111 protein-coding genes, 3 tRNA genes and 1 other RNA gene (2 of these 115 cut by a window edge) are annotated in these 112,851 nt (G+C 58.8%); 61 read left to right on the top strand and 54 right to left on the bottom strand.

Annotated features, from left to right (window positions below):
- The 5 genes from tolQ to pal form a co-directional block, all read left to right on the top strand.
- On the top strand, positions 1-256 hold the 3' portion of the coding sequence (tolQ, locus tag ACEWMW_RS01690; RefSeq protein WP_409412156.1) for a protein TolQ. The gene continues 446 nt to the left of window position 1, outside the view; only the last 256 of its 702 coding nucleotides appear in the window; its start codon lies off the left edge, out of view; it ends in the stop codon at positions 254-256.
- Positions 257-404: 148 nt separating this feature from the next.
- Positions 405-893: an ExbD/TolR family protein gene (locus tag ACEWMW_RS01685; protein ID WP_409412155.1), complete on the top strand. Its 489-nt coding sequence runs from the start codon at positions 405-407 to the stop codon at positions 891-893.
- A gap of 10 nt (positions 894-903) precedes the next feature.
- Entirely contained in the window at positions 904-1,674 is a 771-nt protein-coding gene (locus tag ACEWMW_RS01680) for an energy transducer TonB (protein WP_409412154.1), read from the top strand.
- The gene (gene tolB, locus ACEWMW_RS01675) at positions 1,671-3,050 is read left to right on the top strand and encodes a Tol-Pal system beta propeller repeat protein TolB (RefSeq protein ID WP_409412153.1); all 1,380 of its coding nucleotides are present in this window, start codon (positions 1,671-1,673) and stop codon (positions 3,048-3,050) included. Before ACEWMW_RS01680 ends, tolB begins: the two co-directional genes overlap by 4 nt.
- A 46-nt stretch (positions 3,051-3,096) precedes the next feature.
- Positions 3,097-3,615 carry a peptidoglycan-associated lipoprotein Pal gene (gene pal, locus ACEWMW_RS01670; RefSeq protein ID WP_409412152.1) on the top strand — a complete coding sequence of 173 codons (519 nt, stop codon included), beginning with the start codon at positions 3,097-3,099 and terminating at the stop codon, positions 3,613-3,615.
- Positions 3,616-3,665: 50 nt separating this feature from the next.
- Here the strand turns inward: pal and ACEWMW_RS01665 are convergent, their stop codons facing one another.
- A complete protein-coding gene (locus ACEWMW_RS01665; RefSeq protein WP_409412151.1) occupies positions 3,666-3,809 on the bottom strand; it encodes a hypothetical protein in 144 nt (47 codons plus the stop codon).
- A gap of 143 nt (positions 3,810-3,952) precedes the next feature.
- Between ACEWMW_RS01665 and ACEWMW_RS01660 the strand changes: the two genes are divergently transcribed.
- Positions 3,953-4,486, top strand: coding sequence for a J domain-containing protein (locus tag ACEWMW_RS01660; protein WP_409412150.1), 534 nt, complete (start codon positions 3,953-3,955; stop codon positions 4,484-4,486).
- A 143-nt stretch (positions 4,487-4,629) separates the two neighbouring features.
- Positions 4,630-4,761 carry a hypothetical protein gene (locus tag ACEWMW_RS01655; protein WP_409412149.1) on the top strand — a complete coding sequence of 44 codons (132 nt, stop codon included), beginning with the start codon at positions 4,630-4,632 and terminating at the stop codon, positions 4,759-4,761.
- A gap of 114 nt (positions 4,762-4,875) precedes the next feature.
- Here the strand turns inward: ACEWMW_RS01655 and ACEWMW_RS01650 are convergent, their stop codons facing one another.
- The 5 genes from ACEWMW_RS01650 to pdeM form a co-directional block, all read right to left on the bottom strand.
- Complete coding sequence (locus ACEWMW_RS01650; RefSeq protein WP_409412148.1) at positions 4,876-5,664, bottom strand: SDR family NAD(P)-dependent oxidoreductase; 789 nt, start codon at positions 5,662-5,664, stop codon at positions 4,876-4,878.
- A gap of 43 nt (positions 5,665-5,707) precedes the next feature.
- Positions 5,708-7,024, bottom strand: coding sequence for a cystathionine gamma-synthase family protein (locus ACEWMW_RS01645; RefSeq protein ID WP_409412147.1), 1,317 nt, complete (start codon positions 7,022-7,024; stop codon positions 5,708-5,710).
- 141 nt (positions 7,025-7,165) lie between these two features.
- A complete protein-coding gene (locus ACEWMW_RS01640) occupies positions 7,166-8,590 on the bottom strand; it encodes an SLC13 family permease (protein ID WP_409412146.1) in 1,425 nt (474 codons plus the stop codon).
- 33 nt (positions 8,591-8,623) lie between these two features.
- A complete protein-coding gene (infC, locus tag ACEWMW_RS01635) occupies positions 8,624-9,145 on the bottom strand; it encodes a translation initiation factor IF-3 (protein ID WP_409412145.1) in 522 nt (173 codons plus the stop codon).
- Positions 9,146-9,252: 107 nt separating this feature from the next.
- A complete protein-coding gene (gene pdeM / locus ACEWMW_RS01630) occupies positions 9,253-9,957 on the bottom strand; it encodes a ligase-associated DNA damage response endonuclease PdeM (protein ID WP_409412144.1) in 705 nt (234 codons plus the stop codon).
- Between the two features lie 126 nt (positions 9,958-10,083).
- On the opposite strand from pdeM, the gene hemF reads away from it, so the two are divergent.
- The 5 genes from hemF (at position 10,084) to ACEWMW_RS01605 (ending at position 15,815) form a co-directional block, all read left to right on the top strand.
- Positions 10,084-10,941 (top strand): oxygen-dependent coproporphyrinogen oxidase, encoded by an 858-nt coding sequence (hemF, locus tag ACEWMW_RS01625; protein WP_409412143.1) that lies wholly within the window; start codon positions 10,084-10,086, stop codon positions 10,939-10,941.
- Complete coding sequence (locus ACEWMW_RS01620) at positions 10,938-11,804, top strand: Rieske (2Fe-2S) protein (protein WP_409412142.1); 867 nt, start codon at positions 10,938-10,940, stop codon at positions 11,802-11,804. Before hemF ends, ACEWMW_RS01620 begins: the two co-directional genes overlap by 4 nt.
- Positions 11,805-11,935: 131 nt before the next feature.
- Positions 11,936-13,252, top strand: a complete 1,317-nt coding sequence (locus ACEWMW_RS01615; protein WP_409412141.1) for an MlaA family lipoprotein — start codon at positions 11,936-11,938, stop codon at positions 13,250-13,252.
- Positions 13,253-13,351: 99 nt separating this feature from the next.
- Positions 13,352-15,442 (top strand): RelA/SpoT family protein, encoded by a 2,091-nt coding sequence (locus ACEWMW_RS01610; RefSeq protein ID WP_409412140.1) that lies wholly within the window; start codon positions 13,352-13,354, stop codon positions 15,440-15,442.
- Between the two features lie 13 nt (positions 15,443-15,455).
- Positions 15,456-15,815 carry a VOC family protein gene (locus ACEWMW_RS01605; RefSeq protein WP_409412139.1) on the top strand — a complete coding sequence of 120 codons (360 nt, stop codon included), beginning with the start codon at positions 15,456-15,458 and terminating at the stop codon, positions 15,813-15,815.
- Here the strand turns inward: ACEWMW_RS01605 and ACEWMW_RS01600 are convergent.
- Together ACEWMW_RS01600 and ACEWMW_RS01595 are read right to left on the bottom strand one after the other, a co-directional pair.
- A complete protein-coding gene (locus ACEWMW_RS01600) occupies positions 15,812-16,129 on the bottom strand; it encodes a DUF1905 domain-containing protein (RefSeq protein ID WP_409412138.1) in 318 nt (105 codons plus the stop codon). The genes ACEWMW_RS01605 and ACEWMW_RS01600 overlap by 4 nt on opposite strands.
- Positions 16,122-17,081 carry a peptidylprolyl isomerase gene (locus ACEWMW_RS01595; protein ID WP_409412137.1) on the bottom strand — a complete coding sequence of 320 codons (960 nt, stop codon included), beginning with the start codon at positions 17,079-17,081 and terminating at the stop codon, positions 16,122-16,124. Before ACEWMW_RS01595 ends, ACEWMW_RS01600 begins: the two co-directional genes overlap by 8 nt.
- 155 nt (positions 17,082-17,236) lie before the next feature.
- Between ACEWMW_RS01595 and ACEWMW_RS01590 the strand changes: the two genes are divergently transcribed.
- A tRNA-Ser gene (locus ACEWMW_RS01590) sits at positions 17,237-17,327 on the top strand.
- Between the two features lie 408 nt (positions 17,328-17,735).
- Here the strand turns inward: ACEWMW_RS01590 and ACEWMW_RS01585 are convergent.
- Genes ACEWMW_RS01585 through ACEWMW_RS01575 form a run of 3 tightly spaced genes read right to left on the bottom strand, consistent with a single transcriptional unit; the run spans position 17,736 to position 19,960 of the window.
- Positions 17,736-19,325, bottom strand: a complete 1,590-nt coding sequence (locus ACEWMW_RS01585) for a recombinase family protein (RefSeq protein WP_409412136.1) — start codon at positions 19,323-19,325, stop codon at positions 17,736-17,738.
- A 3-nt stretch (positions 19,326-19,328) separates the two neighbouring features.
- Positions 19,329-19,730 carry a DUF2924 domain-containing protein gene (locus ACEWMW_RS01580; protein WP_409412135.1) on the bottom strand — a complete coding sequence of 134 codons (402 nt, stop codon included), beginning with the start codon at positions 19,728-19,730 and terminating at the stop codon, positions 19,329-19,331.
- Entirely contained in the window at positions 19,727-19,960 is a 234-nt protein-coding gene (locus ACEWMW_RS01575) for a DUF3489 domain-containing protein (RefSeq protein ID WP_409412134.1), read from the bottom strand. The genes ACEWMW_RS01580 and ACEWMW_RS01575 overlap by 4 nt, the downstream gene beginning before the upstream one ends.
- Before the next feature lie 188 nt (positions 19,961-20,148).
- Here ACEWMW_RS01575 and ACEWMW_RS01570 point away from each other — a divergent pair, with 188 nt between their 5' ends.
- The 5 genes from ACEWMW_RS01570 (at position 20,149) to ACEWMW_RS01550 (ending at position 24,213) form a co-directional block, all read left to right on the top strand.
- Positions 20,149-21,456 (top strand): site-specific DNA-methyltransferase, encoded by a 1,308-nt coding sequence (locus tag ACEWMW_RS01570; RefSeq protein ID WP_409412133.1) that lies wholly within the window; start codon positions 20,149-20,151, stop codon positions 21,454-21,456.
- Positions 21,453-21,983, top strand: a complete 531-nt coding sequence (locus tag ACEWMW_RS01565; protein WP_409412132.1) for a DUF5681 domain-containing protein — start codon at positions 21,453-21,455, stop codon at positions 21,981-21,983. Before ACEWMW_RS01570 ends, ACEWMW_RS01565 begins: the two co-directional genes overlap by 4 nt.
- A complete protein-coding gene (locus tag ACEWMW_RS01560; protein WP_409412131.1) occupies positions 21,980-22,528 on the top strand; it encodes a DUF5681 domain-containing protein in 549 nt (182 codons plus the stop codon). The genes ACEWMW_RS01565 and ACEWMW_RS01560 overlap by 4 nt, the downstream gene beginning before the upstream one ends.
- Before the next feature lie 405 nt (positions 22,529-22,933).
- Complete coding sequence (locus ACEWMW_RS01555) at positions 22,934-24,091, top strand: glutathione S-transferase C-terminal domain-containing protein (protein WP_409412130.1); 1,158 nt, start codon at positions 22,934-22,936, stop codon at positions 24,089-24,091.
- Entirely contained in the window at positions 24,088-24,213 is a 126-nt protein-coding gene (locus tag ACEWMW_RS01550; protein WP_409412129.1) for a hypothetical protein, read from the top strand. Before ACEWMW_RS01555 ends, ACEWMW_RS01550 begins: the two co-directional genes overlap by 4 nt.
- Here ACEWMW_RS01550 and ACEWMW_RS01545 read toward each other — a convergent pair.
- From ACEWMW_RS01545 to ACEWMW_RS01530, 4 genes are read right to left on the bottom strand one after another with little or no spacing between them, the layout of a single operon-like run.
- Positions 24,210-24,512, bottom strand: a complete 303-nt coding sequence (locus ACEWMW_RS01545; RefSeq protein ID WP_409412128.1) for an EF-hand domain-containing protein — start codon at positions 24,510-24,512, stop codon at positions 24,210-24,212. The genes ACEWMW_RS01550 and ACEWMW_RS01545 overlap by 4 nt on opposite strands.
- Positions 24,513-24,539: 27 nt before the next feature.
- Positions 24,540-25,625: a DUF2855 family protein gene (locus ACEWMW_RS01540; protein WP_409412127.1), complete on the bottom strand. Its 1,086-nt coding sequence runs from the start codon at positions 25,623-25,625 to the stop codon at positions 24,540-24,542.
- Between the two features lies 1 nt (position 25,626).
- Complete coding sequence (locus ACEWMW_RS01535) at positions 25,627-26,571, bottom strand: haloalkane dehalogenase (RefSeq protein ID WP_409412126.1); 945 nt, start codon at positions 26,569-26,571, stop codon at positions 25,627-25,629.
- Positions 26,572-26,576: 5 nt separating this feature from the next.
- Positions 26,577-27,572 (bottom strand): NADP-dependent oxidoreductase, encoded by a 996-nt coding sequence (locus ACEWMW_RS01530; RefSeq protein ID WP_409412125.1) that lies wholly within the window; start codon positions 27,570-27,572, stop codon positions 26,577-26,579.
- Positions 27,573-27,714: 142 nt separating this feature from the next.
- On the opposite strand from ACEWMW_RS01530, the gene ACEWMW_RS01525 reads away from it, so the two are divergent.
- Genes ACEWMW_RS01525 through ACEWMW_RS01515 form a run of 3 tightly spaced genes read left to right on the top strand, consistent with a single transcriptional unit; the run spans position 27,715 to position 30,226 of the window.
- On the top strand, positions 27,715-28,758 hold the full coding sequence (locus tag ACEWMW_RS01525; RefSeq protein WP_409412124.1) for an MBL fold metallo-hydrolase: 1,044 nt from the start codon (positions 27,715-27,717) through the stop codon (positions 28,756-28,758).
- A gap of 11 nt (positions 28,759-28,769) precedes the next feature.
- Positions 28,770-29,762 (top strand): glutathione S-transferase family protein, encoded by a 993-nt coding sequence (locus tag ACEWMW_RS01520; RefSeq protein WP_409412123.1) that lies wholly within the window; start codon positions 28,770-28,772, stop codon positions 29,760-29,762.
- A complete protein-coding gene (locus ACEWMW_RS01515; protein ID WP_409412122.1) occupies positions 29,759-30,226 on the top strand; it encodes a hypothetical protein in 468 nt (155 codons plus the stop codon). The genes ACEWMW_RS01520 and ACEWMW_RS01515 overlap by 4 nt, the downstream gene beginning before the upstream one ends.
- Here ACEWMW_RS01515 and ACEWMW_RS01510 read toward each other — a convergent pair.
- The 9 genes from ACEWMW_RS01510 to ACEWMW_RS01470 all read right to left on the bottom strand — a co-directional run bounded on the left by ACEWMW_RS01510 (position 30,223) and on the right by ACEWMW_RS01470 (position 41,818).
- On the bottom strand, positions 30,223-30,636 hold the full coding sequence (locus tag ACEWMW_RS01510) for a DUF1330 domain-containing protein (protein WP_409412121.1): 414 nt from the start codon (positions 30,634-30,636) through the stop codon (positions 30,223-30,225). The two genes, ACEWMW_RS01515 and ACEWMW_RS01510, sit on opposite strands and share 4 nt — an antisense overlap.
- Before the next feature lie 3 nt (positions 30,637-30,639).
- Positions 30,640-31,581: a formylglycine-generating enzyme family protein gene (locus ACEWMW_RS01505; RefSeq protein WP_409412120.1), complete on the bottom strand. Its 942-nt coding sequence runs from the start codon at positions 31,579-31,581 to the stop codon at positions 30,640-30,642.
- Complete coding sequence (locus ACEWMW_RS01500) at positions 31,581-32,204, bottom strand: TetR/AcrR family transcriptional regulator (RefSeq protein WP_409412119.1); 624 nt, start codon at positions 32,202-32,204, stop codon at positions 31,581-31,583. Before ACEWMW_RS01500 ends, ACEWMW_RS01505 begins: the two co-directional genes overlap by 1 nt.
- A gap of 9 nt (positions 32,205-32,213) precedes the next feature.
- Positions 32,214-32,882 carry a hypothetical protein gene (locus tag ACEWMW_RS01495; RefSeq protein ID WP_409412118.1) on the bottom strand — a complete coding sequence of 223 codons (669 nt, stop codon included), beginning with the start codon at positions 32,880-32,882 and terminating at the stop codon, positions 32,214-32,216.
- Positions 32,879-34,438 (bottom strand): AMP-binding protein, encoded by a 1,560-nt coding sequence (locus tag ACEWMW_RS01490; protein WP_409412117.1) that lies wholly within the window; start codon positions 34,436-34,438, stop codon positions 32,879-32,881. Before ACEWMW_RS01490 ends, ACEWMW_RS01495 begins: the two co-directional genes overlap by 4 nt.
- A complete protein-coding gene (locus tag ACEWMW_RS01485) occupies positions 34,435-34,914 on the bottom strand; it encodes a hypothetical protein (protein ID WP_409412116.1) in 480 nt (159 codons plus the stop codon). The genes ACEWMW_RS01490 and ACEWMW_RS01485 overlap by 4 nt, the downstream gene beginning before the upstream one ends.
- Positions 34,902-36,572 (bottom strand): sulfatase-like hydrolase/transferase, encoded by a 1,671-nt coding sequence (locus tag ACEWMW_RS01480; protein WP_409412115.1) that lies wholly within the window; start codon positions 36,570-36,572, stop codon positions 34,902-34,904. The genes ACEWMW_RS01485 and ACEWMW_RS01480 overlap by 13 nt, the downstream gene beginning before the upstream one ends.
- 99 nt (positions 36,573-36,671) lie before the next feature.
- Entirely contained in the window at positions 36,672-39,011 is a 2,340-nt protein-coding gene (locus ACEWMW_RS01475; protein ID WP_409412114.1) for a TonB-dependent receptor, read from the bottom strand.
- A gap of 455 nt (positions 39,012-39,466) precedes the next feature.
- Complete coding sequence (locus tag ACEWMW_RS01470) at positions 39,467-41,818, bottom strand: winged helix-turn-helix domain-containing protein (RefSeq protein ID WP_409412113.1); 2,352 nt, start codon at positions 41,816-41,818, stop codon at positions 39,467-39,469.
- A gap of 210 nt (positions 41,819-42,028) precedes the next feature.
- On the opposite strand from ACEWMW_RS01470, the gene ACEWMW_RS01465 reads away from it, so the two are divergent.
- From ACEWMW_RS01465 to ACEWMW_RS01455, 3 genes are all read left to right on the top strand, one after another.
- Positions 42,029-42,382, top strand: a complete 354-nt coding sequence (locus ACEWMW_RS01465) for a hypothetical protein (RefSeq protein ID WP_409412112.1) — start codon at positions 42,029-42,031, stop codon at positions 42,380-42,382.
- A gap of 94 nt (positions 42,383-42,476) precedes the next feature.
- Positions 42,477-43,070, top strand: coding sequence for a C39 family peptidase (locus ACEWMW_RS01460; RefSeq protein ID WP_409412111.1), 594 nt, complete (start codon positions 42,477-42,479; stop codon positions 43,068-43,070).
- Entirely contained in the window at positions 43,067-44,125 is a 1,059-nt protein-coding gene (locus ACEWMW_RS01455) for a hypothetical protein (RefSeq protein ID WP_409412110.1), read from the top strand. The genes ACEWMW_RS01460 and ACEWMW_RS01455 overlap by 4 nt, the downstream gene beginning before the upstream one ends.
- Before the next feature lie 258 nt (positions 44,126-44,383).
- Here the strand turns inward: ACEWMW_RS01455 and ACEWMW_RS01450 are convergent, their stop codons facing one another.
- Entirely contained in the window at positions 44,384-45,280 is an 897-nt protein-coding gene (locus tag ACEWMW_RS01450; protein ID WP_409412109.1) for a LysR family transcriptional regulator, read from the bottom strand.
- A 127-nt stretch (positions 45,281-45,407) separates the two neighbouring features.
- On the opposite strand from ACEWMW_RS01450, the gene ACEWMW_RS01445 reads away from it, so the two are divergent.
- From ACEWMW_RS01445 to ACEWMW_RS01435, 3 genes are read left to right on the top strand one after another with little or no spacing between them, the layout of a single operon-like run.
- Entirely contained in the window at positions 45,408-46,055 is a 648-nt protein-coding gene (locus ACEWMW_RS01445) for a class I SAM-dependent methyltransferase (protein ID WP_409412108.1), read from the top strand.
- 59 nt (positions 46,056-46,114) lie between these two features.
- Positions 46,115-46,336, top strand: coding sequence for a hypothetical protein (locus ACEWMW_RS01440; RefSeq protein ID WP_409412107.1), 222 nt, complete (start codon positions 46,115-46,117; stop codon positions 46,334-46,336).
- Between the two features lie 57 nt (positions 46,337-46,393).
- Positions 46,394-46,714 (top strand): DUF6326 family protein, encoded by a 321-nt coding sequence (locus tag ACEWMW_RS01435; protein WP_409412106.1) that lies wholly within the window; start codon positions 46,394-46,396, stop codon positions 46,712-46,714.
- A gap of 330 nt (positions 46,715-47,044) precedes the next feature.
- Here ACEWMW_RS01435 and ACEWMW_RS01430 read toward each other — a convergent pair whose 3' ends face one another.
- Both ACEWMW_RS01430 and ACEWMW_RS01425 read right to left on the bottom strand, forming a co-directional pair.
- Complete coding sequence (locus ACEWMW_RS01430; protein WP_409412105.1) at positions 47,045-47,671, bottom strand: DUF2306 domain-containing protein; 627 nt, start codon at positions 47,669-47,671, stop codon at positions 47,045-47,047.
- A 70-nt stretch (positions 47,672-47,741) separates the two neighbouring features.
- The gene (locus tag ACEWMW_RS01425) at positions 47,742-48,515 is read right to left on the bottom strand and encodes a MipA/OmpV family protein (protein ID WP_409412104.1); all 774 of its coding nucleotides are present in this window, start codon (positions 48,513-48,515) and stop codon (positions 47,742-47,744) included.
- Between the two features lie 264 nt (positions 48,516-48,779).
- On the opposite strand from ACEWMW_RS01425, the gene ACEWMW_RS01420 reads away from it, so the two are divergent.
- The gene (locus ACEWMW_RS01420; RefSeq protein WP_409412103.1) at positions 48,780-49,655 is read left to right on the top strand and encodes a LytTR family DNA-binding domain-containing protein; all 876 of its coding nucleotides are present in this window, start codon (positions 48,780-48,782) and stop codon (positions 49,653-49,655) included.
- Between the two features lie 90 nt (positions 49,656-49,745).
- Here ACEWMW_RS01420 and ACEWMW_RS01415 read toward each other — a convergent pair whose 3' ends face one another.
- Positions 49,746-50,378, bottom strand: coding sequence for a tyrosine-type recombinase/integrase (locus tag ACEWMW_RS01415; RefSeq protein WP_409413589.1), 633 nt, complete (start codon positions 50,376-50,378; stop codon positions 49,746-49,748).
- Positions 50,379-50,983: 605 nt separating this feature from the next.
- Here ACEWMW_RS01415 and ACEWMW_RS01410 point away from each other — a divergent pair.
- A complete protein-coding gene (locus tag ACEWMW_RS01410; protein ID WP_409412102.1) occupies positions 50,984-53,335 on the top strand; it encodes a TonB-dependent receptor in 2,352 nt (783 codons plus the stop codon).
- 71 nt (positions 53,336-53,406) lie between these two features.
- On the opposite strand, the gene ACEWMW_RS01405 is transcribed toward ACEWMW_RS01410, so the two are convergent.
- Positions 53,407-54,132 carry a TetR/AcrR family transcriptional regulator gene (locus tag ACEWMW_RS01405; RefSeq protein ID WP_409412101.1) on the bottom strand — a complete coding sequence of 242 codons (726 nt, stop codon included), beginning with the start codon at positions 54,130-54,132 and terminating at the stop codon, positions 53,407-53,409.
- Positions 54,133-54,197: 65 nt separating this feature from the next.
- On the opposite strand from ACEWMW_RS01405, the gene ACEWMW_RS01400 reads away from it, so the two are divergent.
- The 3 genes from ACEWMW_RS01400 (at position 54,198) to ACEWMW_RS01390 (ending at position 58,870) form a co-directional block, all read left to right on the top strand.
- Complete coding sequence (locus tag ACEWMW_RS01400) at positions 54,198-55,607, top strand: serine hydrolase domain-containing protein (protein WP_409412100.1); 1,410 nt, start codon at positions 54,198-54,200, stop codon at positions 55,605-55,607.
- 553 nt (positions 55,608-56,160) lie between these two features.
- Entirely contained in the window at positions 56,161-57,075 is a 915-nt protein-coding gene (locus ACEWMW_RS01395) for a TIR domain-containing protein (RefSeq protein ID WP_409412099.1), read from the top strand.
- A 94-nt stretch (positions 57,076-57,169) separates the two neighbouring features.
- On the top strand, positions 57,170-58,870 hold the full coding sequence (locus ACEWMW_RS01390; protein ID WP_409412098.1) for a hypothetical protein: 1,701 nt from the start codon (positions 57,170-57,172) through the stop codon (positions 58,868-58,870).
- Positions 58,871-58,881: 11 nt separating this feature from the next.
- Here the strand turns inward: ACEWMW_RS01390 and ACEWMW_RS01385 are convergent, their stop codons facing one another.
- Entirely contained in the window at positions 58,882-59,451 is a 570-nt protein-coding gene (locus ACEWMW_RS01385; RefSeq protein ID WP_409412097.1) for a potassium channel family protein, read from the bottom strand.
- Positions 59,452-59,480: 29 nt separating this feature from the next.
- Here ACEWMW_RS01385 and ACEWMW_RS01380 point away from each other — a divergent pair, with 29 nt between their 5' ends.
- Positions 59,481-60,194 carry a PP2C family protein-serine/threonine phosphatase gene (locus ACEWMW_RS01380; protein WP_409412096.1) on the top strand — a complete coding sequence of 238 codons (714 nt, stop codon included), beginning with the start codon at positions 59,481-59,483 and terminating at the stop codon, positions 60,192-60,194.
- An 18-nt stretch (positions 60,195-60,212) separates the two neighbouring features.
- Here ACEWMW_RS01380 and ACEWMW_RS01375 read toward each other — a convergent pair whose 3' ends face one another.
- Both ACEWMW_RS01375 and ACEWMW_RS01370 read right to left on the bottom strand, forming a co-directional pair.
- Positions 60,213-62,666 carry a serine/threonine protein kinase gene (locus ACEWMW_RS01375; protein ID WP_409412095.1) on the bottom strand — a complete coding sequence of 818 codons (2,454 nt, stop codon included), beginning with the start codon at positions 62,664-62,666 and terminating at the stop codon, positions 60,213-60,215.
- 535 nt (positions 62,667-63,201) lie between these two features.
- Complete coding sequence (locus ACEWMW_RS01370; RefSeq protein WP_409412094.1) at positions 63,202-63,801, bottom strand: TetR family transcriptional regulator C-terminal domain-containing protein; 600 nt, start codon at positions 63,799-63,801, stop codon at positions 63,202-63,204.
- 33 nt (positions 63,802-63,834) lie between these two features.
- Between ACEWMW_RS01370 and ACEWMW_RS01365 the strand changes: the two genes are divergently transcribed.
- The 5 genes from ACEWMW_RS01365 to ACEWMW_RS01345 all read left to right on the top strand — a co-directional run bounded on the left by ACEWMW_RS01365 (position 63,835) and on the right by ACEWMW_RS01345 (position 68,419).
- Positions 63,835-65,001, top strand: coding sequence for an aromatic ring-hydroxylating oxygenase subunit alpha (locus ACEWMW_RS01365; protein WP_409412093.1), 1,167 nt, complete (start codon positions 63,835-63,837; stop codon positions 64,999-65,001).
- Positions 64,998-66,620 carry a phytoene desaturase family protein gene (locus tag ACEWMW_RS01360; protein WP_409412092.1) on the top strand — a complete coding sequence of 541 codons (1,623 nt, stop codon included), beginning with the start codon at positions 64,998-65,000 and terminating at the stop codon, positions 66,618-66,620. The genes ACEWMW_RS01365 and ACEWMW_RS01360 overlap by 4 nt, the downstream gene beginning before the upstream one ends.
- 61 nt (positions 66,621-66,681) lie before the next feature.
- The gene (locus ACEWMW_RS01355) at positions 66,682-66,942 is read left to right on the top strand and encodes a hypothetical protein (RefSeq protein WP_409412091.1); all 261 of its coding nucleotides are present in this window, start codon (positions 66,682-66,684) and stop codon (positions 66,940-66,942) included.
- Positions 66,943-66,960: 18 nt separating this feature from the next.
- Positions 66,961-68,079, top strand: coding sequence for a M20/M25/M40 family metallo-hydrolase (locus tag ACEWMW_RS01350; RefSeq protein WP_409412090.1), 1,119 nt, complete (start codon positions 66,961-66,963; stop codon positions 68,077-68,079).
- A 28-nt stretch (positions 68,080-68,107) separates the two neighbouring features.
- Positions 68,108-68,419 (top strand): hypothetical protein, encoded by a 312-nt coding sequence (locus ACEWMW_RS01345; RefSeq protein WP_409412089.1) that lies wholly within the window; start codon positions 68,108-68,110, stop codon positions 68,417-68,419.
- A 285-nt stretch (positions 68,420-68,704) separates the two neighbouring features.
- On the opposite strand, the gene ACEWMW_RS01340 is transcribed toward ACEWMW_RS01345, so the two are convergent.
- The 3 genes from ACEWMW_RS01340 to sppA form a co-directional block, all read right to left on the bottom strand.
- Positions 68,705-68,950 carry a hypothetical protein gene (locus ACEWMW_RS01340; RefSeq protein WP_409412088.1) on the bottom strand — a complete coding sequence of 82 codons (246 nt, stop codon included), beginning with the start codon at positions 68,948-68,950 and terminating at the stop codon, positions 68,705-68,707.
- Between the two features lie 314 nt (positions 68,951-69,264).
- Positions 69,265-69,336 (bottom strand) — tRNA-Val (locus tag ACEWMW_RS01335).
- Between the two features lie 70 nt (positions 69,337-69,406).
- Positions 69,407-71,290 (bottom strand): signal peptide peptidase SppA, encoded by a 1,884-nt coding sequence (gene sppA / locus ACEWMW_RS01330; protein ID WP_409412087.1) that lies wholly within the window; start codon positions 71,288-71,290, stop codon positions 69,407-69,409.
- 304 nt (positions 71,291-71,594) lie between these two features.
- Between sppA and ACEWMW_RS01325 the strand changes: the two genes are divergently transcribed.
- The 3 genes from ACEWMW_RS01325 to ACEWMW_RS01315 all read left to right on the top strand — a co-directional run bounded on the left by ACEWMW_RS01325 (position 71,595) and on the right by ACEWMW_RS01315 (position 74,748).
- Entirely contained in the window at positions 71,595-72,617 is a 1,023-nt protein-coding gene (locus ACEWMW_RS01325) for an aspartate carbamoyltransferase catalytic subunit (protein WP_409413588.1), read from the top strand.
- Entirely contained in the window at positions 72,614-73,843 is a 1,230-nt protein-coding gene (locus ACEWMW_RS01320; RefSeq protein ID WP_409412086.1) for a dihydroorotase, read from the top strand. The genes ACEWMW_RS01325 and ACEWMW_RS01320 overlap by 4 nt, the downstream gene beginning before the upstream one ends.
- An 86-nt stretch (positions 73,844-73,929) precedes the next feature.
- A complete protein-coding gene (locus tag ACEWMW_RS01315; RefSeq protein ID WP_409412085.1) occupies positions 73,930-74,748 on the top strand; it encodes a hypothetical protein in 819 nt (272 codons plus the stop codon).
- Positions 74,749-74,809: 61 nt separating this feature from the next.
- Here ACEWMW_RS01315 and ACEWMW_RS01310 read toward each other — a convergent pair whose 3' ends face one another.
- Genes ACEWMW_RS01310 through ACEWMW_RS01300 form a run of 3 tightly spaced genes read right to left on the bottom strand, consistent with a single transcriptional unit; the run spans position 74,810 to position 77,318 of the window.
- Entirely contained in the window at positions 74,810-76,090 is a 1,281-nt protein-coding gene (locus ACEWMW_RS01310; protein ID WP_409412084.1) for an SPOR domain-containing protein, read from the bottom strand.
- A 34-nt stretch (positions 76,091-76,124) separates the two neighbouring features.
- Positions 76,125-76,580 (bottom strand): hypothetical protein, encoded by a 456-nt coding sequence (locus ACEWMW_RS01305; RefSeq protein WP_409412083.1) that lies wholly within the window; start codon positions 76,578-76,580, stop codon positions 76,125-76,127.
- A gap of 21 nt (positions 76,581-76,601) precedes the next feature.
- On the bottom strand, positions 76,602-77,318 hold the full coding sequence (locus tag ACEWMW_RS01300) for an AAA family ATPase (protein WP_409412082.1): 717 nt from the start codon (positions 77,316-77,318) through the stop codon (positions 76,602-76,604).
- A 184-nt stretch (positions 77,319-77,502) separates the two neighbouring features.
- Between ACEWMW_RS01300 and ACEWMW_RS01295 the strand changes: the two genes are divergently transcribed.
- From ACEWMW_RS01295 to bfr, 3 genes are all read left to right on the top strand, one after another.
- Complete coding sequence (locus ACEWMW_RS01295; protein ID WP_409412081.1) at positions 77,503-78,783, top strand: DUF418 domain-containing protein; 1,281 nt, start codon at positions 77,503-77,505, stop codon at positions 78,781-78,783.
- A gap of 71 nt (positions 78,784-78,854) precedes the next feature.
- Complete coding sequence (locus ACEWMW_RS01290; protein WP_409412080.1) at positions 78,855-79,049, top strand: (2Fe-2S)-binding protein; 195 nt, start codon at positions 78,855-78,857, stop codon at positions 79,047-79,049.
- Between the two features lie 122 nt (positions 79,050-79,171).
- Positions 79,172-79,657, top strand: a complete 486-nt coding sequence (gene bfr, locus ACEWMW_RS01285; RefSeq protein WP_409412079.1) for a bacterioferritin — start codon at positions 79,172-79,174, stop codon at positions 79,655-79,657.
- A gap of 9 nt (positions 79,658-79,666) precedes the next feature.
- On the opposite strand, the gene ACEWMW_RS01280 is transcribed toward bfr, so the two are convergent.
- From ACEWMW_RS01280 to ACEWMW_RS01265, 4 genes are all read right to left on the bottom strand, one after another.
- The gene (locus ACEWMW_RS01280) at positions 79,667-81,451 is read right to left on the bottom strand and encodes a tetratricopeptide repeat protein (protein WP_409412078.1); all 1,785 of its coding nucleotides are present in this window, start codon (positions 81,449-81,451) and stop codon (positions 79,667-79,669) included.
- A gap of 72 nt (positions 81,452-81,523) precedes the next feature.
- Positions 81,524-82,936 (bottom strand): ribosome biogenesis GTPase Der, encoded by a 1,413-nt coding sequence (gene der / locus ACEWMW_RS01275; protein ID WP_409412077.1) that lies wholly within the window; start codon positions 82,934-82,936, stop codon positions 81,524-81,526.
- A 220-nt stretch (positions 82,937-83,156) separates the two neighbouring features.
- On the bottom strand, positions 83,157-83,477 hold the full coding sequence (locus ACEWMW_RS01270; protein WP_409412076.1) for a DUF3297 family protein: 321 nt from the start codon (positions 83,475-83,477) through the stop codon (positions 83,157-83,159).
- A gap of 67 nt (positions 83,478-83,544) precedes the next feature.
- Positions 83,545-83,682 (bottom strand): hypothetical protein, encoded by a 138-nt coding sequence (locus ACEWMW_RS01265; RefSeq protein WP_409412075.1) that lies wholly within the window; start codon positions 83,680-83,682, stop codon positions 83,545-83,547.
- Positions 83,683-83,840: 158 nt separating this feature from the next.
- Between ACEWMW_RS01265 and ACEWMW_RS01260 the strand changes: the two genes are divergently transcribed.
- Both ACEWMW_RS01260 and tig read left to right on the top strand, forming a co-directional pair.
- Positions 83,841-83,925 (top strand) — tRNA-Leu (locus ACEWMW_RS01260).
- A 58-nt stretch (positions 83,926-83,983) separates the two neighbouring features.
- Positions 83,984-85,534, top strand: coding sequence for a trigger factor (gene tig, locus ACEWMW_RS01255; RefSeq protein WP_409412074.1), 1,551 nt, complete (start codon positions 83,984-83,986; stop codon positions 85,532-85,534).
- Between the two features lie 8 nt (positions 85,535-85,542).
- Here tig and ACEWMW_RS01250 read toward each other — a convergent pair whose 3' ends face one another.
- Together ACEWMW_RS01250 and ACEWMW_RS01245 are read right to left on the bottom strand one after the other, a co-directional pair.
- Positions 85,543-87,081, bottom strand: coding sequence for an amidase (locus ACEWMW_RS01250; protein ID WP_409412073.1), 1,539 nt, complete (start codon positions 87,079-87,081; stop codon positions 85,543-85,545).
- Positions 87,082-87,120: 39 nt separating this feature from the next.
- The gene (locus ACEWMW_RS01245; RefSeq protein ID WP_409412072.1) at positions 87,121-89,244 is read right to left on the bottom strand and encodes a TonB-dependent receptor plug domain-containing protein; all 2,124 of its coding nucleotides are present in this window, start codon (positions 89,242-89,244) and stop codon (positions 87,121-87,123) included.
- Between the two features lie 197 nt (positions 89,245-89,441).
- Here ACEWMW_RS01245 and ACEWMW_RS01240 point away from each other — a divergent pair, with 197 nt between their 5' ends.
- From ACEWMW_RS01240 to ACEWMW_RS01230, 3 genes are all read left to right on the top strand, one after another.
- Entirely contained in the window at positions 89,442-90,140 is a 699-nt protein-coding gene (locus ACEWMW_RS01240) for an ATP-dependent Clp protease proteolytic subunit (protein WP_409412071.1), read from the top strand.
- Positions 90,141-90,321: 181 nt separating this feature from the next.
- Positions 90,322-91,593, top strand: coding sequence for an ATP-dependent Clp protease ATP-binding subunit ClpX (clpX, locus tag ACEWMW_RS01235; protein WP_409412070.1), 1,272 nt, complete (start codon positions 90,322-90,324; stop codon positions 91,591-91,593).
- 69 nt (positions 91,594-91,662) lie between these two features.
- Positions 91,663-92,628 carry a DUF2806 domain-containing protein gene (locus ACEWMW_RS01230; RefSeq protein WP_409412069.1) on the top strand — a complete coding sequence of 322 codons (966 nt, stop codon included), beginning with the start codon at positions 91,663-91,665 and terminating at the stop codon, positions 92,626-92,628.
- Between the two features lie 3 nt (positions 92,629-92,631).
- Here ACEWMW_RS01230 and ACEWMW_RS01225 read toward each other — a convergent pair whose 3' ends face one another.
- Positions 92,632-93,555 carry a cation diffusion facilitator family transporter gene (locus ACEWMW_RS01225; RefSeq protein WP_409412068.1) on the bottom strand — a complete coding sequence of 308 codons (924 nt, stop codon included), beginning with the start codon at positions 93,553-93,555 and terminating at the stop codon, positions 92,632-92,634.
- Between the two features lie 5 nt (positions 93,556-93,560).
- The gene (gene mtgA / locus ACEWMW_RS01220) at positions 93,561-94,229 is read right to left on the bottom strand and encodes a monofunctional biosynthetic peptidoglycan transglycosylase (RefSeq protein WP_409412067.1); all 669 of its coding nucleotides are present in this window, start codon (positions 94,227-94,229) and stop codon (positions 93,561-93,563) included.
- Positions 94,230-94,409: 180 nt separating this feature from the next.
- On the opposite strand from mtgA, the gene ACEWMW_RS01215 reads away from it, so the two are divergent.
- The gene (locus ACEWMW_RS01215) at positions 94,410-95,753 is read left to right on the top strand and encodes an amidohydrolase (protein WP_409412066.1); all 1,344 of its coding nucleotides are present in this window, start codon (positions 94,410-94,412) and stop codon (positions 95,751-95,753) included.
- 80 nt (positions 95,754-95,833) lie between these two features.
- Here the strand turns inward: ACEWMW_RS01215 and rpoH are convergent, their stop codons facing one another.
- The 4 genes from rpoH to ACEWMW_RS01195 form a co-directional block, all read right to left on the bottom strand.
- Positions 95,834-96,799, bottom strand: coding sequence for an RNA polymerase sigma factor RpoH (gene rpoH / locus ACEWMW_RS01210; RefSeq protein ID WP_409412065.1), 966 nt, complete (start codon positions 96,797-96,799; stop codon positions 95,834-95,836).
- A gap of 68 nt (positions 96,800-96,867) precedes the next feature.
- Positions 96,868-97,818 (bottom strand): RluA family pseudouridine synthase, encoded by a 951-nt coding sequence (locus ACEWMW_RS01205; protein WP_409413587.1) that lies wholly within the window; start codon positions 97,816-97,818, stop codon positions 96,868-96,870.
- A 49-nt stretch (positions 97,819-97,867) separates the two neighbouring features.
- Complete coding sequence (locus ACEWMW_RS01200) at positions 97,868-98,449, bottom strand: hypothetical protein (protein WP_409412064.1); 582 nt, start codon at positions 98,447-98,449, stop codon at positions 97,868-97,870.
- Positions 98,450-98,577: 128 nt separating this feature from the next.
- Positions 98,578-98,994, bottom strand: coding sequence for a MarR family winged helix-turn-helix transcriptional regulator (locus tag ACEWMW_RS01195; protein WP_409412063.1), 417 nt, complete (start codon positions 98,992-98,994; stop codon positions 98,578-98,580).
- 75 nt (positions 98,995-99,069) lie between these two features.
- On the opposite strand from ACEWMW_RS01195, the gene ACEWMW_RS01190 reads away from it, so the two are divergent.
- From ACEWMW_RS01190 to ACEWMW_RS01165, 6 genes are all read left to right on the top strand, one after another.
- On the top strand, positions 99,070-99,465 hold the full coding sequence (locus ACEWMW_RS01190) for a M67 family metallopeptidase (RefSeq protein ID WP_409412062.1): 396 nt from the start codon (positions 99,070-99,072) through the stop codon (positions 99,463-99,465).
- 9 nt (positions 99,466-99,474) lie between these two features.
- The gene (locus ACEWMW_RS01185) at positions 99,475-100,140 is read left to right on the top strand and encodes a histidine phosphotransferase family protein (RefSeq protein WP_409412061.1); all 666 of its coding nucleotides are present in this window, start codon (positions 99,475-99,477) and stop codon (positions 100,138-100,140) included.
- A gap of 5 nt (positions 100,141-100,145) precedes the next feature.
- Positions 100,146-100,856 (top strand): N-acetylmuramoyl-L-alanine amidase, encoded by a 711-nt coding sequence (locus ACEWMW_RS01180; protein WP_409413586.1) that lies wholly within the window; start codon positions 100,146-100,148, stop codon positions 100,854-100,856.
- A 66-nt stretch (positions 100,857-100,922) separates the two neighbouring features.
- Positions 100,923-102,119 carry a DUF418 domain-containing protein gene (locus ACEWMW_RS01175; protein WP_409412060.1) on the top strand — a complete coding sequence of 399 codons (1,197 nt, stop codon included), beginning with the start codon at positions 100,923-100,925 and terminating at the stop codon, positions 102,117-102,119.
- A gap of 58 nt (positions 102,120-102,177) precedes the next feature.
- Positions 102,178-102,593: RNase P RNA component class A (gene rnpB, locus ACEWMW_RS01170), an RNA gene on the top strand.
- A 44-nt stretch (positions 102,594-102,637) separates the two neighbouring features.
- Positions 102,638-103,420 carry a hypothetical protein gene (locus ACEWMW_RS01165; protein WP_409412059.1) on the top strand — a complete coding sequence of 261 codons (783 nt, stop codon included), beginning with the start codon at positions 102,638-102,640 and terminating at the stop codon, positions 103,418-103,420.
- A gap of 3 nt (positions 103,421-103,423) precedes the next feature.
- Here the strand turns inward: ACEWMW_RS01165 and ACEWMW_RS01160 are convergent, their stop codons facing one another.
- The 3 genes from ACEWMW_RS01160 to ACEWMW_RS01150 are packed head-to-tail and all read right to left on the bottom strand — an operon-like array spanning position 103,424 to position 106,498.
- Positions 103,424-104,335: a formylglycine-generating enzyme family protein gene (locus ACEWMW_RS01160; RefSeq protein ID WP_409412058.1), complete on the bottom strand. Its 912-nt coding sequence runs from the start codon at positions 104,333-104,335 to the stop codon at positions 103,424-103,426.
- 55 nt (positions 104,336-104,390) lie between these two features.
- Positions 104,391-105,698 carry a UDP-glucose dehydrogenase family protein gene (locus tag ACEWMW_RS01155; RefSeq protein ID WP_409412057.1) on the bottom strand — a complete coding sequence of 436 codons (1,308 nt, stop codon included), beginning with the start codon at positions 105,696-105,698 and terminating at the stop codon, positions 104,391-104,393.
- Positions 105,695-106,498 carry a metallophosphoesterase family protein gene (locus tag ACEWMW_RS01150; RefSeq protein ID WP_409412056.1) on the bottom strand — a complete coding sequence of 268 codons (804 nt, stop codon included), beginning with the start codon at positions 106,496-106,498 and terminating at the stop codon, positions 105,695-105,697. The genes ACEWMW_RS01155 and ACEWMW_RS01150 overlap by 4 nt, the downstream gene beginning before the upstream one ends.
- 268 nt (positions 106,499-106,766) lie before the next feature.
- Here ACEWMW_RS01150 and ACEWMW_RS01145 point away from each other — a divergent pair, with 268 nt between their 5' ends.
- Together ACEWMW_RS01145 and ACEWMW_RS01140 are read left to right on the top strand one after the other, a co-directional pair.
- Positions 106,767-107,528 (top strand): TorF family putative porin, encoded by a 762-nt coding sequence (locus ACEWMW_RS01145; RefSeq protein ID WP_409412055.1) that lies wholly within the window; start codon positions 106,767-106,769, stop codon positions 107,526-107,528.
- A 103-nt stretch (positions 107,529-107,631) separates the two neighbouring features.
- Entirely contained in the window at positions 107,632-108,069 is a 438-nt protein-coding gene (locus ACEWMW_RS01140) for a VOC family protein (protein WP_409412054.1), read from the top strand.
- On the opposite strand, the gene nhaA is transcribed toward ACEWMW_RS01140, so the two are convergent.
- The gene (gene nhaA, locus ACEWMW_RS01135; RefSeq protein WP_409412053.1) at positions 108,070-109,299 is read right to left on the bottom strand and encodes a Na+/H+ antiporter NhaA; all 1,230 of its coding nucleotides are present in this window, start codon (positions 109,297-109,299) and stop codon (positions 108,070-108,072) included.
- Positions 109,300-109,387: 88 nt separating this feature from the next.
- Between nhaA and ACEWMW_RS01130 the strand changes: the two genes are divergently transcribed.
- The 3 genes in view from ACEWMW_RS01130 to ACEWMW_RS01120 are tightly spaced (at most 47 nt apart) and all read left to right on the top strand, a layout consistent with a single transcriptional unit that may run on beyond the window.
- On the top strand, positions 109,388-110,821 hold the full coding sequence (locus ACEWMW_RS01130; protein WP_409412052.1) for a glycosyl transferase family protein: 1,434 nt from the start codon (positions 109,388-109,390) through the stop codon (positions 110,819-110,821).
- Entirely contained in the window at positions 110,818-111,960 is a 1,143-nt protein-coding gene (locus ACEWMW_RS01125) for a hypothetical protein (protein WP_409412051.1), read from the top strand. The genes ACEWMW_RS01130 and ACEWMW_RS01125 overlap by 4 nt, the downstream gene beginning before the upstream one ends.
- Positions 111,961-112,007: 47 nt before the next feature.
- Positions 112,008-112,851: the 5' portion of a sulfite exporter TauE/SafE family protein gene (locus tag ACEWMW_RS01120; RefSeq protein WP_409412050.1), read on the top strand. It continues 71 nt past the right edge of the window; only the first 844 of its 915 coding nucleotides appear in the window; the start codon lies at positions 112,008-112,010; its stop codon lies beyond the right edge, outside the window.

Raw genomic sequence — 112,851 nt, 5'->3', positions numbered from 1 at the left:
GGGCCTGTTCGGTACCGTCTGGGGCATCATGAACAGCTTCTTCCAGATCGGCGTGCAGGAAAGCTCATCGCTGGCGGTAGTCGCGCCGGGCATATCCGAAGCACTGTTCGCGACAGCGATTGGTCTTTTCGCCGCAATCCCTGCAGTGATTGCCTACAACCGCTTCAGCCACAAGGTGAACCGCTACGAAGCCCGCCTCCATCGCTTTGCCGACAAACTTCACGCGCGCCTCAGCCGCGAGCTGGAGAAAAAATGATGTTCATAGGTCGCCATCGCGTCGCTCTGGCTCCGGCGGCTCCAGCCCGCTCCCCCTCCCAGCCACCCGATAGCCTGCCTGTCATCATATCGGGTGGCTGGGAGGGAGAGAGGGCCGGTACCGTTTCCCGCCCGGAGGGCCAGCCATAATGGCGATGGGCATCCAGACTATGGGACGGCGACGGCGTGGAGGGCGCCGGGCTCCGATGGCGGAGATCAATGTCACGCCTTTCGTGGACGTGATGCTGGTGCTGCTGATCATTTTCATGGTGACCGCGCCGTTGCTCACCTCTGGCGTGCCGCTCGAGCTGCCCGATAGCCGCGCCAATGCGCTGCCTTCCGAAACCGAGCAGGTAACCGTCTCGATCACCGACGACGGCACGATCTTCGTCGACGATATGCCGGTCGGTATTGCCGAATTGCCGGGCGCGCTCGCTGCCGTGAGGCCCACTTCGGGCGACAACCTGCCGCAGGTCTCACTGCGAGCGGACCGGGTGTTGAACTACGGATTGGTGATGGCGGTGATGGGCGAGTTCAATCGCGCCGGTTTCAACTCGATCTCGCTGGTGACGAACAGCGCCGCCGAGGCTGTAGAAGCCGAAGCAACAGTCAGCGATGGTTCAGACGATGAACCATAGCCGAGCCCCCATGGCACTCGCGTCCCTGCGCAAGGAAGACAAGGCCGGCCTCGCAGCCGCTGTCGTCCTGCATCTTGCGCTGGCCGGAGTGCTGGTCTTCCAGCCCGAAGCGCCGCCGCCGCCGATTCCGGAGCGGATGACAGTGAACCTTGCCGAAGACGTTGGTTTCGATGCGATGTCGCCCACCCCTGTCCGTGAAAGCCGCGCCTCCACTTCTCCCGACCCGAGCGACGAGCTGACTGCCACGCCGCCGCAGCCCGATGTGATCGAACGCCCCGTGGCCGAGAGGCCAGCGCCAAATGCGGCACAGCGCCCGCGCGAAGACACGCGCCGCGCCTCGCGCCGTGAAACGCCGACCGAACGAACCAGCGCTAGCGGTACGCGCCGTTTCGAGCAGGCCTTTTCAGGCGCAGGATCGAGCACCAATACGCAGGAAACACGCGTTCCTGCGTCGCAGATCGGGGCGAGCGCGAAGGCCTCGCTGGTCCAGGCCTTGGCGCGGCAGATCAAGCCGCATTGGCAGCCGCCGAGCGGCCCCGATGTCGACCAGATTACGACTTTCCTGCGCTTTCGGCTCAACGAAGATGGCACCCTGGCAGGCAAGCCTACTATCGTCCGGCAGACCGGGGTGACAGCGACGAACCGCGCGCAATCGGGCCGCCATGGCGAACAGGCCATAAGGGCAGTGCAACTGGCCGCACCATTCGACCTGCCTGATGAATATTACGAGGCCTGGAAACTTGTCGGGCCCTTCGGATTTGATTGGAAACTGGCGCAATGAGACTTCTTTTCACCTTCATCCTCGCATTTGTGGCCGCGCCTCTGGCAGCGCAGGATCTCGATGCCCCGCCTCCGGAAGGCGGCGAAGTTGAAACAATCGAAGAGGGGCAGGGGCTAACAGGCTCGGTTAGCTTCGAAGGCAATCTGGAAGACCTTGGTATAGCCATCCCGGCTTTTGCCACGGACCGCGATCAGCCTACCCCCGCCAACACCAGCGGGACGGCGGCTTTGGGCCTGGAACTGGCGCGCGTCATCACCTCCGATTTGCGCAACAACGGCCTATTTCGACCGATTGGCCCGGATTCACTGCCAAGCCCGCTCTATACCGAGATTACATCGCCTAATTGGGGCACGTGGCAGGGCCGCAGCGCGGAGATGCTCGTGCACGGCTATGTCCGCGCACGCGCTGACGGACGGCTGATCGTAGGATGCTATCTCTATGACGTGGCTCTGCGCGATGAGCTCATCCGCGAGGGCTGGGTGGTAGGTCCGGCCGATTGGCGCCGCGCGGCGCACAAATGCGCAGACCTCATCTATTCGCGCCTGACAGGCGAGAGTCCGTTCTTCGACAGCAAGATCGCCTACATCGCCGAAACTGGGCCCAAGGATAACCGCATCAAGCGGCTGGCGATCATGGACAGCGACGGGGCAAACCACCGTTTCATCACGCTCGGCACTTCGACGGCGCTCACGCCGCGCTATTCGCCCGACTACAAGAAGCTGATGTACCTCAGCTATGTCGACGGCAACCCGCGCATCTATGTCTATGATATCGGGACGGGCCGCCAGACGCTGGTAACCGAGAATTCCAACCCCACGATGGCGCCGCGCTGGTCGCCTGACGGGCAATACATCCTCTATTCGATGGCGGTGGGCGGGAATACCGATATCTATCGTGTGCCGGTCAGCGGCGGTGGCAGCATTCGCCTGACCGATACGCCGGGGATCGATATCGGCGGTTCCTATTCGCCCGACGGATCGAAGATCGTGTTCGAGAGTGACCGCTCGGGCAGCCAGCAATGCTATGTGATGGATGCCAATGGTACCAATCAGCGGCGCATTTCGTTCTTCGGTGGGCGCTGTGCCACACCCGAATGGAGTCCGCGCGGCGACCAGATCGCCTTCACGCATATTGTCGGCAATTTCCGGATCGGCGTTATGACTCCGCAAGGCCGCAATATGCGCCACCTGACCGATAGCTGGCAAGATGAAGCGCCGACCTGGGCACCCAATGGCCGCATCATCCAGTTCTTCCGCACAGCGCGCGGATCGGGCCGCACCGGGCTCTACCAGGTGGATCTGACTGGCAAGAACGAGCGCCGCCTGCCAACGCCGGTAGACGCGTCCGATCCGGCATGGGGACCCATTCTGCCGTAAGTTTGTTTTACGTTCGGGGCACCGTTCCATTGAAAGGAAAAATGCAATGACGAAATCTCTTACAGTCGCCATGCTTCTGGCCGGAGCGGGTGTGTTGGCAGCGTGCCAGCCCAAGCCGCCCGAGCAGCTTCCGCCGCCGCCCGCCGACACAAGTACAGATGTCGACACAACCCCAGCGCAAACCGCGCAAGGTCCGCAGCCCGGATCGCAAGCGCATTTCATAGATGCGGTAAACGGCCAGAACGTGATCTTTTTCGATACCGACCGGTTCAATATCGACAGTTCGGATGCCGCTGCGCTGCAGACACAGGCCCAATACCTGTCGCGCTATCCGGGCGTAAACGTCACGCTGGAAGGGCACACCGACGAACGCGGCACACGCGAATACAACCTCGCGCTGGGCGAGCGGCGTGCGAATGCCGCCAAAAACTACCTGGTCGGGATCGGTGTCGATGCCAGCCGTATTCGTACGGTCAGCTACGGCAAAGAACGGCCGGTTGCGCTAGCCTCCAACGAGACAGCATGGGCGCAGAACCGCCGTGCGGTGACAATCGTTATCGAATAAGTTTGTGAGGTTTGGGAAGAGCTGCCGGATATTCCGGTGGCTCGCCAGGCTCAGGAGCCGAAACCTGCTTCGGCACTCGCTGCTGTGCTGGCGATTTGCACGGTATCAGAGCGCTGCTCGTCTTGTGCAAGCATGGCAAAGCCGCCCATCGCAATGATGGCGAGGATCGAGGAAAGGGTCAGTTGCTTGCTCATGTCTGGTCTCTTTGAAGAGGCGCTTAGCGCCAATATATTTACGAACTATTGCAATGCAACATTTCAGATTGAAACCAGTTCCCGGTCATTGCGCATTTTTCCATCCTCTCTAGATTAACCCCCATGAAAAGCGGACCAACAGCATGAGCGGCGCACGACGATCACTGGATTGGGGCTTCCCGCGCTGGCGTGCCTACGGCGGTTCGCGCGAGGCCACCAATGTCCGGTTGTGTGATCGCCATGGTTGCGAGGAAAAAGGCGATTGCCCGGCTCCCAAAGCTCCGAACAGCCCTGAGAAGTGGTTTTTCTGCCAGAAGCACGCGGCGGAATACAATTCCAAGTGGGACTACTTCGAAGGGCTCGACAAGGCCGAGGCAGCAGAGCGTGCCAAGGCCGAGCGTTCGGAGAATGCCGGCTATGCCGAAGCGGCGCATTATGGCTGGGCCGGGGCTGGGGATGGTTCACGCAGCGCCGACGAGATGCGCGCGCTGGAACTTCTCGAGCTGGAAGCCGATGCCGATTTTCCGGCGGTGAAGAAGGCTTGGCGCGAGAAGGCCAAGCTGGTCCATCCGGACGTCAAACCGGGCGACTCCGAGGCCGCCAAGCGATTCCAGGCATACCAGGTTGCCTATGATGTTCTGCGCCAAGCCGAGGAAAGGCGCAGCTGGAAGGGATAAAGAATCCTTCGGAATCAAGGGTGAGAATGTTCACACTTGTATTCTCTTTAGGAAATATTAACCAAACCCCGCGATCACGGGTGTCGAGGCCGAACCACGGGAAAAATCCGGGCGGTGAGGCACCTATTCGCGGGAGACGAAACGTGACGACATATACGCTGCTTAAGCCAATTCGGGTCTGGCAACAGCATCGTTCGATCAAGCGCAAGCTGGCGGAAATCGCCGCGATCGAACATAGCTTCAAAGCTCCTCAGGGATACCAGCTGGTCCTCTAGGGTGCGTGAAGGGCCACCGGCTCTGTTGCAAATGAGTTGAGGGGTCCTGGCCATCAAGGCCGGACCCCTTTGCTCGTTCTGGGGCGCCGATCCCAGGGCGAATTGCGTGGTGCGCTAGCTGTCGATCTGGGGATTGGGATTGTCGTTCCACCACGGCACTTCGCTATGCGGACGCACATCGACTTCGTGGCTCCAGCAATTCTTCGGTTGCTGCGCTAGATGCCAGTAGGTTTCGGCCAGCGCTGCCGGGTCGATTATTCCGTCTGCTCCCAGCGATTCCTTGAATCGCTCCCAATTATCGCCAAGCAACTTGCCGAGCGTTTCGGGCGAGTTGACCGCGCCATCGACAACCACATGCGCAACATGGATGCCCTTGGCGGCAAATTCGGCATTGAGCGTCTGGCATAACATCCGCCGACCGGCCATCGCTGCGGCATGGCTGTGCTGGCCGGCATTGCCGCGCATGGCCGCGGTTGCCGATGTTACCAGCAGGCTGCCTTTCCCGCGCTCGGCCATTGCCGGGAACATTGCATGCGCCAGCCGGAACACGCCGAAACAGGCGAGCCGCCAACCGAGCTCGAAGGTCTTGTGCGGCGTATTTTCGAGCGTGCGATTGCCGATCTGCGCGCCCAGGTTGTAGAGCGCGCTGTCAATCGGCCCGATGTCGCGCTCGATCCGCTCGACCAGTTCTTCGATCGATCCGTCTTCGGCCGCATTGAGCAAGGTACCGCTCGCCGTCCCGCCATCGTCCTCAATCTGCCTGACGAGGCGGGCAAGGCTATCCTCGTTGCTGCGGCGGGCAAGGACCGCGTGATAGCCGCCCGCTGCAAAGCGCGCAGCGGCGTGGGCGCCGATCCCCGCGCCTGCTCCGATGACGAGGAATACCGGTTTCTTGCCTGCCATGTGTCACTCTCCCTAGCTGGTCAGCGTCAGCCTAGGAGGGCGATCAGACTTGCGCCAGTGCCTGCTCGAAATCGGCGATTAGATCGTCCGGATCCTCGATCCCGATCGATACGCGCACGAGATTGTCGGTGATGCCCAGCGCAGCCTTGCGCTCGTCGGGTACGGACAGATGCGTCATCGCTGCCGGGTGGCTCGCCAGCGTCTCGGTGCCGCCGAGGCTTACCGCAAGTTTGGCGATCCTGAGCGCATCGAGGAAGCGGAAACTTTCGGCTTCTCCGCCCTTGATAAAGACCGAGAATGTACTGCCCGCTCCCGTGCAATGGCGATTATAGATATCCTGCTGGCGCGGATCATCGATCATTCCGAGATAGCCCAGGCCTTCGATTTTCGGGTGCTCCTTGAGATAGGCGCACACCTTGGCTGCGTTCGATCCCGCCTTTTCCATCCGCAGTTCGACTGTTTCGAGGCTGCGCAGCAGCATCCACGCGGTATTGGGATCAGCGATCCCGCCCATCGTGTTGCGGAGCATGCGCACCGGATCCATCCACTTCTTGGCGCCAGCAATACTGCCTGCAACGAGGTCTGAATGGCCGCCGACATATTTGGTCAACGAGTACACTACGATGTCCGCTCCGTGATCGAGCGGACGCTGCCACAATGGACCGAGGAACGTGTTATCGATTGCGATCGGGCAGGGCTTCTTGAGCGTCGCGTCGCGCGAAGTACGCACCGCTTCAATATCGACCAGCGCATTAGTCGGGTTGGCCGGACTTTCGAGGTAGATCATCGCAACCTTGCCGCCTTGTGACTTGGCTTGCTGTTTGGCGCGCACCAGCACTTCGTCGATCTCTTCGCGTGTCGCGCCTGCCGGAAAGTCAACATAGGTCACGCCGTAACGCGAGAGGTGCTTGGCAACGAAACCTTCGCTGGCGGCATAGAGCGGTCCCGAATGGACGATGACGTCGCCCGCATTGCAGTAAGCGAGCATCAGCACGCAGATTGCGGTCATGCCGGAGGAGAAGCACAGCGCGTCTTCCGCGCCGTCCCAGATCGCCAACCGGTCTTCGAGGATTTCCTGGTTTGGCCCATTGAAACGCGAATAGACGAGCCCTTCCGCGCCGCCTTCGCGCTTGCCCGTGATCCCTTCGAAATGGCGCTTGCCCGCTGCCGCGCTTTCGAACGCGAAAGTCGAGGTCAGAAAGATCGGGGGTTTGAGCGATCCTTCGGAAAGGACCGGATCGAAGCCATGCCCCATCATCAGGGTCGATGGCTTCAGCTCGCGGCCGCCCAGCGTCGTGACTTCGGGCTTGGGCTTGCGGCGAGGAGTGGGGGTGTCAATTGCGTCGGCACCATCGGTCATGGCGAAACCTTCCTTCGAAAGCGCCCCTAGGAAGGCAGGAGCTAAGCTCGGGCTACCGGCTACCCGCTCCTAACCTCCGCAGGAGCGCATCTTCCGGCACACGATAGTTGCAAGCGTAATTAAATTACTCGGTGGCGCAATTCAAGCGATGAGGCGAGTGATCGCAAAGGACATCCCCACAATGAGGAAAATCCCTGCGAGGTCGAGCAGGATACCTGCGCGCACCAACCTGCCGATCTTGAGCCGTCCGGTCGCCCAGGCGATAGCGTTGGGGCCGGTTCCGGCGGGCAAGATGAAACCCCAGCTCGCGGCCAGCGCTGCAGGCATGGCGAGCAGGATCGCATCCTCGCCCAGGCCCAGCGCGGCTGCAAGGCTCGCGACAACTGGGATGATCGCGCTTGCTGTTGCGACATTGCTGGCGAACTCGGTCACCAGAATTACCATTCCTACGATTGCGACGGCGATCAGAATCAGCGGGACGACTTCGAGCGGGAGCAGGGCATTGCCCAGCCATCCGGCAAGTCCGGAGCTTTGCATGCCCGCGGCCAGAGCGAGTCCGCCACCGAACATCATGATCACGCCCCACGGCGCGCGGTCGGCCTCCTTCCAGATCAGCAAAGGCCTCCCTGACCCATCGGGCAGGATAAAGAGCGCAAACGCGGCGAGAATCGCGATGGTGCCATCTGTCCAGCTGTTCTCAGGCAGGTAAGGCGCCACCCAGCGCTGGGTCATCCATAGGAAGAACGTGATCGCGATGATCGGAACCAGCCGCTTTTCTGCGCTCGACCAAGGAGACGCGTCATCAATGGCATCGCGCGCCGCAGCAACATCGAAGGGATGATCCGCCACACGCTGGACTTTCGCAATCAGCCATGCCGCCAGCGGCACCCCGATGATTACCACGGGAATTCCGTACAGCATCCATTCGGCGAAGGTAATCTGCAGCCCGATCATGTCATCGAGCAGGGCGACTGCAATCCCGTTGGTGGGCGAACCGACGATCGTGCCGAGCCCGCCAATGCTGGCCGCGAAAGCAATCCCCATCGGCAGCGCGCCCGAAATGCCGTCAGTCGAAGGCGCTGAATCGGCCGTGATCCCTCCAGAAAGCACCGCCAGCGCCATCGGCATCATGATCAGTGCGGTCGAAGTGTTCGATATCAGCATCGAGAGGATTGCGGCGCTGATCATGAAGGCGAGCAGCAATCGTCCCTGGCCGCCGCTGGTGCCGATGGTGTTGAGGATCGCGAGCGATAATCGTCGGTGCAGTCCAGTCCGTTCGATCGCGAGCGCAAGGAATGCGCCCCCCAGCAGCAGGAACAGGATCGGCGCATAGTAAGCGCCTGCAGTCTCGCGGGCGGTCATCACACCGCTCAGCGGCAGCACGACGAAGGGGAGCAAGGCGGTTGCGGTGAGCGGCAGCGCCTCGGTCATCCACCAGGCTGCCATCCACACTACCAGACCCGCGACAAGCCAGGCTTCTTGCGACATACCGTCCGGCGGCGCTATCAGCGCAGTTATTGCAAAGGCCAGAGGGCCGAGAAAGAGGCCGATGCGGCTGGCTGTCATGTCCGGATGGCCCCTCCCGCCAAAGGCGCGAGGCTACTTCGGTGCCAGCACCATCAACATCTGGCGACCCTCGAGGCGCGGGAAGGCTTCGACCTTGGCGGTTTCTTCGGTGTCGTCGCGAACCCGGTTAAGCAAGTTCATGCCCAGTTCTTGGTGTGCCATTTCACGACCGCGGAAACGCAAGGTGATCTTCACCTTGTCACCGTTATCGATAAATTTGTTCACATTGCGCATCTTCACGTCATAATCATGTGTGTCGATATTGGGGCGCATTTTGACTTCTTTGATGTCCTGCGTTTTCTGTGTCTTACGCGCCGCATTGGCCTTTTTCTGGGCCTCGTAGCGGTACTTGCCGACATCAAGGAATTTGCACACCGGCGGATCGGCGTTGGGAGATACCTCTACCAGGTTGAGACCGACTTCGGCGGCCTGTTCGATCGCTTCATTGGTGTACAGGACCCCGAGGTTTTCACCTTCGTGGTCGATCACACGGACCTTGTCCGATTGAATCATGTTATCGTAGCGCGGGCCGCTTTTGACGGGCGGTGTGTTCATGCGCCGGGGTGGACGAGCTATGGGGCTTTCTCCTTAGGTGTTGCCATTCAGTGTCGTGTCGAGGGGGCTACTTAGGGAGAGTCGAGGCCCTTGAGAAGGGGATTCCTCTAAGCGGCCGCCCTCCAAAGCGGGAATCGCGCCAACCTGCCGCTTGCGGGCAACACCGCGTCAATCGCCGATGCTGGCTGGAGCGCGCGCAAAATCGCGCGATCGGACGCGTCCATACCGCCCGTGAGCGAACCGAATGCGGGCAGGATCATGCGGTCCCCCGCATCGGCATTGGTGCTTACCACCGCGCAGGGGCGCGAGATATGCCGCTGGCGGATCTTGACCCGCATTTTGGGGTGGAAATGCCCGGAGAATTCCGGGCGCGTCTCGCCCGGCCGCGCAATATGGCGCAGGACCACTCCGCCCAATTCGATCTCTTCTTCCAGCGCGCCGCCAAAGCTGCGCGCCATATGCTCGTCATGATTGCCGGTGATCCAGATCCAGTCGAGCGAGCGGGTGAGCGATTCGAGCATGCCGGAGGCATAAGGATCGAGCCGCTGCGTGCCTTCGTCATCATGGAAATTGTCACCCAGCGTGATCACCCGCCGCGCGCCGGTCTGCTTCACCGCGTCGGCCACCCGTTCGAGCGTTTCGCGGCTGTCGTAAGGCGGCAGCATCTGCCCGTGCTTCGCGAATGCGCTCGCTTTTTCCAGGTGGAGGTCCGCCACCAGCAGGGCTTCCTGGCGCGGCCAGTAGAGCGCGCGACCGGCGCCATTCTGGCCGAGCAGGGCGAATTTCTCACCTGCGAACGAAAGGGGAACCATGCCTCGCTATTGCCCTAGGCGATTCCGCTTGGCAAGGTCGCTTGCGAAAGATTGATCTCCATCAAGGAACTTGCTGGAGGATCCGGCCATGGGCGCCCAATCACAAACCTCAGTGGGATGATTTGAATGACCGATTGGAGCAAGCAGACTGGCGAAGCCAAGGCATGGTTCGAAAGCTTGCGTGACCGGATCTGCGCCGAATTCGAAAGTATCGAGCGCGAAGCTGGCTCGGACGCGCGCTTCGAATATCGCGACTGGCAACGCGAAGAAGAAGGCAATTCTGATCCCGGTGGGGGCACTCAGGGCCTGATGAAGGGCAAGGTGTTCGAAAAGGTCGGCGTGAACGTATCAACCGTGAGGGGCAGTTTCGCGCCCGAGTTTGCTGGCACGATCAATGGCGCCTCGCCGGAGAATCCGAACTTCACCGCGACCGGGATCAGCCTTGTTGCGCATATGACCAACCCGCACGTCCCGGCCGTCCATATGAACACACGCTTCCTCACGACGCAGGCGGCGTGGTTCGGGGGCGGGGCGGATCTCAACCCGCCGCTTCCCTACGAAGATGACACAAGTGACTTCCACGCCCGTTTTCGCGCCGCCTGCATGGCCCACAACCCGACCTACTATGACCGCTTCAAGAAATGGGCGGACGAGTATTTTTTCATTCCCCATCGCGGGGTCCACCGCGGCGTTGGCGGGATTTTCTACGACCACCTCGAATGCGAGGACGAGGCGGCATTCGAACGAAATTTGGCGTTTACCAAGGACGTTGGCGAAGCATTCCTCGATATTTTCCCGAAGCTGGTTCGCCGCCGGATGGAAAGCGAATTCACCGACGCGGAGAAGCTCCAACAGCTCGAATGGCGCGGGCGCTATGCCGAGTTCAACCTGGTGTATGACCGCGGGACCCTGTTTGGGCTCAAGACCGGCGGGAATATCGATGCAATCCTGATGAGCCTGCCGCCCGAAGCCGTCTGGACATGAGCGCGCTGGAAATCACCGAAGCGGATCGCGCGGCGTTCGCAGGGCGATCGCGCGCGGTCGATTATTCGGTGACCGACAGGCTGCATTACCTGGGCAATTACGAGCGTAACATCCCCTCGAACCTGCGCCGGATGATGGAGAATGCGCATGACTGGGAGCATCTCCCCTTCGTGCACCCCTCCAGCTTTGCGGCGATCGAATTGGTCGAGGCCGGGACATGGGGCTGGCGCTGCAAGACTGCCCTTCCGAACGAAGGCGGGGACCAGCTGATCGAACTGCTGGTCGATAACGATGGCCACTATTGGGCGACTACCGTGGTCGATGGGCCGGGGCAGGGCACGCAGATTCACACCCAGGCAAGCGCTTGTGAGCCGGACGGGATCACGGTCGATGTGCGCTTCTATTCGCCGCAAGCTCCCGAAAGCGACGAACAGGCTGCGATGGTGCTTGGCTACCTGCAGGCGCAGTATGCCGGGCTGTATGACGAAGACGAAGGGCTGATGCTCGGCCGTCAGGAAGCGCTGGATGAGCGTAAAGTGCGGAGCGAATCCGAAGGTTTGGCGGACTTGGGACCGGAAGCTGATCTCGATCGATCAACCATCCACTTCGCCACTGTAGGTGGTGATCGCGCCTGTGTCCGGTTCCACGAAGGACAATGGATCGCTTACGCCGCGCGCTGCCCCCACGCGCTCGGCCCGCTCGATGAAGTCGAACCCGATGAAGATGGCCGTATTGCTTGCCCATGGCATGGATATCGCTTTGACCTGTCGAACGGGAGCGAAGAACGCGAGCGCTGCGGAAAGCTTGCAATGTACCGCTGTGAGATCGGCGAGGGCGGCCGCCTGCAAATTTTTCTCGAATAATCCGTAAGTAACCTCTTAACCCCCGTCGCCGAATGTGCTGTATCCACGCGGCCTGTTCTGTGATGGGCAAGCGGGACCGCGCGTGGTAGGCATTCGGAATTCCCCGAAGTGTCGTTTAGGACGAGGACAGAATGGTCGCATCCAATCTGGCAATTGCCGTTGCTTTACTTGGCGCTCCTGCAGCGCCGGATGCGGACGTGCGGGTCGAAAGCGGTGCCGAGCTGAGCCACGCCGCGCGCCGTGTGACGATGGTGCACGTCGACACGCATACCCAGCAGTTGACGCAATCGGTCGAATCCCAGCCGGATGAGACCACAGTCGAAACCGCAGTTGACGATGACGGCGAGGAGAATCGCGATCTTCCGCAGGATCCTGCTGAAACCGTCCAGCAAGTTGCAACCGAGGAAAGTGACACTGATCCCCCGGAAGGGGCAGTCGGGCCTGATGGCGAGATTCTCGTGACCGCCGAGCTCGAAGCACCCGAAGGCGATCCGGCCGAAGCGCTGAATGCCGCCACTTATGAAGTGGTCGAAGCGATTGATCTCGCGCTCGTCGAACCGCTCGCCACGGCCTATGACGATGGTGTTCCCAAGCCTGTGCGGCGCGGAATTCGCAATTTCCTGCGCAATCTTGGGGAGCCGATCAATTTTCTCAACTTCCTGCTGCAGCTCAAGCCCGGCAAGGCGCTCAAGACCGCTGGACGGTTTGTCGTCAATACCACGCTGGGTGTCGGCGGATTGTTCAATCCGGCAGAGAAGAAGTTTGGACTGCGTTACGAGCAGAACGGGCTTGCCAATACGCTGGGCTATTACGGCATCGGGCCGGGCCCCTATCTCTACCTGCCGTTCATAGGGTCGACCACTGTGCGCGACCTCGCCGGGCGTATCGTCGATCTTTCGATCATTCCGGCAGTCGCAGGCAAGCCTTTCAACGATCCGCTGTACACGATCCCCGTTGCCTCGCTGAATGCGCTGGAGTGGCGGATCGAAACCGACGACCAGATCGATGCGATCCGGTCACGCTGCAACGATCCCTATTCGGCAAACCGGGATATCTACCTCATCCAGCGCCAGCTCGAAATCGATGCGCTGCGCGGTAAACAGTCCGAAAATCTCGCCGAGCTGGTCGAGCGGTTCGAATTCAACTGCGACATTGACGTGCTGACCTCGGGCGAATTCGCCCCGGACAACGCAAAAGAGTTCGTCGATAACAACACCAATCTTGTCGAGGCCGCTGAGGAAGAGGAAGCCTTCCAGGCCGAACTCGATCGCCGCGCGCAAGAGGCTGCCAATGCTTCGACGAGCGAAGAGGGCGACGACAGGCCTGAGCCCGATCCGGCAACAAGCGGCGATGTCATGATCGATGAAGCCGCCGCTTCGGGGCCCGCGCCTCAGCCAGAGCCGGAAATCCGTTTCGTTTCGGAGCCGCAGGTCCAGCCTGTAAGCTAAAAACTCCCCTTCGGGCCGCTAGTCCCTAGCTCGGATCGCGGCCCTCGAAACAACTTTACCGTTGCATCGCGCGGATTTGCGCCCACAATCGCTTAAGCGATGCTGCGCCAGTATGAACTTGTAGAGCGGGTCAAGGAATACGATCCGGACGCCGATGAGGCGCTGCTCAATCGCGCCTATGTCTATACTGTCCAGAAGCACGGAACGCAGAAGCGCGCCAGCGGCGATCCCTATTTCAGCCATCCGGTGGAAGTTGCCGGGCTGATGACCGACCTGAAGCTGGACCAGGAAACGATCATCACCGCGCTGCTGCATGATACCGTCGAAGATACACTCGCAACGATTGAGGATGTCGAGGAGAATTTCGGCAAGGAAGTGGCGCAGCTCGTCGACGGCGTGACCAAGCTTTCGAAGATCGAAGCGATGCCGGAAGACGAACGCGCGGCGGAAAACCTGCGCAAGTTCCTGCTCGCCATGAGCGAGGATATCCGCGTGCTGCTGGTCAAGCTGGCTGACCGGCTGCACAACATGCGTACGCTGCATTTCATCAAGTCGGAAGACAAGCGTCGCCGCATCGCCCGCGAAACGATGGATATTTATGCGCCGCTCGCCGAACGGGTCGGCATCTACGAATATATGCGCGAGATGCAGGCGCTTGCATTCGAACATCTCGAACCCGATGCCTATGCCACTATCACCGGACGGCTGGAACAGATCAGGAGTACCGATGGCGGGCAGGTCGATGCCATCGCGCTCGCGGTCAAGCAGTCGCTCGCGGAAGCAGGCCTCAAGGTCGAAGTCTCGGGCCGCGAGAAGCACCCTTACTCGATCTGGAAGAAGATGGCCGAACGCCACGTCTCTTTCGAGCAGATCACCGACATCATGGCATTCCGTGTGATCACCGAGAGCGAAGAGGATTGCTACCGTGCGCTGGGCGTATTGCACCGCACTTGGCAGTTCATTCCCGGCCGATTCAAGGACTACATCTCGACACCCAAGAACAATGGCTATCGCTCGCTCCACACCTCGCTGATCTACGAGAATTCGATGCGTGTCGAAGTGCAGATCCGCACGCGCGAGATGCACCGCACCAACGAGTTCGGCCTCGCTGCGCACTGGGCCTACAAGCAGGGCGACCGCCCAGACGGGCAAATCGCCTGGCTGCGCGACCTGATCGAGATCGTCGATGCCAGCCATGATGCGGAAGAGTTGCTCGAACACACCCGGCTGCAGGTCTACCAGGACCGGATTTTCGCATTCACCCCCAAGGGTGCGCTGTTCCAATTGCCGAAAGGCTCAACGCCGGTCGACTTTGCCTTTGCAGTTCATACCGATCTGGGAGCACAAGCGGTTGGCGCCAAGATCAACGGCCGCCATATGCCACTGCGCACGCCGCTCAATAACGGCGACGTGGTCGAGATTATAAAGGGCAAGAAGGCAGAGCCGCAGCTTTCCTGGCTGAGTTTCGTCGTCACCGGCAAGGCTCGCGCCGCGATCCGCCGGGCGGTCCGCCTGAAGGAACGGCAGGAGGTCACCTCGATCGGGCGCAAGCTGCTCGACGAAATAGCGGCTCGTCTGCCTGCCAAGATCGGCAAGAAGGCGATCAGGGAAGGGGCTTCGCGCCTCCATCTCGAGGACGAGGACGATCTCTACTATGCCATCGGCGCGCACAAACTGGAGGACCGCGATGTCATGGAAGCGTTGGTTCCAGGCAGCACAGCGGATTTTCCGGCGGCGGTCGAATGGGCGCAGCAGGAGCGCGCAATCTCGATCAAGGGCCTGACCCCTGGTGTCGGTTTCCTCCTGGGCGAATGCTGCCATCCGGTCCCTGGCGACCGGATCGTTGGCCTGCGCAAACCGGGGGAGGGCGTCGAAGTGCATGCGATCGACTGCCTGCAGCTGGCCAGCGGGGTCGATACCGACTGGCTTGATCTGTCTTGGGGCAAACGCTCTGCCGGTGCGATCGGTCGGCTACGCGTAACGCTCTATGATCGACCCGGAACGCTGGCCGAGATGGCCGGGATCTTTGCCCAGAACCATGCCAATGTGATCAACCTGAAACAGGCCCAGCAAGATCATCCTTTCGCGCACTACGAGATCGATCTCGACGTGAAGGACCTGGCGCACCTAACCCGGATCATCAGCGCCCTCAGGGCAAGCGAAGCCATTGCCGAGGCCGAGCGTGTCTGATGGCAATCGCCTGATGAAAATATTAGGTCTCGATCACGTGCAGTTGGCGATCCCGGCTGGCGGCGAAGAAAAGGCGCGCGCGTTTTATGGTGACCTGTTGGGAATGACTGAAGTTCCCAAGCCGGAAACACTATCGCAATCGGGCTGCTGGTTCGAAAGCGGACCGTTGCATTTGCATCTGGGTGTCGATCCCGACTTTCTACCTGCAACCAAAGCGCATCCGGCCTTTTTGGTCGATGATCTCGAGTTGTCTAAGGTAGGTCTATTGGCGGCTGGATTTGCAGTAAATGATGATAAACCCGTGCCAGGTTACGTGCGGTTCTTCACCAGCGATCCCTTTGGTAACCGTCTGGAATTCATGCAGAAAACCTAGAGCAGTTCAAGCTCGACCTCGATCTGATCGGCTTCGGCCAGATCTTCAGACCTCATAACTTTCTTGCTCACCAGCAAGATCCATTCGGTTTTCTTGTTCTGCGGGAACACGGACGATTTCCATTCCGTATCGCCGATCCTCGCCATCACCTTGACCGACCCGAAACCACGCTGCGAACCATACTCCAGGCGGTGCAAGCGCTCGTGCATGGCGATCTGCTCGGCGACATTTCCGGTAATGGAAACAAGGTGATAGGTCCCACGGTCACCTTGCCAGCGGGCGAGACGCGCGGTGTAAGTGAGCGACTCAGTCACTCGGCACCCGGCGAATGGGAACGCGAAGATTGCAGATATCGATCCCGCCTGCCGAGACCTTGTAGAACGCATCGTTCCGGTTGGCGGAGACCGCTGCATAGCGCGCGAAACTTTCGCTTTTGGTGTCCAAGTATTTGAAAAAAGGTGGTTCTTTCACCTCGTTGCCAAGCCTGATCGACAGGATCGGGGTGTGCTCCGCCTCGGTTTCGTAGACCCCATACTCGCCCGTCCCGCGCGGCAAGATCGAGAGATGCGCCATCCCCTCGATCACTCGTCCTACGACGGCGATATTGCGGTCGAGCTGGCGCGGCGCGTGCCCGATCACCGCATAGAGTTCCGCCCCCGTGCCGGTATCGGGCGAGAGGTCCCGCGCAACTCCGACGGAGCCGTAACAGTGGGTTGGAGCGTTCGACACGCTGTCAGGCGTGCCTTGCCCAGCGAAGGGGAAACCTGCGTTAAAGCCCGTCCAGCGGAAAATGTCATTCCTTGGCCGAAACAGGTTATCTAGGCTTCGGTTGTATCTGACATGATTATTGTGGGTGTACTCACTCTCCGGTACCACATTCAGCCCCTTGGGCAGCGGCTTGGCTGGGCGCGTGCGATCAGCCTCGTCCTCCTCGCTATCACCCCATTGGACCACCCAATTGTCGACCGAGCGATAGATCGAGAGCCCGTCCCACCAGTGTGCCTTCGCCAGCGTCCGGATGTTCTGGGTCCAGCCTTGCGAGAACGGCGCGGGCATCAACTGGATCACCACCTCTCGGTCATTGCCGTCGGCATCGGGAGCAAGCGTCATCACCAGCAGGTCCGCCGGATCGATTGCGACCCAGTCCGATTGTGGCGCAGCCTGCACCACGGAATAAGGCGTCGGTTTCTCGACTTCATCTTGTGCGTGAGCTGACACAGCGACCAGAGAAATGGCGGCCAGCGCCGGGACAACTGATTTGATCATGACTTGATGTCTGCCACGGCTTGCGCGTCCTTCCAAGCCCCGCTAGAGGCGCGCCTTCTTGTTGGCCTACAGCGCTTCGCGCTACTTGAGACCAAAGGGCAGATCACTGAGCCCATTGCACTCAAGCAGCGAATCGGTAGTGCGATCAGGAGCGCGGAGCGGTGGCCGAGTGGTCGAAGGCGCACGCCTGGAAAGTGTGTATACGGTAACCCCGTATCGTGGGTTCGAATCCCACCCGCTCCGCCACCCACCCCCGACACTTGTCTCTGTTATCAGGGTGGTTTTGTAACCCTCGGAAGTGCGGGCTCTAATCAGGCCCGATCCGTTTCCTGGCAGCAATTCGTGAGCTGTCTCCAGCGTTTTCAGGGCCGATTTTGCCGGCCAGTCTCTGCACCGATCACAATCGGTTCGGTTTCCCTGTTAAACAGGGAAAGAACAGGGAAAATTGCAAATTTGAGGCCCAAAACAGGCCATTTCAGGCGATCTGGCACGCTTGGCCGTGCAATTCAACACGTCTTTTCAGTAGCTTGAAGGGCTCAAATCGGGGTTTCCCTGTTCTTCGCCATAACAGGCTATTTATTCGCCGTATCAGGGACTGAATTCGCGCATAACAGGGCATTTAATCGCCCATAACAGGGCCCATAACAGTGACGCCTATTGCGGCTCGAACCCGAACTGGTTGCGCTGCTCTTGCCAGTCTATCGGCAGTTCGCATTTGACCAGGCGCTCGAGGTTGAGGCCTGCTGGCTGGGCGCCATCGATAATCGCGCGCTGGATGTCAGGCGCGAGGAATGCAAGTCGCTGGATCCGGCGTTCATAGGGTGAGCCCGACGTGGTCAGCGCGAGCGGCATGCCGCGATCCTTCTCGACCATGGAATGCGCTCTTCTGAGTGCCGCGATCAGGGTCTTGTCCATTTCACGCGGTCGGCGTTTGCCGAGAATGATATGCCGCTTGCCGCCGTGCAGCGGCAGCGCGAGTTCGATCTCGATTGTCGTGCGACGCTTGCTGGCGGTGACCAGCCTCTCGCCATCTTGCAAGTTGCCGGCAAGCTCTATCGAGCGATCGCCGGTAAGCGTGATCAGCATGCCATGGCTTACGAGGCGAACTTCCTGCAGCAGCGCAATCGCCTTTTTTGTACGGGGCAACCATCGCTCGAGGTGCTGCTGGATAAGCCGATCAAGCTGCGCGGCGGGTAGCCTTCGGACCAGATTATCATCGGGCACCTTCTGGCCCTGCTGGAGCGATGCCGAGACGTAGTACCGATAGAGCTTGCCATGACGATTGCGGGCAAAGCTGGGGCTCATGGCTTCGCCTGAAGCATCGTACAATTTGCCGGTCAGCGGCGATCGTGCAACCGAGCGTTCCTTGCTGGATACGCGCCGACGAGCATTGGCATCGAGTTGCGCTTGCACCTGATCGAAAAGATCTGGATCGAGGATCGCCTGGTGCTCGCCGTCATGGACTTCGCCCTTGTGAACGATCATGCCGAGGTAGGTCTTGTTCCGCAGCATGTGGAACAAGGCTCCTCTGCTGAACGAGGCGCCGCCCATGACCTTGCCCTTGCGCGTGACATGCCGCTTGGAGGTGATCCCATGAGCTTCGAGTTCGCGCTGCAGCGTATAGACCGAGCCCAGCACGAGGTAGCGGGTGTAGATATGGCGCACGCGCTCTGCTTCCTCGTGGTTGACTCTCAGCATTCGCGAGCCTTCTTCTGGGATGTCATAGCCAAGCGGCGGCATACCGCCCATCCACATGCCGCGGGCCTTGGAGGCTGCGATCTTGTCGCGGATCCGCTCACCGGTCACTTCGCGCTCGAACTGGGCAAAGGAGAGGAGCACATTGAGCATCAGCCGGCCCATCGAGCTAGTGGTGTTAAACGACTGCGTCACCGAGACGAAGCTGACCTCGGCTTTCTCGAAGATGTCGACGATGCGGGCAAAGTCGGTGAGCGAGCGCGTCAGCCGGTCGATCTTGTAGACGACGACCACGTCGACTTCGCCCGCTTCGATATCTGCAAGCAGGCGACGGAGGCCGGGCCGCTCCATGTTGCCGCCCGAGAAGCCGCCATCGTCGTAGCGCTCGGTAAGGAGGCTCCAGCCCTCGCCGGCCTGGCTGGCGACATAGGCTTGTGCGGCATGGCGCTGCGCATCGAGTGAGTTGAAATCTTGCTCGAGACCTTCCTCGCTCGACTTGCGGGTGTAGATGGCGCAGCGGATGACATCGCTTTTGCTGGGCTTCGCCATGGTTCAGCTCCTGAGGCCGAAGAAGCGCGGCCCGTTCCAGCGGATCCCGGTGATCGCGCGCGCGGTGGCCGAGAGCGAAGGATAGAGCTCGTCCTGCCAGCGGAAGCCCTCGTCCTCGACCACGACCTCGATGCGCTTGCCTTTCCAGTTGCGCGTCAGCCGTGCGCCGATCCCGAGCTCCTTGCCTTCGGGGTCAACTGAGCCCTTGCGCGCCAACGCTTTCCTGGTCGCGGTATCGAGCCCGCCATAGGTCTCGGCCTGGATCCGCCAGGCGAGCTGCAGACGCATGATCGGTAGCGAGCGCAGCGCAGGCGGCGCGCCGTAGCGCCGCCGCCAGAGGGCACGCAGCTCATCGAGCTCCATGTCGGCGATCTCAGCGACGAGCGCTTCGACATCTGCGCTCACGAGGCGCGGCTTGCGCGGTAGCGACGCACGCCCTCGCTCTTCTCCGAGGTGATGGCAAGACCGCGCTTCTTCAGCGCTCCCGCCATTGCGCCGCGCACCGAGTGTTGCTGCCATCCAGTGGCCTCGCTCATCTCGGCGATGCTGGCGCCATTTGTGCGGATGAGCAGCTCTTCGAGGCGGTCGAGCTTGCTGGGACTCATTGTTTTGGTCTTCGTTGTTGTATCGGTCATTGACTGTCTCCGGTTTACCGGCGGACACAATGGCCGCCATCACCCAGACAAGCCCACAAGCCGGGCGCGAGAGACAGCAATGCTCTGAAAAGGCACGAAGTCCAGTCGAAATCAACAATCCCCGCTATCCACAGGCGGTGAATCGCCAGTCCCTTTATGTTCGCTACATGTACGCGTATGTTCCGCTTATGAAGAACGACGCTATGACGGCAGCCAGCGCTGCCGATCGCCGGCTCGCGGTCATTTATCGTGACCTTGCGAGCCTCACTCCTGATCCGCGTAACGCGCGCACGCACCCCAGACGGCAGATCGAGCAGATCGTCCAGTCGATCCGCGCCTTCGGGTTTACCAATCCGATCCTGGCTGATCCGGACGGGGTGATCATCGCCGGCCATGGGCGATTGCGGGCGGCGAAGGAAATGGGCTTGAGCCAGGTCCCGGTGATCGAGCTGACGGGCCTGAGCGAACCGGAAAAGAAGGCGCTGCGGCTTGCAGACAACAAGATCGCGCTCAATGCCGGATGGGACCTCGAGATCCTCAAGCTGGAACTGGCCGATCTTTCCTTGCCCGAGATCGATCTCGACCTCTCGCTGACCGGGTTCAGTCCGGGCGAGATCGACGTGGTACTTGAAGATGCGCCCGATCCCGATGACGAGGTCATTCCCGCTGTTCCCGAGAACCCTCGCGTCAGGCAAGGCGACATCTGGCAACTGGGCGAGCACCGCATTGCCTGCGGCGATGGCCGGGACCGGGAATTCCTTGCAAAGCTTGTGGGAGATGAAGCGAAGATCGACTGCGCGTTTCTTGATCCGCCCTACAATGTAAAGATCAACGGCCACGCCAATGCGAAAGGCCGCCACCGCGAGTTCGCGATGGCTTCTGGCGAGATGAGCACACCTGAGTTCCCCACGTTCCTTGCCGACACGCTTGGCTCCTGCGCATCGGTCTCGCGCGACGGCGCGGTGCACTTCGTGTGCATGGACTGGCGCCATATGGATGACGTCACAGCGTCAGTGGAAGGCCTCTACTCTGACCTCCTCAACATCTGCGTGTGGAACAAGAGCAATGCCGGGATGGGTTCGCTCTATCGCTCCAAACACGAGATGGTGTTTGTCTACCGGGTCGGTGAAACCGCGCACACCAACAACGTTGAGCTCGGCAAGCATGGCCGCAACCGCACCAATTTGTGGGACTATCCAAGTGTCAACTCGATGAAGGGCTCGCGGCGTGAGGACCTCGCGCTGCATCCGACGGTCAAGCCGGTCGCGATGGTGGCGGATGCGATCTGCGACGTCACAAGACAGGGCGAGCTGGTGCTCGATATCTTCCTGGGCTCAGGCACCAGTCTAATCGCAGCCGAGCGTGTGGGTCGGCGCTTCCGCGGGCTCGACATCGATCCGGCCTATGTCGATCTCGCGATGACCCGCTGGTCCGAGATTACCGGCAAGGAGCCAGAGCTCATCCACCGCGAGAAGGCAGTGGGAGAGGCAGCATGAGCAGCGATACCCGCTTCCAGAAGGGCCAGTCAGGCAATCCGAAGGGACGCCCTAAGAAACGCAGGCCCAACGTATCTGCCTTCGATATCATCTTCGATCAAAGCCTCAGCGTTACTCAGAATGGCAAGACCCGCGAACTGACGATTGACGAGGCACTTCAGCTACAAACCTACCAGGCCGCTCTCAAAGGCAGCCGCATGGCGATCCGCAAGGTCCTCAAGATGATCGAGAAGCGCGAGGTGGCACTGGCGAAGAAAGCTCCGCCACAACCTGTCGCCACGCGTCTCGCAACCGAATATGATGCCGACAATGCCAATGAGGCCATGCGTATCCTGGGAATTGCTGACTATCTGGACGAACCTGGCCGCACTCCTGAGCAACGCCTGTTCAAGCTCTACAACTGGGCGACCCAGGCCGCGCTCAGCCGACCCGGGCGCCGGAAGTTCGAGAAGAAGGATGTCGAAGATATCAACCGGTCAACAATCGACGCCGAGGATCTGCGCTGGCCGCGCGGCAGGATTGCATGAGTTACCAAGAGCTGATCGGCTACGGCAATCCGCCTGCTTCGACCCGGTTCAAGAAGGGCCAGTCCGGCAATCCGCGCGGACGGCCGAAAAAGCGGCACCGCGAGATGCCTTACGATGCAGTGCTCGGGCAGATGGTAACTATCCGTGAGAACGGCAAAGAGAAACGGGTCACGGCAGCCGAAGCGTTCCTTCTCCAACTTACCCGGAAAGGCCTTGCAGGTGACAGTGCAGCGGCACGTGCTTCGCTCGAGGCAATAGAAGCAGCTCGTGCAAAGCGCACCGACACAGCTGCGCCATTGAGATTGCGATGGGTCCTTGTCGGCATGGGAGTGGGTTGCGCTATAAAGAAGCTCGGTATCGCGCAAAAGAAATACCCGTACGACGAGAACCGGGTTCGGTTCGAGCTCAACCCATGGATTGTCGAAGCTGCGCTCGAACGGCTTGGCGAACGCCGCCTGACTCTCGACGAGCAACGCGAGGTCTTTGCCAACACCCGCACACCCTACAAGGTCAATTGGCCCGAATGGTGGGATGTGAAATCGTGAAATGTCCCAGCGAACATTGTCGTGCAGCGAGCCCAAGACAGCGCCCTGCTAATCGTGCCGAGCTGGCAAGCTTACCCGCCGAGACTATCAGCAATCAAATCCATTGCTGTAGCTATTGTGGCTGTCTTTGGTCGCAGCTTCCAGATGGAAGAGCCCGAATTTGGATCGACCCTCCTTTAGGATCCTAAGGTCCGCTTCGCGCCCCAATATCGTACGTGGAAAGTCGGAACCAAGCTCCCGATAGCAGACGTTCAAATCGGGCTGCAGCACGCCGTTGCCGCGCATGCATGCAAAACCTTGGGATTAGGAGCTCCAGTCGATCGTCATCATTATGATTGACGCAATGTATTTGCACTATTAGTGCCATTACATGCACGATTGGCAATGGCTAGAAGAGATTGAAGCTTGACCTATACGCTCTATGGGATGGCCGGCTCGCTCTACACAGCGCGAGCTCGCTCCTACATGCGCACCAACGCAGTCCCCTTCACAGAGGTGAAGGCTGGTAGCGAGGAATTCACTGGAGAGATCGTTCCGCAGATCGGACGCTGGATCATTCCGGTGATCAAGACGGCCGATGGCACGATTATACAGGATGGCGCGGACATTATTGACCATCTTGATGCAGCCGGTTTCAGCAAGAATCCGATCTATCCCACCGAACCGGTGCTATTGCTGATCGCCCATGCTTTCGAACTGTTCGGTTCACACGGCCTTCTGCGACCCGCTATGCACTACCGCTGGAATTTCGATGAAGTGAACCTACCCTTCTTGCGGGAGACATTTCGCGATGTACTACCCTCGTGTCTGTCAAAAGATGCAGAGGATGCCGACTTCCTCCATGCCAGCGGGCGAATGCGGCAAGCGGCTGTGGTGTTGGGGGTTACGCCCGACACGCAGAGATTGGTGGAAGAAAGCTACGCGCAATTCCTTGTCCTGATGGAGCAGCACTTACGTCACCACCCATTTATCCTCGGAGGCCATGCAACTATAGCCGATTACGGCTTGATCGGAGCGATGTACGCTCACCTTGCCCGTGATCCAGTGCCGCTAAGGCTGATGCAAACAAGCGCACCCAATGTGTTCCGCTGGGTTGAGCGGATGAATATGGCGGAGACTTTCGTCGATGAAGCAGTCGCCAAGGCGCAAGGCAAACTCTTCGATAGCGACAGCCTCCCCCTAACCTTACTCCAGCTGATGCGCTTTATCGCTGATGATTACCTTCCCGAGATCGCAGCGCATGTCGAGCACGCGAACAGCTGGCTTAAGCGTCACACCGAAATCGAGAGCGGTTCACCGACCAAGAACAAGTCGATGAAGAGTGGCATGGGGCTGGCGCCGTTCCAATGGCGCGGGGAGGAGATTGAAACGGTTGTCGTGCCCTACCGATTCTATCTGCTGCAAAGGCTGCAGGATGCGTTTTGTCGCCAGTCAGAAAATGATCGAACTACGATCCGCGCGCGTTTCGAAAGTACCGCTCTTGAAGACCTTCTAGACCTGCGAACCAACCGCAGGATGGACCGTCGTGATAATCAGGAAGTCTGGGGGGAACTCCAGTCATGACAGACTGCCAGCTGCTCTATTCGATCGACCAAGGTGTCGAGGCAATCACATTCAGTCGGCCGGAGAAGCTAAACGCATCGACGCCAGCGATGCTAGGCGAAGTCTTCAAGCTCGTGGCTTAGTTTCGTCTTGCCGCTGCAAGCTCGCGTGCTGTCACCACGCCATCCTCATTCTTGTCCACCCTCTCAAATGCAGTTCCATAGGCGCCATAGCGACGCACCATACCTGCACGACCCAACCCATCTTCAGCATTCGCGTTGATGAAATTTCTGAACTCGGCCCGGGTCAGCTTCCCGTCACTGTCTGCGTCCGCGTTCTGGAAATTTTTCCGCGCCTTGGCTTGATCGTCAGCTTCTTCGTTCGCAAGCAAAGGCGCGGCAACGAGCACGGCGGAGGCGGCGAGGATTGTAGAGAGCTTCATCAGGCATTCTCCTGCGTAGAAGGAAAATCAAAGCGAAATCATGATCCCTCGGCTGGGCGAAACCTTATTGTCGAGCATATCGCACCAGATTCTAGCGATATCGTCTGAACCTGAGATGGCTTCAACCGCAATCTGGCCGGAGATTGACCTGGCAATCGCTGCGCCTGCCTCAGATCCGCGACGCCAGATCTCGCCGTGCCCCAATTCGGCATCACGTTTGGCAATGTGGCCAGGGGCAAAGAAGAATTTGGGCTTGGCACCGGGAAGATCCTTGTCCCGCTTGCGCTCGGCCTCCCAGTGTGTGGCGCCTACAATGCAACTCTCGACCATGTTCTCGCCGAGCAATAGATGCAGCTTGCCGGTGAGGGGTCCATCGCCCGACATATCAATCCACGCGGTCGGAAGGTTCGCACCGATCGCGTCTTCGGACCCATAAGTCACGATCTGGTCACAGCAGTTAAGGCTCTCGACGAAAGTCACATTGCCGGATGATGTCAGGCCGACGACCTTGTGAGCCAAATTCGGATCATTTTTGAGAAGGTGCGCCAGGCCGAAACCGGTTTTCGAGGAGACCGAACCGATGATGATCTGCTGTGCACCAAAGAAGTCGTTATCGATCAGATAGTCATAAAGAACGTAAGAAGTGACGAAGAGCGGGAACAGCAGGCAACGTTCGTCTTCAAGTTTTTGAAGAACTTCCGGCTCGCCTTTTGTCCGCCGATATTGATTGTAGAGCGCAGGAAGCTCGGCGCGATGCGCGCCCGCATCCATAAAGAAATCGTCCTCCACATGACCCGGTTGCAGAATGACCTCGCTTGCCATCGGAAAGAAGCCATAGAGCCGCTCACTTTCGGCTAGGGCGTCGCTGCGCGATTCCACCACGTCTGCCATGGCCCACCCGGGAACCTTGCCCCACTCGCCCTGGGCCGGAAAATACTTCCAGTATCCGATTGCTTCGCCCGAGACAGCGTAGCTGACGTTGTTCGCGGTCAGTCCCATCTTGGCGATGGCTACTCGGATCTGGCCATCTTCGAGGGGTTGTTGCTCACTTTCGACAATCTTCGTGCGCCGCAGCTGGTCGCGGGCGACCCAAAGCTCTGTAGTGGCGGCCATCTCAGTCTCCTTTGATGTTTTCGAGAAACGCGATCACTTCGCGCGCGTAGGCTTCGGGCACGTCCTCGAGGAGGAAGTGCGAGCCGCCTTTAAGGATAATCGGTTCGTAGTCGCGCGTGCCGGGGATTGCCGGGCGGACGCTGTGAAACCCTTTGGGAGAAACCTGATCCTTGTCCGAATAGATCGCCTGGAATGGCTTCTCGAAACTCTTGAGCTTCTGCAGCGCGTGCCAGTTCTCAACCAGTATCGGGTTATCATTGCGTGTCGGCAGCATTTGCGTGAATTGCCTGTTACCGACGAGGTAGCGCTTGTCAGGATATGGCGCTGCGAAGCCCGCCACGTCCTCAGCCGGCATGTCCGTGAGAGTTATGCGGCTCAAAGTCTTCCAATGTTGCCAGTTCTTGCGGAAGCGGATGTAGAGTTGAAAGCGGCGCAACATCGCCGCGCCCTTGCGAGCCATCTTTGTGATCGGCTCGTTCGGGTCCCGCACAGGAAAACCTGTGTTCGACATGATCACGCTTGCGACACGATCCTGATGATCGGCAATCGCACGCAGGCCGATGATCCCTCCCCAATCGTGTAGGATGAATTGAGCGTCGGTGAGTTGCAGCTTTTCAAACAGCCCCTCCCTCACCCAAGCTTCGTGGCGGGCAATCGTGTAGTCGCTCATTTGCGTGGGCTTGTCCGAACGGCCCATCCCGATGAGATCGATCGCGATGGCGCGGTATCCGTTCGCGGCCAAAACCGGAATTAGCTTGCGCCACATATAGGACCAGGTCGGATTGCCGTGGATCATAACCACGGGAGGCCCATCTTTAGGCCCCTCATCGACATAGGCGAGGCGCAAGCAGCCACCCTCATGATCCGAGACGTCGACATAGTTCGCCGCAAAGGGAAAATCGGCAAGATTCTCGAAAAACGCGTCAGGAGTGCGCAACCGGTCCATCGCGATCAGCCTATCTTCAGCAACAATTTGCCGTGGTTCTCACCGCGGAAGATCATCTCGTACGCATCCGGAAAGTTCTCGATGCCTTCGACGACGTGCTCGCGCATCTTCAGGCTCCCATCCTTCCAGGCAGGTACTAGCCATTCGAGCGCTTCGGGCACGCGGTGCATATAGTCGCGCATCGTGTAGCCCTGGATCGTCAGGCTGTGCGTAACGACAGACATGAAATTAGCCGGACCACGTGCCCCGGCAAAATCACCATATTGCGAAATGCCGCCACAAACGACGATACGCCCGCGATACTTCATCAGGCCGAGTATGGCTTCCAAAGTCTCGCCCCCGACATTGTCGAAATAGAGGTCAATCTCATCCGGGCATGCCTGCGCCAGAGCTTCGTCGACACCACCGCCCTTGTAATCGATCGCCGCATCGAGCCCGAGTTCGTCGAGCAGGTATGCGCATTTCTTCGGCCCACCGGCGATACCGACGACACGCGCCCCGGCTGCCTTGGCGACCTGCGCTGCGATGGAACCCACCGCGCCCGATGCGGCTGATACGACGACCGTCTCCCCCTCCTTGGGTTGCCCCAAATCACTCATGCCGAAATATCCGGTGTAGCCCGTCATCCCAAAGCCGCTGAGGAACTTCTCGGGAGGAGCGAGCGAGGCGTCGATCTTGCGCAAGTTCTCTGCGCGATAGACCCCATGGGTCTGAACGCCAGTGAAGCCTGTCACCCAATCTCCGACATCGAACTGGTCCGACTTGCTTTCGATTACTTCGCCCACACCGAACGCGCGCATCACACCCCCGGGTTTGACTGGTGGCATGTAGCTGCGCTTGTCGGTGATCCAGCCGCTCATTCCTGGATCGATGGAGATGGTATCGATAGCGACAGCTATCTCGCCTTCATCTGGCGCCCGCGGAGTATCATGGGTAAGCCCCCACATATCACGCGCCGGGTTCGGGCCGGGATAATCGAGCATGCGAATTTGAGTTGGCACGATTCATCCCTTTCTATTAACACCACGAGTGCCATTTTTGCATTGCCAGTTCGATTTGGCAATTGCTTTTTGACATTTATAGTGCCATTTCTTTCGGCACAAACCATGGAGATTTGCCGTGAAGAAAATTGGGATTGGCTTAATGGCCGTAGTCGCATTGGCATTCGCGGCATTGTTCGCACTGCAGAAGCCCATTGGAACATGGCTGTTCCAGCGCGCGATGGAGCAGAACACTGCGCGCGACACCTTTGCCGGGCTCGAAGACGGCTTGCATGTCGGCCTGTGCGGTACAGGTTCACCGATGGCGAACCTCGATCGCGCCGGCCCATGCAATTTCGTGGTTGCAGGCAAACTAATGTTCGTTGTCGATATCGGCGAAGGCGGGAGCCGGAACCTCAACCTGATGGGCATCAATCCAGGCCAGCTCGACGGTGTGTTGCTGACCCACTTCCACTCCGACCATATCGACGGAATGGGACCGCTTATGCTGAACCACTGGGTGCGCGGGACAAACACGGCTCCGCTACCCGTGTATGGCCCTTCCGGGGTCGAGGCCATCGTCGACGGGTTCAACGCAGCCTATGCCACTGACGACACTTATCGCACCGCGCATCACGGCGAAGATGTGGCCCCTTCGAGCGGCGGAGGCGCGCAAGCTCTGCCCTTCGAAATGTCGGAAGATAGCCCCATGGTTTTCGAACGCGACGGCCTGAAGGTCACAGCCTTTAAAGTCCCGCATGATCCGGTCGATCCAGCGGTCGGCTATCGGTTCGATTACAAGGGGCGATCAATCTGCATCAGCGGCGATACCAAAAAATCCGCCAATCTCGAGAGCGTCTGCCGAGGTGCCAACCTGATCGTGCACGAGGCACTGCAGATGGAAATGGTGAGCGATATGCAGGATATTCTTTCCGCGAATGGCAATGACAGTGCGGCCAAGATCATGCTTGATATTCGGGATTACCACGCGTCACCCCAGGATGCCGCCGAGAGCGCACAAGCCGCTGGCGCGCAAATGCTGGTGCTTAGCCATCTCGTTCCGCCGCTGCCGAACGCATACCTTTATCCTGCGTTTCTTGGTGACGCGCCCGACCGCTTCGACGGCAAGCTGGTCGTGGGCGAGGATGGCATGTTGTTCTCGCTGCCGTCCTCTGGTGATACCATCGAGCAGCGCGAACTCATGTGAGGAGACCGCCAATGTACACGATTCATGGTGCCCTGGGCTCGCCCTATTCGCTGAAAATGCGCGCCCTGATGCGCTATCGCCGGATCACGCACATCTGGTCGCACGGCAGCCAGATGCAGCAACTTGCCGCCGAAAAAGGCCTGCCGCCCGTTATTCCGATCATCGAGTATCCCGACGGCAGCTTCAGGAACGATAGCACTCCAGTACTCTACGATCTTGAAGAACGGCATTCCGAACGCAAAGTCGTTCCGGAAGACCCGGCACTGGCCCTTATTGCGCACCTCATCGAAGATTTCGCCGATGAATGGCTCACCAAGGCGATGTTCGGTTACCGCTGGCTGGAGGAAGTCGACCAGATCCAGATGAGCCGCTGGCTATCGTTCGACGCGCTCAAGGGCGGCGGGCTGGAATCCAGTCAGGGCATGGCGGAGGTGTTCCGCGATCGGCAGGTCGGCCGCATGGCGATTGTCGGCTGCACGCGTGCGAATTTCCCGCTAATCGAAGATTCGACCCGCAGGGTTTTGCAAGCACTCGAAGAGCATGTGGTGAACGAACACTGGCTGTTCGGCAGCCGCCCTTCGCTCGCTGAACTGGGCATCTACGGGCAGTTATCACAACTCGGCGTTGATCCCACGGCGCAATCGATGATGCGCGCCGACTATCCCTACACATTCCGTTGGTTGCTGCATGTCGATGATGCGTCGGGCATCGAAGGCGAGTGGAACGAATCTGAGGCTCCGCTAAGGCCCGCCGTCGAAATTTTGCTTGCAGAGGTTGGCCGGGTCTATGTTCCTTTTCTGCTTGCCAATGCCAAAGCCGCAGAAGCAGGCGAGAAGACATTCCGGATCGAAGTAGATGGCATGCCTTATGAGCAAGGCACGTTCAAATATCAGCTCAAATGCTTGGCTAATCTACGGTCGCGCTACGCTGCACTAAGCGATGAAACGCGGGGGCGGATCGATCCGGTGCTTTCTGCCGCAAACTGCCTAGGGTTCCTTCAATGAAACACGTTCTGGACCGTCTGCTTCCGGCGCAGTTCGACAATGTCTATCGCGGCAACAGACTTGCGCTATGGGTGTTTTATCCGATAACCGCGATCACACTTTGGCGCAGTCAGCACCATATGCTGGCACCCGATGGCGGCGCACAAAGCCTCGCTACCATCCCGCTCAACAGTTATCCTGACGGAGCCTCCGCCACTATTATCGCCATTTTTGCGCAATGGGGCCTGATCCAGCTGCTGCTTGGCATGATCATGCTACTGGCAGCTCTTCGCTACAAATCCATGGTGCCGCTCTTGTGGCTGGTTTTGCTTGTCGAATGGACCGGCCGAGGATTGGTCGGCCAGTTCAAACCCGTGGAAACGATCAGCACCGCACCGGGCCAGATCGGCAATCTTGTCGTGCCGATTGTCGCGCTGGTAATGTTGGTGCTGGCGCTGTGGCCGGAGAAGAATTCCGAAGCCTAAAAGCCGCCCGGCTTGGTCTTGATATTGAGCTGTCCTGCAAGGCCAGCTGAACGGTGCACCGCGATCTCCTGATACTGCGGTGACATAATCATGGTCCGCATTGCTTCGAGCGATGGATATTCTGCCAGTGCGATCATGTCCCACTCCTCCTCAATTTCGCCGAGCATCAGCCCCGTAACAGCACCGCCAAATCGCGGTTTGCCGCCAACCTGCTCCAGACATTTCGGGACCGCTGCAGCATAGATCGCATAGGCTTCTGCCCCGCTTAGCGCGGTCTCGCAGCCGTCAGGATACTCAGCTTTATCCTTGAACTTGAGGAGATTGACCATGACGAAAGGTCCGTCTTCCTCGACCCCGAAGAACTCCTTCATTCGTTCGCCAGACGGGTTCACCTGATTGACGACTTGCATGTCCTAATCCTCTCCGTTCGATGCGGGTGGCTCCCGCGCAGTATCAATCACTCGAAAACCGATATGATCGGTGCCTAGTCCGCGTTCCTGGAATTGCCGGGCGGCAGGTCGGTATCGCGCGCAATAATTGGCCGCGCACAGGAACGAACCGCCCTTGATCACGCTGACCTGCTCCACCGCGTCGGCGCGCTCACCTTCAGTCGAAGTCCATTCCCACACATTGCCGATCATGTCGTAGAGCCCGAATGCGTTTGGTTCGAAGCAACCGACCGGTGCGCGTGAGGTAAATCCGTCTTCGCCTAGATCCCTAGCGGGAAACACGCCCTGGTAGTAGTTTGCCTGCGGCTTGCCCAAAGCATCCTTGGGTTCCGGAGGGCTGTCTGATCCAGCGCGAGCAGCATATTCCCATTGCTCTTCGCTAGGCAGGCTCATTCCGGCCCATTCGGCATAGGCCAGTGCGTCGTCATAGGCGACCTGGACAGCAGGATCGTACGCTCTTCCTTCGATTGAAGAGCCATTACCGTTCGGCGCACGCCACTGCGCCCCGACGGTCCATGCCCACCAGCTGCGGTTGCCGGAGGTCGGCACTCGGAATGTTGCCGAGCCCGGCTGGAGCATCTCGGGAGGCGCTCCGGAAATGGCGGGCGGGTCGCGCTCCGCCATCGTTACATAGCCGGTCTCGCGGACAAACTCGGCAAACTGTTCGTTGGTAACTTCGGTTGCAGAAATCCAGAAGCCAGGAATCTCCGCTTCGCGCGGCGGCCCTTCCTCGGCATAGCGAGGGTCCTCGCCTATGACGGATTTTCCCCCGTTGATCCAGACCATCTCGCCGGGTTTGGAAATTCCCTTGCATTGGCTCACTTCCGAGTTGGGTGCATCGCCCTCCTCTTGTGCCGAGCAACCGGCTAGGAAAAGCAAGGCCAGGACATAAACACGCAAATGCATCAGTCTTCGATCTGGTCGAGAACGTCCTGCAAAAGGTGCTTGATCGCCTCGAGAGTCTTTTTCTTCGACAGTTCTTCGTCGTGACGAAACAGGCGCCAGGAATCGAAGCTGGTGGCCAGTAGAATGGCACGCGCCCGATGTTCGTCATTGCGAACAGGTTCTGGCAGGATTGCATCAAGCGCCTTGCGCTCAGCTTTGAGCAACCCTCGATAATTCTCCATCAATGTGGGCGAATGAAATCGTTGCACGCTGGTCGAGATACGGAAAGGTGCAATCTCTTCGTAGACCTTAGCCCGGCGCTCCACCAGTTCGCCCAATTGCTCGCGCCAATCGGTTGATCTGTAAGGTTCGCGCATCTGCGGCACATAGGCTTCGCCCAAGATCGCATTCATTTCGCGGTAGAGGGTCTCCTTATCGTCGAAATGGCGGAAGACCGAGCGCAGGCCTACGCCAGCTCTCTCGGCAACCCTGGCCGCGCTGGGATCGATATCACCCTCGACAATCAGGTCCATCATGGCGTGAATGATCGCGCGTCTGCTCGCCCGGCTCCGCTCGCGTCTGCCGTCTGTATGGGGCTCCTCACCCTCGATCGTATTCCTGACTGCTGCAGATTTACGCGCCATTACTCACCCTCAAGCATAATCCCGCCCAAGCAATGGCACCGATTGTGCCGAATCTCCAGCAGACTTGCGCTCTTCGAGCCGGCCAATCACTGCCAGGCCTGCCCAGGCGAGCGCCAAGACGAGCAAACCGACCATCAGCCGCACCTGCACGAACGTCAGCGTCGGACGCGTGATGAAGACTTCGGTGTGCTCGAGCGCGCCGTATTTATATTCGCGCGCATCTGTCATTGCAGGATCAAGGATCATGTCGATAAGGTCGCGGAGCGAGCGATAACGGATAACCGCCACGCGATCGATTTCATTGCCATATTCGCCGAGCATCAGCCCCGCAGGCTCGCTCAAAAAGACGGGGTGGCTGCCGCGTGCGAGGAGAAGCGGCACAACCCTGCCTGTATACTCCTCTTCGGCCGCGATGGCCTCGGGGCCTTGCTTGCGTGTCTCCAGATTCACCGCGTAGAATTCGCGTCCGTCATCTCGCGGGATCATGTCCGCAAGGTTGCGCAGCATGCTACCCGCCGGTGCCTCGTCGCGATCCAAATCGTACATTTGCTCCATACGCGAGAGGAGCTCTTCGCCCTCGGCCTCGGTTAGCGGATCGCCATTGCCGCCATACCATGCCCAGAAACCTGCATAAAGGATTCCGAGAAATCCGATCCAGATCCATTTCGCCTTGGTCATGGTTGCGCATTCTCTCTCAAGAAGAGCTCTCTCAATTCGTTCTTTTTCACCTTGCCCGAGGCGGTACGCGGCAGGCTTTCAACCAGTTCGATCCGTGCCGGGAGCTTGTAGCGGGCGAGCCTGCCCTCAAGGCCTGCGCGAAGTTCATCCAGCCCAATGTCGGCGCCCTGCTTTGGCACCACCACCGCACATCCGATCTCGCCCCAGCGTTCATCGGGCAGTCCGATCACAGCCACTTCGGCGATGTCGTCGCGCCCATAAATGGCACCCTCGACCTCTGCCGGATATACGTTCTCACCGCCCGAGATATACATATCCTTCAACCGGTCTTCGATCTTGTAAAAGCCATCATCTGTGCGCGAGACAATGTCCCCGGTGCGGAACCAGCCATCGACAAAGCTCTCGCGATTGGCCTTGGGGCGGTTCCAATAGCCTGGGGTGATACAGGGCCCGCGCATCCAGAGCTCGCCCAATGAGGCCTCTTGCCCTTCGTCATCGACGATTTTCAATTCGAACGCATGCGAAGCCTTTCCGCTTGCTTCGATCGGCTGCCCGGCGAGGTGGGCGGGCATTGTCACCCCGGCGCCCGCGCTTTCCGTCAGACCATAGCCTTCGCGCAACCGCAGCCCGCGTGCCCTCCATCCTTCCAAGAGCGAGCGAGGCACCGAAGAGGCCCCCACGAACGAGGTAACAATCCTCGAAAAATCGGTTACCTCAGCTTGCGGGTGGGCAAGCATCACCTGGTAGATCGCTGGCACGGCGACGAAGTGCGTCACGGCCAGCTCGGGATCGTCGATCAGACCAAGCACCTTTCCGGGATCGAAAGTTCTCACCACGGCAACGCAGGCTCCGGCAAGAAAGCACGGCCCGATGACGCCATTTACGCCTGCGATGTGGAACAGCGGCATGAAGCACAGCGCTGCCGAGTCCATGCTGATCGCAGCATCGGCAATCGTCCCCCAGGCGTTGAGCAGCTGCATCTGATGGGTGATCACCACGCCTTTAGGTAATCCCGTCGTTCCCGACGAATACATCAGCATACAGATGTCCCCGAGCAGCGGGGGCTCGTCCGGTTTAATCAAAGGATCCGACCCGGCGATCGCGCGCTCATAATCGCTTTCGCTGCCATTGCTGGCGGTTTCGATCCGGCATTCGAAGCACGACATGTCCGCAATAGCTGTGGCAAGCTCGCCCAGGTCCCGGTCATTGATAAGTACCTTGGGCCCAGCATCTTCGGCAATGAAGGCAAGCTCTTCGCCTGTAAGTCGCCAGTTCAGCGCGACCGCAACTGCGCCAATGCGCCAGCACGCGAAGATTACTTCGAACACGTCGCTGCTGTTCATCATCAGGTAGGCGACGCGGTCGCCCTTCTCGATGCCGAGCGAGCGAAAATGCGCCGCCAGAGCGCCGACGCGAGCATTCATCTGCCCATAGGTAAAGCGCCGCGAGCTCGCGATGTCGATCTGCGCGAGGTTGTCTGGCGTTCGGTCAGCTGCGGTAGCGATCCAGTCAAACCCATGTGCAGGACCGTGCGACGGAAGTTCGGCGGATGTCATGGGGCCTTCGACTCACGCGGCGCGCGGAGCGAGAGAAAAAGGAAGCCGAGGAGAAGCGGCACGAGCACCACTGTAACGTAGGCCTCGGGTGGCAGATAGCCGTCTGCTTGACCCTTCGGACCCCACATGGTCCATGTGTGAATGCAGCGTTCGAGAACCAGCAGGCCGAGAGCCAGCGGCACAAAACTCCTATATCTCAGTGAGATCAGCAGGAGCATTATCCCCCAGACGATCTGCGTTGCCCCGGCCCAGGCAAACAGGCGGATAATGGTGTCGCCATTTACCGAGAGGTCACGTCCTGCGATAACTCCTGCGCCGCCATCGGGCAGGAATGTGTGAATGTTGCCTGGCACGATCGTGATGATCGACATGAGAGTCAGGAACCAGGCGGCGGCCCGGGGACCATTGTAGCGATCGTTGGTGGAAGGCGGCAGCACGGCCAAGGTTTGGTCCTCCTGTTGGCTCAGTTCGGCCAATAAATGTACTCGTCACCGTCCTCGAACCGCTCGGCCAGCGTCTTGTCGATCATGGTCACCATATCGGTTGTGGTCGGATAGAGGGCTGGCCTACGATCGTTGTGATGCGCAGCCAGCAAGGCTTCAAGTTCGGCGAGTTTTTCGGGATTTCGGCTGGCGAGGTTGACCTGCTCGGTCGGATCTTTGGCCAGGTCGAACAACCATCGCTTGTCCTGCTTGCCATCGACCTGCAGCTTCCAGTCGCCGGCGCGCACGACCTTGTAGTAGCCGCTGTTCCAGAACAGCGGCGCGTCCGGTCGTTCCATCTGACCCGCACCTGTCATTGCTGGCAGCAAATTACGCCCGTCGACCGGGACGCCCGCTGGTAGTATGCCGCCGCCAACTGCGGCCAATGTCGGCATGACATCGACATGCGCAGCCGGCATATCGATCCGCGTCCCTGCTGGGATCCGCGCAGGCCAGCGCGCCAGCAACGGCACGCGAATGCCGCCTTCGAAGAATGTGATCTTGAAACCGCGGTAGGGCGCATTGACTTCAGGCAATCCGATGTATCCCGCACCGCCATTGTCGCTCGAGATGACGATTATGGTGTTGTCCGCGAGCCCCTCGGCCTCCAGCTTGGCCATCACGCGACCAACGCTGCGGTCCAGCGAGCGGACCATTGCTGCATAGACCCGCAAGCGATGTGGCGAGATATCGCCGACAGCCTCGTAATCCTCGCGCGTCGCCTGCAGCGGCGTGTGCACGCCCCAGTGCGCGAGGTAGAGGAAGAAAGGCCGATTGCGGTTGTTTTCGATCACGCGTTCGGCCTGGTCGGTCCAATAGTCCGCCAGATAGCCGCCCGGCTCGAATTTCTCGCTCTTGTTAAATGTGGTACCATATCGAGATGACGCCCACAGGAATTTGTCTATCGGGTCGAACTCGACCTTGGCGTTGGCGACGTTCGGATCATCCTCGGGCAGATGCAGGAGATCTGTCATGAGCAGGCTTTCATCAAAGCCTTGGTCAAGCGGGTGGAATCCATCGCCGGTTCCGAGATGCCACTTTCCGATATGGACGTTGTGATAGCCCTGTTCTTTGAGAACTTCGGCGATAGTCACTTCCTCGCTGGGCAGCCCCATGTCGTCATAGTGCGGCTTTCCAACCTCTGCTTCGGCATCATAGTTTGCAGGTGGCAGATCGTCGCGAATATCGTTTGCAACCATGGCGACGACCCTGCCGAATCCGGGGCGGGTCGGCGTGTATTCGAAGCCAGTGCGCGTCGGATAGCGCCCGGTCATCAGCTGCGCGCGCGAAACCGCGCAAGTCGCGCTGCCTGAATAGGCCTGAGTGAATATCGCGCCTTCTGCAGCGAGGCGATCGATATTGGGCGTTGGCACCTTGCCGCCTGCTACACCCCCACCAAAAGTCGATAGATCGTTGATGCCGAGATCGTCGAACAGGATAAAAACGATGTTCGGCGGACGCTCTGCCGGGGTCAATTCGGCTTCAGAGGGCCCTTGCTGCCACGCAATGGGGCGGTTGGGAGCGATTTCCTCCTGCGCCGCTGTGTGCTTCACAAATGCAAGTATCAGCGCAGTCCGGTTGAAGTAACCGAGCGCGCCAAGCCCGATCACCAGCCCTGCGATGCCGAGTGTCCATTTCTGCCAGCGCCTCATCGCTTCACCTTCCATCGATTTCCTACGCTGACAAAATGCGCCCGGTCCAGCTCACTCGCAAGCCAGACCGGGACGCAAGGGATGGGAGAGGACCCATCGCTAGAAACGGTAGGCAGCCGTCACGCCATACGTCCGCGGGGTTGACTCGGTACAGCGGATGCCGGTCGAACCGGGGAATATCCCATTGCGGAGACCGAAGGCTGCGTCGAGCGGTTGCGGGAACCGCACTGTGCAATACCCCTTGTCGAACAGGTTGCTGCCAAATGCTGCTAGTGACCAGGAGTCGTTGAGCGACTCGATAGTGAAGCGTGCATCGAGCAGCCCGTAACCATCCTGGATAGTCTGCGGATTGCCGTCGGTCGCAGCCCCCTGAAAGACGTCAGACTGGAAACTGTAATTCGAATTGAGCCGCCAGCCAATATCTGAACTGCCGAACTCACCGCGCCACTGGAATCCGAATGATCCGCTGAATTCGGGCGAACCCAAGGCCACGCTCTCGCCGGTCAGATCCTGGGTTCCTCCCAGCCCCGGAAGACCGGAGGCAAGTGGGAAATCGGTAAATTCGCTGTCAAGATAGGCGAGCGACGCATTGACCTGGAAACGCCGTGAAGGACGGATGACAGTGTCAAACTCGAAGCCTTGCTGCCGCAGGTCGCCTGCGTTGAGGACGATAAATCCTATCCCGTCGAACGTGCGATCCTGCAGACCGTTCACGTCCATCCGGTAAAAGGTGATGTTCGCCTGCAGCGCGCCATCCAGCCAGGTGCTCTTCGCGCCAATCTCGTAGTTGTCGATCGTCTCCGAAGCGAATGTCCTTCGCCCGAGGAGCGGAGCCCCGCTGCCGCCCGAGTTGAACCCGCCCGATTTGTAGCCCGTCGAATGCGAAGCAAACAAGAGCAGGTCGCTGTGGGGCTGGAAATTGATACCGAGGCGATAGGTAAACTCCTCGTCATCGAGTTCCAGGACCTGATTTTCCGGCGCGCGAATGGCTGCTGCGAAAGGATTGTTGCGCGTCTGAACAAACAGCGCGTCCTTTTTGTCCTGTGTCCAACGCCCACCAAGCGTGAACCAAAGGCTGTCGCTGGCATAGATATTGGCCTGAGCGTAGGCCGCGATGCTTTCGATATCCTGCGTGAAGTCCAGATCGGTCGCATCCTCGCCAAGGCCCATGGCAAGCAAGCCATTGCATTGCGGGCGAGCAGGCGGCGGGACCAGCGTGTTGCAGAAGCCCGGTCCAAGCTGGAATTGCTCGTCGATCCGATAGTCCTCCTGGAAGTAGTAGAGCCCGGCCACGAAATCGAGCGCCCCGCCCAGCAATCCGCGTTCAGGGGAGATGATCTGCAACTCGTGATTATGGCTCTTGCTGCGATAGGCGCCATCACGCGTGAAGATGTTGACCGGCGTGAAGCTGATATCGCCGTCGTTCTGAAAATTGTCCCAGTCGCGATAAGAGTTGATTAGGCGGAAGATGAATTCACCAACGTCAATCGAGGCATCGCTCATCACGCCCCAGTGCTTGTCGTCAAAATTCGACTCCTGGAACTGGTTAAGTGTCCGGTCGAACAAGGTGGTGTCCGGCAGTACACCGCCGAGGCGCGCCTGGAAGAATGTCAATTGCGCGGGCGTGACCGAAGTCGGGTCGAAATCATTGTTCGAGAGCCCATCGCCAGTGATCTTCGAGTAGTCGGCGCGCACGGTCCAATCGATAGCTCCCAGTTGCGCGTTCAGGCTGATGCGACCGGCGGCGGTTTCGGAACCACCCAATTGCTCACCGTCGAGGCGATTGGTCCAGTACCCGCCGAAATCCTGATAGAGTCCAGCTGCGCGGATCGCGATGTTCTCGCCAAGCGGCGCATTGATGAAGCCATCGACCTTGTAACGATCGCCATTGCCGACTTCGCCGCGCACCATGCCGGAAAACTCGCTCTTAGGATTGCCGGATCGCAAAGATAGCGCGCCCGCACTGGCGTTACGCCCAAACAGCGTGCCCTGCGGGCCGCGCAGTAGTTCGACGCCTTCTATGTCGAGAAAACTGGCGATGACCGAACCGGAGCGTGGGATATACACGCCATCCAGGAACGTCGCGACACTTGGCTCGATTGCGGTATTGCCGGCCGCGCCGATCCCGCGCACGCGCAATGTGGTCGTGGCGATCTGCTGCGACTGGCGCGCCTGGAAATTGGGGGCGACACTAGTCAGCTCAAGGACAGTATCGATGTTGGCTTCCTCAAGCGAATCCGCCGAGAACACCGCCATAGAGATTGGTACGTCTTGCACATCTTCAGAACGCTTTTGGGCGGTCACGACGATGACATTGTTTTCTGCGTTGTCGTCAGCCCCATCTTGCGCTGCTGCTGGATTGGTTAGCCCTGCGGCTATCAGGCCAACCACGCTCACCGATGTCAGAATTCTTGCCACTTCATCTCTTGAACTTTGCACCACACCCTCCTCTAACGGCATCATTAGTGCCATTTGTTTGTTGGCATATACAGTGCCATTAGATGAGTCAATTGGGCGTATGCGCCGCGTTCGTTGGGAAGTGGAATGCAGGAATACTCGCGGATTCACTCTGAGAGGCTAAAGTTCGCTCCCCGTGGCAGCCCGGGAAATGCTGAACTTCTGCTTCCGGCCCAGTTGCGGACATTGACCCAAAGACCGCTTTGCGCCCCAATCTCAGACGTAGTCATTCAATTTCTTAGCGGCTAAGAGCGGACGTTCTCTGCGACCATGCCGGCCAAGGAGAATTACAATGATATACTCACAATTCGATCCCGCTGCTAAGAACCGAGTGCCTTGGAATTTCGGAGCAAATATCGGTCCAAAGCGGCACAGTTTCCGGCAGAGCCCATTGGCCGACGTCGAACTGGGATACGTCCGAACTCTTGAACCCAAATTCAGGGAATTCTGCGAAGCAACTCTTTCAAGGAATTCTCCAGCTTGCTTCGTTCCCTTTGTTTTGTTGCCTCGATACGAGCAGCAATCGATCTAAAATCGCTGCGAGTACTAATCGCGGAGAACGTCGGATCCTCGAGCAACGGAGGGTCGGCAGTTTCGGCATAACGCTGCGTCGGCAAAAGGTTGGGCCATCCCCGCTCGACCGCTGCTTTGAGCGTATCAGCAGCTCGATCCTTTTCCCCGGCCATTGCCAGGATCCTCGCATGCTGCATTATTCTGTCAGATTGCAGCGGGCCAGCCTTGCTCCATTTCTCAAGCTGGGATGCAGCGACCACTAGTATCCTGTCTGCCTCCAAATTTCGCCCAGCTCGCCGGAGACTGAGCGCCAGCCATGGCGCGAATTGGGTAAACGCATGACGACTGAAGCCGTGCTGCCGATGGAACTCATCAATCTCAGCGCCGTAGAATTTGTCCCACACCTCGACGATCTCGTCGCTTCTTCCCTGCTTGGCCAGTTGGAATGCGACTTGGTGGCCAACAGATGGATCCCAGACATCACGTGCGTTCGTGGTCGGCCAATCGATAAGCCGGTGCTGTTGGAACTCCGGATCGTGCACATATCTCAAACGTTCGTAAGGGGGGATGCTAACGCGGTCCGGAGCGATATAGCCGAGGCGAGAAAGCGCCTTGTCGCCATAGATCATGTAGAGAAGATAGCGCTCGGAAGAGTTGAGCTCTGCGGCTTCACGCGTCAGTGTGACATATTCGGCAATCGAGCCTTCCCATAATGCGAGACTGGCCAGTGCGACTTTTCGTTCGCTCGGATCGGGATGATCATTAGCGATCTTGCCCATGATATCTGTTGCCAACTGCTTGCGACCCAATGCCCAGGCCATCTCGCCTGCGGCCCGAGAGCGGATCCAGAACGGGTCTAGCTTGAAGGCTTCGAGAAGCGCCGACAGTGTTTCTTCGGTGCGGCCCTCACGGATCAGCGGTGCTGCACGGATCAGCCAAGTTTCTGCGTTTCCCTTGTCGTATTCGATTGCGCGCTTTGAGGCTTGCTTTGCCGCCTCAAGATCGCTTTGCCGGTTTCTCTGGTCAAAAAGCGCGATGCTGACCAAAGCCTTCGCCGCATGTGCTTCGGACATTTCCGGTGCTAGCTGAATGGCCCGTTCGGAATGCTCGAGCGCGGCGGAAAAGTCTTTGGGTTCAGCAGACCGGAGATCCAAACCTGCCGGCCCAAGCAACAAAATTACCTCTATTCGCGAAAGCTCTGCCCATGCACCTGCGAACCGCGGCTCGCTTGAAGTCACGTCGTAAAGGATCTGGCGAGCCACAAGAAGCCCGTCCGGTTTCGCGTCACGGATCAGTTTGCGTGCTCTAAGGTAGGATCGATAAGTGGCGGGACCAACATCTTGTGGCGTGACGTGTCGATTGGGACTAAAGCCCGGCCGTAAGTTCTCGACGATACCTAGGTAAACCTGCGTACCGAGCGAGCGATAGTCTTGCTCGCTTCCCGTCATAGTCGCTGACCACAGGGTCGATTCCGTGCGCGAATCGACTATCGCGAGGTCCACCGCGATACTGTCGTCATCCTTCGCGACGGATCCTTCGACAATGAACGCCACGTCCAGCTTCTCTCCGATCTCTCGAGCTGAGAGGTTGCGGTTCGAGACTGCCGTTGATGAAACCCTGCCGATCACTTCAAAGCCCTCACTTTGCGACAATCTCCGGTTCAGTTCGTCGACCAGGATATCGGCGCTCTCTGCACCGTCTTCGGGGTGATGAAATGGCAGCACGGCGATGCGGACGGGACCTGCAGAAGAGAGCGGCGCCATTGCCAACCAACCCAAAGCCACTATCGCCAATGCAGTTAAAGCGAACATAGCCAGGAACGGAACGCTGCGGAGTTTCGCACGCAGTCCATTCTGCCCAGTGGCGACTTCTTCTGAATCAGCCGCGATCAAGCGGTAGCCGACCTTGGTGATCGTTTCGATCGTGAAGGCCTCCGAGGCAATTCCACCTTGCAGCTTTCGCAACTGGGAGATGACGCGCGTAATCGCATTGTCGCCGACAATTCTTCCACGCCAGCAAGAGCTGATCAAATCATCGCGCGACAGGATCTCGCCTCGAGCTCTCGATAGAGCCACGAGGACCTTCATTGCCTTTGGCTCGAGGATCTCCGATCGGCCATCTGCGTGGCGAACAAGACGACTTGATGGGTCGATGTGCAGTGGTCCAAGACTGAACCCAGCGACATGGGCCAAATCAATGGGAGCCTGAACCTCACTCGCAGCCGCAATAGCCGGAAAGGATTGACCTCCTTTTAGGACATTGGCTTGCTCGTTCATCCCCGATTCTCGGCTTGGATTGCTGATCTTACGCCTCCCTATCGGTCCTCCGAACATAAATTAATGAAGCTCAGCGCTTGGTGGACAAATATCACGAGTTCATCACAAGAATATCACATTGAATCGGTTTCCTGAACTTACGGCGGGGCGAACAATCCCAATGACTTCGCGCGGACACCCCGTTGCGTTGCCAATGGAAGGATAACCCAAATGAAGAAGACGATTGCCGCAACTGCAGCAGCCATATTCGCGCTGTCCCCGACAATTTCGTTTGCTGAACCGGTTGAGTTGACGAACAAACAACTCGATCAGGTGACAGCAGGCGACCTGTTGCTTCCGAATGACAAGCTGCAATTCGAAGGCATCAACAATCCGGGCAAGGATGCAGAGAATTTCGTCTGCACCGATCTCGGCATGTGCCACCCGACATTCAATCGCAGTCTGACTGCGATCTTCGAGTTGTTCGGAAAACTTGATGGCAATGGCAACCAGGTTGTCGGTATCGAAGGCCCGTGGGCTGCCGGACGCAACGACAATCCGATCGAATGCGTCAATTGCCCTTGAGGCAATCGCGAGAGTGGCGCCGGTCAAGGCTTAGGCCGGCGTCACTCAACGCAATATGATGCAGGTCTGTACGAAATTGGCTCGCGCAGCGCTCTTGATACTCGCGGTGCTTTGCTCTGCCACGACGTCCGCGCAAGAGACGCCGTTCGCATCATTGCTCGAGCAACGCCAATCCGGTGTTGTCATCCAGAAGTGGGATTTGAGCTGCGGTGCGGCCGCCTTGGCCACAATCCTCAATTTCCAGCATGGCGAAAGCTTCAGCGAGCGCGAGATCGCTGCGATGCTGATCGACCGGCCTGAGTATCTGGCGCATCCCTGGATCATCCGGGCGAGGCACGGCTTCTCATTGCTCGACTTGAAACGCGTTTCCGAGAGACTGGGCTATCGCGGCATAGGCTTGGGCGGTCTTTCGATTGAGGACCTCGACCAAAGAGCGCCGATCATCGTTCCGGTCGATCTGTCAGGCTATCCCCATTTCGTGATCTATCGCGGGCGCTCGGGCGATGAGGTCGTACTCGCTGATCCGGCCTACGGGATGCGCACCATGCCCCTTAAGCGGTTCGAACAGGCATTGATGATAGACCCCGAATTGGGCCATCTCGGCTTCACCGTACTCTCGCACCAGACGCAGCAAGGACGCGCGGCAGCGCAACTGACCAATGACCAGTTCCTGGTGGCTCAACCATGAAAATCGCAATTCCGGCTCTCTTGTTGGCAGCAATCATATCAGCCCCTGCCTTGGCACAAACTGACCAGGCACCGGTCGAGGCCGCGGACGAGCGCGACCTCAAGATTGCAGAACTGACCGCTCGGATCGAACGTCTCGAGAGGCTGTTGGATGCACGCGAGGATCGGCCCCCTGTCACGCCAGCTTCATCCTTGACCAGCCGTGCGGCAGACGCGACGGTAGATATCGAGCGCGCTTTGGAGCGTGCATTGGTGCAGGATGGCACACGCTTGGTCGCCCCGGGGGCGATCGAACTCGTCCCATCGCTCTCATATGCCTATTCAACCAACCGTGACCCGTTCCTTGTCGATGCTGACGGCACCGACGTTTTGATCGACAACGAACAACGCCGATCGACAATCGAGGCGCGTCTTGGCGCACGGATTGGCTTGCCGGGGAACTCGCAGCTGGGCGTGTCGGTCCCCTATCGGTTCGGATCCGTAGAGGAGGTCGCAACTCTGGCTGGAACCCCGGTCGATGCTCGTGACAGAAGCGCATCGGCTTTAGGTGACGTCTCGCTTTCGCTCAGCCATGTCCTCGCCGGCGGCGATTCCTCGATACCCAAGGTTGTCGGTTCGTTGCGCGGCAATCTCGGAAATGCCAGCCGGACAGAGGGCGAAGGCATACTTGGCGGGGGATTCGCCAGCCTTGGCGTCGGCATGAGCGTGTCTCAGCGTCTGGATCCGGTCGTCTTTGCCGGTAGCCTTTCATACGATCAGGTCTTTGCCGAAAATGGAATCGCGCCTGGCGACAGGTGGAGTTATTCGCTCGCAGCCTATCTCGCAGTCGCACCCGAGGTGTCGTTCAGGACATTGTTCAGGCAACAATTTTCGGGCGACACCCGCTTCGCGGGAGAAACGCTCGAGGGCAGCGGTCAAACATCGGCCACGCTCGATTTCGGCCTTTCAGTCGTACCCAGTCGCAAAGCGCTGATCGATGTCGGAGTAGCTGTCGGGCTGACAGACAATGCACCGGACTTTGCGATCACATTAGCAACGCCCCTAAAGTTGAGGTGAGCAGACCTAAGTTGAATTGCAACATGTGATCTCAATTGATGCGCGAACATCTCGAACGCAGCGTCAGCTTTTTCGCAACGAAAGAGAAAAGCCGACATTCCGCTCACGGCCCAGTTTCGGTCATTCTTAGTTTGGTTGCCGCAACGTCTGGAACTGGGCCGGAAGCGGACTGTCCGCTATCGGTCATTGGGCGGCGGAAAGCTGCCGTTCGGCTTTCGATCCGATTACGGTCCCCCGCGCAATAGCTGTCCGGTTTCTTCATCCCACGGCTTTGCTGAGGCCTTCGGCAAGCAGATCGAAAACCACCCTTATACGTCCGCTCGTCTTCAGTTCGCGATGCGTGACGAGCCAAACGGGAAACTCGATCGAAGGCAGCGCGGGATAGACTCTCTCTACTCCCGGTTCCGCATCACACAGAAATTCAGGAAGCATTGAAGCACCGTAGCTCGCTTTGACCAACTCCCACGTTACGCCCCCGTTGGGTGAGGAGGCCACAAAGTGATCGGCCGTAACGGGGATTCCCATTTGATTGAGCGGATCAATGAGCCGCTCCGGATCGGCAACTCCAACCATTGGCAACGTGGCTATCTCACTCAGCCCTGCTGGTCTGCCACGCTCGTCGAGCAAACTGGTGGCCGCGTAAAGATTGGCGCGAAAATTACCGATATGGCGAGCAATCAGCTCGGGTTGTTCGGGTCGCACGTGTCGGATCGCGATGTCGGCCTCGCGGCGCATCAGGTTGCTGAGATCGTTTGACGGCAGGATGTGGAGCGCGATCCCAGGCGCCTCTGTTCGAAGTGGGGCCAGTAGCTCAGGAAGAAGAGCTGCGGACATAAGGTCGGTTGCTGAGATCGTGACCTTGCCAGAGATCGCGCTGGACTGCCCGTCAGCAACCAACGATATCTTTGCGGCGGCATCTCCCATCCTTTGAACGTGTTCGAGCAAATCCAAGCCTGTCTCTGTCAAAGCGAGGCCTCTGCCGCTTCGCTCGATGAGGGCGAGCCCGAGGCTCTCCTCGAGCGAAGCGACTTGGCGCCCGACGGTCGGCTGAGTGGTCTTGAGCGCGCGAGCTGCCGCGCTGAAAGATCCCTCTTCAGCGGTCGCGAGAAACGCGCGAACCTGATTCCAGTCAAAAGACAGAGCGTCCCAATTCATGCATTAATGCATAGCAGCTAGGATAATTTTCGCAATTCCCATTCGAAATTGCATAGTTATTTGGTCGTTACATTATTCGAACGACCCGAATTCCAGACGAGGGACCGGGCCATCCAAGGAAACAAGCGTGACGACCAATCTATCTTCCCCGCCAGCGGACACGCAATTCTGGGACCGCATCGCCCCGAAATACGCCGGCAAGCCAATTAAGGACGTGCCTGCATACAGGGCGATGTTGGATTGCGTCCTTCAGTCGCTTCGCCCAAGCGACCGGGTCCTGGAACTTGGATGCGGAACAGGCGGTACGGCCCTGCTGCTCGCGCAAGCCGTCGAACATATCACCGCAACCGATGTTTCCGGCGAGATGATCCGCATTGCCCGGTCAAAGCTCGGCCAAAATGCGCCCGACAATATTGAGTTTCGTCAGGCCGACGCAGCCGAGATGATCGCCCCCGAAGCCTTTGACGCGATCTTTGCGACAAGCTTGTTGCACCTGGTCAGCGATGTGCCGCTCGTGCTTGAGCAAGCGTTCGAGCAACTCAAACCTGGCGGGTTGTTGATCACAAAAACGGTCTGCCTGAAGCACATGAATCCAATGATAAGGGCGATGGTAACGATCTTGTCCTTGCTGGGATTTGCGCCTCGCGTCACGAAGCTTTCGCTCGCAGATCTCGAGGCAGAGTTCGATCGCGCAGAGTTCGTGATCGAGCAGGTCGAGTACTTCGGAAAGAACCGGTTCAACCCCTTCATAATTGCACGCCGCTCGCTCGTTTAGTCGAGATTTGCGAACCCGTCGCTCTGTTCAACCCGGTACTTCCTACGAAAGCTATTCCCATGCATTCATCCTACCTCTTGCCGAGGCTGAAAGTGGCCGCGTTCGTGGCCGCCCTCGGATTGCTGACGCAGTTCGGGCAACATTCGGCTGCAGAGCTGAGTGGTGTTATCCAGTCCACAATCTCCACCGTTTCGGCCGGCCCGGAACCTCAGGCGGTTATTCTCCTCACCTTCCAGATCAGCGTGCCGCCTTCAGACGCTCCTTCGTCCCAGATCGAGTGATCGGGAAAGCAAGTTTGTTTCCGCGCCCTATTATTTCATACCAAACAGGACCCACGCATGTCGCTTGAAAGCACACCGCCTAGTCCACGCACGCTGCTGCCGATGTTGTGGGTGTTATTCCTCTTGAACATAGTCTTCAGGGAAATCCACCAGTTCCTTTCACCCGGTTATTTGGATCAGGTGATCGCGGGAGAGTTGTTCGGGCAGGAGGTCACTGACGAGTTGCTCCTTTACGGAGGGTTTGCTGTCGAAGCGGTGCTGCTGATGGTTATCGCTCCGTTCGTTTTGCCGAGATCGGCAGTCCGGATCGCAAACCCGATTGCGGCGGCCTTCACGGGCGGGGCTTGTGGCCTTCACCCCGCCAATCGACTCCGATGACGTATTCTTTCCGGTGATTGGCCTCATCACCTTGATTGGCATTGCCTGGGTCGGCCGGGTTCGATCCACTCCATATGACGGCCGCCAAGTTAACTTGTCCGCCATTCTTGGCATAGCGGCCGTGCTCGCCATCTTGTAGTTCGGATGGACCGCCCTCACCCCGATGGATATTCGACCGAAATAGACCGGATTCTAGCGTGGTAACGCGATGCGTTTCTTCAGCCTGATCGAATCACAAAAGGCGCAGTCGTGCGAGATACATATGATCGCGCTCATCGTTTAGGCGATAAAATGGCGCGCGACCGCATCATCAGGATCGAATACCATGGCCTATTTCCGACCTGTCCCATGAGACCGTATCCACGCTTCCGCCAAAACCAACATCGGCAACCATGACGCCCATGCGGAGAACGCGTAGGCGCGCTCGAACTCGATTCCCAGGAGTCCATTCAGCGCAGCCAGCTCCAACCGGAACACAACCGCGGAGCAGGTCAGCGCATAGGAACGCAGCATCCACTCCCTGTGATCGGAAACTCTCGAGAACGCGATCGCAAGTAATCCGAGAAGTGTAGCTGAAAGCCAGGCAAATCCCAGAACGCCAAACCCGAGGGAGGCGACCGGACCACCAATTGCGTAGGGGGCGACAACCAGCGACCCTGCCGAGCTAAGCAATACGCAGAAGCAATAGATCAGGCCGATCGACCGATGCACGCGAGCCCCAAGTTTCGCTAGTTGCCACGGCCCAACGAGCAGCGCCACAATTCCGGGAGCGACGTGCAGGAGCAACACAATACTGCGACTACCGGATGGGTCTCGATCCCCGAAGAACTCACGATAAGCGCTTCCGCCGAACAGATAGGGCAGCGAGTTTGCCAAAGTGATGGCAAGACCGGTGATGAGAATGATTGCGCCTATAGTCATGCACAGCTGGCGCAGCATCTTCGCGAGATGGCTCATGGCGTTTAGACCTGGGGTTGGCTGCAGGGTAAGACCGGGCCGAACAACTCGCCGGCCCGATCGAACCTCGTCAGAAGGTGTAGGTAAGACCGAATGCGGCGTTGGCTTCCCAGTCTTGGTCGATGGCAGCGCTGTTACGTATACTCTTGTCGAGATACGTGCCGCTGAGCGCGCTAAAGGCGGTGAGATGATCGTTCAACGCAAACGTTATCGTCAGGTCGCCGCCGAGATTGAGAGCATCGTCATCAATCTGAGAGAGCGGCAGGATTACGTCGCGTCCCTCGTCGATCATCTTTTCTTGCTGAGCCGCGGTTATGCCATACAGGTAATTCGTCGTCTTCCGATCCATCCAGGTGGCCTGCAAAGCCGGAGTGACAGTGAGCCTTCCCATGGAAATGGGTAGGCTGTACCGGGCGATGGCTTCTCCACCATTGAAAGTGTCGGTGATGTCGCGGCGATATTCGGCGCTCAGGGTGCCGAAGTCGGTTTCGAGTGAGAGCCTGGCCCCGGCATCGGCTGTGACCTTCTCGCGATCACGTCCGTCGCGGATGCGGGCAGCACCAAACAATTCTATACTCGGTTTGATATCGCCGAGTTTCTTGTCAAAGGTCAGGCCAATCTCCTCACCCTCAATGTAGAAAGCATCTTGGCGGACAGAGAGGTAAGGAAATGGATATGCTTGTGTGTCCGAATCGATGAAAGGGTCCTCGACCATCACAGCGCCGACACCGACGGAGATGTGGTCGTCATTCTCAGCCTTGCCTTCGGCCTTGGCCGGTCCGCTGAGTGCAAATGCACAGTAAGCACACATGGTCGCAGTGATGAGACGTTTGGGATAGTACATTGTAGATATTCCTGCTTTGAGTTGTTTCTTACGCCGCTGGGAAAGATCGTTCTCCCTCGCGGTCAACAGGGCCATTCCCCGAGCCGGAATTTTGAGACAATTGGAACTACGTGGATCGCGGGACCGAGTTCGCGAAAGCGGTCCATTGCAGACTCACGATACGCGAATTGGCAGGCCGAAATCTCTCTGCAGGGGCCAGAGTGCTTCCGTTGCCAACGATTCGCAGGGTGGATAGAGTCGACGCGCAGGAGGGATCGGGGGCAATTGAAACGCGCTATCGACTTTATCGACTATTGGGCCGAGTTGGATTGGCGTGAATTTCGCATCCACGCTGCAATCTATGTTGGGGCGGCGATCGTTCTTACGATGTTGGGGCCATTCGGGACGTTCGATCAGCCCTTCGTGTTTCGCTTCACCTACTGGTACATCACCCTCAGCCTATTTGGCGGGACGATATTTCCAATCACTGCCCAGCTAATGCGGCAGATTGACTGGCTTCAGGAAGTGCCGGTGCTGGCCTCCGCCGCGATCCTGATGCTCGTTGCGACGATACCCATGACATTGGTTATCCACCTGCTGGACATCGGTGTCGACTGGGTCCTGCTGAATGTAGACGACCTGCCGATCGAAGGGATCGATGCAATCCGCGCCGAAATTGCCGGCTACGAAGGCAAGGACTGGCCTGACATCCTAGCCCTCTACTTCCAGGTGATGGTCATAGTGGCGCTCGCAATCGGCCTAGTCATGTTCGTGAAGGGCCGCCGTGTCTCGACGAATACCTCGGCGGATGACGCGACAATCCAGCCCGAAGCGCTATTTTTCTCACGCCTGCCGGACCATGTCGGTACCGAACTGATCTATCTCCAGATGGAAGATCACTACCTTCGCGTCGTTACGAAACTCGGTGAAGCCATGATCCTCATGCGGTTTCGTGATGCGATGAAGGAAGTGGAGACTGTCGGCGGACTCCGGGTTCATCGTTCGTGGTGGGTCGTCACAAGCGAGATCCAGAAGTATTCTCGCAAGGGACGCAAGCCGGAGCTAACGATGTCAAACGGTAGCAAAGTGCCGGTTTCAGAGAGCTACAAGAAATCGGTTGAACAACTGATGGATGATGCCCGCAGGGCGGCTGAGTCCTGACATTGGCAATAAGCCACTATTGGCGATATCCGAGACCCGAGAGAAGTGGACGCCAGCCCATAGCGAGCTGGCGCCCAACACCAACAACGGTCAGATCTCCGTCTTCTCTGCTAAGGTGAGGGCATCTTCTATGTCGACGCCAAGGTAGCGGACCGTGTTCTCGATCTTGGAATGACCCAGCAAGATTTGGATCGCTCGGATGTTGCCGGTGGCTTTGTAGATGATTGAAGCCTTCGTTCGCCGAAGCGAATGTGTCCCATATCCCTCAGTGCGGAGGCCGATCCCTTCCACCCACTCATCTACCAGTCGAGCATATTGGCGTGTACTGAGATGCCGGGCGTGATCAATGCGGCTTGGAAAGACATAATCTTCAACCGACCCACCACGAAGCTCAAGCCAAGCGAACAGGCTTGCACGCGCATCCTTTGCGATCTCAAACTGAACAGGCCTGCCAGTCTTTCGCTGCGTGATGGCTGCTCGCTTTCGAATATCTGGACCTGATACCAAGTCACCGATCTTGAGCTCGACGAGATCACAGCCGCGCAACTTGCTATCAATGGCTAGATCGAAGAGCGCTCGATCTCGAACGCGTCGCTCGCGGTCGAGGAAGAAACGGACTGCCCAAATCTGTTTCTGATTGAACGGACGCTTGGGCCCGATTTTGGCACCGAAGTTCCAGGGCACGCGGCCTTGGGCCGCTGGATCAAACTGCGAGTAAGTCATAATCAATCTCCTTGACCGGAATGGCCAAGGAGAACGTCCGCTTTCGGGAACTAATATCTCGGAGCGCTACGTCTTACATTGGGGCGCAAAGCGGACGCATTAGCGGAGACGAGTTTCGGTTCGACTGCCTCCACCGCCACCTAGTCTGGTCTATTCCTGACATGTGAGAAGATGGCCCGCAGAACCACGCAGTTCTGCGGGGTTTCGGCTGTTATCCGGTACCACAGAGAGCGTCTTGTAGAGAGAATTTACACCCGTTTGGCCGGTTTTCTCTGTCGGGCTTCTTGGAGATGCGTGATTGGCGCGCCGCCAAGTTGATAAAGCGATTTAGGTTAACCTTGGAGGCCGTTTCGGTTCCGAACGGAATTCTCATTTTGGGAGTGGGAACAGGCCCGATTGAGGCCATTTATGCGGTATCTGATCTCACAGCCGAGCGGTGCTGACACAAGATTACTCGGCTACCACTGTCAGATAATTCTGTTGACCTATTAGCCAATAGCATCGAGAAAAGAGCAGTTTTGAGCTTGGATAATGGGGGAGTCATGAGCCCTTATTGACTAATTGTCCAATTCGTGCAATTCGCGTTTCCCTAGGGAGGAAGCGTGATGAAATCTGTAAAACTTAAGACCTTTTGCTCGGCGTTGGCGCTGAGCGCGGCCATGGCTGCGACCCCATCTGTCGCTCAGGAGGTTGCAGCTGAAAGTGCTGATGCGTCTGACGATCAAAACGTGATCATCGTGACCGCGCAGCTACGTGAGGAGGATGTGCAGGATGTGCCAATCGCCATCACCGCGCTGACTGCTGAAAATCTTGAAGCGGCGCGGATCGAGAACTCGCAGGATCTGCAGTTCAACGCGCCTAATGTCATTCTCTCTGCCAACCGCAATCTGACGATCCGCGGTGTTGGCTCGCAAAGTTTCGGTGGGAGCGCCGATACGAACATCGGCGTGCTCATCAATGGTGTGTTCCTGCAGGCGGGGAGCACGTTCGGTGAGTTCTTCGACCTCGAGCGCATTGAAGTCCTGCGCGGCCCGCAAGGCACATTGTTCGGTCGGAACACGACCGGCGGTCTTATCAATATCGTGAACAAGCGTCCTACCGACCGCTTTGAAGGCTATCTCAACGTTCAGCTGGAAAATTTCAACGGTCGCCGCGCCGAAGGGGCGATCAATATTCCGATCGCCGACGGCATCTACCAGCGTTTTTCCGCGCATGTCCTCAATCGCGACGGCTACACGCGCAATCTCGAAACGGGCAACCGCATCGATGGGCGCGATCAGTTCACGCTGCGCTCTAGCACGCGCTTCGAACCGACCGATTCGACTACGATTGACCTAGTCTTCAACTATTTCAGCGAGAACTCCAATCGCGCTAACGCGGTCAAGAGCCTGTGCACACCCGATCCAACTTTCGGGTGTGCACCGGATACCGTGGACAATGACTTTCCGACGTTTCTGCCACTCGACTTTGGTCTGCTGAGTACCGCCGTAAGGCTCGATACATTCTCTGATAATCCAGAAAGTCTGCGCGAAGTGAGGATCGATATCGATCCCTTGCAGGATAACGAAGACTTTCTGGCGACGCTTGAAATCAACCAGGAACTTGGTGCGCTGACGCTGACTTCGGTCACGGGCTATCGCAAAGGCGAGAGCGAATCCTATCGCGATTTCGATCAGGGAACACGCCCCAATGCGTTCGAGCCTGGCACCTATGCGACCGCTTTCGGCCCGCTGACGATCAACGATGACGGCAACGGCAACGGGGTGCTGACTTACTTCCTTCGGGCTGGCGAGACTGTCACCACGACCGACTATCGTACGGCGCAGGAGGCGTTCGGCGAACGCGAACAGTTCAGTCAAGAATTGCGCCTTGGTTCGGACTTCGATGGCCCGCTGAACTTTATCGCCGGAGTCTACTACCTGTGGGCTGACTTCTCGGGCGAGGTGACGACCTACCTACCGGTGAACCGGACCTTCGGCTTCACGGCCAGCGGCAAGACGGACGACGCCGACGTTCGCAGCTATGCAGCTTTTGGCGAACTGTATTACGACATATCCCCAACGCTGAGCGTTCTCGGCGGGCTGCGCTACACCAAGGACAAGAAGTCGATCACGACCGCCAGCGGCTTCATCGCGCTCAATCCATCATTTTTCGGTGAAGCGACGTTCGATGACTGGACTGGCCGCGCAAGCGTGAGCTGGCAGCCCACGCCCCAGAACAACGTCTATTTCACTTTTTCGAAGGGCTTCAAATCCGGCGGCTTCAATCCGGGCAATGCGGTCAATCCGACATTCAATAGTGAGTCGATCAATTCCTATGAGCTGGGTAGCAAGAACCTACTGCTCGATGACCGACTTACACTGAATGCCGCCATCTTCCGATATGATTATTCGGATTTGATCGTCGGCAACATCGTAGGCACGCTCGCGACCAATGTGAACATCCCGGCCTCGCGTGTGCAGGGCTTTGAACTAGAAGCCGTAGCGGAGCCGGTCCCGGGTTTGCGTTTGGAGGGTTCGTTGGGGCTTCTCGATGCGGAGATTAGAAGCCAATTCGAATCTTCCGACCCCTCTCGCGGAGGTACATTCTTCGACATCCAAGGCAATGAACTACCGAACGCACCCTCGCGGACGCTCAAGCTCGCAGGCGAGTATACATTCAATGGAGGTTCGAACTGGACGATCAGGCCGCGCGTTGATTTCTACAGTCAGACAGGCTTCTTCAGTCGCGAATTCAACGTGCCTGCAGACCGGGTCGATGGTTGGGAGCAGCTCGACCTGTCAGTGAAATTCGCGCTTGAGGATCGCGATTGGGATCTGACTGCATTCGTCAAGAATGTGACTAACCAGGACGACATCACATTTCTGGAGGTCAATTCCGAATTGGTCGGCAGCTTCCGCAGCGCATTCCTCATCGACCCTCGTATCTGGGGCGTCGCATTGCGCGTCGGGTTCTGACGATCGATATGGAGGCTCGCCGGCTCCTCTTCTCCCGGCGGGCCTCCAAAACAGCATTTCCGAATGTCCTGTCAGTCGCGCAGGGGTTTCTGCGTGTTGGAGTAGCTGGCCTTGACCGCATCGATTGAGCCAAGGATCATAGTCACCGCCAAGTTCTCAACCTGCTGCAATGACATATTGTTATGGAGGAGGAATGAGCCTGCGGTTGCCGGCAGACCAAAGCTGATATCGGTTACGGCCTTGGCGAGATCAGATGGCAATTCGAAATGTCGTTCGATTATGCTTGCAACGTATTCTACGGCCGCATCGCGGCTATAGTCGGTCGGGTCGTGTCCGTCGCTGATACTGGGTTCGTGCTGCAATCGCTCGATGATCAGTCCGCGCTCGTTGATGTAAGTAAGGTACACATGAGTGATTGCGCGTACCAATCCCTCAAAGGTCCGAGCATTTTCAGCCGCCTCGTTTTGAAGTTTGCGAAGTTGACGCAATTCGCGTTCGAGCAGCTCGCTCATAAGCTCATTTGTGTTAGAAAAATAATTATAAATCAGGGATTTACTTATACTTGCGCGTTTTGCCAGCGCGTCCATGTTGAGGCCAGTGACGCCTTGTTCGGTGATGATCTCCGCAGCACAGTTGAGGATATGGGACCGGCGCAAAGCCGGGTCCATACGAGTCCGTTGTTTTCCGGTCGCCTGGGTCATCCGCAGATCAATAGCAGACATCTTCAATCGTGCCAGTTCGCGGTGCGCGCCTATAACCGTCACCGGCAGAAAGAGAGAGCCTTGAAGCGAGATCAAGACGCCATCGATGTGACCTCAGCGCCGGAACAAACTTCTATCTTGATACCAGAGGGCATCAATAAATGACTGCATTTTCTCGGCCGTGCTTGCTCATAATCCCGAAGCAGATGTTCAGCCTCTTCTCTGTGGTGCTGCTTTCGGCGTGCTCGAGCAGTTCAGGATTGGAGGTAGCATCACCGCCAATCGCAGTAGAGTCTTGCGTAGTGAAGGAACCGCGCCACGCCGTTTCAATAGACTCCGAAACAGCGAAGCGCTTGGAAGCCGTCGTCAGGCAGTATGTCGATGCCGGAATCGTGCCGGGTGCGGTCTTGCAGATTGAGCAAGAGGGCGGTCCTGTGGTTTCATTCGCCTATGGCGTTTCCGATCTGAAGTCCGAGAAACAGATGGAGAGCGATGCCCTCTTCAGGCTCTATTCGATGACCAAACCCATCACCTCGCTTGCAACGATGAGATTTGTTGAAAGTGGTCAGATATCGCTCGACGATCCAGTGGGTGATTATCTTCCGGAGTTCCGCCAGTCCCGGGTCTATGGCGGTGACTTCAGGCCCGGCCAACCCATTCTGCGCCCGATTTCGATCAGGGATCTCTTAACCCAAACAGCTGGAATTGCCTATCGCACCGACCAAGATACGATTGGACGGATATATGCCAGGAAAGGCATTCCGGCAGGGCCAGGTGTAGCCGATCCGCCGACTGACGGTTCGCCGCCCGTGGAATCGCTTGCCGAGCTAAGCACACGTGTCGCGGATACGCCATTGCGGACACATCCTGGTGACGCATGGAGCTATGGTAACGCGACAGATGTGCTTGGCCGTGTGCTCGAAGTCGTCACGGGAAAGACCTTAGAGCAGGTACTGAGAGAGGAAGTTCTTCAACCCATCGGAATGAACGATACTTCCTTTACGGTTTCTCCACAGCAGCGAAGCCGCCTGACCTCCGCTTATATCAATCCGATGCCAAAACAGTCTGGCTCAGGTGTCCTCGATAACCTCAATGCCGATGAGCTCGTTCGACCAAATTTGATCGTGGCCGATCCTGCCGATGCCAGTATCTTCAGCTCACAACCGGAAATTGCCTTTGGCGGTGCGGGATTGGCCGGGACGGCAAATGACTACCTGCGTCTCACTCGCATGCTCCGGTCTGGCGGCGAGATCGATGGCACAAGAGTTGTCACTCAAAGGTCGATCGAATTGATGCGTAGCAACCACCTCGCAGATCCCGTTCGCAAGTCGGCTGAAACTTTGGGAGGTCTGGGCTTCGGTCTCGGTTTCGCCGTCAAGGATCGTCCTATCGCTGGAAAGGAATTCTTCCCCGAGTGCGCCTATTTCTGGGGCGGAGCCGCATCCACGTTTTTCTGGATCGATCCAGCCGGTGAAATTACCGGCGTTCTAATGACTCAGGTATTTGGGGGTGACACCTCCAGCATGTGGATTGCCGTGCTCCGTGAGCTCTACTCATCTCAGTCGGGCTGAGCCGGCCAATGTGCTCAGTCAGGATCATAGTGCGATTTATGCAATAATTCCACTGATGCTGGACCGCCGGACCAACTGCTAGATGGCTCACAGCACCGCTAACTAGTTTTCGGTGTTCCTGACATGCGAAAAGTCTGCCCGCAGAACCGCGCAGTTCTGCTGGGTTGGCGTGTGAAGCGGTAGTGCGGAGAGCGCATAGAGGAAGATACATTTCTGCCCCGAAAGGCCGGTTCCTCCATGGCCCATTTCCGCACCACAGGGTTGCCCGATCGCCAGTCTGTTAGTGCGATGATTAGAAATCGGTCTGACAAATGGGGAACGGTGAGCTTAAGGCTGAAAGATCCTCAGCCCGAGTTGCAAATCCCAAAATCGGACATCCTCTCAGTTTCGCTTGTTCGCAATTGCGAGAACAACTCCCATTCTCTAGAGGAGGCTCGTCGGGGTGGATGACGGAAATGTCCAATACGGCTGACGATGGAGACGGAAGAGGAGGGCCTCCGTTCGACGGAGGCAGTTACAAAAGTGCATCGATTCGGAGGCAACAGACGCCGCCATGCGTAGCCATGACATATTTGTGTCCTACAGCCGCGAAGATCGCGGTGCGGCCATGCGTATCGCTGCACTCCTCGAAAACGAGGGGTTCTCCGTGTGGTGGGATGCAGCCATACATTCCGGTGAGTCATTCGATGAGGTGATCGAAGAGCAGCTCCGCTCTGCTAAGGCTGCGGTCGTGCTGTGGTCACCCAGGTCGGTAAATTCGCGTTGGGTTCGTGCAGAAGCCACGCTTGCGGATAGGCGCCAGATTTTTGTCCCAGTGATTATCGAAAAGTGCGAACTCCCGATAATTTTCGAACTGACCCACAACACTGACCTTTCGCATTGGGACGGAAATACAGGGTCGGAAGAGTGGCAGAGATTGATATCCGATATTCGCCTGCTGACCGGCGGCACCGAAGATCAAGCTGCGCACAAGGCAAAGCCGTCCCGCGGCTTTCTCCTTGGGGATGAGCCTTCGGCGGAGAAGTCACCAGCGCGCCGATCGCCGCGCCCCCCGGTTTCTCCTGCCACCGCTGCCGCTGATGCACCTCAGGCTGCAAGCGAGCACGAACAGACGGCATTCTACACCCCTTCGGACAATGCCTTGCATCCGGATGGCCAGGTCCATTGCTTGGAAATGGGCCCGGAAGAAGCTCCATTGGTTCGGCATCCCATTACTGCGCTAGGTGCAAAGCTCGGGCGCTCATCGCCGGCTGACATAATCTTCTCGGACAAACGCATTTCACGGCGCCATTGCGAAGTCGAAGTTCGAAATGGCGAAATGCTCGTAACCGATCTCAACTCTACGAACGGGACTTTTGTTGACGGCCAGCGCATCGACAACCAGACTGCGCTACCTCCCGGTTCAGAATTGATGCTGGGCGACGTGGTCCTTACCCACCGAGTGCGTTCATTCGCCGAAATCGGCTAGCTGAGGTTCTTTGGACGTCAATTACCCCCCTAGGCCCAGACTTGCACTGAATGTTGGTATAACTGGCCATCGCGCAAAGGCGCTTGGTGGCCGGTTGACGCCCGTTGTTGGCAAGAAGCTGGACGAAATTTTCGCCCACCTGAAGACAGCGACCGTAGCACTTCGTGAGCGCGAAGCTGAGATTTTCGACGATGTTGAACCGATCCTGCGGCTCCACACGCCCCTCGCCACAGGATCGGATCAAATCGCCGCGCAAAGTGCGCGGGCCAACGATTTCCAGGTTCGCGCCCTGTTGCCATTCAAAGTGGAAGAATATTCTCAGGATTTCCAAGGCACTGAGCTAGAGCAATTCCAAGAATTCCTGAATGACGCAGACAATGTCATGACACTGCCCGGCGATCGATCTGCCAACGATGCTTATGTGCTTGTCGGCAAAGGGGTAATCGCGGCATCGGATGTCATCATTGCAATCTGGGATGGCGAACCCGGCAATGGGCCGGGAGGAACGGCCCACGTGGTTGAGTTGGCGCTTCGCGAAGGTGTTCCTATCATTCACCTCTATATCGACCGCGCAAAGGAAGATGCTTCCAGCGTCAGGCTGATCATGGGCGGAGATTTCGATGAGCCAGAGCTGGGCAAGCTCGACTCTCCTGACGACTATGTGCGCATGCTGACTGAAATCCTTGCGCCTCACGAGCAAGTCGAGCGGAAGCACATTATCGACTACTATGCCGAGGTCGAAAACCACAAAAACTTTCGGTTCGAATATTCCATCATGCTTGCGATGTTGCGGATTAAGCCGCTGCCCGCGCGACCCTGGCTGCAGGAATCGATAGATAGCGAAATCGAAAGGGAGCGGTCGGTCGTCCGTGACAACTACCCTCCGACGCTACGAATGCCGCTGGAACGCGGGTACGGCTGGGCGAACTTCCTCGCGATACGCTACGCTCAGCGATTTCGGTCAGGCCATATTACGAACTATGCGCTGTCCGCGATTGCGGTACTTGTGGCGCTTACCGGTTTAATTGTTCCATCCATCAAGCTTTACTTGGTAATGTCGGAGCTACTGCTGATCGGCCTGCTGTTTTACAACACGGGGGCAGGAAAAAAGGGCGATTGGCACCGCCGGTGGCTGCAATATCGGCACCTTGCAGAATCACTGCGTCCTTTGATTTATCTCAAGCGCATTGGCCTGTCAGGTCCACCATTCAGAAGCGACTTCATACTTGGCGCCCACCGCAAAGAGGCCGGCACCGATTGGACCCGGTGGTACACTGCTGCGATCTGGCGGGAAATGTCGAGTCCCGGAGGGGAAATGTCACGCGAGCAGGTGATCGAACTCGCGAAGGTGGCGATTGAAGAACAGGTTTTACCCCAGGCCGAATATCACGAGGTAAATGCGCATCGCATGCGCGAACTTGACCACCGGCTGCACGAGGTCGGGAATTTCCTGATGGGCAGCGTCATCGCGACCTGTGTTCTTTTCATTGTCGGTTATTTCACCGTTCCAGACATGCTTTATTCGCTTACGCCCTGGATCGTATTTCTCACAGCCGGGTTGCCGGCCGCGGGCGCAGCCGTTTTCGGCATGCGCGGCCATGGCGAACATTTGCTTCAAGCCAATCGATCAGCGGAATCTTCAGCAGCATTGCGCCAAAACGCAAAACGTCTCGCGGCAATAGAGAACATCGAGGAGCTTGCTGCCGAGCTTCAGGTGACATCGCACATAATGCTCGCGGACCTCAACGAATGGACGACTACCTACAGCGAGCGTTCCTTGGAAGTTCCGGCTTGATGCTCGTTTAGCTAGCCATCATCAAGACCAACTGCGTCTTTTCTAGTCCAGAATTTTTCCATCACAAGGTACGTAAAAGAGGCGCTCCAGGCGATCAGGATTAGACCCTGCAATGCCTCGATGCCCACTACGACGCGCAAATCCCCCTGCGGCACGATATCGCCGATCCCTAGCGTGGTGTAGCTTGCTATCGAGAAGTAGAAGAATTCGGTTGGACTACTGATTGGTGGTTCGCCCGGGACGAGCAACACACCGCGCTCCCAAGTTGACAATAACCACATGGAAACCGCGTAGATCGCCACCTCTATTAGGTGAATGACGATGACCGCGAACGAGACGACCAGCATCGGGCGGCGAATTGGCGGGGGGAATTCACGGAACACAAACGCGAGCTGCCGCAATGAGAAAAAGTGGACTGCATTGCAGAGCGCGACTGCGACAAGCGTCACGAGAATGGTTAGCAGCAACTCCCGAGCCCCCGATTTGCCCTCTTTAGTGTTGCGGTTATGCCATCCCAATTCTCGACTGGCCACCATCAAGATTGCAGGTGACTGGAAAAACGGCATAAGGATGGAAGACAAGAAAAATCCCGGTCAACTAGGAAGCCGAAATGCGATTCCACTCTGCCAGTCGCACCGATGTCGGGCTGAAGCGCAAGATCAATGAGGATTCGCTTCTGGATTTGACCGATCGCTCGATGTGGGCCGTCGCCGACGGAATGGGCGGCCATGAAGCGGGCGAAGTTGCCAGCGCGATGGTGGTTGAAGCCTTGGAGCGCTCGGTCACGGAAATCGAACTCGGCCCCGCGCTTCGCCAAGTAGAGGCTGCATTACTTGAGGCCAATACCGAGATGGTCGAAATGATGGTCGGCGATCGCCTGCGCAAGATGGGCAGCACCGCGGTTGGCCTCATTATCGCTGACGACGGTCGCTACTTTTGTTTCTGGGTTGGAGACAGTCGCGGCTATCGCGTTAGGGACGGGCAGATCCAGCAGATTACGCGCGATCATAGCCTGGTCCAAAAACTGGTCGATAATAACTTACTCACACCCGAGGAAGCCGAGCACCATCCCGATGCCAATGTCATTACTCGTGCAGTCGGTGCGGACAAGGTGCTCGAAATCGATCACGTGGTGGATGTCGCGCAGGCAAATGACATTTTCATAATAGCCAGCGACGGACTGACGTGCTGTGTGGAGGCAAACGAGATTTGCCAGGTAGTTACTAGCGGAAATCCCGCACAGGCTTGTGGCGAACTGGTAGATATGGTTCTCGCCCGAGGCGCGCCAGACAATGTCAGCGTAATCGTTATTCGGGTAATTTGATCGAGCCGGGTTGTTCCGTCACTCGCGATTGAGCACCGCTCGGGCCGCGGCGGAGCTAGTCTGGATAGAAGAGACGTAGCGGCTCGTTTGCCGACCGAGAGCCAAAAGTTGCTGCGCTTCAGCAACCGTATCTGCTCTTCTTGCGGATCGTTTGAGCTCAGTCATGTAGCTTCTGTATTCGCGGGCCGCATCGGCGTTTGCTTGCAGGGTCCTGTACGCTTCCTTGGCGGCGGCACTTGCACCACTGCCAGGCTCTCTCACTCTCGCCATTGATATGACTTCGCTTGCGCGGCTTCGGGTGGAATCCGAAACGTCATCCAATTGGGAGCGGACATCGCGAATACTGATACCGCTATTACTCGCTGGCGTAGATGTGCTGCGAGTGGTCGCCGGTCTGCTTGTTGTGGGACTGCGAGTACTGGTTGAGGAGGATGGAGTGGCCCGGCTAGTCGGGCTGGCAGTCGCCGTTTCGTTTGTATCTGGTTTCCGTGCTTTCGGATTGGCTTCGATCGCAGCAGCCGCTGCCTGTCTATACGTCGCGAAATCAGTGACCACCTGTTGAGCCAACGGCACGGCATCTTCGGCGTTCTCGGCGCTGCGCAAGTCTTCGATCGATTGCCTGGCCTGTCGCAGAGTAGTTTCCAAGTTTGCTGCCAAACCCTGTAACTCGCTGCTTTCTTCGTCCGCTGAATTGGTAACGCGCGGATCGGCCCAAGGGGCGACTGCGACCAATGCTCTTGTTTCGCCCGTCAAAGCCTGAGCCATGCCGACAGCCAGCTCTTCCAGGCTTGCGCGAGTGATATCGGCAATCCTGAGGCGATTAAAGCTTACATCGGCTTCGCGCGCAGGATCGTCGAATAACGAGAGATTTTCCGTTTCCAGGCTGGAAATTCTCTCTGCGCGGTTTTCAAGCGTTTCGATCGCTTGCGCGTCAATATCATTTTCGCGCGCTAGTGCTACCAACTGCAATAGTGCGGGACCAAATCCGTCATCGTGGGAGATCGGTTCTGCAATTACGACAGGCTGAGGCTTGGGATCACCAGTACCGCTCAACGCCCACACCAGTCCGCCTACAATTGCTAGTGCAGCTGCACCGCCAAGAAGCAAGGGAAGCTTCGATTTGGCTTTACCGTCGGCTTTCGCGCCCGGTGCGGCTCTACGTGTGCTGCCATCCTTTTCACTTGTATTTGGGTCGCCTCCGGACTTCTTCGAGGCGGCAGCTACGACTGAATCCGCTTCGCTCTTGCCCTTGTTGGCTCCATCTTTGTCCGGCTTATCTGCGGCGGAGGCAAGCCCAGAAATCGTTTCTGTCTTCGGCTTCGATTTTTTGTCCGAATCCCGCAACTTTTCCGGCTCGGGCAGGCTGTCGGATGTTTCGACATCGCCGGCCATCTTGAACTCGGCGTCATCGATATCATCAGGGACCTGTGTTGGGTCGGCAGCGCCTTTGCTCGCTTTAGAAGGCTCCGACTTGGCTTCCTTTGCTGGCTTGGCAGGCTCGATCTCATTGACCGAGCCTAGCATCGGCGCGATCCGAGTCGCGTCATCGTCATCCACTTCGCCGCCTACGCCTAGCGGATCGCTTCCTTCTGAATCGAACATCGCCAACCATTCCGGCAACGACTGAGGTCGATCGCTAGGCTTGATCGTCATCGCAGCATCGACTGCCGCCAGAAACGCTCTGCTGTAGCCGGGCCAGTTTCCCTCGACCAGGGCCTGCTCTTTTTCGCCGTGCATTCGCTCGAGCACTTCGGCCGGCTTTTCGCCAGTAATGCAGCGATACAGTACAATCCCTAGCGCGTATATGTCTGTCCAGGGGCCCTGCTCATAGGTTTTTACGTATTGTTCGATCGCGGCATACGGCGGAGTGTGGAAGGTGACTGTCGTGCTTGTTACGCCTTCAGTTTCGAACCGTGCAGATCCAAAGTCGATTAGGACTGGTTGCCCGCTAGCGGTGATCAGGATGTTCGACGGCTTGATATCGCGGTGTAGCACACCGACGCGGTGTGCGCGTTCAAGACCGGACGCGACCGGAAGGACCATCTCGCGCAGTTTCGCCTCGTCCAGCTTATCGCCGCGCTTGAGGACTTCGGTCAGGGAAACACCGTCTTCAAAATCCATTACCATGTAAGCGGTGCCGTGGATCTCGAATAGGCTGCGCACACTCACGATGTTTGGGTGCCTAGAAGGGGTCGACAGATTCCAAAGCAGTTTGGCTTCTTCGACGAACTTCTTGAGCCCCAGCGCGTGCACTTCTTCGGCGCCTGAATCGATTGGAACTACGGTCGCTTCGTCATCGCGCTCACTGATAGCGCTAGGGAAATACTCCTTGATCGCGACCAGCTCGTCGAAATAAATGCCGCGGCCTCTATAGACGATGCCAAAACCGCCGACGCCAAGCACGTCCTCCAGCCGCCATTCACGCAGGATGGTTCCCGAAGGAAGCGCTTTGTTGCTGTATGCCTTGCTCATCGAATGACGGTGCCCCCGACACGCTTGAAGTACTGTACCTGACTGTTTGCACAAGAGTGCCGGAAATTCTAGTCTAGTGGTTGAATACGTTGAATTTGAGAGACATCTCGTAAGAGCACTGACGGAGCAAAAGCACCTGATTTAACAGTCGGCCGGCGAGGGCAGAGCGTACGCCATGCCATGACGTCGCAAGGCAAGCAGCTCGTGCTCGCTTTTTCAACACATTCCAGATAGTCGCTCAACCAGTAGCATTGGTGGATGTCCTTCCCGGTCTCACAACGGAATGTAGGTGATCTGGCCGCAGGGCGTGGCATTGATATTTGCCACGCGGCGGTGCGGCTTTTGGGCTCTCTACCCAGCTTTCGCGTTTTCGGCTTGGCGGCTCAAGATTGGGCGTCTTCTCGACGCTATTGACGCGGTTTACGCCTAGTGGAGGCTGAGAGGCGCAGGGTATTGAAGCGCCCGGATGGAGCTTGGCGCTGAAGTCTGCCGATCATCCGCTCTTCTGATGAGCGAGGCGCAAGAAGGTGACAGCCTAGTTGGCAAGGCTCTCCAACCACTTTTCGGCCAGTGCCTCGGCCTCAGCCGCCGAAAAAGGCGCATCGCCTAGCGATAACTCCAGCCACAACCCATCGATCAGAGCTGTGAGCGCGATCGCTGCGCGGGCGGGATCGGCAATGCTGGGGCGCCACTCAAGCAGGAAGCGCTCGAGACCAGTACGAAAATCGCCATAGACCTCTGACCGCACAGTGGCGATGCGAGTATCGCTATGCGTCAGGCTCCAGTAGCCGACATAGCTCGCAAGCAGTTCAGAAGACGCAATTGGCGGGCGAAAACTGGCCGTGACATAGGCTAGCAGGCGCGCTCGCGGCTCCGTTCCGGCAGCTTCGACTGCACTGTTGAGTGCATTCGCGATTTGCTGTCCTGTCCAGCGATAGCTTTCCGCCAGCGCCTCCGACAACCCCGAGAAATAGTGGCGCAGCAGCCCGGGCGAGACCCCGGCCTCGGCGCAGATCGCTCGAACCGAAACGCCCGCGGCACCCTTTTCGGCCAGCACGCGCGCTGTCGCCTCGATAAGGCTCTGCCGCCGTTCGTCCGGGTCGGCGCGGGTAAAGGCTTTCGCTCTTCGGCGCATGTTGTTATGCGATCGTACAACAAGGAGCGATTTATGGCAACGCAGCTGCGTAATTCTGCCGATCCCGACCCGCTCGACGGGTGGAGCCTGCCGGCGTGGACCTACCATGATCCCGAGTTCCATCGCCTCGAACTCGACCGCATTTTTCGCCCCAGCTGGCAGGTTGTCTGCCACCTGAACGACGTGCCCGGAAACGGCGACTGGCACACGCTCGAGTATTGCGGCGAGAGCGTGATCGTGGTCCGCGGCAAGGACGAAGTTCTGCGCGCCTTCACCAATGTATGCCGCCACCGGGGCTCGCGGCTGGTCGATGGCGCGGTGGGATGCGCGAAGAAGCTAGTCTGCCCCTATCACGCGTGGACCTACGACCTCGGCGGAAAGCTAACAGGCGTGCCCGACAGCGCAAGCTATCCCTCGTTGGACCGTGACCGCGCAGGACTCGTTCCAGTCGATCTGGAGATCTGGCGCGGATTCGTCTTTGTCCGCCTCGAGGATGCCGACGGGCCGAGCGTTGCGGCGATGATGGCGCCTTTCGAGGCCATGGTCGCACCCTATCGTTTCGAGGAGCTCCGCGCTCTGGGTCGCGTGACGCTGCGCCCGCGCGAGGTGAACTGGAAGAACGTCGGCGACAATTATTCCGATGGACTTCATATCCCCGTCGCTCATCCCGGCCTCACCCGCCTGTTCGGCAAGAGTTATGGCGTCGATGCCGAAGAGAATGTCGACCGCATGTGGGGCGACATGGTCGATCGAGAGAGCGCCAACTGGTCCGAGCGCATGTACCAAAAGCTGCTGCCGCCAGTCCCGCACCTGCCCGAAGACCGCCAGCGCCACTGGACCTATTTCAAGCTGTGGCCCAATGTCGCCTTCGACATCTATCCCGATCAGGTCGATTTCATGCAGTGGCTGCCGACCGGGCCGACGACCTGCCTGATCCGCGAGATCAGCTATGTCCTGTCCGATGAGCGAAGGCAGATGCGCGCCGCACGCTACCTCAACTGGCGCATAAACCGCCAGGTCAATGCCGAGGATACAGAGCTGATCAGCCGTGTGCAGCAGGGTATGGCCTCACGCAGCTTCTCCATGGGTTCGCTGTCGGACAAGGAAGTCTGCCTCAAGCACTTCTGCAAGCGGATGCGCGGCATCATTCCCGAGGCGCGTCTCGAAATCCAACCACCCGCCGGCTGGAGCAACAAATGACCAAACAATACGACGCCGTGATCATCGGCGCAGGGCACAATGGCCTGGTCTGCGCCTTCTACCTCGCGCAGGCCGGGCTGAAGGTTCGCATTGTCGAGCGGCGCGACGTGGTCGGCGGTGCGGCGGTGACAGAGGAGTTCCATCCCGGTTTCCGCAATTCGGTGGCGAGCTACACGGTTAGCCTGCTTCAGCCCAAGGTCATCCGCGACATGCGGCTCCACGAGCATGGCTATCGTGTGATCGAACGCCCGATCTCCAACTTCCTGCCGCAGGAGGATGGGGGCTACCTCAAGCTCGGCGGAGGGCTCGAACGCACCCAAAACGAGTTCCGCAAGTTCTCGAATGCCGATGCCGAGGCGCTGCCCGCCTATTACGACGCGCTTGAGGGCGTGGCCGAAGTGCTGAGCGACCTGGCGCTGAAGTCACCGCCGAACGTGGGCGAAGGACTGCGCACGCTGATCTCCGGCGCGATTCAGGGCTGGGGCGTGTCTAGCCTCGAACTTGCCGCCAAGCGCGATATCCTCGACCTGTTCACCAAGTCGGCAACCAGCTTCCTCGGCCAGTGGTTCGAGAGCGAGGCGGTCAAGGCCGCCTTCGGGTTTGATGCCGTGGTCGGCAATTACGCCAGCCCCGATACGCCGGGCAGCGCCTATGTGCTGCTGCACCACGTCTTCGGCGAGGTGAACGGCAAGAAGGGCGCATGGGGCCATTCGGTCGGCGGCATGGGCACGATCACGCAGATCATGGCTGATGTCTGCCGCCAGTGCGGGGTCGAGGTCAGTCTCGAGGCACCGGTCGACCAAGTGCTGGTCGATGGCCATAACGTAGCCGGCGTCCGGCTCGAAAGCGGCGAGGAGATCGCGGCCAAGCGGGTCATTGCAAATATCGGGCCCAAGCTGCTTTACGGCAAGATGCTCGCATCCGAATACCAGCCGGAGGATTTCCGGCGCCGGATGCGCGGATTCAAGGCGGGCGGCGGGACCTTCCGGATGAATGTTGCGCTCTCCGAACTGCCGAAGTTTACCGCACTGCCGGAGCCGGGCGAGCATCACCAGTCGGGCATCATCCTTGCCCCGACGCTCGACTATATGGACAAGGCCTTCCTCGACGCAAAGGCGCATGGCTGGTCGAAGAAACCGATCGTCGAGATGCTGATCCCGAGCACGGTCGATGATAGCCTCGCACCTGAGGGCCAGCATGTCGCCAGCCTTTTCTGCCAGCAATTCGCGCCTGAACTGACCGCCAAAGAAGACGGAACTCCGCGCGACTGGGACGACGAGGAGGATGCTGCCGCAGATACGATCATCGACACGATTGAGGCGGCTGCACCCGGATTCCGCGCCTCGATCCTAGGGCGCCAGGTGCTCAGCCCCAAGAGTCTCTATCGGAAGTTCGGCCTCGTCGGCGGGGATATCATGCATGGGCACATGAGCCTCGACCAGCTGTGGTCAGCCCGACCAGTGCTTGGCAACGGTGCCTATCGCGGGCCTGTTAAGGGTCTCTACATGTGCGGCGCTGGCACGCATCCCGGCGGCGGCGTCACGGGCGCTCCCGGACACAATTGCGCGCGCGAAGTGATCGCGGATGGAGGCAAGTGGCGTCGCTTTTCCGCGACTTAGGTATTTCGGTCTCGATGCATGCGGTGCTACGCAAATAGCGGAAAATGGAGAGGAATCGAATATGCGCGCTTGTCATTTCGCCGCCAGCATCCTGGCTCTCGCGCCGATCACAGCGGCCAATGCACAAGACTCTTCGGACGCTGTCGACCAGGTCATCGAGCTGACCAAGCAATCCATGGCGCTTCGTTCAGTCCAAGGTGATGGTAATGAAACCGACAAGGTTGCCGCCTTATTCCGCGGTGCCTTGCTGGAGGGCGGTTGGTCAGACAGCGAAATCGAGGTCGTGCCTTTCGAGGACACTGCCTATCTCATTGCGACCTGACCCGGTAGCGATCCCTCATTGGGACCGATCGTCATCTCGGCACATATGGACGTGGTTGAAGCCAAGGCAGAAGACTGGGAGCGCGATCCCTTTACCCCGATCGTGGAAGACGGGCTGCTCTATGGACGCGGCGCGAGCGACACGAAGTTCGATGCAGTCCAGGCGATGGTCGCCACGACTTTGCTGCGCCAGCAAGGATTAAAGCCAAAGCGTAGTATCGTGATCGCCTATTCGGGCGATGAAGAGACTGCCATGCTGACGTCGAAGATGATCGCCGAGCAGCTGAAAGATGCGAGGCTGGTGCTCAATGTTGACGGTAGCATGGGTGTCCTCGACGATTCCACTGGCGAGCCAGCCTTCTTCATGTGGCAAGGCGCGGAGAAGGCCTATGGGGACTTCAAGCTTGAAGTGAGCAATCCCGGTGGCCACAGCTCATGGCCAACGGACACCAACGCAATTGTTCAGCTGTCCGGCGCTTTGGCCCGCATCGGAGAATATCACTTTGCTCCCGAACTGAACGATATCACGAAAGAATACTTCACCAAGGCAGCTGACTTCGTCAGTGACCCGCTGCTCGCGGCGGCCATGCGCGCCTTCGCCGAAGATCCAAACGACAAAGCAGCTGTCGCGGTGTTGCGAACCGAACCCTCCATGGTGGGTACAATCGCGACCACCTGCGTCCCGACGATGATTGAAGGCGGGCATGCTCTCAATACGTTGCCGCAGCATGCGGTTGGATACGTCAACTGCCGAATCTTTCCCGGCAACAGCAAAGCGTCGATCATCGAGGAGTTGAAGCGGGTTGCGGACGAACCGGCCATGACCATCGAGGAAATCAACGCCGACTATGTGATAGAGGCAGATGCTTCGCCCTATGACAGGTATTTCGTCGATGCCGCGACGAAGGCGGTACGTGCCAGTTTCGGAGACCTGCCGTTCATTGCCTCGCAGGCCTCCAGTGCATCCGGTTCAATGTGGTATCGCGCGCTCGGCGTGCCGAGCTACGGCGCCAGCGGGACCTTCATGAAGCCGAGCGACAACTACGCGCACGGCCTCAACGAGCGCGTCCCGATCACCAATATCGCAAAGAGCATCCATTATTACCATGTGCTCTTGAAAGAACTGGCTTCGAAATGAGGAGCCTCATGTCCTGGCCGTGGATCGCATGCCTGCTGCTGGCATGCCGGCGAGTGTGCAGTCTCAATATGTCGAGGCGGGGCACCTGCTCGATGAAAGAAGTAGGCAACTACTGGCGGAACAGTGCATACTGATCGAGAACGATCTGATCATACGGGCTGAGCCGTGTGGTCACGCTCTTAAGGGAGCAAGAATACTTGATTGGTCGGCTTCTACGGTTCTTCTGGGATCGATCGGCCTCCACAATTACCTGACTGACGCTGGGCAAGATGCTGATGTCGTGCTGCCGCTGAAAACATCGCCGCAATTGACTGCGTTGATCGGTGCGCGCAAATGTTGAAGTCGCGCTCAAGGACGGTTTCACCACCGTTCACAATGTCGGGACCTATCGTGGGATTACCGATGTCGCGCTGCGGGGTGCGGTCAACCAGCGGCTAGTGCCTTGGTCCCCGAACGTTCTTGGCTGGCGCCTATCCCACCCATCGGGGACGGAGGTGAGCTTAAGCGTGTGGTCCCCAACGATCAGCTACCCGCTGGCATGCGATTGGGTGTTTTCAAAAGTCCTGAAGTTGCGGCCGAGAATTCCGCCGTTTTGTTAAACAGTCGGGCTGACTTTTTCAAGTTTCTAGAAACTGGTGACTGTCTCGCCATTGGCACCGAATCGGGTGAGTCCGAAACCACCGAGGGCGAGATGCGGGCGGCAATGATAGTGACGCGCAAATGCGTCGCGGCTCCGCAACATGATTCCAAACGGGATAACGTTGCTCCGGACATTCGAGAAAGCGACTGTGAACGCGGCTACCGAGATCGGGCAGTCCGAAATGCTGGAGGAGATCGAATCTACCTGCTCTGCAGATTTGATATTTGTCACGCGCAATTCGTTGGGAACCCATCAGTGCTGGTGGGCATAGCAGTAGTTTTCAAGGGTGGGAGAATCCTGGATAGTTGAGTGGATTTCATCTGTGACATCCTGATATTGAATAATAGTATCGGCGCACGCTCGCATGCGACCAATAGGACGGCCGTGATTCGGCATCACTCAAGCGCAGTTTACGGGCTTCTGGCATCGTGGAGTTTGGTAAAATAGAACGCGTCTTTAGACCTACTGACTATCCCATATGGTGTGGTGCATAATTGCGGAGGACATCAAACTTCCGACCGAAAGAAAATGTTTGAGAATAATGTTGGGCGCGGCACGGATTGAACTTGCGACCCCACCCGTGTGAAGGGTGTGCTCTACTACTGAGCTACGCGACCGCCGATGGGTCAGGTGACCGGCAGGCGCGGGCCATTGCCACGCGGGCAGGCCTAAAACAAGGGCGAAAAGCTAGCTAGCAAAGAGGCGAGCCAGCGTGGCGAGCCAGCTGCGATCCTGCGCCGAGTACCGCGGATTACGCGTTACGACAGGGCACTCAAGGCAATAGGCTTGCGCCCCACTGATGCCGGTCAGTCGCAAGAGATCGGACTGTAAGCGAGCCCCCAATTCGTCTTGCTGGCGAGCGGCCAAGGAAAAGATATCACCGGCGCCCTTTGCGCTGGATTCTCCACCGAACAAAAGCGCGCTGAGCAGCGTATCATATTCTTGCGAGCCCTCGCCAATGTAAGTTGCGTGCCATTCGCCGTCGGCCAGCTTGGCTTCCTTGGCAACCCAATCTAGCGCCTCATCGAGTCCGCCATACTGGTCTACCAATCCGATTTGCCGCGCTGTCCCTCCGTCCCAAATTCGGCCTTGGCCGATCTCGTCGGTCCGATCGCGGGTGAGGTCGCGCGAGGTCGAAACACGTCCGAGGAACTTCTCATAACCCGCAGCAATCGAGGCCTGCAGGATCGCGTCCATTTCGGGAGTTAAACCACCGATGATATCCGGTTGGCCTGATAGCGGTGTGGTGCCGATCCGGTCCGCACCGATTCCGAGCAGATCTCGTGTGCCTTCGAAAGTGGGGATGACCGCGAATATTCCAATAGAACCAGTGATCGATTCGGGTTCTGCGAAAATGCGATCGGCAGGCGTGGATACCCAATAGCCACCGCTTGTCGCGAGATTGGCCATAGAAACCGCCACCGGGATGTCCTTGTCCTTGTGGCGGTTGATTGCGCGTACGATCACGTCCGATGCTGTGACCGTTCCACCTGGTGAATCGACTCGTACAACAAGTCCGGCAAGGTCATCGTTGAGAGCTTCGTCGAGCAGCCGCGCAATCCGGTCGCCTCCGGCTGTGCCGGGTCCTGCGTTGCCATCGACAATCGTCCCAGCGATAGTGATGACCCCGATTGCCTTGCCGGGAGTTTCGGGTTCGATCTCTGCCAGCCACGCGTCGTAATCTGTGCTGGCATAGCTGCCGGGCATCTCATCCCATGCATCCTCGCCCACTATTTCCGCGACGCGCTCGCCGAACTCGACTCTACCGCCAAGCTTGTCGACGAGGCCGCTATCGAGCGCCGCCTTGGCAAGATTTCCGCCGCTCGCCTGGGCCCACTCGACCGGCGTTTTGGTGATCCGATCGATTTCAGCAGCGGGCCGTGCCTTCTTCACTTGCGCCTGCCATTCGGTCCAGATCGCATCGTAGACCGCCTGGATGTCCTGCCGTGCTTCCGGCGAGAACTCATCGCGGTCATACGGTTCGACCGCGGACTTGAACGCGCCGACACGGTAAATGCGTGCGTTCACTTGCAGTTTCTCGAGCAGATCGCGGTAGAACAGGAAGTTGCCACCCGGACCCTGGATCAAGGCGCCGCCGTTGGGATCGAGCCAAACTTCGCTGGAATGCGAAGCAAGCATGATCGCATCATCGCTATAGAAAAGCGCATGGCTCAATACCGGCTTATCCGCTGCGCGCACCCGGCCTATCGCCTCCGCGACGTCCTGCATATGTACATGCCCGCCGCCAAGAAATCCGCTCAAGTCGAGCACCACTGCCTTGATCCGGTCGTCCGTCGCGGCGGCGTCGATCGCGCGTACCAGATCGCGCGCCTGATATTCGTTTACAGGTGCCTGCCCAAGGATCAGCGCCTGAATCGGGTCAATCGCCGCACGCTCTTCGACCAAATATCCGTCAAGGTTCAGCAGCAACGCGCCTTCGCGTACTTCCGCCGCATTGGGACGCGCTGAAAGCACGGCATAGATGGCGAAGAAAAACAACAGTAGGAAGACGAGCGCCAACCCGTCCTTGATGCCGACCAGCAATCGCCAGACCTTGCCTGCAAAACTCATATTCAGTGCTTCCCTGTTGTTCGTGGCGCTCCATCTAGGGACGATCACCGAAAAGTTCCATTCTAAAGGGATTTTCGACACTTGAAGCGAGAAATTGGCGCACAAGGCTAGACGGTTGGTTATATCCAACCTAGAGGCTCCATCCATGCAGGATCTGATTCGCGAGATAGAGAATTTTTGCCACCGCCACGGGATGTCGGAGACGCGATTTGGCGAATTGGCGATGAATGACAAGCCATTCGTCTCACAGCTGAAAGCAGGCCGCGATTTGCGCAGCAGCACCGCATCGAAACTGCGCAAGTTCATGGTCGAGTATAGAGGAAGCGAAACCGAAGCCTCAGAGCGCTTCCCGGCGGGCAGCGCCGCCTTTCCGCATCGTGACCTGCTCGGTATCGGCCAACTTGAACGGCATGAGATTCTCTATCTGCTGGAAGAGGCGGAACAATGGGTTCAGCTGAACCGCGGCCAGTCGAAGCATACAGATGCGCTGTCGGGCCTCACGATCATCAATGCCTTCTTCGAGAATTCGACCCGCACGCTGCTGAGCTTCGAGATAGCCGGTAAGCGGCTGGGTGCGGATGTCGTCAACATGCATGCGGCGCAAAGCTCAGTGAAGAAGGGTGAGACGCTCATCGATACGGCGATCACGCTCAATGCCATGCGCGCCGATGCCATTGTGATCCGCCATAGCTCTAGCGGGGCGGTGGCGCTGATCGCGAGCAAGGTCGATTGCCCGGTTCTCAACGCAGGCGACGGCAGCCACGAACATCCCACCCAGGGTTTGCTCGATGCGCTGGCATTGCGGCATGCGCTGCGGGGCAAGGGTCATGCGGCGGAAGACTTTACCGGGCTGACCGTCACCATCTGCGGCGATATCCTGCACAGCCGTGTCGCCCGCTCCAATCTGTTGTGCTTGCAAGCGCTTGGGGCGGAAGTGAGGTTGTGTGCTCCGCCAGCGCTGATGGCTGCGGGAGTGAAGGCGATGGGCGCTACACCCTATCACGATTTCGACGCGGCGCTGGATGGCAGCGATGTGGTGATGATGCTTCGCCTCCAAACCGAGCGGATGCAGGGCGCCTTCATCCCCTCAGAGCGCGAATATCATCACCTTTATGGTTTGACGCAGGAGCGGCTGGCGCGGGCCGCACCCGATGCGCTGGTGATGCACCCGGGGCCGATGAACCGCGGGGTCGAAATCGACAGCGACGTTGCGGATATGCTCGATCGCTCGATCATCACGCGGCAGGTCGAGATGGGTGTTGCGATTCGCATGGCCTGCCTCGATGTGCTGACACGGCGAACGCGCGGCGTGGAGGGCTGGGCATGAAACAGCTCAAACCGCTCACGATCACCAATGGACGCTTGGTCACGCCGCAGGGAGTGGCCGTGGGAGCGGTTCGGCTGGCCGATGGTATGATTGCCGCGCTGGGCGATATCGCGCCGGAATCAGGCGACGAGACCGTCGACGCGAAAGGCGCGTTGATTGCCCCGGGGATCGTCGATTGCGGCGTTTTTGCGATCGACAAGCCGGCATTTCATTTCGGCGGGGTCACACGCACGGCGCTGATGCCGGACCAAGTTCCGCCGCTCGATTATCCGGAGCGTGCCAAATACGTCGCGATGAGCGGCAAGCCTGATCTGTGGGTTCATCCGCTGGCTGCCGCGACGCGGGGGCTTGATGGCCAGCGCCTGTCTGAACTGGCCCTATTGCGCGATGCCGGGGCGAGAGCCGTCGCGACCGGTAGGCAATGGATCGCTGACTCCGGCGTGATGCTGCGAGTCCTGCAGTACGCAGCAATGCTCGATATGCCCGTTATTGCGCATGCCGAGGATGCTGCGCTTGCCGGTGAGTCCGTTGCGACGGCAGGCGAAATGGCGAGCCGAATGGGCCTAGCTAGCGCTCCCTCAGAAGCTGAGGCACTGGCGGTCGCGCGCGATATTGCTTTGGCCGAGATTGCAGGAGCGCGGCTGCATTTTCGCCAAGTAACTACCAGGGCGGCGCTGGACCTCGTGAGCATAGCCAAGAAGCGCGGCGTTCCCGTAACCGCCGGAGTAACCCCTGCACATTTCATGCTCTCGGACCTTGCAACAGCGGAATTCCGAACCTTCGCGCGCTTGTCGCCGCCCTTGCGCAGCGAGAACGATCGCCAGGCGGTGATCGAAGCGATTGGTGAGGGCACGATCTCAATCATCGCATCGGGACATGATCCGCGCGGTCCGGAAGACAAGCGCTTGCCATTCGCCGACGCCTCGCCGGGAATGGCGGGAGCGGAATCGCTGCTCGCAATGACGCTCACATTGGTGCGCGATGGTGTGATCGACATGGCGCACGCATTCGAGCTGCTTGCAGCCAACCCGGCGCGCTTGTTGGGCGTTAATTCTGGCGAGTTGGCGGAAGGGAAAGAGGCGGATATCGCGCTGATCGATCCCGAGAAGCCGTGGATCGTCGATAGCCGCGAAATGGCCGCGACGGCTGGCAATACGCCGTTCGATGGGCAACCCGCCCAAGGTCGCGTGACCGCACTCTATAAGGGCGGCGTACACGTCGCCTGAGCAGGCTGATTGGTGCCGCTTCCAAATCGCAAAGCAATGGTCTAGAATAGGGACACTGGTCGCGATCCTCACCGGGGGGAAGAGGAATGGCGACCCAACATCAGTCACAAGCAAGCGATGGTGCAACAGCACAGTCCGGATCGATGACCGCATTCATTGATCGCTGGATTTATGTGCTCATGGCGGTTTTGTTCTTCGCTACGGTGCTGGTCGGGTTCGTCCCCGATTCGCTGATGAAGATCGAGCTGGTGAGGACGGGCGTCCGACCACCGTTTCCCATGATCCTCCATGTCCATGCAGTGCTGATGGGAACATGGATTCTTCTTCTGCTGACACAGACGGGCCTTATGGCCACTGGCCGTAGGGCGATGCATATGCAAACCGGCGTCGCGGGCATGGTTTTGATGCCGGCGATCGTGCTGCCTGGGATCGTGCTGGTTCCCACAATGTACGGGCAAGTCTACGAACAGTTCAACTCTGCACCTCCCGAGGCATTCACGGCGCTTGCAGAGCGCGTCAACCACGTCGGGAATCTCGCGCTGCTACAGTTTCGCGCAGCAATTGCATTTCCGTTGCTTGTGATTTTGGCGCTGCGGGCTCGGCGCAACCGCCCAGACATCCACAAGCGGTTGATGATTCTCGCTACAAGCGTGCCACTTCCAGCCGCAATCGATCGGATAACGTGGATCCCGCATACGATGCCGGAAAGTTCAATTTCCGTCCCGCTCTACACATTCTTGTGGATCGCTCCGATGTTCCTGTGGGATCTCCATCGTCAGCGCAAGGTTCATCCGGCTTATTGGATATTCTTGGCGGTTTACTTGCCTTTGGCGCTCATCGGCCAGTTACTCTGGAACACGCCCTTCTGGCTTTCAACCGTTCCTGGCTTGCTCGGCCAAGGATAAAAAAGCCCCTCCCGGATTAGGGGAGGGGCTTATCTCCTACCAATGGAGAACTGGAAACGCGTTAGCGCGAGGCGACCCGGACATTGCTGTCGACGGTACCGGGAAGCTTGCGCGATCCGGCGTAGGCAAAGCAGCCACCGCCCGAAGACTTGATCGAAGAGCACATGCGTTCGGCCGAACTTTCGGCCATGCCGCCAGCTGAAACGCGGTAATAGGTCTTGCCGTTCACATTGGCCTTGGCGACCTTGAAGCTGTCACGGTCAAGCTGCGGGTATTTCTTGGCATAGGCTCCCTTGGCGCGCTCTGCCTGGTCGGCGCTTAGGAACGAGCCGAGCTGGATGCGGTGATCACCAGCTGCCAGCTGAGTCGGGGCGGATGTACGAGGCTTGGCGCGAGGCGCTGGCTTCGCAGCCGGAGCCGCAGCGACGCGGGCGCTCGGAGCGGGCTTTGCGCTGTAACCTTGCGGCAGTTTTTGCACTACGGCGTTCGATACAAAGCGCGGGCCACTTGGCGCAGAAGCAGGAGCTTCAACCGCTGCGACCTTGACCGGCGCTTCGGCCACCACGGCGACGGGGGCAATCTCAACTGGCTCCTCAGCAGCAGCCATGCGCGTCTCTTCCGGGAAATTAGCCAACGCAAGGCGCGTAGGCATGCCCGGGTCGCGAACCAGTGGAGCGCCAAGCAGCTTGGCTACGCGTTGCTGGTAGAATTCGGGAGCGGCAGTCGCTGACCATTCACCTAGGCGGTCGCCCAACTGGTCAGCCGGTACGTCTTCTGCTGCCATTACGCGTGCAGTGCGCCAATCACCGGCCAACGCCATGGCATAAGCGAAATTCTGACGAACCTTGGCCGTGTTCTGGCCGTCACGGATCGCGTTGCCGAGTACGTGTGCGCCCTGTGCCGGACGCCCGGCGAGTGCGAGTGCCAGACCATAGTCGCCGGCATCCATGGCGCCGTCCCAGTTGGACAGCGTGCGAAGCGCTTCGTCCTGACGGCCTGCGCCGATTGCGGCGAGGGCATGGCCAAGAGCGGTCCGTGCGGAGTTATCTCCCAGAGCGATCGCTTCGCCATAAGCAGTTGCGGCGGCATCGAAGCGGCCGGCATCGAGGTAAGCCGAACCGGCAAGCGCGCGATAGCTTGCATTGCGCGGATCCGCGGTAACCGCATCTTCAGCATAAACGATCGCTTCGCTGTACGCAGCTTTCGCGACAGCACTATCCGAGGCGCTGGCTGAATAGGTCGACGGCGAAGCGTCGGCGGCCGAGCAACCTGCCAGCGCAACCGAAGTTAGCGCGGTTGTCAGTACCAATCCGAAGCGGCGTTTATCGTGCACCATGTTCATCGTCAGTTTCCTCCGTAATCCTTCAGGGCCGGCATCAGTTCGCATCGACTTGCGATGCGAGAGCGGTAATTTCCGGCATGGTGTCGAGCAGCGCATCGAGCGCTTCGGTCACCAGTTCTTGCGCGCTGCGATCCTTGATCGTGCTGGCAAGTCGTAGTTTGAGATGACGCTGCGCATCGAGGCGCAGCGTGAATGCAGCCCGCTTGCCCTGCGACTTGGCCTTGCGGCGGGGTTTCGTGCTTGTAACCGAGGTTTTTGCCTTGGCGAGTTCGGCCCGCTTGCCTTGCGGCGGTGCGAGCTCGACGATTTCTGCGGTATGGAACTGGTCATCGCCCAGATCATTCCAGCCGAGGTCTTCCAGTGCTTCGACTGCATTGGCGGCCAGCGGCAAGGCGGATACGCTACCCAGCTGCGAACGCATGGCGGGCTTGGCGCCGCCCTTGCGGGCAAGCAACGACTGGTTGAGAGAGGCGAAGTTTACTTCGGACATCGTTCGTCCCGCGCCCCCTTCCTACTGGGCTACGCGGCGGCCGAAGCCACCAGAAGGGCGATTCGCACCGGCGGCCTGCGCCTGCGTGTTGGGCGCGGCGAACACGGTGCGGCGGAAATTCTTTTCGAGACGATCGGAGATATACTTCCACAGTGCAGTCACTTCTGCAGCCGAACGGCATTCGGGATCGACTTCCATCACTGTGCGACCGTCGATCATCGAGGCGGCGAAATCGGTGCGGTGGTGAAGCGTAATCGGAGCGACTGTACCGTGCTGCGAGAGTGCAACGGCGGCTTCCGAAGTGATTTTGGCCTTGGGTGTTGCTGCGTTGACGACAAAGACCAGCGGCTTGCCAGCGCGTTCGCACAGGTCAACCGTGGCACCCACTGCGCGCAGATCGTGCGGGCTGGGCCGCGTCGGAACGACGATCAGTTCAGCAACCGAGATCACCGACTGGATGGCCATGGTGATAGCGGGCGGTGTATCGATGACGGCGAGCTTGAAGCCCTGCTGACGCAGTACATTCAGGTCGTTTGCCAGCCGCGCGACCGTAGTCTGGGCGAATGCGGGCAATTCCGCCTCGCGCTCGTTCCACCAATCGGCGAGCGAGCCTTGCGGATCGATGTCGATAAGAACGACAGGACCGGCGCCTGCACGTTGTGCCTGGACGGCGAGATGGCCCGACAAAGTCGTCTTGCCTGATCCGCCCTTCTGCGATGCCAAAGCCAATACTCGCAAGGCCTGGTCCCCCTATAAAAACCCTTTGCACTCCGCTCGTATAAGCGGTTGATGCCGGGGGATCGCAGGATACCCCTAATTTTGGGTTAACGGGTGTGACTTTGCGTGATCCCTTCAAGTGTTGGTGCTGGCCTATTCATAGTTGGGCCTTGCTCGCTTCAGACAGATTGGCGAAGGAGATCGGATGAGCGGCGCGGCGGGATATCAGCAGGAACCGGAAGTGGAATCGCGCTCGACCCAGACGGCCGACGAGCGGCTAATTTCGCTCGATTTCATTCGCGGTTTCGCAGTCCTTGGTATCCTGGCTGCCAATATTGTCGGCTATGCCATGGCAAGTACAGCGCAGGGATGGCCCGCCGTGTTCGGGCCACTCGATTTCGGATCTACGGCGGCATGGTTAGCCAATTTCATCCTTATAGACGGCAAGATGCGCTCGCTCTTTGCGATCCTGTTCGGAGCCGGGCTGGCACTCTTCATTGACCGGATCGATGATCGCGGCGGGATCGGCGTAGCGGTGCAGGCGCGGCGCTTGTTGTGGCTCGCGCTGTTCGGCATCGCACATTTCGTCCTGCTCTATCGCGGCGACATCCTCTTCACCTACGCTTTCTGGGGCGTCTTCGCGATGCTGCTCACTCGCGTAAAGCCTGGTTTGCTGTTTGCTTTCGGGCTTGCGCTATATCTAGCGATCGTGCCCCTGAAAGAGACGCGATACAGCGGTGCGCTTAATGGCCCTTTACTCGAAGCTCAGGCCAAGGCGGGAGCAAATGGCTTGCCGTCAGCGAAGCTCGATCCGGAAAGCTGGCGCAACGATGGCCTGCGCGATCAGCTAGTCATGAACGAAGGAAGCTTTGCCGAGATTGCGGAGTACCGGGTCGAACGGCATGGGTTCGGTGCATTCTCTACCACTCTCGACTCTCTATATGACAGCTTCCCCATGATGCTGATCGGTATCGCCCTGTTCCGCTGGGGTCTCTTCTCGCGCGGAGTTGGTTCGGGAAAGCTCAAGCTGGCAGGCTGGGGTCTGCTAGCAATCGGTGTTGCCGTAGGTGCGTGGTTCGCATGGGTGCCTATAGAGAGGGGCCTCTCGCTCGCTGTCACGCAGTATTATGGTAATGCGCTGATGCCATTGCAGCGATTGCCCATGAGCTTCGCCTGGTTGTTCCTGCTCGTCGCCTATCTGCCATCAGTGCTTTCGGGGGTGATGGGCCAGTGGATCGCTGCAGCGGGCCGGATGGCGTTCAGCAATTACATCTGCAGTTCGCTGCTTATGGCGCTGATCTTCCAGGGCTGGGGGTTCGGCTGGTTTGGTCGATTCGACCGGCTGGAGCTGTTCGGCTTCGTCATTCTGGGCTGGATGCTCATGTTAGCGTGGTCGAAACCGTGGCTTGCTCGTTTCCGGTATGGGCCGCTCGAGTGGCTATGGCGCTGCCTGACATATTGGAAACTCTTTCCCATCCGGCGATAAATGCGGATAGGACTTGCTATTGCGAGTTATTCGCAGTAACTCTTCCTGCGAATCGATCGCAGGAGAGCTGCATGTACGTCTGCATCTGCAATGCCATCAGGGAAGCCGAGCTGCGCCGTATGGCGCTTCACGTTCCAGGCGACGCGGAAGCTGTCTACGCTGCGATGGGCAAGCAACCCAATTGCGGTAGCTGCCTTGACGAAGCCGATACGGTCTTGTTCGAAGAGCGACTTGCGCGGGTTCCTTTAGCCGCCGTCGCTGCTTGATTTCTCGCTAGTGCAAATCGCTCGCAAATAGCGGAATTCCGCCATTTTTTGCCTATTCGAGCTTGCCATGCACAGGCGGCGGGACGCATAGGATCACGCGAAACAAATTCAGGAGATGTGCGGTGAAGGGCGACGAGAAAGTCATCGAGTTCCTCAACAAGGCGCTGACCAACGAGCTGACCGCGATCAACCAGTATTGGCTGCATTATCGAGTGCTGGCAGATTGGGGCGTCGGCAAACTCGCCGAGTACGAACGGCACGAATCCATCGACGAGATGAAGCACGCCGATATCCTCGCCGAGCGTGTGTTGTTCCTGGGCGGGCTCCCGAACTTCCAGGCAATACATAAGCTCAAGGTTGGCGAAACCGTCGAGGAGATCCTCAAGGCCGATCTGGCGATGGAAGAAGAGGCGATCCCGTTGCTGCGCGACGCGATCGAGCATTGCGAGAAAGCGCGCGACTACGTCAGCCGCGAGATCTTCGAACGCATCCTCGAAAGTGAGGAAGAGCATGTCGACTTCCTCGAAACCCAGTTCGACATGATCGAACGCATGGGCCTCGAAAACTACGTCCAGCTCCAAAGCAAGGCTGCAGAGGAAAGCGAGTAAGCTACTCGCTTACAACCGCTCCATCTTCAGCCAGCTAGACTCACCTTGCCAGACTTCGTCTAGCTTCGCTTTGGCGGCTGCAGCCTCTGCTTTGCGCCCGATTTTCCGTTCCGACTTCATCAGACCATAGAGCGCCCACCCGCTATTCGGCGCCTTGAACAGCGCCTTGCGGAAGGCTGTGCTAGCCGCATCGTAATCGCCAGAAAGGTAAAGCGCCGCGCCGCGCGATTGCGCCACCGGATAATACCAGTAGGGCGGCTCGTTATAGGGGATCATCGCCTCGATCTCTTCCGCGGCTTCGAAATGCGCGACCGCCTCGGCATGGCGACCCTTGGACGAGGCATACTTGCCACGCGCGACATGGCTAGCAAGCCGCACGATATCGGGCGCCGGGAATCCCTGCTCGCGCATGACGACGACATTTGCCGCGGTTTCCTGCGCATCAAGCGAAGCGATTTCGTCTGCGAAACCGTCGTCGTCACCCGCATAAGTGTAGGCCAAAGCACGCGAATAATGTCGCATCGCTTCGACATAGGCCAGCGGTGAGGGCTCATCCGTCAGCGCAAGGATGGCGGCGGGCGAGGCGAATTGTGCCAACGCAAAGCCGGGCGCAGCGTGGATAGCCTGAACCCAGGACATGTTTTGTGCTGCCTCGACTGAAAGGATCGATTTCAGCCTTGCAGATTCCTGGCTTACCGCATGCATGTTGCCGACCATTTGCGCGCTGGTGAGCAGGAAATGGACATTGTGCGGATAGTATCCGTACCGATAGAGGCCATCGTCGCCGACCGTCTGGAGATATTTCTCGTCGGCCCGCGCGCCGGCGATATTGCTTCTCATTGAATCCGCGTAACGCCCGATCCGGTAGTAGATGTGTGAAGGCATATGCACCAAGTGGCCGAGCGCGGAAGGCGCGGATGCCGCAAGCGAATCGGCGGCCTTCTCTGCCATCAGAGGATCGGGGCCGTTCTCCATCAGGTGGATGTAGAGGTGCGAGGCCTGCGGATGCCTCGGATTGCGATCCACCACGCGCTGGATCAGCGAGACAGCCTCGCCGATGCGCGGCTGCGGTTCCTTGCTCACGTCGTCCCAATAGTACCAGGCGGTTGTCGTCATGGCGGATTCGGCCGCGAGTACCGCGATATCGTCATTGTCGGGATTGGCCGCTGCATTGGCCAACATCGCATCGGCATAGGCCTTGTCGAGAACACCGCGATCCGCGGCGGGATCGGGCGAGAAGCGCAGCTTCTGGATTGCGATTAGCTCGGCTTCGGCTGAACCAGCGTTGGCAAGTGCCTCGGCCTTCGCGAGTGCGGCTAGGGCGGCGGCATTCTGCGCTTCGCCCATCGGGGCATTGATATTGGGGCCGTTGGCCATAGCGATGGCCCACCAGCACATCGCGCAATCGGGCGCCCGTGATGCAGCCTCGCGGAAGGCGCGGATGCCTCCGGCATGATTGAAGCCGTAGCTAAGCGCCATGCCCTGGTCGAAGAACCGCCGCGCTTCGCCTGTCAGCCCGCCCGTAGGCAGCTGCGTCGGCATTATTTCATCATAGAGCGGCATGCTCGCCAAGCCCATGCCCAGCGAGGCGGAATAACTTTGCGCGATCGCCAGTCTCTGATCGAGCGCTTCGCCCGGGATCCCGATGCCGCGGCATACCGATCTTCCTACCGCCGTGGGATCAAGCGCTTTCAGCTGCTCGGCCGACAAGGTCGCGCCGACCAGCGAAGAGTGCGTGCCGACAAGCACCGATGCGCCCGCGGCAAGCGCGGCATACAGGTAAGTCTTATTCATTAGTTGTCTCCCAAAGGAGACCCTTAGCACAGATGCGGGAACGGGGTTTGGACGGAATCGACGGGGTAGCCGTCACCGCTCGCCGCTATAGTTTCCCCCGCCGCCCTTGTTGGCGTTGTAGGGGTTCTTGGGGCTCTTGAGTACGACTCGCACCGGCACCGCCTCGAAACCGAGCTTGGCGCGGATACCATTCACTAGATAGCGTTCGTAACTCTTGGGCAGCGAATCGAGCCTTGTTCCGAATACCACGAAGCGCGGTGGCCGCGTCCCAGCCTGCGTGATGTAGCGCAACTTGATCCGGCGCCCGCCCGGTGCAGGCGGAGGATTGGTTTCGAGCGCATCGTCGAACCAGCGGTTGAGCGCAGCAGTAGGCACGCGCTTCGACCAGCTTTCGCGAATTTCGAATGCGGCGCCCAGCATCGTATCGAGACCTTTGCCGTTCTTGGCCGAGACCGCAAACAGAGGCAGGCCGCGTACTTGTGCCAGGCCATCGTCCAGCGCTGCGCGCACGCCGTTGAACAGCGAACTGGGATTTTCGGCGATGTCCCACTTGTTGATCGCGATCATCAGCGCGCGCCCTTCTTCGAGCACCATGCTGGCAATCTTGAGATCCTGATGCTCCAGCCCCTGCGTCGCATCAAGCAGCAAGACGACCACCTCTGCGAAATCGATCGCGCGGCGCGCATCGGCGACCGAGAGCTTCTCAAGTTTTTCAGTAACATTGCGTTTCTTGCGCATTCCCGCCGTGTCGATCAGCCGGATCTCGCGTGTCTCGCCCGATTTGGGATCTTGCCATTGCCATTCGACAGCGATCGAATCGCGCGTGATTCCCGCTTCCGGACCGGTCAGCAGGCGGTCTTCCTTGAGCAGCTGGTTGATCAGCGTCGATTTGCCGGCATTGGGCCGCCCCACGATTGCCAGCTTGAGCGGGCCGAGCGGCGCGTCCTCGTCATCCCAGGCGGCTTCTTCGGCTTCCTCGCCGTCAGCCTGCGCGCCGATGATCGGCCACAAGGCATCGAACAGGTCGGCTACGCCTTCGCCGTGTTCAGCAGAGAGCGGAACCGGATCGCCGAAGCCCAGCGAATAGGCTTCCATTATGCCGCTATCGCCGGCTTTGCCTTCGGCTTTGTTGGCAACCGCCACCACCGGCAGGTCCTGTCCGCGCAGCCATCGCGCGATTTCCTCGTCCAGCGGAGTGAGCCCCACCCGCGAATCGATCACGAACATTGCCGCATCGGCACCCTCGAGGCTGACTTCGGTTTGCTTTCGCATCCGGCCGGGCAGGCTTTCGGGGCTGTCGTCTTCCCAACCCGCCGTATCTACGACTGTGAATTTCATTCCCGCGATCTCAGCGTCACCCATACGGCGATCGCGTGTCACCCCCGGCTGGTCATCGACCAGCGCGAGCTTCTTGCCGACCAGCCGGTTGAACAGGGTCGACTTTCCGACATTGGGCCGGCCGATGATGATGACTGTGGGTTTCATGGTGTCGCAGCGCAGGTGGGGGATGCTCGCTCGTTTGGCAAGGAAATCGGCGGATCAGAAAGCCGAAATCCTACGCGATGGAGCACATGGAGCACAGTCCAGAAGCTCGAATCATGCCTTCCGTGTGCTTCGCCCGAAAGCGCAAAAGTGGAAGTTTTTTCAATTGCTTGGTGTGACATATTTGTGAGCATGCCACGCGCCTGGAACTGTAGGAAAGATCTCAGTCCGCCTTTGCGACCGGAGCATCATCCCCCAGATCGTCATACCATGCTTCGACCGGCCCTTTCAGCGTAATGGTCAGCGGGTTGCCGTGACGGTCCATGGTCTTGCCGGCCTGCACTTTAACCCAACCCTCGGAGATACAATACTCCTCGATATTGGTGCGCTCGCTCCCCTTAAATTTGATCCGCACACCGCGCTGCAGCACTTCGGACTGGAAATGCTCGCTCTTGATATTCACCGAGAGGCGATCAGGCGGGACATCGGTGCTGCCCACTTGCGCGGCGGCTGCTTCGGTCTGAGGCGTTGTTTCGTCGTTCATGCGCGCGCGTTATCGCGAGCGGCAGTTCGCGGCAAGCACCGACTGCCAACTGGCCGGGTAGCTTCGCCTATGCCAGATCTAAAGGTGTCGGGGCAGGTTCGTCGAGCTGATGAACCGGCTCTTCCTCTGGATGGGTTTCGCGCGGTAGCTCAGCCGGTATCTGGGAACTCACCAGTTCGGGCAGCGCATTGGGCTGTAACATCATTATAGCGACTCCGATTTTGATTCATGGATTCAACACCTGAGAGGCCAGATGCGTTCCGGGGTTGGAGACCACGCTTGCCCTTTTCGTCACACGAGGATAGAGGCGCATCGCAACGCGCGCGGGGGCCGTAAGGTTTCCCGCGCGGCTTCGTTCGGGTTGCGGGCGTGGCGGAATTGGTAGACGCGCTGGTTTTAGGTACCAGTATCGCAAGATGTGGGGGTTCGAGTCCCTTCGCCCGCACCAGACCGCTGCGCAGGCTGTCCGGCACTGACGATATTTTAGACAAGGCAAGACGTTCCAGATGCAAACCAAGGAAATCACCAACGAAGGCCTCAAGCGTGGCTATCAGCTGACAATCACCGCGGATGAAATTGCCGCGCGTGTTGATGGCGAAGTCAAGAAGATCGCGCCGCAGGTGAAAATGCCGGGGTTCCGCCCAGGCAAGGTTCCGGCCAATCTCGTCAAGAAGATGCATGGCGAACAAATTCATGCGCAGGCAATTAATGACACGATCCGCGAATCTGTCGATGGCCTGATGCAGGACAATGAATTGCGTCCGGCAATGCAGCCGAGGGTTGAACTGGGCGAAGGTTATGAGGAAGGCAAAGATGCCGTACTCACTGTCGAACTCGAAATCCTTCCCAAGGTCGAAGCGCCAACGCTCGACAATCTCAAGCTCGAACGTCTGACTGTTCCTGTTGGCGAGGACCAGGTTGATGAGGCGATTGCACGGCTCGCCGAAGGCCAGAAAAGCTACAAGGATGCCGCGAAGACCAAGAAGGCAGGTGACGGCGACCAGCTGATCATCGACTTCACCGGAAAGCTCGACGGCGAAGAGTTCGAAGGCGGCAAAGCCGAAGATGCGCCACTGGTGCTCGGATCGGGCCAGTTCATTCCGGGCTTCGAAGAGCAGCTGACGGGATCGAAAGCGGGTGATGAGAAGACGATCTCGGTTACGTTCCCGGATGATTATCCGGCCGATAACCTCAAGGGCAAGGAAGCGACTTTCGACATCGTCGTAAAGGCAGTGAAGGTCGAAACGGAGAGCAAGATCGATGACGAGATGGCCCAGAACTTCGGCCTTGATAGTCTCGACAAGCTCAAGGAACTGATGCGCGGCCAGCTTGAGCAGGAAACTGCCGGACTTACCCGTACGCAGATGAAGCGCCAGCTGCTCGATACACTGGCGGCCGGTCACGACTTCCCGGTCCCCGAAGGCATGGTCAATGCCGAGTTCGACCAGATCTGGGCCCAGCTTGAGCAGGAAGCGTCAAGTGAGGAAGATCCCAAAGCCGCGATGAAGGAAATCGAGGCCGAAAAGGACGATTATCGCCGGATCGCCGAACGCCGCGTTCGCCTCGGTCTGTTGCTTTCCGAAATCGGGCAGCAGAACAACGTCCAGGTCAGCCAGCAGGAAATGAGCATGCTCATCCAGCAGGCCGCCCAGCAGTACAGCCCCGATGACCGTGAAAAGTTCGTCCAATACGTGCAGCAGGAACCGATGGCGGCTGCCCAGCTGCGCGCGCCGCTCTATGAGGACAAGGTCGTGGACTTCCTGTTCGACAAGGCCGAAGTCACCGAGCGCGAAGTGACCCGCGAAGAGCTCGAGGCCGCTATCGAAGCGGAGGAAAGCGAAGCAGCGAAGCCAGCCAAGAAGAAGGCCGCGCCGAAAAAGAAGGCCCCGGCCAAGAAAGCTGCGGCGAAAAAGGATGGCGAGAAGAAGGCTGCGCCAAAGAAGAAGGCTCCCGCCAAGAAAGCTGAACCGAAGAAGGCTGCGGAGAAAAAGCCCGCCGCCAAGAAGGCTCCTGCCAAGAAGAAGGCCCCGGCCAAGAAGGCGGCAGCCAAGAAGTAATCAGCTGGTCACTCGTTCCCTCGCGAGAGCGGCGACCACGGCAGATAGGAGGGCTCGGGCAGCATTGCTGACCGAGCCCTTTCATATGCGGCGCCCGCTTTGAGCACCCTGTGGTCCTGCCATTTGCCCGCCATGAAGCTCAGGCCTACCGGCAGCCCCTCGACCGCGCCCATCGGCACCGTCAGATGCGGGTATCCGGCAATGGCCGCGAGAGAACCGGCACCTGCCCCGAGACCGGAATGGTCGCCATTGATCAGATCGATTGACCATGCAGGATCGACAGTCGGTGCAACCAGGAAGCTGACTTCGTTTTCCGCCAGCAGCCGATCAATCCCGTCTTCGCGTGTAGCGCTGAGATTGGTCTCGAGAGCTTCGCGGTAGGCCTCTTCATCGGTTGCCAGGAGAGACGCTTCAAGCAGATCCTGTCCGAAGAACCGCAGCTCGGTCTCGCCGTTCGCATAGTTGAATGCGACCACATCGGAGAGGGTTTTCGGCAAACCTTCGCCCGGCAGCGTCGCCAGATAGGCATCCATGTCGCGCCGCAGCTCGAACAGCAGGACGTCGAGTGAGCGGTTCCAGAAGCCTTCCGGCCAGTCGTACTTGATCGGGATGAGGATTGCCCCGGCGCGTTCCAGGTCATCCAGCGCAATATCCAAGAGTGCATTGACGCCACGGTGCGATCCCGATTGGTTCTTGAGGACACCGACCCGCACGCCTTCGAGCGAGTATTCTTCAAGTCCGGCGCTAAAGTCCGTCGCATAGCGATCCGCATCCACAGTCGCGGAATCGGCGGGATCACTGCCTGCCATTGCGGTCAGCAGCATGGCTGTATCGGTGACCGAGATCGCCATCGGTCCGGCGGTATCCTGTGTCGCGCTGATCGGGACCACATGTGTGCGGCTCACCAGTCCGACCGTTGGCTTGAAGCCCACAATGCCGTTGATGCTGGCAGGACAAGTAATCGAGCCGTTGGTCTCGGTTCCAATCGCAGCCCACACCATTCCTGCCGCTACGGCTGCGCCGCTACCTGATGAAGAGCCACATGTCGTCCGGTCAGTCGCGTGCGGGTTGCGTGTAAGCCCGCCAATCGCGCTCCACCCGCTGGTCGACGTGCGACCACGGATATTGGCCCATTCGCTGAGGTTGGTTTTGCCGAGAACTACGCCGCCCGCCGCGCGCAGCCGTTCGATCAAGGGTGCATCGCGCGCGGTGCGGTTGGCTTTGAGCGCGAGGCTGCCGGCGGTGGTCGGGAACTCGTAGGTCTCGATGTTATCCTTCACGAGCACCGTACCTCCGGCGAGCGGCAGGCCCTCGCGCTCGGCTTCTGCGGCCAGCGCCGGTGCTCCGGGATTGTAGACGATTACCGCATTGAGCTGGGGTCCGGCATCATCGAGCGCCTCGATTTGCTCGATATAGGCCCGCGCAGCCTCTGCTGCGGGGCTGGGCGGGCCAGCGTGATCGTCGTCAAGCGATGGAGTCTGTCCAATCGCGGCGCAAGCAGTGAAGAAGGCGAAGGGGAGCGCGAGGCGCGATAAGAGGTGGGTCATCCGCGCATCCTGCCGCTGCAGAGCGACAATGCAAGCCTGTCAAAAGTTTCCGGACAGCGTGAATTGAAATTTTGTCCCGATCCGCTGCGCGCGATCTTCCTCGATCACTATCGGATCGCTCCCGCGCACGCCGTCGAAAATCGTGCGGATCAGCCTGCGCCGTGGACCGGTGATATTGTCGAGCTCGAGCCGGGCGTTGAGGCCGAATACATCCTTGTTCTCGATGAAGACCTTCAAGAAGCTCGGTCCGGAAAATTCGCGCCCGAATTCCCCGACACGGAAGTATCGCCCGAAGCGTGTCGTGTTGGCGCCGAAGCCCCAAGCCCAGTCGGTTTGCGGCACATCGTGGCGGAAGTCGAACTCGAAACGATGGGCTTGCCGGCGACTGAAAGGCCGCGGCAGTCCATCCACCGGATCATCCAGTCGGCTTCGCTCCACGCGCCCGCCGATGTCGAGGCGAGCGCCGCGAAAACCCATAGCCTCCAGTTCTATCGTCGCGTCTAGTTCCGCCCCAGTGAGCGTTGCCGAAGCGATATTGCCCTTGGCGGCGCGCCCGTCGGGCAAGGCAATGATATCGACCAGGTCGGAGATTTCCTGGTGAAACAGGGTCAGCGTGCCATTACCCCAGCGACCAAAGTCGCGGGTGATCTCCAGTTCGCCTTCCCAGCTTTGTTGCGGCACGAGGCGGGCATTGGCAGCGTCCTGCTGCTCGTTGCCGAGTGAAACGGTGGCGAGGAAGTCGCCAAAGTCCAGCTGACCGACGCGGCGCGCGATCTCGAGGGAGGCGTCCCATCCATTGCCCGCAGACCAAGCAAGCGACACGCTGCCTTTGGGCCGCGCGAAGCTGCGCGAGACTGAATTCGCCCCGCTTTGCGAAATGGTTGAAAACTCGGCGCCGCCGGAAAGCTGGTAGGAGAGATTGTCCGATAGCGATCCACTCGCGGAAAGGATCGATTCGTAGCGATCTTCGCGCACGCCGCCGGTTCCGCCGGGAAAATTGATCTCGACGAAGTCGCCATTCGAAGCGAGCAGAAAAAGCTGCGCGACATTGTCGAGCCGGTTGAATGCCGCTTCGCCCGAAAGCTGCCATTCGATACCTAACATGGGCCACGAGTACTCGGCGCGTCCGATCCGCTCGCCCTTGTCGCTGCCGAAAGCAAAACGGCGCCCAGTGGGATCCGAAAGGTCGACAAAAGAGATGACCGCAGTTTCTGTGTTGTCGCGCGTGTTGAACGATTCGAGCCCGATCAGCTTGAGCCGACCAGGTCCCAGAGCGAATTCGATATCTCCGGCGATCTCGTACTCGTATCCGCGCGATCGGAATCTTCTCAATTGGGCCTGGTCAATGCCGCTTACCAGATCGCGGGTGTCGGTTTCGCGTGTCCGCGAATAGACCCTCTCGTAGGACAGGTTCAGGTTCGCGACCGCCCCGGCGATACCATCGTAGCGCAGATCGGCCGAGATCTTTGGCGCGTCATTGTGGAAGCGGTAGAAAGTCTCGCGCGTTTCGGTGAGAATGCCATCACCATCGCTCAGCAGGGTAGGGCCCTTCGCGGCAAACCTCAGCGAGTTGTTGCTCAGCGAGACGGTGAAATCAAGATCGCCGGTGGCGCCGCTGACCGACACATTGGCTTCGGTCGGGTTCCACCGGTTGGTCGTCGGTCGATGGATGAGATTCCATTCGAACTGGCCTGAAAGCGCACTCGATTGGGCCAAGACGATATTGGCGACCTGGCCGCTGAGGCCCGGGATATCGAGCGCCGTTCCATCGAGGATTTCGATCCGCAGCACATTGCGCGCAGGAATGCGGCCCAGCTGGTCGGCAAGACTCGATGATTTGCTGGTGAGCCGCTGGCTATTGAGCAGGATGTTTTCATTCGCCTGGCCCAGTCCGCGCTGTTCAGGCTGATTGCGCCGTGTGGAACCGGAACTGTTCTCGACCGAGAAGCCAGGCACCCGGTTGAGCATGTCGAGCGCGGTGCGCGGTGCGAAGCGTTCGAAATAGCCGGGGCCATAGACCTCGTTGCTGCCGGGTTGTTCCTGACCGGCTGCCGCGGCCGAGACGCCCTCTTCCGGCAAATCCTGCGCAGAAAGCGGGCTGGTTGGCAGTGCGAAGCACATCGCTAGTCCACCAACACCGAAGATCGGAGTTCGAGCCGTCAAAGGCGATGTTCGGCAGATCGGACGGCTCCCAGGCCATTGGGTATACCAAAACTGTATAGTTGTCCGGACAACTTTTGGCAATGCGTAGAAGCCGCGCATTGCCCTCATGGAGCAATCTTCCCACAATGCGTTAATGCCCTTGAACATCTTTGCACGGATGGCGACATAGGCGCGACCAACTTTTAACGAGGACTTCCATGATCGACCTGTTCGGCACCGACGCACATAACACCCAGGGCCATTTTACCCGTGACCCGGAAACCGGAGCGCTCGTGCCCGTTGTGGTCGAACAGACCAGCCGCGGCGAACGGAGCTTCGATATCTTCAGCCGCCTGCTGCGCGAACGGATCGTATTCGTCACGGGTCAGGTGGAAGACGGCATGGCTTCGCTGATCACGGCGCAGTTGTTGTTCCTCGAAAGCGAAAATCCTTCCAAGCCGATCAGCATGTATATCAACTCGCCCGGCGGCGTGGTGACTGCGGGCATGGCGATCCATGACACCATGCAATACATCAAGCCGCGTGTTTCGACTGTATGCATCGGCCAGGCCGCATCGATGGGCAGTTTCCTCCTGGCCGCGGGCGAACCGGGGATGCGGATCGCGCTTCCCAATGCCCGGATCATGGTGCACCAACCTTCGGGCGGCGCGCGTGGCATGGCCTCTGATATCGAGATCCAGGCCAAGGAAATCCTGCGCATAAGGTCGCGTATGAATGACCTTTATGTGAAATATACCGGCCAAAGTCTTGAGGATATCGAGAAGGCGATGGACCGCGATACCTTCCTTGAAGCGGACGAGGCAATGAAGTTCGGCCTGGTCGACAAGGTCTTCGAAACACGGCCGGAATCGGGCGAATCCGAAGATGAGGAAGGCTCGGGCGGAGCGCCGGAATAGGCCTCCGGTAACCTACCTTTGACCCGCGCTGGGACGCGCGCAATCCACAGGGTAGCATTTCGACAACCACCATGCTTCAGCTTGTCGAAAGTGGTGATTGCTACCACAATATGTTGATTATCAACCTTTCGGCTCTAAACTCGTGCGAATCTCCGCGGGATCGGGGCCGAAAGAACGGGAAATGACGAAATTGAGCGGAACAGATAGCAAGAGTACGCTGTACTGCAGCTTCTGCGGTAAATCGCAGCACGAGGTGAGGAAACTCATCGCGGGGCCGACGGTGTTCATCTGCGATGAATGCGTCGAGCTGTGCAACGACATTATCCGCGAAGAAACCAAGGCGGGCCTCACAGGCCGCAAAGAGGGCGAAGTGCCCACGCCAATGGATATCTTCACCACGCTGAATGACTATGTGATCGGGCAAGATCGCGCCAAGCGCGTACTCTCGGTCGCAGTGCACAACCACTACAAGCGCTTGAAGCACAGCAACAAGGCGGGCGACGTGGAGCTGGCCAAGTCGAACATCCTGCTCGTCGGGCCCACGGGTTCGGGCAAGACGTTGCTGGCACAAACGCTGGCGCGCACTTTCGATGTGCCTTTCACCATGGCCGATGCAACCACGCTGACCGAGGCGGGCTATGTCGGCGAGGATGTCGAGAACATTATCCTCAAGCTGCTGCAATCATCGGACTATAACGTCGAAAAGGCGCAGCACGGGATCGTCTATATCGACGAAATCGACAAGATCACCCGCAAGGCCGAAAACCCCTCGATAACGCGCGACGTGTCGGGCGAGGGTGTGCAGCAGGCCCTGCTCAAGCTGATGGAAGGCACCACGGCTTCCGTCCCGCCGCAGGGCGGCCGCAAGCATCCGCAGCAGGAATTCCTCCAGGTCGATACGACCAATATCCTGTTCATTTGCGGCGGCGCCTTTTCAGGGCTCGACAAGATCATTGCCGACCGTCTGCAGAAGCGCTCGATCGGTTTCGGTGCGCATGTCGCCGATCCGGACAAGCGCCGCGTGGGCGAACTGCTCGAAAAGAGCGAGCCGGAAGATCTGCTCAAGTTTGGCCTGATCCCCGAATTCGTCGGCCGCCTGCCGGTTATCGCAACCCTGCACGATCTCGATGTGGATGCTCTGGTCACGATCCTGCAGCAGCCCAAGAACGCGATCGTCAAGCAGTACGCCAAGCTGTTCGAGCTCGAAGATGTCGAATTGACCTTCACCGATGATGCGCTGCAAGCGATTGCCGAGCGCGCGATCAAACGGAAGACAGGTGCACGCGGACTGCGCTCGATTGTCGAAGGCATCCTGCTCGATACGATGTTCGACCTGCCCGATATGGACGGCGTTACCGAGATCGTCATCGACGGCGATGTGGTGGCGGGAAAGAAGGAACCGATCCGCGTCCTCGCCAATGACGATGACGCCGAAAAGGAAGAAGCGGCGTAGGCTAATTCCGAACGTTTGCAGATTCTCTTGGTTTGACTTGAAGCTGAACCGTGGCACAAACTGCTGTTTGTGACTGAAGATTCAACAAGCCAGCTTCCCGAAGTTCTCGAAACATGCGTGGGAATGCTTCCCTCTACGTGGCGCGAAAAAACGCATGCCATGATGTTGCGTTTTGTTGGCAAACGCCTTGCACCCGAACTCTATAGGTCGGTTACAGAAGAGGCCGACCTTGCGAGAGGCAAGGCGATCGTAAGCGACGGACTCGCCAGGGCTGCGCTTGAAAAGATCGTGTCCGATCCTCAACAAGTTGAGCGCGCCGTCGAGCGTTTCTATGGTGATCAAGTTCTGAAGCAACAGAATCTTGAGAGTATTGTCGCTCAAGCGGGTTCATTAATTGAGGAAAGGGTAGGCGGCGAAATCGAACCGCCACCCAGCGACATTGATGACGATTGGAGGCGGAAGTTCACCTCATTTGCAGAAGATGTTTCAAGTCCGGAAATGCAGACAATCTGGGCACAAATTCTGGCGGGTGAGTTTCGGGATCCCGGAACGTACTCTTTTCGTACCTTGCGATTAGTGTCTGAGCTACCTCCAAACGTCGCGCGGACGTTTCAAGACCTTTCCAAATGGGTCGCTAACGGTGATGCGATTGCATGTGTGGGTGGTGATTGGAACGAAGGCGAACTTTTCTCGAAAGCTAAATTACTAGGAGATTGGGGAATTTCGCTGGATGCTCCTGGAGAGAGTTCACGACTGGCCAGAAAACTGGATGATGATCAATATGCGTTCCCAAACGGTAAGGTTGTCGGTCTTTTGCACATTCCCGATGGGCCGGAGAAGATAGGTTTTCCGATTATGCTTCTTACGCAGTCGGGAGTTGAGTTGCTGGGATTACTTCCACCGGCGAATGATCAGTTTGTGATGAGAAAGATTTTGGAGGCGGTCCGCAAGGATCATCCGAAGGCGATCTTTGGTCAGATTTTCTCAAGGTCTACGAACGGTTTGATTGAGGTTGTATTCGACACCAGTCTCTAGATCTCAACACCCACCCGCGCATTCCCGATCCTGCTCCACCTGAACCGTCGCATGGCCGATGCTGTGGTGATGGTCTAGCTCGTGCGCGATCTCGGCCAGAAACGCGTCACCCGGATGGCCGCCCGGCATGACGAGGTGCGCGGTCAGCGCAGTTTCGGTGGTCGACATCGGCCAGATGTGGAGATCATGCACCGCCGCAACCCCGTCCAGCCCTGCGAAATAGGCACGCACAGCGCCTTCATCCACGCCATCGGGAACCGCCAGCATCCCCATCTTCACGCTGTCTTTCAGCAGACCCCATGTGCCCCAGGCGATCACCGCCACGATCACCAGGCTCACCAATGAATCGATGATTGCCATGCCGGTCAGCAGGATCAGAATGCCCGCGATCACCACGCCGACCGAGACCAGCGCATCCGCCGCCATATGGAGGTAAGCGCCGCGGATGTTGAGGTCCTGCTTGCGTCCGCGCATGAACAGTAGCGCCGTCGCCGTGTTGATTACCACGCCCACGCCGGCGACCCAGATCATCACCATCCCTTGCGGCTCGACCGGATCGACCATGCGGTGAATTGTCTCGAACAGGATTGCGCCGATCGCCACCAGCAGCAGCATCGCATTGGCGAATGCGGCGAGGATGGTCGAGCTTTTGTAGCCATAGGTGAAACGCGCAGACGGCGGCTTCTTGGCCGCGACGGATGCCGCCCACGCCAACAGCAGCGCCAGCACGTCGGACAGGTTGTGGCCAGCATCGGCGACTAGCGCCATCGATCCGGAGAGGAAGCCGAATGTCGCCTCGACCACAACGAAGGCGAGGTTGAGTGTGACACCGATAGCGAAAGCACGGCCAAAGTCTGCAGGAGCATGCGAGTGCCCGTGCGAGTGACCATGCGCGTGGTCATGATTGTGCGAGTGATGCGCCCCCATTGCTGCTATTCGTAGACGCAGGCGTCGAGCCCGTCACGCGCCACGACATTGATCCGCACAGCAATTGTTCGCCCGTGACGCGCCAGCCAGCCGGAAGGGCTGGTCACCTCGCGCTTTTTCGGGAGGGGCAGGGCAGCGGCCATGCGCGCCGCTTCCGCCGGGCTGAGCCGCGCAGCGGACTTGCCATAATACCGCTTTGCGCCGGCCTGCGCGCCATAGGTGCCGATCCCGGTCTCCGCGACATTGAGATAGACTTCCATGATCCGCCGCTTGCCCCACATCTGCTCGATCAGAAAAGTGAACCAGGCCTCCATTCCTTTACGGAAATAGCCGCCGCCTTGCCATAGGAACACGTTTTTGGCGGTCTGCTGGCTGATCGTCGATCCGCCGCGGATGCGCCCGCCTGTGGCATTTTCCGCCGCCGCCTTGGCGATCGCCACCGTATCGAAGCCGCCGTGCTGGCAGAACTTGCTGTCCTCCGCCGCGATCACCGCGCGCACGAGGTTGCGGTCGATGTTGGAAAGCGGCTCCCAATCCTTGGTGACTGAGTTTTCGTCCATCGCCATTGTCGCCGTGAAGGGCACTGGCACATAGCGGAACAATACGACCAGCAGGAAGCTCGCCGCCAGGAACAGCAGGATGCCTTTCGCCAGCCAAGTGAGGACGCGTGTCATGACCCAATGGTTAGCGAGATAATGCTTGCTTGCAAGCCGAGTGACAGTTTCTCCCGGTCTGCTTGAGCGGGAGTTTGCGAGTGCGTGCTCAGGGAGACCGAATTTAGCATTTTTGCTGCTTGTTATCGTCGATCAGCCCTGTCTATTCGCGTGGGACGTCTCTCAAGAAAAGAGGTAATCTTGGCACTATCACGCGCAATTTTGGTATTCTCATCACTGGGACTGGCCTCGGCGGTACCAGCTCAAGCGCAAGATCCCTCTGCCGCGGAGGCTGTGCGCGAGGCAGTCTCAGCGGACTATGACGAGCATCTGGAGGAGCTGTTTCTCCATTTTCACCGCAATCCCGAACTTTCATTTCTTGAAACGAACACCGCTGCACGAATGGCAGCAGAGCTACGCTCGGCTGGGCTGGAAGTGACAGAAGGGATTGGCCGGACCGGCGTTGTCGGCATGCTGCGCAATGGCGATGGTCCCCTCATCTTGCTGCGGGCAGATATGGATGGATTGCCTGTAAGGGAAGCGTCGGGCCTCAGCTATGCCTCACAGGCGGTTCAGGCCGGATTGAATGGGCAAGAATACCCAGTCATGCATGCCTGCGGACATGATGTGCACATCACCTCACTGGTAGGGACTGCACGGCGGTTGATGGCCTTGCGTGATCATTGGCGTGGTACCATCATGTTTGTTGTGCAACCTGCTGAAGAGCGGCTCAGCGGGGCGAAGGCGATGATCGAGGATGGCCTATACGAACGTTTTGGAACGCCAGACTATGCGCTTGCCTTCCACGTCGCTTCGGCCCTTCCGACTGGCAAGTTGGGTTCCACATTGGGTATTTCGACTTCCACATCGGATGCGGTCAATCTCACCGTTTCTGGAATTGGCGCGCATGGTGCATTCCCCCATGCTGGCCGTGATCCAGTGTATATTGGGGCGCAGATTGTGACTGCGCTACAATCAATCGACAGTCGCGAATTTGCGCCGTTGGAGCCTGTTGTGGTGACCGTGGGAGCCTTCAACTCTGGGACGAAACATAACATCATTTCTGACCGGGCTGACTTGCAGATCACGGTACGGGCCAACTCAAAAGCCTCGCGCGAACAGGCTCTCGCCGCCATTGAGCGGATTGCAGTCAATATCGGACGCGCGCATGGCCTCCCGGAAAATATGCTGCCTTTTATGGAAGTAGTCGAAGGAACTGCGGAGGTCCGCAACGACAGGGCGCTGGCAGAACGTCTGAATGCGACTTTGCGCGAGGCATTTGGCGAGGATACCCTGATCGAAGGTAAGCAAGAGGGAATGGGATCGGAAGACTTCGGCGAGTTCGTAACCAATGAACTCGGCGTGCCGGGATATTTCTATGCTGTTGGCGGAACCCCGCCTGAAGCGTTTGCTGCGGCAGCAGCCGGCGGGCCTGCTATTCCTTCGCATCATTCTCCGCTGTTCAAGGTCGCCCCGCGCGAATCGATTACGTTGGGAGCTCGATCCATGGTTGCTGCGGTGCTTGATTTGGCAGCTGCGGAGTAGTTGTCTTCGCGCAAGCGTCGAGTAACGAAAAAAGGCCGGACGAAACGCCCGGCCCTCCTGAATCAGATTGAGCTAAATTCTCAGCCGAACTCGGCGCTCGGCAGCAGGCGCTCGCCGGCAATGCGGTGCATCGCCTTCTGCAGCTTCTCGAACGCGCGGACTTCGATCTGGCGGATCCGCTCGCGGCTGACATCGTAGACCTTTGAAAGCTCTTCGAGCGTCTGTGGATCTTCGGTCAGGCGGCGTTCCGAAAGAATGTGCTTCTCGCGGTCGTTGAGGCTGTCCATCGCTTCCAGCAGCATGTCGTGGCGCACTTCTGCCTCTTCGGCGTCCGCCACGGTCTCGTCCTGCAGCGGACGATCATCGGTCAGCCAGTCCTGCCATTCGCCCGAACCGTCTTCGCCATTGCGCATCGGCGTGTTGAGCGAGCCATCGCCGCCCATCATCATCCGGCGGTTCATGTTGATCACTTCCTGCTCGGGCACACCGAGATCGGTTGCGATCTTCTTCACATCGTCGGGATGCAGGTCGCTGTCTTCGTAGGCTTCGAGCTGCTTCTTCATCCGGCGAAGGTTGAAGAACAGCTTCTTCTGGGCCGCGGTGGTGCCCATTTTCACGAGCGACCAGCTGCGCAGGATGAATTCCTGGATCGAGGCCTTGATCCACCACATCGCGTATGTCGCGAGGCGGAAGCCGCGATCGGGTTCGAATTTCTTAACGCCCTGCATCAGACCGACATTGCCTTCCGAAATGAGATCGGAAACCGGCAGGCCATAGCCGCGATAGCCCATGGCGATCTTCGCCACGAGCCGCAGGTGGCTCTGCACCAGCTGTGCGGCCGCTTCGGGATCTTCATGTTCGGCATAGCGCTTGGCGAGCATGTATTCCTGCTCGGCCGTCAGTACCGGATATTTCTTGATTTCGGCCATGTAGCGATTGAGGCTCGCTTCGCCGCCGAGTGCGGGGACCGATGGTCCTTTGTTGTTATTCACGTAAACCCTGACCTTTCTAGCGTCGACCCACTGCGCCGGACCCCTGATGGGCATCCGTTCTTTCGGGCCACTTGGTTACATATAGACGGCTTTTCCGATTTTTGCAGCGCTTTTCATCGATTTCAACGTGCGGTTTGGTCGATTAGTTCCTGCATATCGGCGGGTAATTCCGCCTCGAATTGCACCTTTTCTCCCGTCACTGGATGGACAAAGCCCAGTTGCGCCGCGTGGAGTGCCTGGCGGGCAAAGCCCAACTCCTTGAGAATGCTACGCAAAGCAGCGGGAGTGCGTCCATACACCGGATCTCCCAATAGCGCATGGCCGATTGACGCACAGTGAACCCGGACCTGATGCGTTCGCCCGGTCTCCAGACGGCACTCGATCAGCGAGCATTCGCGCAGTTTTCTCAGCAATTTATAATGCGTGACGGCGTCTTTTCCGCGCTTCGAATCGTCCGGCAAAATCGCCATTTTCTTGCGATTCGCGTCGGAGCGGCCGATTCGGCCGACGATTTTGCCCTCAGACCTCGCGAGATGACCCGCAGATATCGCGAGATAACGCCGGACAATGCTGTGATCCGCGAATTGTCTTGCCAGACCTTCATGCGCCGCGTCGGATTTCGCGACCACCAGCAAGCCTGAAGTGCCCTTGTCGATCCGGTGGACGATCCCGGGCCGGGCGACGCCGCCGATCCCGCTCAAGGAGCCGCCGCAATGATGCAACAGCGCGTTGACCAAGGTGCCGTCCGCATTGCCGGCGGCAGGATGAACCACCATCCCGGCAGGCTTGTTGACCACGATGAGGTGCTCGTCCTCATATGCGATATCCAGCGGGATATCCTGCGGCTCGGCAGCAAGCGGTTCGGGCGGGGGGACTGTGATCCGGAATGCGGCCCCCGCTGCAACCTTGGCGGAGGCGCTCGTCGCGGTCTGTCCGTCGACCTCGATCATGCCATCGGCGATCAGTGCCTGAACCCGCGCCCGCGAAAGGTCCGTCGCCTCGGCCAAGAGCTTGTCGAGGCGGCCGGAGCTCTCAAGTGATCCAGTAATGATTTCGCCATCGGGATTGCGCATCACAATCTCATGCAAGCTCATTGAACAGGCGGCAAGAGCGATCGCGTTGCTACTCATCCATCAGTTTCATTACCGCGATAATGTGCAGGACGATGAAGGCCGGAACGAGAAACGTTGGAAAAAGCACAAACGGTGCCTGGCCCATCGCGTCGGTGCTTAGCTGCCCATCAAAGTGTAGCGGCAGGCCACTACGAGCCAGAAGCCCAATCGAAACGACAATCATGAAATCAGCCATCCCCGCAACAACGACGCCCCATGCAGCTACGTGAGCGTGCGGGAGATTGCGCGCGACGGCCAGAGCGGCGACGGGTGCGCCAATACCGACCAGAATGTCACCAATCCCGGCCGGGAACGCGAAAACGGGCGGCAGCACCTGCGTTGCCCATGCAAATAGGAATGCCGCGCCGATCACGCGCCAAGCTTGTAAGGCTGTGATCTCCGCCAGATCGCACCTTGCCACCCAATTGCGCAAGCGGGAGGAAAGCCTTGTGGCTAGATAGAATGTCAATGGCGGGCCTCCTGCACATGCGACCATTGCTGCCGGAAACTCGCCTGGAGGAGCATCAAAGGTTCCGGCGATTGCCAAGCCGAGGATGATGAGAAACCAAATGCCAAGAATGGCCCAGATCACTGGTGATGTAGAAATTGAGGCCGGCAAATTGTCCATTCGGCCAGGACCTGCGGCTACTTGAAGGTCGGTATCGGGTGTCATGCCAGTCTCCAGATTTAAGTGTATATACACCTGTTGTTGCAAATTTTTTATGCGAGCTTGTTCATCTGATCGAGAAGCGCGGATGCATTTCGAGCGCCCATTGCATCAATCGCATACGATTGCGCACGCTCCCACAGGGGTACTGCATCTGCGAAGCTCTTCGAACCCTGGGCGGAAAGGCTGATCCGGCGTTCACGGCGATCTTCGCCCGCTCTGCTGCTGACCAGTCCGTTTCGCTCCAGAACCGACAGATTGCGGGTTAATGCTGTGCGCTCCAATTCAAGCGCCTCGGCCAGCTCTGATATCGTCGTTTCACCCATGGCGGCCAGCGTTGCCAAAGTTGCAAATTGACCGACATTTATTCCCACGCGCCCGAGTGCGGCGTCATATATCCGGGTCAACTTTCGCGCGGATCTCCTGAGGTTCGAGCACAGGCAATTCGAGGGATTCAGCAGCTCATCCATAATTTGCGTGTAGGTGCACTTAAAATGTGAGTCAAGGAACATGACATTTCGCTGGCTGATGCTAGTTCGGTTCAAATGGCCGTGGATATTGACCCGTCAGACCTGCAGCAGCTGCTTGCTGAGGCCAAATCGGCCCACCCGCGCGAATGCTGCGGGATATTGCTGGGCGAGTGTACTCGGATCACTGCCATAACACCCGCAGCCAATGTCCACCCGAACCCAGAAACCCAATTCGAGATCGATCCTCAGGCGCTCGTCGACGCGCATCGAGATGCCCGAAGCGGCGGGCCGCAGGTTGCCGGCTATTACCATTCGCACCCAAACGGGCTGGCCGAACCATCTTCGACGGATCGGGAACAGGCTACGCGAGACGGCTCGATATGGGCAATTATTGCCGGCGATACGATTACATTCTGGCACGATGGGGAAGAGGGGTTTGTGGCGCTTCCCTATCGAATCGTTGATCGCTAAGACTGCTTTATGACTTCCCAAACCGAACTCGCCGCGCTGCTGTGCTCACGCCTGTGCCACGACATGCTCTCCCCTGTGGGGGCACTCAACAACGGTCTCGAGCTGCTGGCAGATGAGACCGATCCCGAGATGCGCAAAAATTGCATGGAACTGCTCGAGCAGAGCGCCAAAACCAGCGCCGACAAGCTCAAGTTCTTCCGCCTCGCATTCGGTGCGGCGGGCGGGTTTGGCGAGATGGTGCCTTGTGAAGAGCCGCAGGCGCTGATTGACGCGCTCGCTTCGGCCAACCAACGCCTCACGATCAATTGGGCGCTGGCTGATCCCAAGCTGCCCAAGCCGGCGGTCAAGGTCCTGCTGAACTTCGCCCAGATCGCGATTGAGGCGCTGATCCGGGGCGGGACGCTCGATATCGGCGCCGAATTGCGCAGCGACAACGGCAAGGGCAACAGCGAGATTGTCGTGCGGGCGAGCGGGCCGAAGATCGCGTTCGATGAAGCGATTGGCCGGGCGCTCGAAGGATCGCTCGGGCCGGGCGAACTTAACAGCAGGACGGCAGCCGCGCATATGATCGCCATGCTGGCGGAAGACGCCGGCGGCGGCCTGCAATACCGCCTGGAGGATGACACTCTGGTTCTCGGCGCTGTGCTTCCCTCGCCGGAAGGCCTGATCGGTTGAGCGGAATGGAGATCGACGAGATCGTCCATGCGGTGATCCCATCACCCAATTTCGATGAGCGGGCTTTGCCGGTCTCGATGCTGGTGCTCCACTATACAGAAATGAAGCCGATCGAAACGGCGCTCGGTAAGATGGTCAATCCCGATGCCAAGGTTAGCGCGCACTATCTTGTGAGCGAGGCAGGTGTGGTTACGCAGCTTGTGGCAGAAGAAAAGCGCGCCTGGCATGCCGGTCTCTCCTATTGGCGCGGCCACAAGGATGTGAATTCGGCCAGCGTCGGGATCGAGCTTGATCATCCCGGCCACGGCGGGGGGTATCGCGAATTTTCGGACTTACAGTTCGAGGCGCTGGTGCCGCTCGTCGCAAGGATCGTCAAAACCTATGACATTCCCCGCGCCAACGTGGTCGGCCATTCCGATGTCGCGCCTGCTCGCAAGATGGATCCGGGCGAGCTGTTTCCGTGGGACCGGCTTGCCGAATACGGCCTGTGCCTGCCGACGCCGCAGAAGCTCGAGCGCGGCGATCCCTTCGATAACGATGCTTCTTTCTACCTCGCGCTCGAGCGCTTTGGATATGACATCACCGATGGCCACAAGGCGGTTGAGGCGTTCCAGCGGCGCTGGCGCCCGGAGAAGATCGACGGCCAGGTTGATGGGCAAATCCGTGCGATCCTGTTCCAGCTGCTCTTGGATCGCGACAGGGGCGATGCGCGCTAAGATTGAAAAGCACGAAGAGCTATAGCTAATTCAGTGGCTGCGGGGACCACTTAGGGGGCAAACTTAATGAATAGCCAAGCAGTTGAGCAGGTTCGGCCCGCGCGGGTTGAGTATGTCGACGCACTGCGTGGTTATGCCTTGTTCGGTCTGCTGATGGTGCATGCGGCTGAAGGGTTCGGCGTCGGCACTGCACGCATGACCCCAGATGCTTGGGGAGAAGTGATATTCTTCTTCTTCAGCAACAAGGCCTTCATGATCTTCGCTCTCCTGTTCGGTTTCAGCTTCGCCACCATAATGGGTAATCAGCGCGCTCGCGGTGTGGATTTCACAGGCCGGTTTGCGTGGCGTTTGTTGCTTCTGATGGTAATCGGCACGCTGCACGGGCTGATCTACAACTACGAGATATTGCAGGTGCTCGCGATACTTGGCTTGTTGCTCATTCCGCTGGACAGGGTTCGCAGCCCGATCGTCTTGTTGGCAATTGCCGGCTTGTGCTTTCTTCAGATCCCGCTTCTCGTCCAGTTGTGGATGGCTACTGCGGGCAATAGCTTGGCCGCGGCCCAACCGTATCTTTATGGTCCTGAGCCCTATCAAACCCATCTGACCGGGAGTTTCACCGAAGTCATCAGCGCCAATGCCGTCGAGGGACTGATGGCCAAATGGTCAGTCACCTGGTCCTTTGGGAGGGTGGCCGAGATTGCCGGCCTGTTCGCACTCGGTGTTGTGCTTCAGCGCACCGGCTTTTTCGCGCGCCTTGCGATGAGTCGCGGGCTGGCGATTTCCTTGATTGTGGTTGGCGGGAGCGCCCTTGTTATGCTCTATCTGCTGGTTGAGCCACTAGTGCCGGGCTCGCCCCTGGGGCCAGATTTCGCCATTGGCCCGTTCACAGAACGCACAATCCTGTTCCAGTGGATATCGCTTGCCTCGATCACAGCGCAGATCGGATTGCTGGCACTTCTGTGGAATTCGCCGGTGCAACGACTGATTGGTCTATTCCGTTTACCGGGACGTATGACATTGACGCTCTACGTCGCGCATTCGCTTATTGCTGTTCCGGTGCTCTACCAGTTTGGGCTGGGAATGGGCGAGGTGTGGGACACGCGGGACAAGGCCATGGTGGCGATCGCCTTTTTCGGGTTGCAAATTCTCATCGCGCAGTGGTGGTACGCCCGATACCGCTATGGGCCTCTTGAATGGACCTGGCGTGCAGCGACACTCAACGATTGGAGTGTTCCGCTGCGGGTTGAGGCCCGGACAGCCTGAGCGGACGGGGCGGCGACCCCCTTCCCACGCTTCCACTCCTTCCCTATATCACCACCCGCCAGGGGGCCGGGCAGCCGCGCTATCCGCATGGGTATCGAGGAAAGTCCGGGCTCCACGTTACAAGGGTGGCGGGTAACGCCCGCCGGACGAGCGCTTCGGCGTGAAGTTCAGGGAAAGTGCCACAGAGAGTATACCGCCGATGGAGGGAGACCTCACAGGCAAGGGTGAAAGGGTGCGGCAAGAGCGCACCGGGGCTTCTGGTAACAGCGCCCGCATGGCAAACCCCACCCGGAGCAAGGCCAAATAGGGGTCTCGCGCCTGCTTGCAGGCAGGGATGTTTCGACCCGAGAGACCCGGGTTGGCTGCTGGAGCCACGGAGCGATCCGTGGCCTAGATGAATGGCTGCCCCTGCGGCGCTGGTCTGAAAGGATACCGGTCGCAGGACAGAACCCGGCTTACAGGCCCCCTGGCATTACTCCGCGTCCGGAACAAAGCGCCCTGCTGGCGATTGGCTGTCCATGACGTCGAAAATTCATCGCAGCGCCCTCGAGCGCGCCGCAATCATCCTCGCTTTCCTCTGGCAGATCGGTTCGACTGCCTTGCCGGCGCTCGGCCTTGGCGAGCCGATCGGCAGCCGCTCGGACGGCTCTCGGACACTGATCACACCCTCCGGCTGGGCCTTCTCGATCTGGGGTTTGCTGTACCTGGCATCGGGCGTCTTCGCCGTGTGGCAAGCGCTTCCGGGGCAGCGCGAAAATCCCCTGCTTGCAGAATTGGGTTGGCCGGCAGCGGGAATATTCTTCTTCAACGGATTGTGGGCGACCTACACCCAGTTCGCCGACCTGACATTCATCTCCGTCATCATCATTTCGCTCGGTCTGGGCAGCGCTCTCTTATGCGTTCGCGCTCTCTCGGGATCCGCCGCTGCATTCGGTTCGCGCGAGCGATGGCTGGCGGCGCCGGTACTGAGCGCGCTGGGCGGTTGGTTGACCGCCGCGACCATCGTCAACATTGCCGCTGCGCTGAAGTATCACGGTATCGAAGCGGGCGAGCTGGCGGGAACGATCTCGGCGGCAATCATCGTCGTCGGCGGTGTGATCGTGTCATTTGCGGTCGCCGGATCGCGCGGCAACCCTTGGTATGCGCTGCCGTTCCTGTGGGCGTTGCTGGCGATCTATTTTGCCGGGGGCCAACGAGAAGCGCTGGTCGCCATCGCCGCCGTCTTGGCGGCTATGGCAGTAATCGCTGCATTGGTGTGGCGACTGCGCGATCCCGCCAATCGCCGGCATTGGTTCCGCTAAAGTCTAGTCCGCGTCCTTCGCGACACGGATCCCCATGATGTAATAGGGACCATTGGCGGCATAACGCCGCGCGGCGCGGATGTAATAGCGGTCATTCCACCACGATCCGCCGCGGCCGATGTACAACTCGCAGTCTGCGACGGCGTAGGCCGAGCCATCGCGCGGTATCTCGTCGGCGTAGTTCGACGTGCCGCAATCTGCGGTCCATTCGCCCTGGTTGCCAAGCATGCCGTATAGTCCGAAAGCATTGGGCTTGCCGTAACTGGCGGGTGCCGTGAAGGCATAGCCATCGTCGCAGTCGAACTGCGGACGAAACGAGCTGGCGCCAGCAACATTGCCATATTCGCATGCTTCCGGCCCGTCGCTGTCGCCCCAGTAGCGCGCGGTAGTGGTGCCGGCGCGTGCGGCGTATTCCCATTCGGCCTCGGTCGGCAGGCGATAGGGTTCGCCGGTTTCCTCGGCGAGCCAATCGGCGTAGGCTTTGGCATCATCCCATGAGACGCAGGTGACCGGGTGATCTCCGTCCTGCTTGAACAGCGCCTCGCGCCAGCTTGTGCCGTGCGCGGGAAGCCAGCCGGTGAACTGTTCGGTTTTGACGAAAGCCTGGCACTCTTGCGACGGGTGGCCAGTGGCTTCGACGAAGGCCGCGTATTGGTCGACCGTCACTTCGGTTTTGCCCAGTGCGAAAGCCGGCACGGAGATTTCGACTTGCGGTGTTTCGAGCGCGCCCTGGCTATCGGGCACGCCTTCGCGGCCGCGTTCATCATCGGGAGAACCAATCAGGAATGTTCCGCCGGGAATTTCGACCATGTCGATGCAGGTGGCGCAGTTCTCGCCCGCCGGATCATCTACTTCGCCCGCATTGCAAGACGTCAACGCAAGCGCTGCCGCCCCCAAAGTCATCGCAATTCTCATAACCCCATCCCCTCGTGTGGCGGACTATGCCAAGCGAGTGGGGGTGACGCCAGCCTTAGCGGCCGATGCTGTGATATTCGAGGCCTGCTGCCTTCACGTCTTCGGCCCGGTAGATATTGCGCAGGTCGATCAGTAACGGTCGCCCCGCCAAATCCTTGACCTTGGCGAAGTCCAGCGCGCGGAAAGCGTCCCATTCGGTTACGATCACCACCGCGTCTGCACCATCGATCGCCTGGTAGGAGCCATCGCACATCTCGACAGATGGCATCAGTGGCTGGGCAATCTCCATGCCTTCCGGATCGTATCCGGAGACCTTCACGCCTGCGTCAACGAGCGCTTGCGCGACGTCGATCGCGGGGGAATCGCGCATATCATCGGTGTTGGGCTTGAAGGTGAGGCCGAGCAGCGCGACCTTCTTGCCGCGGGCTTCCTTGGCTCCGCCGAGGGCATCGATCACCTTGCGGCCCATCGCCCGCTTGCGGCTCTGGTTCGCCTTGACCACCGATTCAACGATCCGCACCGGGCTGTCATAGTCCTCTGCGGTCTTGAGCAGCGCGAGCGTGTCTTTGGGGAAGCACGATCCGCCATAGCCCGGGCCGGCATTGAGGAACTTGGGGCCGATGCGATTGTCCATGCCGATCCCGCGGCTGACATCCTGAACGTTGGCGCCGACCTTTTCGCACAGGTCGGCCATCTCGTTGATGAAGGTGATCTTGGTCGCGAGGAAGGCGTTCGCCGCATACTTGATCAGCTCGGACGAGCGGCGGCTGGTGAAGAGGATTGGCGATTCGTTGAGGAACAACGGCCGGTAGACTTCACGCATCGTCTCGCGGCCGAAATCGTCTTCCGCTCCGACAACGATCCGGTCCGGCCGCTTGAAATCACCGATCGCCGCACCCTCTCGCAAGAATTCGGGATTGGATACGACTGAGACACTATGGGCATTTCCGCTCTCGCGCAGAATGCGCTCGACTTCGTCGCCCGTGCCAACGGGTACGGTTGATTTAGTTACGACTACGGCGTCATTGGAAAGCGCTTGGCCTACTTCTTCAGCAACAGCGTATACGAAAGAAAGATCAGCATGCCCGTCGCCGCGGCGGCTGGGGGTGCCAACCGCGATGAAAATTGCGCTCGCTCCGGCAATGCCCTCGGCCAGCTCGGTTGAGAAGGAGAGCCGTCCTGCAGCGACGTTGGCCGCGACCAGTTCGGCAAGTCCTGGTTCGTAAATCGGCATGACCCCGTCGTTGAGGCTCTCGATCTTGCCGGCATCCTTGTCGATGCAAACGACGTCGTGACCGAAATCGGCGAAGCACGCGCCCGAAACAAGTCCGACATAGCCGGAGCCAACCATTGCGATTTTCATCGACGAATTTCCTCGTGTTCGATGACGATCTCGCCATCATTTTCAACTGCTGCGATGGCCCGCCGGCCAGTCCCCTCGAGCACCAGCGCCGTCAAGCGACCCGATTGGTAGGCACCGGTATCAATGCCGATCCGCATTCCGCAATCCTCGATCTCGTCGAAGATCGTGTGTCCGTGCACGACGACATGCGAGAAAGAGCCCTCGTGGCTGAGGAAGCGATCGCGAATCCAGCGCAGGTCCTTGATCTTCTGCTCTTCGATTGAGCGCCTCGGATCGACCCCGGCGTGGACAAAGACATAATCGCCTGCGACGATCATATCCTCGAATGCCCGGATAAACTTGCGGTCGGCCTTGGGTACGATCTCGCCCATTTCCTCAAACAACTCCTCGAGCGAGAGCTTGTTGTATTTCTTGCGCTTGAGGCCGTAGCTCAGGATGGTTTCGCGCCCGCCGAACTTGAGGAAATGGCGCAGGACCTCGATGTCCTCGAACGAGCGCAGGAACATCTCCTCGTGATTGCCGGCGAGGATCCTCACCTTGCGGCGCTCTTGCCAGTCGCGAGCTGCCGCCACCACGCCTGCGCTATCCGGCCCGCGGTCGATCAGGTCTCCAAGCAAGACAACCGTTGTCTTCGCGCTATCAGCCTCCGCATCATCGCGCTCGATCGCTTCGATCAGGGCGGAAAACTGGTCAGCACAGCCGTGAACATCACCAATGACGTAATACCGCTCTCCCTCGGGTACGCGAGGGAGAGCCGGGTCCGGTTTCGACCGAAAGATGTTGCGAAGCGGTTCAAACATGGTGTGTTACTGGTGTGTCAGCAAAGCTTGAGCGCGCATAGGCGAGCAAGCCTTATCCGGCAATGTACAGCGAAACGCGCAAGTCGGCATTCTGGTGCCCAAATTCAACACTTTCGGGAGTAAAGAATCTTTTTGGGCAATAATTCTTGTGCAGCGCAGCAAGATGGTTCACATTTATTGCGTCTTCGTCAGGAATGTCCGCATAAAAAAAGAGGCAACCGACGAAAACGCAGGTGGGACGAAGCGACAACATATAAGGAAGTTTGTCATGCTCACGTCCATCCGCGGCCTTGCCGCCGCATCTTTTGTACTCTCCACGACACTCATCGCGACTCCTGCGCTGGCTGACGAAACCGATCCGCCAAGCGATATCGAAGTATCAGGCAATGTTGCCCTGGTCAGCGATTATCGCTTCCGCGGCGTCTCGCTTTCGGCCGGTGACCCCGCCATTCAGGGCGGCATCGATATCGCGCATACCAGCGGTTTCTATGTCGGCACCTGGGGTAGCTCGATCGAAGGCGGCGACGCTTTCGGCGAGATGGAGCTCGACGTTTATGCCGGCTGGGGCGGTGACCTTGCTGAAGGCGTTTCGGTCGATGTCGGTCTGCTCTATTACATGTACCCCAGCGATGGCGGCGGCGGAATCGACGATTTCAACGTCAACTACTGGGAGCCATATGCTTCTGTCACGACCGGGATTGGTCCGGCTGAAGCAACCTTCGGCGTTGCCTACGCCTGGGATCAGGATTCGCTGGGTGGAGATAATCTCTATCTCTACACCGACCTCGGAACTTCGCTGCCCGGCACTCCGATCTCGTTGAGCGCACACCTAGGTTATACCGACGGTGTCCTGGCACCGCCGCTGCTTGCCGGTGACCTCGACGATTCGGGGCTCGACTGGTCGGTCGGAGCGAGCGCTACTGTGCTTGGCGGCCTAGAAATCGGCGTCCAGTATGTCGGCGTCGAAGGGCCTTCGATCGACGGTTTTACTGACGACGCAGTTGTTGGCACGCTCGCTTTCAGTTTCTGACAATCAGAAGGATACCGCCGCTCTGTTGTGGTGGTTGATCAAACGGGGCTCATGCAACACAGTGCATGGGCCCCTTTTTCATTGGCAAAGCGAGGTCCAAGCAATGGTCAAATTTCTCCACTCGATGATCCGCGTCACCGATCCCAAAGCGACGGTGGCCTTCTTCAGTCTGATCGGCCTTGAAGAAGTACGCCGGTTCGAAGTGGACCAAGGGCGCTTCACGCTCATCTTCCTGGCCGCGCCGGGACAAGCGGATATAGCTGAAATCGAGCTGACCTATAACTGGCCTCCTGAAGATGGCAGCGCCCCGGAAGAGTATGACGCCGGACGTAATTTCGGCCACCTCGCTTACCGGGTCGAGAACATCTACGAGACCTGCCAGCGGCTGGCTGAGGCGGGGCATACTATCCACCGCCCGCCGCGCGACGGGCACATGGCTTTTGTCAAATCGCCGGACGGGATTTCTGTCGAATTGCTGCAGGACGGCAGGCTGGAACCGCAGGAACCCTGGGCCAGCATGGAGAACACCGGAAGCTGGTAGCTAGGCTGTCTTGGGGGTATCCTCGATCACTTCCTGCGCATCCGAATGGGTCGTCGTAAAGCGCAGGATGATATAGCCGAAAATTGCCGAGCAGAGCGAACCGATCAATGTGCCAATCTTGGCCTCATCGATCAGCATTCGATTCCCCGGGAAGGCCAGTTCGCCGATAAACAAGGACATGGTGAAGCCGATCCCGCACAGGATCGAAACGCCCCATATCTCCGTCCAGCTCGCATGCTCGGGTCGTTTTGCAAAGCCGACCTTTACGGCGGCAAGGACGATGCCGAATATGCCGACCTGCTTGCCTAGGAAAAGACCGGTAGCGATGGCGATCGGCAATGGCGCAAGGATCCCCTCCATCCCGATTGTCGAGAGGTTCACGCCGGCATTGGCGAAGCCGAAAATGGGTACGATCAGGTAGGCGCTCCAAGGTGCCAATCCGTGCTCGAGATGCTCCAGCATGGTGTCATTATCCTTGCCCACCATCGGGATGGTCAATGCGGCGGCAACACCGGCAATAGTGGCGTGAACGCCCGAATTGAGGACGAAGAACCACAATACCAGCGATAGCACTATGTAAGGCGTGAAGGAGGAAACCTTCATCCGGTTCATTGCGAACATCAGGCCCAGAACCAGCGCGGAGCCGAGGATCCAGCCGATCTTGATGTTAGCCGTGTAGAAAATCGCGATAACCATCACCGCGCCGATATCGTCCACAATGGCGACCGTGAGTAGGAACAGGCGCAGCGAGGCGGGTACGCGGTTGCCAAGCAGACCCAGGACACCCATCGCGAATGCGATATCCGTCGCCGCCGGGATGGCCCAACCGGCAGTGAGATCTTCGGCGCTGCCTTGAACAAAGAAGAGATAGAATATCGCCGGCACCGCCATGCCCGCTATTGCGGCAAGGATTGGCAATCTCCGCTGCTCTGGCGATGAAAGCTGCCCTTCGATCCATTCGCGCTTCACTTCCAGCCCGACGACGAAGAAGAAGATCGCCATCAAACCGTCATTGATCCACAAGTGCAGCGTGTTGAGCTTGAACAGATCTTTCTCAAATAGCTCGCCGTAGAAGAACGTGAGGTATTCGTCGCTGAGAGCGGAATTGGCAGCGAACATCGCGGCCACGGCAACAATAATTAGGAGAATGCCTGCCGATGCGTCGCTGACGAACAGCGCGCGGACAGGGGCAAACATCGAACGGAGGAGGGGTTGTCTTTGCTGGTTCATATTGGGGCCCTCTCTTTCGCAATCTTTGCCGCGTTGCAAGCGAAAGCGATGCTTGATAGGCTCGGTTGTTGAAAAGGGGGCGCAGCCTTTGACAATTCTGGGATTTTCGCCGGGCGAATGGTTCTTGCTGGTCCAGCACGAACTGCTTTTGTTTGCAGCATTTTTCTTCCTGATCGGCGCAATCGACGAGCTGGCGGTGGATTTCAGTTGGCTTTGGCTCAAAGCCACTGGGCGTGCCGGGGCGCCTCCGCTCGATAGCGCGATTACCCAGAAAGACCGCCTGTCCGGCGATGCCGCGATCCTGATCCCGACATGGGAGGAAGAGCAGGTTATCGAGCAGACCGTTTCTCACATGCTCAAGGTGTGGCCGCAGCGCGAATTGCGCATCTATGTCGGCTGTTATCCCAACGATCCCGCCACGATGAGCGCAGCGATGGCGGCCGCTGCGGGCGATACTCGGGTGCGGATTGTGATTCACGACAAGCAAGGTCCGACCACCAAGGCCGATTGCCTCAACCGGCTCTACCGTGCGCTTTGCGAAGATGAGAGCCGCCAGGGCCGCTCGGCGCAAATCGTGGTACTGCACGATGCGGAAGATCTCGTCGATCCTGCCGCGCTCCCACTGCTCGACGAAGCGCTTCACTGCGCCGATTTCGTCCAACTGCCGGTCGTCCCTTTGCCGCAATCGGGTTCGCACTGGATCGCAGGTCATTATTGTGAAGAGTTTGCCGAATCACATGGCAAGGCGATGGTTGTGCGCGATGCCGTTGGCGCAGCTCTGCCTGCAGCCGGTGTCGGATGCGCGATTGCACGGCCGATCCTGCGCGATCTGGCCAAGACCAATGCCAACGCCGCCCCGTTCGATGCTGATGCATTGACCGAAGATTACGAACTCGGCCTCAAGGTCGCCGAAATGGGCGGTCAGAGCCGCTTCCTGCGCCTGCGCGATGGTGACGGCAGGCTCATCGCCACCCGGTCCTACTTCCCTGCGACTCTGGACGCAGCGGTCAGGCAGAAGACGCGCTGGCTGCATGGTATCGCTTTTCAGGGCTGGGAGCATATGGGCTGGGGCACGACCACGGGCGACGCGTGGATGCGCCTGCGCGACCGGCGCGGCCCGATCGGAGCGCTGCTGCTCGCGATTGCCTATTTGTTGCTAGCGCTCGCCGGGTTGACCTTTACGCTCGAATTCGTGGGCGTTCTTCCTGCAATCGAGCTTTCGGGCGGCCTGAAATTGCTGCTGTGGATCAATCTCGCGATGTTGCTGTGGCGCGCCGCGTGGCGGTTCGGCTTCACCCGGTCGATCTATGGTTGGAAGCAGGGTGTAATGGCCGTTTTGCGGATCCCGGTTGCCAATATCATCGCAATCATGGCCGCACGCCGGGCGATCACAGCTTACCTGCGCTCGTTCGCCGGGGTCGTACCCACTTGGGACAAGACCGCGCATGATCGCCATCCGTCCAGCTTCCCGTCAGCGCTCGATGCCGAACTGCGCTTTGCACCGCTGGAGGCGAAACGATGAGCAAGAGACAAGTCTCGCGCCGCGGTCAGCCGCTACTGGTTTACGGCCTGCTTATCCTGGGCTGGGTTGGTCTGCGCAGTGTCTTCTGGGATTCGCCTTTGGGTGATCCTGTGGCGGCAGATCCCGGCGCAATGCGCGCGGTATCAGCCGAGGTAACGGCGCCAGACAGGGCCGCGGACCGGACTGACGAAAGGCCCATGATGGATCAGCCATTCGAAGAGACGCCCTGGCGTGACCAGGATGATTGGCGGGTCGTCGAACCGGCCGATCGTCCGCTGCTTGATCCGGTTGCATTCCGGGACGATCAGGCCTCAGTCGAGTTTTCCGATGCTAGCGTCTCAGCAGGTCACCAACTCATGTGGATGGCGGCGATGGCGCATTTCCCTATGCCGAAGGCATTTGCGCAAGAGGGGGAAGCGGCTGCGGCAGCGCCTCCCAACCCATGGCTGCCCTTAGCGAAAGCGCGTGGCCAGAAGCGCTGGTCGCTCGATGCATGGGTCTTCCTGCGCGAAGATTCGGGAAGCTCGATCAGCCAGCCCGGCGTGCGGCCTAGCTATGGCCGTAGCCAGCAGGGCGCAGTGATCCGCTACCGCCTCGCTGACCTGGGAGGGCGCGAGCCAAGCCTTTATGCACGTTATACCCGCGCCCTGGCCGGTGAGCGGCAGACCGATCTCGCTGCCGGCGTCGGGGCCAAGCCCTTCGCTGCATTGCCGATCCGCGCGCATGCCGAACTTCGTGCCAGCCGGATAAACGGACGGACCGATTGGCGTCCGGCGGCTTTTGTCACTGCTGGTGTTTACGAGCAGCTTCCGCGCGGCGTGGTGCTGCGCGGCTATGGGCAGGCCGGCTATGTCGGCGGCGATTTCGCGACAGCATTTGTCGATGGGCAAATCGTGGCTGACCGGGAAGTCGCGAAGTTTGATCTCGGCAAGCTGGGCGAGGGCAGGGTCAACCTAGGCGCTGGTGCCTGGGCTGGTGCGCAGAAGGGCGCCGAACGGGTCGATGTCGGTCCGAGCGCCAATGTCGTGATGCCGATCGGTGAAGCGCCTATCCGCCTGTCAGTCGATTATCGCTTCCGCGTTGCGGGCGATGCCGCACCCGAGTCCGGTCCTGCCGTGACCCTTTCGACCGGATTTTAGCGCAAAGCCCGCTACCATCCTGCCCGCCGCTGGGGTAGGGCGCGGGCATGGATGTCTATCTGCCCATAGCCAATCTCGCGGTGAACGGTCTGCTGATCGTCGCCCTGGGTGGGCTTACAGGCGTCCTCTCTGGTTTGTTCGGTGTCGGCGGAGGCTTTCTCACTACACCGCTCCTCATCTTTTACGGCGTTCCGCCAACCGTGGCGGCGGCATCGGCTTCGACGCAGGTCACGGGTGCCAGCGTTTCGGGCGTCCTGGCGCATGCCAGCCGCAAGGGTGTCGATTACCGGATGGGCGGCGTGATCGTCGCCGGAGGTGTCGTGGGCGCAGGTATCGGGGCAATCCTGTTCCGCTTCTTCCAGGCGATCGGCCAGATCGATGTCGTGATCAGCGTGCTATATGTAGTCATGCTCGGCACAATCGGCAGCCTGATGGCGGTCGAGGCATGGCAGACGATTTCACGTAACTCGAGCAGCGCTGCACCTGCGCCGCGTCGCCGCCGGCATCACCCGCTGGTTGCCGCTCTGCCGATGCGTTGGCGCTTCTACGGATCGGGCCTTTATATATCACCCCTAGCGCCATTCATCCTCGGCATACTGGTTGGCATCCTGACCATGCTGATGGGGGTCGGCGGTGGGTTCATCCTCGTGCCTGCCATGCTCTATATCCTCGGAATGAGCGGCAATGTCGTAGTCGGTACCAGCCTGTTCAACATCCTCTTCGTGACCATCGCCACGACCATGATGCACGCGCTGACCACGCAAGCGGTCGATATTGTCCTGGTCTCGTTACTGTTGATTGGCTCAGTCACCGGCGCGCAGATGGGCACGCAATTCGCGCTCAAGCTCAAGCCGGAAATACTGCGCCTGATCCTCGCCGCTATCGTCTTGC

It is taken from the genome of Litorerythrobacter xanthomarinus, assembly GCF_046254955.1.
GTDB lineage: Bacteria > Pseudomonadota > Alphaproteobacteria > Sphingomonadales > Sphingomonadaceae > Qipengyuania_C.
The sequence above is the reverse complement of the archived record's forward strand: the minus strand, read 5'-3'. Positions and strand labels throughout refer to the sequence as shown.

Coding starts and splice junctions, on each gene's coding strand:
- ACEWMW_RS01165 (WP_409412059.1), top strand. CDS start 102,638: ATGACGTCGAAAATTCATCGCAGCGCCCTCGAGCGCGCCGCAATCATC.
- ACEWMW_RS01610 (WP_409412140.1), top strand. CDS start 13,352: ATGCTGCGCCAGTATGAACTTGTAGAGCGGGTCAAGGAATACGATCCG.
- pal (WP_409412152.1), top strand. CDS start 3,097: ATGACGAAATCTCTTACAGTCGCCATGCTTCTGGCCGGAGCGGGTGTG.
- hemF (WP_409412143.1), top strand. CDS start 10,084: ATGACCGATTGGAGCAAGCAGACTGGCGAAGCCAAGGCATGGTTCGAA.
- ACEWMW_RS01140 (WP_409412054.1), top strand. CDS start 107,632: ATGGTCAAATTTCTCCACTCGATGATCCGCGTCACCGATCCCAAAGCG.
- ACEWMW_RS01400 (WP_409412100.1), top strand. CDS start 54,198: ATGACTGCATTTTCTCGGCCGTGCTTGCTCATAATCCCGAAGCAGATG.
- ACEWMW_RS01315 (WP_409412085.1), top strand. CDS start 73,930: ATGGCGACCCAACATCAGTCACAAGCAAGCGATGGTGCAACAGCACAG.
- ACEWMW_RS01440 (WP_409412107.1), top strand. CDS start 46,115: ATGCATTCATCCTACCTCTTGCCGAGGCTGAAAGTGGCCGCGTTCGTG.
- ACEWMW_RS01305 (WP_409412083.1), bottom strand. CDS start 76,580: ATGTCCGAAGTAAACTTCGCCTCTCTCAACCAGTCGTTGCTTGCCCGC.
- ACEWMW_RS01395 (WP_409412099.1), top strand. CDS start 56,161: ATGCGTAGCCATGACATATTTGTGTCCTACAGCCGCGAAGATCGCGGT.
- ACEWMW_RS01185 (WP_409412061.1), top strand. CDS start 99,475: ATGACTTCCCAAACCGAACTCGCCGCGCTGCTGTGCTCACGCCTGTGC.
- ACEWMW_RS01585 (WP_409412136.1), bottom strand. CDS start 19,325: ATGGCGAAGCCCAGCAAAAGCGATGTCATCCGCTGCGCCATCTACACC.
- rpoH (WP_409412065.1), bottom strand. CDS start 96,799: ATGCCCATCAGGGGTCCGGCGCAGTGGGTCGACGCTAGAAAGGTCAGG.
- ACEWMW_RS01345 (WP_409412089.1), top strand. CDS start 68,108: ATGCCTGCTGCTGGCATGCCGGCGAGTGTGCAGTCTCAATATGTCGAG.
- ACEWMW_RS01665 (WP_409412151.1), bottom strand. CDS start 3,809: ATGAGCAAGCAACTGACCCTTTCCTCGATCCTCGCCATCATTGCGATG.
- ACEWMW_RS01195 (WP_409412063.1), bottom strand. CDS start 98,994: ATGGATGAGCTGCTGAATCCCTCGAATTGCCTGTGCTCGAACCTCAGG.
- der (WP_409412077.1), bottom strand. CDS start 82,936: ATGAAACCCACAGTCATCATCATCGGCCGGCCCAATGTCGGAAAGTCG.
- ACEWMW_RS01595 (WP_409412137.1), bottom strand. CDS start 17,081: ATGATCAAATCAGTTGTCCCGGCGCTGGCCGCCATTTCTCTGGTCGCT.
- ACEWMW_RS01290 (WP_409412080.1), top strand. CDS start 78,855: ATGTACGTCTGCATCTGCAATGCCATCAGGGAAGCCGAGCTGCGCCGT.
- ACEWMW_RS01535 (WP_409412126.1), bottom strand. CDS start 26,571: ATGGACCGGTTGCGCACTCCTGACGCGTTTTTCGAGAATCTTGCCGAT.
- ACEWMW_RS01225 (WP_409412068.1), bottom strand. CDS start 93,555: ATGGGGGCGCATCACTCGCACAATCATGACCACGCGCATGGTCACTCG.
- ACEWMW_RS01480 (WP_409412115.1), bottom strand. CDS start 36,572: ATGAGGCGCTGGCAGAAATGGACACTCGGCATCGCAGGGCTGGTGATC.
- ACEWMW_RS01615 (WP_409412141.1), top strand. CDS start 11,936: ATGGTCGCATCCAATCTGGCAATTGCCGTTGCTTTACTTGGCGCTCCT.
- ACEWMW_RS01520 (WP_409412123.1), top strand. CDS start 28,770: ATGTACACGATTCATGGTGCCCTGGGCTCGCCCTATTCGCTGAAAATG.
- ACEWMW_RS01150 (WP_409412056.1), bottom strand. CDS start 106,498: ATGTTTGAACCGCTTCGCAACATCTTTCGGTCGAAACCGGACCCGGCT.
- ACEWMW_RS01380 (WP_409412096.1), top strand. CDS start 59,481: ATGCGATTCCACTCTGCCAGTCGCACCGATGTCGGGCTGAAGCGCAAG.
- ACEWMW_RS01370 (WP_409412094.1), bottom strand. CDS start 63,801: ATGCGCCGAAGAGCGAAAGCCTTTACCCGCGCCGACCCGGACGAACGG.
- ACEWMW_RS01575 (WP_409412134.1), bottom strand. CDS start 19,960: ATGACCGATACAACAACGAAGACCAAAACAATGAGTCCCAGCAAGCTC.
- ACEWMW_RS01640 (WP_409412146.1), bottom strand. CDS start 8,590: ATGACAGCCAGCCGCATCGGCCTCTTTCTCGGCCCTCTGGCCTTTGCA.
- ACEWMW_RS01125 (WP_409412051.1), top strand. CDS start 110,818: ATGAGCAAGAGACAAGTCTCGCGCCGCGGTCAGCCGCTACTGGTTTAC.
- ACEWMW_RS01465 (WP_409412112.1), top strand. CDS start 42,029: ATGAAGAAGACGATTGCCGCAACTGCAGCAGCCATATTCGCGCTGTCC.
- ACEWMW_RS01645 (WP_409412147.1), bottom strand. CDS start 7,024: ATGACCGATGGTGCCGACGCAATTGACACCCCCACTCCTCGCCGCAAG.
- ACEWMW_RS01620 (WP_409412142.1), top strand. CDS start 10,938: ATGAGCGCGCTGGAAATCACCGAAGCGGATCGCGCGGCGTTCGCAGGG.
- infC (WP_409412145.1), bottom strand. CDS start 9,145: ATGAACACACCGCCCGTCAAAAGCGGCCCGCGCTACGATAACATGATT.
- ACEWMW_RS01205 (WP_409413587.1), bottom strand. CDS start 97,818: ATGCGCAATCCCGATGGCGAAATCATTACTGGATCACTTGAGAGCTCC.
- ACEWMW_RS01145 (WP_409412055.1), top strand. CDS start 106,767: ATGCTCACGTCCATCCGCGGCCTTGCCGCCGCATCTTTTGTACTCTCC.
- clpX (WP_409412070.1), top strand. CDS start 90,322: ATGACGAAATTGAGCGGAACAGATAGCAAGAGTACGCTGTACTGCAGC.
- ACEWMW_RS01240 (WP_409412071.1), top strand. CDS start 89,442: ATGATCGACCTGTTCGGCACCGACGCACATAACACCCAGGGCCATTTT.
- ACEWMW_RS01525 (WP_409412124.1), top strand. CDS start 27,715: ATGGCCGTAGTCGCATTGGCATTCGCGGCATTGTTCGCACTGCAGAAG.
- ACEWMW_RS01490 (WP_409412117.1), bottom strand. CDS start 34,438: ATGACATCCGCCGAACTTCCGTCGCACGGTCCTGCACATGGGTTTGAC.
- ACEWMW_RS01560 (WP_409412131.1), top strand. CDS start 21,980: ATGAGTTACCAAGAGCTGATCGGCTACGGCAATCCGCCTGCTTCGACC.
- ACEWMW_RS01515 (WP_409412122.1), top strand. CDS start 29,759: ATGAAACACGTTCTGGACCGTCTGCTTCCGGCGCAGTTCGACAATGTC.
- mtgA (WP_409412067.1), bottom strand. CDS start 94,229: ATGACACGCGTCCTCACTTGGCTGGCGAAAGGCATCCTGCTGTTCCTG.
- pdeM (WP_409412144.1), bottom strand. CDS start 9,957: ATGGTTCCCCTTTCGTTCGCAGGTGAGAAATTCGCCCTGCTCGGCCAG.
- ACEWMW_RS01310 (WP_409412084.1), bottom strand. CDS start 76,090: ATGAACATGGTGCACGATAAACGCCGCTTCGGATTGGTACTGACAACC.
- ACEWMW_RS01470 (WP_409412113.1), bottom strand. CDS start 41,818: ATGAACGAGCAAGCCAATGTCCTAAAAGGAGGTCAATCCTTTCCGGCT.
- ACEWMW_RS01430 (WP_409412105.1), bottom strand. CDS start 47,671: ATGAGCCATCTCGCGAAGATGCTGCGCCAGCTGTGCATGACTATAGGC.
- ACEWMW_RS01265 (WP_409412075.1), bottom strand. CDS start 83,682: ATGATGTTACAGCCCAATGCGCTGCCCGAACTGGTGAGTTCCCAGATA.
- ACEWMW_RS01605 (WP_409412139.1), top strand. CDS start 15,456: ATGAAAATATTAGGTCTCGATCACGTGCAGTTGGCGATCCCGGCTGGC.
- ACEWMW_RS01550 (WP_409412129.1), top strand. CDS start 24,088: ATGACAGACTGCCAGCTGCTCTATTCGATCGACCAAGGTGTCGAGGCA.
- ACEWMW_RS01545 (WP_409412128.1), bottom strand. CDS start 24,512: ATGAAGCTCTCTACAATCCTCGCCGCCTCCGCCGTGCTCGTTGCCGCG.
- ACEWMW_RS01680 (WP_409412154.1), top strand. CDS start 904: ATGGCACTCGCGTCCCTGCGCAAGGAAGACAAGGCCGGCCTCGCAGCC.
- ACEWMW_RS01160 (WP_409412058.1), bottom strand. CDS start 104,335: ATGAGAATTGCGATGACTTTGGGGGCGGCAGCGCTTGCGTTGACGTCT.
- ACEWMW_RS01450 (WP_409412109.1), bottom strand. CDS start 45,280: ATGAATTGGGACGCTCTGTCTTTTGACTGGAATCAGGTTCGCGCGTTT.
- ACEWMW_RS01280 (WP_409412078.1), bottom strand. CDS start 81,451: ATGAATAAGACTTACCTGTATGCCGCGCTTGCCGCGGGCGCATCGGTG.
- ACEWMW_RS01410 (WP_409412102.1), top strand. CDS start 50,984: ATGAAATCTGTAAAACTTAAGACCTTTTGCTCGGCGTTGGCGCTGAGC.
- ACEWMW_RS01175 (WP_409412060.1), top strand. CDS start 100,923: ATGAATAGCCAAGCAGTTGAGCAGGTTCGGCCCGCGCGGGTTGAGTAT.
- ACEWMW_RS01685 (WP_409412155.1), top strand. CDS start 405: ATGGCGATGGGCATCCAGACTATGGGACGGCGACGGCGTGGAGGGCGC.
- ACEWMW_RS01570 (WP_409412133.1), top strand. CDS start 20,149: ATGAAGAACGACGCTATGACGGCAGCCAGCGCTGCCGATCGCCGGCTC.
- ACEWMW_RS01270 (WP_409412076.1), bottom strand. CDS start 83,477: ATGAACGACGAAACAACGCCTCAGACCGAAGCAGCCGCCGCGCAAGTG.
- ACEWMW_RS01455 (WP_409412110.1), top strand. CDS start 43,067: ATGAAAATCGCAATTCCGGCTCTCTTGTTGGCAGCAATCATATCAGCC.
- ACEWMW_RS01365 (WP_409412093.1), top strand. CDS start 63,835: ATGGCAACGCAGCTGCGTAATTCTGCCGATCCCGACCCGCTCGACGGG.
- ACEWMW_RS01565 (WP_409412132.1), top strand. CDS start 21,453: ATGAGCAGCGATACCCGCTTCCAGAAGGGCCAGTCAGGCAATCCGAAG.
- ACEWMW_RS01250 (WP_409412073.1), bottom strand. CDS start 87,081: ATGACCCACCTCTTATCGCGCCTCGCGCTCCCCTTCGCCTTCTTCACT.
- ACEWMW_RS01500 (WP_409412119.1), bottom strand. CDS start 32,204: ATGGCGCGTAAATCTGCAGCAGTCAGGAATACGATCGAGGGTGAGGAG.
- ACEWMW_RS01505 (WP_409412120.1), bottom strand. CDS start 31,581: ATGCATTTGCGTGTTTATGTCCTGGCCTTGCTTTTCCTAGCCGGTTGC.
- ACEWMW_RS01320 (WP_409412086.1), top strand. CDS start 72,614: ATGAAACAGCTCAAACCGCTCACGATCACCAATGGACGCTTGGTCACG.
- ACEWMW_RS01495 (WP_409412118.1), bottom strand. CDS start 32,882: ATGACCAAGGCGAAATGGATCTGGATCGGATTTCTCGGAATCCTTTAT.
- ACEWMW_RS01435 (WP_409412106.1), top strand. CDS start 46,394: ATGTCGCTTGAAAGCACACCGCCTAGTCCACGCACGCTGCTGCCGATG.
- ACEWMW_RS01155 (WP_409412057.1), bottom strand. CDS start 105,698: ATGAAAATCGCAATGGTTGGCTCCGGCTATGTCGGACTTGTTTCGGGC.
- ACEWMW_RS01325 (WP_409413588.1), top strand. CDS start 71,595: ATGGTCGAGTATAGAGGAAGCGAAACCGAAGCCTCAGAGCGCTTCCCG.
- ACEWMW_RS01425 (WP_409412104.1), bottom strand. CDS start 48,515: ATGTACTATCCCAAACGTCTCATCACTGCGACCATGTGTGCTTACTGT.
- ACEWMW_RS01415 (WP_409413589.1), bottom strand. CDS start 50,378: ATGACTTACTCGCAGTTTGATCCAGCGGCCCAAGGCCGCGTGCCCTGG.
- ACEWMW_RS01660 (WP_409412150.1), top strand. CDS start 3,953: ATGAGCGGCGCACGACGATCACTGGATTGGGGCTTCCCGCGCTGGCGT.
- tig (WP_409412074.1), top strand. CDS start 83,984: ATGCAAACCAAGGAAATCACCAACGAAGGCCTCAAGCGTGGCTATCAG.
- ACEWMW_RS01355 (WP_409412091.1), top strand. CDS start 66,682: ATGCGCGCTTGTCATTTCGCCGCCAGCATCCTGGCTCTCGCGCCGATC.
- ACEWMW_RS01540 (WP_409412127.1), bottom strand. CDS start 25,625: ATGGCCGCCACTACAGAGCTTTGGGTCGCCCGCGACCAGCTGCGGCGC.
- ACEWMW_RS01295 (WP_409412081.1), top strand. CDS start 77,503: ATGAGCGGCGCGGCGGGATATCAGCAGGAACCGGAAGTGGAATCGCGC.
- sppA (WP_409412087.1), bottom strand. CDS start 71,290: ATGAGTTTTGCAGGCAAGGTCTGGCGATTGCTGGTCGGCATCAAGGAC.
- ACEWMW_RS01510 (WP_409412121.1), bottom strand. CDS start 30,636: ATGCAAGTCGTCAATCAGGTGAACCCGTCTGGCGAACGAATGAAGGAG.
- ACEWMW_RS01360 (WP_409412092.1), top strand. CDS start 64,998: ATGACCAAACAATACGACGCCGTGATCATCGGCGCAGGGCACAATGGC.
- nhaA (WP_409412053.1), bottom strand. CDS start 109,299: ATGAACCAGCAAAGACAACCCCTCCTCCGTTCGATGTTTGCCCCTGTC.
- ACEWMW_RS01650 (WP_409412148.1), bottom strand. CDS start 5,664: ATGGCAGGCAAGAAACCGGTATTCCTCGTCATCGGAGCAGGCGCGGGG.
- ACEWMW_RS01375 (WP_409412095.1), bottom strand. CDS start 62,666: ATGAGCAAGGCATACAGCAACAAAGCGCTTCCTTCGGGAACCATCCTG.
- ACEWMW_RS01180 (WP_409413586.1), top strand. CDS start 100,146: ATGGAGATCGACGAGATCGTCCATGCGGTGATCCCATCACCCAATTTC.
- tolB (WP_409412153.1), top strand. CDS start 1,671: ATGAGACTTCTTTTCACCTTCATCCTCGCATTTGTGGCCGCGCCTCTG.
- ACEWMW_RS01190 (WP_409412062.1), top strand. CDS start 99,070: ATGGCCGTGGATATTGACCCGTCAGACCTGCAGCAGCTGCTTGCTGAG.